At 66.5% G+C, this 111483-nt stretch carries 113 protein-coding genes and 1 pseudogene (1 of these 114 only partly in view); 68 read left to right on the forward strand and 46 right to left on the reverse strand.

What is annotated here, in order from left to right:
* The 8 genes from U7114_RS16370 to U7114_RS16405 all read left to right on the forward strand — a co-directional run.
* On the forward strand, positions 1-324 hold a 324-nt coding region (locus U7114_RS16370), incomplete at its 5' end, for a DNRLRE domain-containing protein (protein ID WP_323057974.1).
* Between the two features lie 77 nt (positions 325-401).
* A complete protein-coding gene (locus tag U7114_RS16375; RefSeq protein ID WP_321214815.1) occupies positions 402-1502 on the forward strand; it encodes a hypothetical protein in 1101 nt (366 codons plus the stop codon).
* 13 nt (positions 1503-1515) lie between these two features.
* Positions 1516-2328 carry a glycosyltransferase family 2 protein gene (locus U7114_RS16380; protein ID WP_323057975.1) on the forward strand — a complete coding sequence of 271 codons (813 nt, stop codon included), beginning with the start codon at positions 1516-1518 and terminating at the stop codon, positions 2326-2328.
* Entirely contained in the window at positions 2325-3608 is a 1284-nt protein-coding gene (locus tag U7114_RS16385) for an MATE family efflux transporter (RefSeq protein ID WP_157240194.1), read from the forward strand. Before U7114_RS16380 ends, U7114_RS16385 begins: the two co-directional genes overlap by 4 nt.
* Positions 3605-5383 carry a glycosyltransferase gene (locus U7114_RS16390; protein ID WP_157240196.1) on the forward strand — a complete coding sequence of 593 codons (1779 nt, stop codon included), beginning with the start codon at positions 3605-3607 and terminating at the stop codon, positions 5381-5383. Before U7114_RS16385 ends, U7114_RS16390 begins: the two co-directional genes overlap by 4 nt.
* A gap of 35 nt (positions 5384-5418) precedes the next feature.
* Positions 5419-5730, forward strand: a complete 312-nt coding sequence (locus tag U7114_RS16395) for a hypothetical protein (RefSeq protein ID WP_231754842.1) — start codon at positions 5419-5421, stop codon at positions 5728-5730.
* Positions 5727-5942, forward strand: a complete 216-nt coding sequence (locus U7114_RS16400) for a hypothetical protein (RefSeq protein ID WP_157240199.1) — start codon at positions 5727-5729, stop codon at positions 5940-5942. Before U7114_RS16395 ends, U7114_RS16400 begins: the two co-directional genes overlap by 4 nt.
* Positions 5939-7015 carry a hypothetical protein gene (locus U7114_RS16405; protein WP_323057976.1) on the forward strand — a complete coding sequence of 359 codons (1077 nt, stop codon included), beginning with the start codon at positions 5939-5941 and terminating at the stop codon, positions 7013-7015. The genes U7114_RS16400 and U7114_RS16405 overlap by 4 nt, the downstream gene beginning before the upstream one ends.
* A 57-nt stretch (positions 7016-7072) precedes the next feature.
* Here the strand turns inward: U7114_RS16405 and U7114_RS16410 are convergent, their stop codons facing one another.
* Positions 7073-8026: a metallophosphoesterase family protein gene (locus U7114_RS16410; RefSeq protein WP_323057977.1), complete on the reverse strand. Its 954-nt coding sequence runs from the start codon at positions 8024-8026 to the stop codon at positions 7073-7075.
* A 341-nt stretch (positions 8027-8367) separates the two neighbouring features.
* Here U7114_RS16410 and rpsF point away from each other — a divergent pair, with 341 nt between their 5' ends.
* From rpsF to rplI, 4 genes are all read left to right on the forward strand, one after another.
* Positions 8368-8673 carry a 30S ribosomal protein S6 gene (gene rpsF, locus U7114_RS16415; RefSeq protein WP_013602900.1) on the forward strand — a complete coding sequence of 102 codons (306 nt, stop codon included), beginning with the start codon at positions 8368-8370 and terminating at the stop codon, positions 8671-8673.
* A 70-nt stretch (positions 8674-8743) separates the two neighbouring features.
* Positions 8744-9319: a single-stranded DNA-binding protein gene (locus U7114_RS16420; RefSeq protein WP_157240203.1), complete on the forward strand. Its 576-nt coding sequence runs from the start codon at positions 8744-8746 to the stop codon at positions 9317-9319.
* Positions 9320-9445: 126 nt separating this feature from the next.
* Positions 9446-9685, forward strand: coding sequence for a 30S ribosomal protein S18 (gene rpsR, locus U7114_RS16425; RefSeq protein ID WP_003800144.1), 240 nt, complete (start codon positions 9446-9448; stop codon positions 9683-9685).
* Between the two features lie 17 nt (positions 9686-9702).
* Positions 9703-10155, forward strand: a complete 453-nt coding sequence (gene rplI, locus U7114_RS16430; protein ID WP_013602898.1) for a 50S ribosomal protein L9 — start codon at positions 9703-9705, stop codon at positions 10153-10155.
* A gap of 98 nt (positions 10156-10253) precedes the next feature.
* Here the strand turns inward: rplI and U7114_RS16435 are convergent, their stop codons facing one another.
* Positions 10254-10799 (reverse strand): hypothetical protein, encoded by a 546-nt coding sequence (locus U7114_RS16435; RefSeq protein WP_157240205.1) that lies wholly within the window; start codon positions 10797-10799, stop codon positions 10254-10256.
* Positions 10800-11016: 217 nt separating this feature from the next.
* Between U7114_RS16435 and U7114_RS16440 the strand changes: the two genes are divergently transcribed.
* Positions 11017-11643: an FMN reductase gene (locus tag U7114_RS16440; RefSeq protein WP_157240207.1), complete on the forward strand. Its 627-nt coding sequence runs from the start codon at positions 11017-11019 to the stop codon at positions 11641-11643.
* Between the two features lie 59 nt (positions 11644-11702).
* Here U7114_RS16440 and U7114_RS16445 read toward each other — a convergent pair whose 3' ends face one another.
* Positions 11703-12275: a hypothetical protein gene (locus tag U7114_RS16445; protein WP_157242838.1), complete on the reverse strand. Its 573-nt coding sequence runs from the start codon at positions 12273-12275 to the stop codon at positions 11703-11705.
* Positions 12276-12277: 2 nt separating this feature from the next.
* On the reverse strand, positions 12278-12553 hold the full coding sequence (locus U7114_RS16450; protein WP_157240209.1) for a hypothetical protein: 276 nt from the start codon (positions 12551-12553) through the stop codon (positions 12278-12280).
* A 658-nt stretch (positions 12554-13211) separates the two neighbouring features.
* On the opposite strand from U7114_RS16450, the gene dnaB reads away from it, so the two are divergent.
* Positions 13212-14594 (forward strand): replicative DNA helicase, encoded by a 1383-nt coding sequence (dnaB, locus tag U7114_RS16455; RefSeq protein WP_157240211.1) that lies wholly within the window; start codon positions 13212-13214, stop codon positions 14592-14594.
* 27 nt (positions 14595-14621) lie between these two features.
* Here dnaB and U7114_RS16460 read toward each other — a convergent pair whose 3' ends face one another.
* Together U7114_RS16460 and U7114_RS16465 are read right to left on the reverse strand one after the other, a co-directional pair.
* Complete coding sequence (locus tag U7114_RS16460; protein ID WP_321214809.1) at positions 14622-15593, reverse strand: acyl-CoA thioesterase; 972 nt, start codon at positions 15591-15593, stop codon at positions 14622-14624.
* A gap of 134 nt (positions 15594-15727) precedes the next feature.
* The gene (locus U7114_RS16465) at positions 15728-16162 is read right to left on the reverse strand and encodes a DoxX family protein (protein WP_323057978.1); all 435 of its coding nucleotides are present in this window, start codon (positions 16160-16162) and stop codon (positions 15728-15730) included.
* Positions 16163-16269: 107 nt separating this feature from the next.
* On the opposite strand from U7114_RS16465, the gene U7114_RS16470 reads away from it, so the two are divergent.
* From U7114_RS16470 to U7114_RS16480, 3 genes are all read left to right on the forward strand, one after another.
* A complete protein-coding gene (locus U7114_RS16470; protein ID WP_323057979.1) occupies positions 16270-17619 on the forward strand; it encodes an MATE family efflux transporter in 1350 nt (449 codons plus the stop codon).
* Positions 17620-17678: 59 nt separating this feature from the next.
* Entirely contained in the window at positions 17679-18269 is a 591-nt protein-coding gene (locus tag U7114_RS16475; RefSeq protein ID WP_323057980.1) for a hypothetical protein, read from the forward strand.
* A 103-nt stretch (positions 18270-18372) separates the two neighbouring features.
* On the forward strand, positions 18373-18741 hold the full coding sequence (locus U7114_RS16480; RefSeq protein ID WP_321214805.1) for a hypothetical protein: 369 nt from the start codon (positions 18373-18375) through the stop codon (positions 18739-18741).
* Here U7114_RS16480 and U7114_RS16485 read toward each other — a convergent pair.
* The gene (locus tag U7114_RS16485) at positions 18738-19283 is read right to left on the reverse strand and encodes a CGNR zinc finger domain-containing protein (protein ID WP_157240216.1); all 546 of its coding nucleotides are present in this window, start codon (positions 19281-19283) and stop codon (positions 18738-18740) included. The two genes, U7114_RS16480 and U7114_RS16485, sit on opposite strands and share 4 nt — an antisense overlap.
* A gap of 72 nt (positions 19284-19355) precedes the next feature.
* Here U7114_RS16485 and U7114_RS16490 point away from each other — a divergent pair, with 72 nt between their 5' ends.
* Entirely contained in the window at positions 19356-20399 is a 1044-nt protein-coding gene (locus U7114_RS16490; protein WP_323057981.1) for an EamA family transporter, read from the forward strand.
* 59 nt (positions 20400-20458) lie between these two features.
* Here U7114_RS16490 and U7114_RS16495 read toward each other — a convergent pair whose 3' ends face one another.
* Positions 20459-20722 carry a WXG100 family type VII secretion target gene (locus U7114_RS16495; protein ID WP_157240220.1) on the reverse strand — a complete coding sequence of 88 codons (264 nt, stop codon included), beginning with the start codon at positions 20720-20722 and terminating at the stop codon, positions 20459-20461.
* Positions 20723-20935: 213 nt separating this feature from the next.
* Between U7114_RS16495 and U7114_RS16500 the strand changes: the two genes are divergently transcribed.
* A complete protein-coding gene (locus tag U7114_RS16500; protein ID WP_321214803.1) occupies positions 20936-21208 on the forward strand; it encodes a DUF2277 domain-containing protein in 273 nt (90 codons plus the stop codon).
* Between the two features lie 9 nt (positions 21209-21217).
* Here U7114_RS16500 and U7114_RS16505 read toward each other — a convergent pair whose 3' ends face one another.
* The 6 genes from U7114_RS16505 to U7114_RS16530 all read right to left on the reverse strand — a co-directional run bounded on the left by U7114_RS16505 (position 21218) and on the right by U7114_RS16530 (position 26618).
* On the reverse strand, positions 21218-23563 hold the full coding sequence (locus U7114_RS16505) for a heavy metal translocating P-type ATPase (protein WP_321214802.1): 2346 nt from the start codon (positions 23561-23563) through the stop codon (positions 21218-21220).
* A gap of 26 nt (positions 23564-23589) precedes the next feature.
* Positions 23590-23829 carry a heavy-metal-associated domain-containing protein gene (locus U7114_RS16510; RefSeq protein WP_157240224.1) on the reverse strand — a complete coding sequence of 80 codons (240 nt, stop codon included), beginning with the start codon at positions 23827-23829 and terminating at the stop codon, positions 23590-23592.
* Between the two features lie 58 nt (positions 23830-23887).
* Positions 23888-24235, reverse strand: a complete 348-nt coding sequence (locus U7114_RS16515; protein WP_323057982.1) for a metal-sensitive transcriptional regulator — start codon at positions 24233-24235, stop codon at positions 23888-23890.
* 287 nt (positions 24236-24522) lie between these two features.
* Positions 24523-25041, reverse strand: coding sequence for a universal stress protein (locus U7114_RS16520; protein ID WP_321214801.1), 519 nt, complete (start codon positions 25039-25041; stop codon positions 24523-24525).
* Positions 25042-25096: 55 nt separating this feature from the next.
* A complete protein-coding gene (locus U7114_RS16525) occupies positions 25097-25837 on the reverse strand; it encodes a class F sortase (protein WP_323057983.1) in 741 nt (246 codons plus the stop codon).
* Positions 25838-25940: 103 nt separating this feature from the next.
* Positions 25941-26618 carry a hypothetical protein gene (locus U7114_RS16530; RefSeq protein ID WP_321214799.1) on the reverse strand — a complete coding sequence of 226 codons (678 nt, stop codon included), beginning with the start codon at positions 26616-26618 and terminating at the stop codon, positions 25941-25943.
* Positions 26619-26913: 295 nt separating this feature from the next.
* On the opposite strand from U7114_RS16530, the gene U7114_RS16535 reads away from it, so the two are divergent.
* From U7114_RS16535 to U7114_RS16545, 3 genes are all read left to right on the forward strand, one after another.
* Entirely contained in the window at positions 26914-27114 is a 201-nt protein-coding gene (locus tag U7114_RS16535) for a hypothetical protein (protein ID WP_157240233.1), read from the forward strand.
* Positions 27115-27176: 62 nt separating this feature from the next.
* Complete coding sequence (locus U7114_RS16540) at positions 27177-28283, forward strand: exo-alpha-sialidase (RefSeq protein WP_321214798.1); 1107 nt, start codon at positions 27177-27179, stop codon at positions 28281-28283.
* Entirely contained in the window at positions 28243-28578 is a 336-nt protein-coding gene (locus U7114_RS16545; RefSeq protein WP_157240237.1) for a MoaD/ThiS family protein, read from the forward strand. The genes U7114_RS16540 and U7114_RS16545 overlap by 41 nt, the downstream gene beginning before the upstream one ends.
* 76 nt (positions 28579-28654) lie before the next feature.
* Here U7114_RS16545 and U7114_RS16550 read toward each other — a convergent pair whose 3' ends face one another.
* The 4 genes from U7114_RS16550 to U7114_RS16565 all read right to left on the reverse strand — a co-directional run bounded on the left by U7114_RS16550 (position 28655) and on the right by U7114_RS16565 (position 32970).
* Complete coding sequence (locus U7114_RS16550) at positions 28655-28891, reverse strand: hypothetical protein (protein WP_139030984.1); 237 nt, start codon at positions 28889-28891, stop codon at positions 28655-28657.
* 127 nt (positions 28892-29018) lie between these two features.
* Complete coding sequence (locus U7114_RS16555; RefSeq protein WP_157240238.1) at positions 29019-30248, reverse strand: pyridoxal phosphate-dependent aminotransferase; 1230 nt, start codon at positions 30246-30248, stop codon at positions 29019-29021.
* A gap of 38 nt (positions 30249-30286) precedes the next feature.
* Positions 30287-31981 carry an alpha-amylase family protein gene (locus U7114_RS16560; RefSeq protein WP_323057984.1) on the reverse strand — a complete coding sequence of 565 codons (1695 nt, stop codon included), beginning with the start codon at positions 31979-31981 and terminating at the stop codon, positions 30287-30289.
* Positions 31978-32970, reverse strand: coding sequence for a TIGR03885 family FMN-dependent LLM class oxidoreductase (locus U7114_RS16565; RefSeq protein WP_157240242.1), 993 nt, complete (start codon positions 32968-32970; stop codon positions 31978-31980). Before U7114_RS16565 ends, U7114_RS16560 begins: the two co-directional genes overlap by 4 nt.
* A 173-nt stretch (positions 32971-33143) precedes the next feature.
* On the opposite strand from U7114_RS16565, the gene U7114_RS16570 reads away from it, so the two are divergent.
* Positions 33144-34067 carry an AEC family transporter gene (locus U7114_RS16570; protein WP_321214796.1) on the forward strand — a complete coding sequence of 308 codons (924 nt, stop codon included), beginning with the start codon at positions 33144-33146 and terminating at the stop codon, positions 34065-34067.
* A 45-nt stretch (positions 34068-34112) separates the two neighbouring features.
* Positions 34113-35189 (forward strand): ATP-dependent DNA ligase, encoded by a 1077-nt coding sequence (locus U7114_RS16575; protein WP_321214795.1) that lies wholly within the window; start codon positions 34113-34115, stop codon positions 35187-35189.
* Positions 35190-35289: 100 nt separating this feature from the next.
* Here U7114_RS16575 and U7114_RS16580 read toward each other — a convergent pair whose 3' ends face one another.
* A complete protein-coding gene (locus tag U7114_RS16580) occupies positions 35290-36609 on the reverse strand; it encodes an MFS transporter (protein ID WP_321214794.1) in 1320 nt (439 codons plus the stop codon).
* 232 nt (positions 36610-36841) lie between these two features.
* Between U7114_RS16580 and U7114_RS16585 the strand changes: the two genes are divergently transcribed.
* From U7114_RS16585 to U7114_RS16640, 12 genes are all read left to right on the forward strand, one after another.
* The gene (locus tag U7114_RS16585; protein WP_323057985.1) at positions 36842-37669 is read left to right on the forward strand and encodes an IclR family transcriptional regulator; all 828 of its coding nucleotides are present in this window, start codon (positions 36842-36844) and stop codon (positions 37667-37669) included.
* Positions 37670-37841: 172 nt separating this feature from the next.
* Positions 37842-38723: a shikimate dehydrogenase gene (locus U7114_RS16590; protein WP_323057986.1), complete on the forward strand. Its 882-nt coding sequence runs from the start codon at positions 37842-37844 to the stop codon at positions 38721-38723.
* Positions 38723-40606, forward strand: coding sequence for a bifunctional sugar phosphate isomerase/epimerase/4-hydroxyphenylpyruvate dioxygenase family protein (locus U7114_RS16595; protein WP_323057987.1), 1884 nt, complete (start codon positions 38723-38725; stop codon positions 40604-40606). Before U7114_RS16590 ends, U7114_RS16595 begins: the two co-directional genes overlap by 1 nt.
* A 58-nt stretch (positions 40607-40664) precedes the next feature.
* Positions 40665-41552, forward strand: a complete 888-nt coding sequence (pcaH, locus tag U7114_RS16600) for a protocatechuate 3,4-dioxygenase subunit beta (RefSeq protein WP_323057988.1) — start codon at positions 40665-40667, stop codon at positions 41550-41552.
* 4 nt (positions 41553-41556) lie between these two features.
* Entirely contained in the window at positions 41557-42120 is a 564-nt protein-coding gene (pcaG, locus tag U7114_RS16605) for a protocatechuate 3,4-dioxygenase subunit alpha (protein WP_323057989.1), read from the forward strand.
* Complete coding sequence (locus tag U7114_RS16610; RefSeq protein ID WP_323057990.1) at positions 42117-43604, forward strand: lyase family protein; 1488 nt, start codon at positions 42117-42119, stop codon at positions 43602-43604. The genes pcaG and U7114_RS16610 overlap by 4 nt, the downstream gene beginning before the upstream one ends.
* Positions 43597-44415: an alpha/beta fold hydrolase gene (locus tag U7114_RS16615; protein WP_323057991.1), complete on the forward strand. Its 819-nt coding sequence runs from the start codon at positions 43597-43599 to the stop codon at positions 44413-44415. The genes U7114_RS16610 and U7114_RS16615 overlap by 8 nt, the downstream gene beginning before the upstream one ends.
* Positions 44412-44903, forward strand: coding sequence for a 4-carboxymuconolactone decarboxylase (gene pcaC, locus U7114_RS16620; protein ID WP_323057992.1), 492 nt, complete (start codon positions 44412-44414; stop codon positions 44901-44903). Before U7114_RS16615 ends, pcaC begins: the two co-directional genes overlap by 4 nt.
* Positions 44904-44990: 87 nt before the next feature.
* Entirely contained in the window at positions 44991-46205 is a 1215-nt protein-coding gene (locus U7114_RS16625) for a thiolase family protein (RefSeq protein ID WP_323057993.1), read from the forward strand.
* A 4-nt stretch (positions 46206-46209) separates the two neighbouring features.
* Complete coding sequence (locus U7114_RS16630) at positions 46210-46905, forward strand: 3-oxoacid CoA-transferase subunit A (protein ID WP_157240261.1); 696 nt, start codon at positions 46210-46212, stop codon at positions 46903-46905.
* A 1-nt stretch (position 46906) separates the two neighbouring features.
* On the forward strand, positions 46907-47581 hold the full coding sequence (locus U7114_RS16635) for a 3-oxoacid CoA-transferase subunit B (RefSeq protein WP_323057994.1): 675 nt from the start codon (positions 46907-46909) through the stop codon (positions 47579-47581).
* A 21-nt stretch (positions 47582-47602) separates the two neighbouring features.
* On the forward strand, positions 47603-48403 hold the full coding sequence (locus tag U7114_RS16640) for an IclR family transcriptional regulator domain-containing protein (protein WP_323057995.1): 801 nt from the start codon (positions 47603-47605) through the stop codon (positions 48401-48403).
* Positions 48404-48487: 84 nt separating this feature from the next.
* Here the strand turns inward: U7114_RS16640 and U7114_RS16645 are convergent, their stop codons facing one another.
* Complete coding sequence (locus U7114_RS16645) at positions 48488-49825, reverse strand: MFS transporter (RefSeq protein WP_321214784.1); 1338 nt, start codon at positions 49823-49825, stop codon at positions 48488-48490.
* A 171-nt stretch (positions 49826-49996) separates the two neighbouring features.
* Between U7114_RS16645 and U7114_RS16650 the strand changes: the two genes are divergently transcribed.
* From U7114_RS16650 to U7114_RS16675, 6 genes are all read left to right on the forward strand, one after another.
* A complete protein-coding gene (locus tag U7114_RS16650; RefSeq protein ID WP_323057996.1) occupies positions 49997-50833 on the forward strand; it encodes a shikimate dehydrogenase in 837 nt (278 codons plus the stop codon).
* An 80-nt stretch (positions 50834-50913) separates the two neighbouring features.
* Complete coding sequence (locus U7114_RS16655; protein ID WP_323057997.1) at positions 50914-51780, forward strand: IclR family transcriptional regulator domain-containing protein; 867 nt, start codon at positions 50914-50916, stop codon at positions 51778-51780.
* A 113-nt stretch (positions 51781-51893) separates the two neighbouring features.
* Positions 51894-53063, forward strand: a complete 1170-nt coding sequence (locus U7114_RS16660; RefSeq protein WP_323057998.1) for a Re/Si-specific NAD(P)(+) transhydrogenase subunit alpha — start codon at positions 51894-51896, stop codon at positions 53061-53063.
* Positions 53063-53383 carry an NAD(P) transhydrogenase subunit alpha gene (locus U7114_RS16665; protein WP_157240271.1) on the forward strand — a complete coding sequence of 107 codons (321 nt, stop codon included), beginning with the start codon at positions 53063-53065 and terminating at the stop codon, positions 53381-53383. The genes U7114_RS16660 and U7114_RS16665 overlap by 1 nt, the downstream gene beginning before the upstream one ends.
* Complete coding sequence (locus tag U7114_RS16670; protein WP_157240273.1) at positions 53380-54753, forward strand: NAD(P)(+) transhydrogenase (Re/Si-specific) subunit beta; 1374 nt, start codon at positions 53380-53382, stop codon at positions 54751-54753. The genes U7114_RS16665 and U7114_RS16670 overlap by 4 nt, the downstream gene beginning before the upstream one ends.
* Positions 54754-54846: 93 nt before the next feature.
* Entirely contained in the window at positions 54847-55767 is a 921-nt protein-coding gene (locus U7114_RS16675) for a diacylglycerol/lipid kinase family protein (RefSeq protein WP_157240275.1), read from the forward strand.
* A 6-nt stretch (positions 55768-55773) separates the two neighbouring features.
* On the opposite strand, the gene U7114_RS16680 is transcribed toward U7114_RS16675, so the two are convergent.
* The 6 genes from U7114_RS16680 to U7114_RS16705 all read right to left on the reverse strand — a co-directional run bounded on the left by U7114_RS16680 (position 55774) and on the right by U7114_RS16705 (position 62025).
* Positions 55774-56499, reverse strand: a complete 726-nt coding sequence (locus U7114_RS16680; RefSeq protein WP_323057999.1) for an aspartate/glutamate racemase family protein — start codon at positions 56497-56499, stop codon at positions 55774-55776.
* A gap of 9 nt (positions 56500-56508) precedes the next feature.
* The gene (locus tag U7114_RS16685) at positions 56509-57933 is read right to left on the reverse strand and encodes an amidohydrolase family protein (RefSeq protein WP_323058000.1); all 1425 of its coding nucleotides are present in this window, start codon (positions 57931-57933) and stop codon (positions 56509-56511) included.
* 27 nt (positions 57934-57960) lie between these two features.
* Positions 57961-58749, reverse strand: coding sequence for an aspartate/glutamate racemase family protein (locus U7114_RS16690; protein ID WP_323058001.1), 789 nt, complete (start codon positions 58747-58749; stop codon positions 57961-57963).
* Positions 58746-59429, reverse strand: coding sequence for a GntR family transcriptional regulator (locus U7114_RS16695; protein WP_157240280.1), 684 nt, complete (start codon positions 59427-59429; stop codon positions 58746-58748). Before U7114_RS16695 ends, U7114_RS16690 begins: the two co-directional genes overlap by 4 nt.
* An 80-nt stretch (positions 59430-59509) precedes the next feature.
* Positions 59510-60868: an MFS transporter gene (locus U7114_RS16700; RefSeq protein ID WP_323058002.1), complete on the reverse strand. Its 1359-nt coding sequence runs from the start codon at positions 60866-60868 to the stop codon at positions 59510-59512.
* A 317-nt stretch (positions 60869-61185) separates the two neighbouring features.
* Positions 61186-62025: an ACT domain-containing protein gene (locus U7114_RS16705; protein ID WP_323058003.1), complete on the reverse strand. Its 840-nt coding sequence runs from the start codon at positions 62023-62025 to the stop codon at positions 61186-61188.
* A gap of 165 nt (positions 62026-62190) precedes the next feature.
* Here U7114_RS16705 and U7114_RS16710 point away from each other — a divergent pair, with 165 nt between their 5' ends.
* The 3 genes from U7114_RS16710 to U7114_RS16720 all read left to right on the forward strand — a co-directional run bounded on the left by U7114_RS16710 (position 62191) and on the right by U7114_RS16720 (position 65379).
* Positions 62191-63273, forward strand: a complete 1083-nt coding sequence (locus U7114_RS16710; RefSeq protein WP_323058004.1) for an FUSC family protein — start codon at positions 62191-62193, stop codon at positions 63271-63273.
* A 53-nt stretch (positions 63274-63326) separates the two neighbouring features.
* Entirely contained in the window at positions 63327-64070 is a 744-nt protein-coding gene (locus tag U7114_RS16715) for an IclR family transcriptional regulator (protein WP_323058005.1), read from the forward strand.
* Between the two features lie 121 nt (positions 64071-64191).
* Positions 64192-65379 (forward strand): 4-hydroxybenzoate 3-monooxygenase, encoded by a 1188-nt coding sequence (locus U7114_RS16720; RefSeq protein ID WP_323058006.1) that lies wholly within the window; start codon positions 64192-64194, stop codon positions 65377-65379.
* A gap of 98 nt (positions 65380-65477) precedes the next feature.
* On the opposite strand, the gene U7114_RS16725 is transcribed toward U7114_RS16720, so the two are convergent.
* Positions 65478-66017 (reverse strand): TetR/AcrR family transcriptional regulator, encoded by a 540-nt coding sequence (locus U7114_RS16725; RefSeq protein ID WP_157240286.1) that lies wholly within the window; start codon positions 66015-66017, stop codon positions 65478-65480.
* Positions 66018-66073: 56 nt separating this feature from the next.
* On the opposite strand from U7114_RS16725, the gene U7114_RS16730 reads away from it, so the two are divergent.
* Positions 66074-67129 carry an FAD-dependent monooxygenase gene (locus U7114_RS16730; protein WP_157240288.1) on the forward strand — a complete coding sequence of 352 codons (1056 nt, stop codon included), beginning with the start codon at positions 66074-66076 and terminating at the stop codon, positions 67127-67129.
* Here the strand turns inward: U7114_RS16730 and U7114_RS16735 are convergent, their stop codons facing one another.
* The 5 genes from U7114_RS16735 to U7114_RS16755 form a co-directional block, all read right to left on the reverse strand.
* The gene (locus tag U7114_RS16735) at positions 67130-68950 is read right to left on the reverse strand and encodes an iron ABC transporter permease (protein ID WP_323058007.1); all 1821 of its coding nucleotides are present in this window, start codon (positions 68948-68950) and stop codon (positions 67130-67132) included.
* On the reverse strand, positions 68947-70014 hold the full coding sequence (locus U7114_RS16740) for an ABC transporter ATP-binding protein (RefSeq protein WP_323058008.1): 1068 nt from the start codon (positions 70012-70014) through the stop codon (positions 68947-68949). Before U7114_RS16740 ends, U7114_RS16735 begins: the two co-directional genes overlap by 4 nt.
* A gap of 55 nt (positions 70015-70069) precedes the next feature.
* The gene (locus U7114_RS16745) at positions 70070-71146 is read right to left on the reverse strand and encodes an extracellular solute-binding protein (protein ID WP_323058009.1); all 1077 of its coding nucleotides are present in this window, start codon (positions 71144-71146) and stop codon (positions 70070-70072) included.
* Positions 71147-71388: 242 nt separating this feature from the next.
* The gene (locus U7114_RS16750; protein ID WP_104999457.1) at positions 71389-71829 is read right to left on the reverse strand and encodes an acyl-CoA thioesterase; all 441 of its coding nucleotides are present in this window, start codon (positions 71827-71829) and stop codon (positions 71389-71391) included.
* Positions 71830-71917: 88 nt separating this feature from the next.
* Positions 71918-72421 (reverse strand): GNAT family N-acetyltransferase, encoded by a 504-nt coding sequence (locus tag U7114_RS16755; RefSeq protein WP_321214767.1) that lies wholly within the window; start codon positions 72419-72421, stop codon positions 71918-71920.
* A gap of 153 nt (positions 72422-72574) precedes the next feature.
* On the opposite strand from U7114_RS16755, the gene U7114_RS16760 reads away from it, so the two are divergent.
* From U7114_RS16760 to U7114_RS16770, 3 genes are all read left to right on the forward strand, one after another.
* Positions 72575-73081 carry a MarR family winged helix-turn-helix transcriptional regulator gene (locus tag U7114_RS16760; protein ID WP_321214766.1) on the forward strand — a complete coding sequence of 169 codons (507 nt, stop codon included), beginning with the start codon at positions 72575-72577 and terminating at the stop codon, positions 73079-73081.
* 73 nt (positions 73082-73154) lie between these two features.
* The gene (locus U7114_RS16765) at positions 73155-73484 is read left to right on the forward strand and encodes a hypothetical protein (RefSeq protein WP_323058010.1); all 330 of its coding nucleotides are present in this window, start codon (positions 73155-73157) and stop codon (positions 73482-73484) included.
* Positions 73481-74401, forward strand: a complete 921-nt coding sequence (locus U7114_RS16770; RefSeq protein WP_323058011.1) for a serine/threonine-protein kinase — start codon at positions 73481-73483, stop codon at positions 74399-74401. Before U7114_RS16765 ends, U7114_RS16770 begins: the two co-directional genes overlap by 4 nt.
* Here U7114_RS16770 and U7114_RS16775 read toward each other — a convergent pair.
* Both U7114_RS16775 and purB read right to left on the reverse strand, forming a co-directional pair.
* Positions 74398-75069, reverse strand: a complete 672-nt coding sequence (locus U7114_RS16775; RefSeq protein WP_323058012.1) for a histidine phosphatase family protein — start codon at positions 75067-75069, stop codon at positions 74398-74400. The genes U7114_RS16770 and U7114_RS16775 overlap by 4 nt on opposite strands.
* 86 nt (positions 75070-75155) lie before the next feature.
* Positions 75156-76598, reverse strand: coding sequence for an adenylosuccinate lyase (gene purB / locus U7114_RS16780; RefSeq protein WP_157240297.1), 1443 nt, complete (start codon positions 76596-76598; stop codon positions 75156-75158).
* 183 nt (positions 76599-76781) lie between these two features.
* Between purB and U7114_RS16785 the strand changes: the two genes are divergently transcribed.
* Together U7114_RS16785 and U7114_RS16790 are read left to right on the forward strand one after the other, a co-directional pair.
* Positions 76782-77084: a hypothetical protein gene (locus U7114_RS16785; RefSeq protein ID WP_323058013.1), complete on the forward strand. Its 303-nt coding sequence runs from the start codon at positions 76782-76784 to the stop codon at positions 77082-77084.
* A complete protein-coding gene (locus U7114_RS16790) occupies positions 77084-78430 on the forward strand; it encodes a hypothetical protein (protein ID WP_323058014.1) in 1347 nt (448 codons plus the stop codon). Before U7114_RS16785 ends, U7114_RS16790 begins: the two co-directional genes overlap by 1 nt.
* 32 nt (positions 78431-78462) lie before the next feature.
* Here U7114_RS16790 and U7114_RS16795 read toward each other — a convergent pair whose 3' ends face one another.
* Positions 78463-78888 carry a phage holin family protein gene (locus U7114_RS16795; protein ID WP_323058015.1) on the reverse strand — a complete coding sequence of 142 codons (426 nt, stop codon included), beginning with the start codon at positions 78886-78888 and terminating at the stop codon, positions 78463-78465.
* 135 nt (positions 78889-79023) lie between these two features.
* On the opposite strand from U7114_RS16795, the gene U7114_RS16800 reads away from it, so the two are divergent.
* The 5 genes from U7114_RS16800 to U7114_RS16820 all read left to right on the forward strand — a co-directional run bounded on the left by U7114_RS16800 (position 79024) and on the right by U7114_RS16820 (position 84697).
* On the forward strand, positions 79024-80142 hold the full coding sequence (locus U7114_RS16800) for a histidinol-phosphate transaminase (protein ID WP_323058016.1): 1119 nt from the start codon (positions 79024-79026) through the stop codon (positions 80140-80142).
* A 149-nt stretch (positions 80143-80291) separates the two neighbouring features.
* On the forward strand, positions 80292-81533 hold the full coding sequence (pdhA, locus tag U7114_RS16805) for a pyruvate dehydrogenase (acetyl-transferring) E1 component subunit alpha (RefSeq protein ID WP_321214759.1): 1242 nt from the start codon (positions 80292-80294) through the stop codon (positions 81531-81533).
* The gene (locus U7114_RS16810) at positions 81533-82513 is read left to right on the forward strand and encodes an alpha-ketoacid dehydrogenase subunit beta (protein WP_323058017.1); all 981 of its coding nucleotides are present in this window, start codon (positions 81533-81535) and stop codon (positions 82511-82513) included. The genes pdhA and U7114_RS16810 overlap by 1 nt, the downstream gene beginning before the upstream one ends.
* 21 nt (positions 82514-82534) lie before the next feature.
* On the forward strand, positions 82535-84067 hold the full coding sequence (locus tag U7114_RS16815; RefSeq protein ID WP_157240308.1) for a dihydrolipoamide acetyltransferase family protein: 1533 nt from the start codon (positions 82535-82537) through the stop codon (positions 84065-84067).
* Positions 84068-84076: 9 nt separating this feature from the next.
* Complete coding sequence (locus U7114_RS16820; protein WP_321214757.1) at positions 84077-84697, forward strand: phosphatase PAP2 family protein; 621 nt, start codon at positions 84077-84079, stop codon at positions 84695-84697.
* A 31-nt stretch (positions 84698-84728) separates the two neighbouring features.
* Here the strand turns inward: U7114_RS16820 and U7114_RS16825 are convergent, their stop codons facing one another.
* From U7114_RS16825 to U7114_RS16850, 6 genes are all read right to left on the reverse strand, one after another.
* A complete protein-coding gene (locus tag U7114_RS16825) occupies positions 84729-85064 on the reverse strand; it encodes a hypothetical protein (RefSeq protein WP_321214756.1) in 336 nt (111 codons plus the stop codon).
* Between the two features lie 149 nt (positions 85065-85213).
* Positions 85214-85642: a universal stress protein gene (locus U7114_RS16830; RefSeq protein WP_157240312.1), complete on the reverse strand. Its 429-nt coding sequence runs from the start codon at positions 85640-85642 to the stop codon at positions 85214-85216.
* A gap of 45 nt (positions 85643-85687) precedes the next feature.
* Positions 85688-86980 carry a PLP-dependent aminotransferase family protein gene (locus tag U7114_RS16835; protein WP_321214755.1) on the reverse strand — a complete coding sequence of 431 codons (1293 nt, stop codon included), beginning with the start codon at positions 86978-86980 and terminating at the stop codon, positions 85688-85690.
* Between the two features lie 96 nt (positions 86981-87076).
* Complete coding sequence (locus tag U7114_RS16840) at positions 87077-87847, reverse strand: hypothetical protein (RefSeq protein ID WP_323058018.1); 771 nt, start codon at positions 87845-87847, stop codon at positions 87077-87079.
* A gap of 127 nt (positions 87848-87974) precedes the next feature.
* Positions 87975-89219, reverse strand: coding sequence for a non-homologous end-joining DNA ligase (gene ligD, locus U7114_RS16845; protein WP_323058019.1), 1245 nt, complete (start codon positions 89217-89219; stop codon positions 87975-87977).
* A gap of 113 nt (positions 89220-89332) precedes the next feature.
* Entirely contained in the window at positions 89333-89890 is a 558-nt protein-coding gene (locus U7114_RS16850; protein ID WP_157240317.1) for an NAD(P)H-dependent oxidoreductase, read from the reverse strand.
* Between the two features lie 123 nt (positions 89891-90013).
* Between U7114_RS16850 and U7114_RS16855 the strand changes: the two genes are divergently transcribed.
* From U7114_RS16855 to U7114_RS16880, 6 genes are all read left to right on the forward strand, one after another.
* A complete protein-coding gene (locus U7114_RS16855; RefSeq protein ID WP_321214752.1) occupies positions 90014-90622 on the forward strand; it encodes a helix-turn-helix domain-containing protein in 609 nt (202 codons plus the stop codon).
* A 357-nt stretch (positions 90623-90979) separates the two neighbouring features.
* Complete coding sequence (locus U7114_RS16860) at positions 90980-91963, forward strand: ABC transporter permease (RefSeq protein ID WP_157240320.1); 984 nt, start codon at positions 90980-90982, stop codon at positions 91961-91963.
* 2 nt (positions 91964-91965) lie between these two features.
* The gene (locus U7114_RS16865; RefSeq protein ID WP_321214751.1) at positions 91966-92955 is read left to right on the forward strand and encodes an ABC transporter permease; all 990 of its coding nucleotides are present in this window, start codon (positions 91966-91968) and stop codon (positions 92953-92955) included.
* Positions 92952-95189, forward strand: coding sequence for an ABC transporter ATP-binding protein (locus U7114_RS16870; RefSeq protein WP_323058020.1), 2238 nt, complete (start codon positions 92952-92954; stop codon positions 95187-95189). Before U7114_RS16865 ends, U7114_RS16870 begins: the two co-directional genes overlap by 4 nt.
* Positions 95190-95241: 52 nt before the next feature.
* Positions 95242-96945, forward strand: coding sequence for an ABC transporter family substrate-binding protein (locus tag U7114_RS16875; RefSeq protein ID WP_321214749.1), 1704 nt, complete (start codon positions 95242-95244; stop codon positions 96943-96945).
* Between the two features lie 210 nt (positions 96946-97155).
* Positions 97156-98220: a Gfo/Idh/MocA family oxidoreductase gene (locus U7114_RS16880; RefSeq protein ID WP_323058021.1), complete on the forward strand. Its 1065-nt coding sequence runs from the start codon at positions 97156-97158 to the stop codon at positions 98218-98220.
* A 69-nt stretch (positions 98221-98289) separates the two neighbouring features.
* Here U7114_RS16880 and ald read toward each other — a convergent pair whose 3' ends face one another.
* The gene (gene ald, locus U7114_RS16885; protein WP_157240328.1) at positions 98290-99408 is read right to left on the reverse strand and encodes an alanine dehydrogenase; all 1119 of its coding nucleotides are present in this window, start codon (positions 99406-99408) and stop codon (positions 98290-98292) included.
* Positions 99409-99641: 233 nt separating this feature from the next.
* On the opposite strand from ald, the gene U7114_RS16890 reads away from it, so the two are divergent.
* Positions 99642-100862: a PucR family transcriptional regulator gene (locus tag U7114_RS16890; RefSeq protein WP_323058022.1), complete on the forward strand. Its 1221-nt coding sequence runs from the start codon at positions 99642-99644 to the stop codon at positions 100860-100862.
* Positions 100863-100874: 12 nt separating this feature from the next.
* Here U7114_RS16890 and U7114_RS16895 read toward each other — a convergent pair whose 3' ends face one another.
* Positions 100875-101282, reverse strand: a complete 408-nt coding sequence (locus U7114_RS16895; RefSeq protein ID WP_157240331.1) for a helix-turn-helix domain-containing protein — start codon at positions 101280-101282, stop codon at positions 100875-100877.
* Positions 101283-101330: 48 nt separating this feature from the next.
* On the opposite strand from U7114_RS16895, the gene U7114_RS16900 reads away from it, so the two are divergent.
* Entirely contained in the window at positions 101331-102113 is a 783-nt protein-coding gene (locus tag U7114_RS16900; RefSeq protein WP_157240333.1) for an alpha/beta fold hydrolase, read from the forward strand.
* Positions 102114-102137: 24 nt separating this feature from the next.
* Here U7114_RS16900 and ptsP read toward each other — a convergent pair whose 3' ends face one another.
* Entirely contained in the window at positions 102138-103823 is a 1686-nt protein-coding gene (gene ptsP, locus U7114_RS16905; protein WP_321214746.1) for a phosphoenolpyruvate--protein phosphotransferase, read from the reverse strand.
* A 162-nt stretch (positions 103824-103985) separates the two neighbouring features.
* Here ptsP and U7114_RS16910 point away from each other — a divergent pair, with 162 nt between their 5' ends.
* From U7114_RS16910 to U7114_RS16925, 4 genes are all read left to right on the forward strand, one after another.
* Entirely contained in the window at positions 103986-104714 is a 729-nt protein-coding gene (locus tag U7114_RS16910) for a TetR/AcrR family transcriptional regulator (protein WP_321214745.1), read from the forward strand.
* 75 nt (positions 104715-104789) lie between these two features.
* The gene (locus U7114_RS16915) at positions 104790-106781 is read left to right on the forward strand and encodes a PTS mannitol transporter subunit IICBA (RefSeq protein WP_321214744.1); all 1992 of its coding nucleotides are present in this window, start codon (positions 104790-104792) and stop codon (positions 106779-106781) included.
* Positions 106781-107944 carry a mannitol-1-phosphate 5-dehydrogenase gene (locus U7114_RS16920; protein ID WP_323058023.1) on the forward strand — a complete coding sequence of 388 codons (1164 nt, stop codon included), beginning with the start codon at positions 106781-106783 and terminating at the stop codon, positions 107942-107944. The genes U7114_RS16915 and U7114_RS16920 overlap by 1 nt, the downstream gene beginning before the upstream one ends.
* A 178-nt stretch (positions 107945-108122) precedes the next feature.
* Positions 108123-108614 (forward strand): GNAT family N-acetyltransferase, encoded by a 492-nt coding sequence (locus U7114_RS16925; protein WP_323058031.1) that lies wholly within the window; start codon positions 108123-108125, stop codon positions 108612-108614.
* An 83-nt stretch (positions 108615-108697) separates the two neighbouring features.
* Here U7114_RS16925 and U7114_RS16930 read toward each other — a convergent pair whose 3' ends face one another.
* Both U7114_RS16930 and U7114_RS16935 read right to left on the reverse strand, forming a co-directional pair.
* Entirely contained in the window at positions 108698-110137 is a 1440-nt protein-coding gene (locus U7114_RS16930) for a sugar porter family MFS transporter (RefSeq protein WP_323058024.1), read from the reverse strand.
* A gap of 307 nt (positions 110138-110444) precedes the next feature.
* A pseudogene (locus U7114_RS16935) lies at positions 110445-111483 on the reverse strand (MDR family MFS transporter); its annotated part runs 596 nt beyond the window's last position; the annotation flags it as partial.

Here is a 111483-nt window from a genome sequence, read left to right on the forward strand (position 1 = left end):
GTGAGCGCGACCCTGCAGTTGCGTAGTGCCGGGAGCGGGTCCACGGGTACGCAGAACGTCAAGCTGGTCGCTGATGACAGCTGGACCGAGGGCGGGATCACCTACAGCAACAAGCCGCAGCTCGGCACCAGCATCGGCACACTCGGCCCGACGACGACCAACACCACGTATAACGTTCCGTTGACCGTCAGCGGCCTGACCGGTGAGCTGGGCCAACAACTCTCACTGGGCATGGACAGCAGCAGCAGTGACGGCCTGGACCTGAACTCCAAGGAGGCCGGCAGCACGAACGCACCCACGCTCATCCTCACGCTGACGAAGTAGTCGGACGCCGGCCGACATGGCCGGCGCCGTCCACCTCAGCAACATCACCGATCGGACACCACTAGACAGGGGACACCATGTACAGGCAGACCAAGCCCAAGACCAAGGCCTTGCACTTCGACATTCACGGCCGCGTCGCGATCCGCGTCGACGCAGAATCACCGGCAGCGCCGCAGCTCAAGAGCATGTTGGCGTGTTTCGCCACAGACACCGAACTGCCGGCCAACATTGTGGTCGATGACCGGCCGGAGCCGATGCCGGATGCTGGCCTACTTGAGCATGAGCTTGCGTACACGGAAAACAGTGTGCGTTTCCAGGCCGAACGACTCCAGATCGTGAGGGATGGGGAGCAGTGGCGCATTCACGGACCGGGCGAGCTGTTGACCTCCGTGGTCCCTGTTCTCGATGCCGCAATGGTCGGCCGCGGAGCTGGCATGATCCACGCCGCAACCATGGCGTACCGGGGTCACGCGATCGCGCTTCCGGCCGCCGGAGGGACCGGAAAGACGAGCACCGCGGCCAAGCTGATGCGGCGCGAGGGTTGGTCGTTCATGGGCGATGACTGGGCCTTTCTCGCCGAGGACGCCACGCTGCTCGGCTACGCGAAGCCGATGTTCATTAAGCCGCACCACCGGAAAATCTACCCGCACCTGTTTGAAGGGGTCCGGAAGCCGCTCGTCCCGCCTCAGCTCTCGAAGAGTGTCGGCCGCCTCACCACGGTGGTGCATCCGTACGTCATCCGTTACCCGCGCCTCGCGGACTTCTCCCGGCGTTGGTCGCCGGAGCACCGCATGGTTGATGCCGGGACCGCGTTTCCCGGCCGGGAAGTGACGACGACGGCTCCGCTTGCGGCGGCCATCTACATCGAGCGCTATGAGGGCTCCCGGTCCAGGATTGTCGAGCGGACAACCGAGTGGATGGTCGACCGCATGATCGGCAACTTCCACATCGAGATGGCAAGCTTCTCGCAGCATGTCGTGACAGGCCTGGCCGCTACATCCGTCGTCCCCTGGCGCGAGCACTTCGCCGCAAAAGGCGTCGTCCTGAACAAAGCGCTCGACGGACGGCCCTGCCACCTGCTGCAGGTGCCCTCCGCGTACACGGCAGACGAAGCGTCTGACGATATCGTCCGGTATCTCGAGGAGCTGCTGCCGTCGGTCCTGGACGAGCAGATCTGAGGGGGTGGGCACAGTGGGTCACAGCCCTTCCGAGGTCACCGCGGTCGTTCCGGCCCGCAACGCGGAGCACATGCTCCCACGCTGTCTGGAGGCCCTGCGTCAGTCCGGCGTAGCGGAGATCATCGTGGTGGACGGATGCTCCACCGATCGTACGGTCGACCTCGCCCTCGCGGCAGGTGCCCGGGTCCTGAGTGATGAAGGCCGCGGTTTGCCGTGGGCGCGAACGCTCGGTGTGCAGAGCAGCAGGACCCCTTGGGTCCTGCTCGTCGACTCTGACGTCGTGTTCGGGCCACATGGAGTCGCCGACCTGCTCTCTGAGCTCGTCGAGGGCGATTACGACGCGCTCCAGGCCGGTTTGGAAAGTGTCGCTGGACCGGGCTACTGGGGGCAGGCGCTGGCACATCACCATCGCACCGGCCGCAGCCGCAACTGGTTCGGGCTCGTAGCGACGATGGTCGACCGAGACCTGATGCTGGGTGTGGGTTTCGACGACTCGTTCAAGTCGGGCGAGGACATCGAGCTCCGTTGGCGGATGCGGCAGTCAGGGCTGCGGACGGCGGTGTCACAGCGGGTAGTCGTCGAACATCGTTTTGCCGCCGACGACTTTGACTTCGCCCTGGACCAGTTCCTGATGGACGGAACGGGACTGGGACGGATGATCCGCAAGCACGGCTGGCGCGGTGCGAGGTTGGCGTTGCTTCCTGCCGCCGCGGCTATCCGGGGCAGCGTCTTGAGCCTCGCCTCGGGCCAGCCCAGGTGGCTGCGCTACTACATCGCTTTCTGCTGGTACAACTATGCGGGCCTGGCGAAAGGTCTGGCGTCATGACCGCTGAACTAGGGACCGCGGTCACGGACCCCTCAACTGTCCGGCACTCCGCCCTGCGCAGTTCGATCGGCCTCATTGTGGGCAAGGCCGCCCAGATTGGCTGGGGTTTTGCCTTCTGGGTCGTGGCCGCACGCGCGACGTCAGACCGTGAGGTCGGGCTCGCCATGGCCGCGGTCGCGGCAGTGATGATCTGCACGCAGCTCGCGGTTCTGGGTGCCGGGTCCGCTGTCATCGTTGCGGTGGGACGAGGGGAGCCGCCCGCGCGGGTGCTGGACGCGGCGTTCGCCATCGTGGGGGCAGCCGGCACCGTGCTGGCCCTCGGCTATCTCGTGCTGCAGTCGGCTGTGGCGCCGGACACGGCGTCGGCATCGGTTCTCTTCTGGTTAACGTTCCTTGCGGCTGCCGTCACCGGCACCCTGGTGATTGTGCTGGACCAAGCGCTGGTGGCGCTGGGACGCGGGGCCAGCGCGACCTTGAGGTATGCGTTGGGCGGCGGGGTTTCCCTCGGCGCTGCAGCGCTCGTGGCCTGGCAGGCGCATGGCGCCTCCGCCGACGTGGTGATGGCCTGCTGGACCCTCGGGAATACAGTGGCGTGCGTCGTCGGTGTGATCCAGCTGCGAAAACTGATTGGCTATCGGCCGCGACCATCCTTGCGTTCGACGCGCGGCCGTCCACTGCTGGCGGTGGGTATTCCGTACCAGCTCCTCACCCTCACCGAGCGCGCCCCCGGGCTGGTGCTGCCGCTCCTGCTGGCCCACACGGTGGCGCCTGAGATCGCTGCCTACTGGTATCCCGCATGGATGATGGCCTGGGCTGCCTACTCCGCTCCGATGCTGATGGGCATCGTCCAGTTTTCCGAAGGTGTCCGCGACCCTCACCGCCTGGTGGCTACAACCTGGGCGAGTCTCCGTTGGTCGCTCGCCATAGGAGGTCTGGCGGCAGTCGTCCTCGTCCTCCTCGCTCACCCGCTGCTCAGTCTGCTGGGGGAGCGGTACGCTGACGCATCCGCTGACGCTCTGCGGTGGTTGGCGGCCGGACTGGTGCCGTACGCGGTGCTGCAGGCCTACAACGCCGTGTGCCGGGCTCTCGGCCGTTACACAGAGCCGATCGTGGTCGGCGTGACGCTCGGGGTGGCCCTCTGCGCGTCAGCGCTGTTGGAGGCCGAAGCGGGCCCCGGCGCCATGGCCCTTGCGTGGCTGGTGGTGCTCTCCATTGGAGCTGTTGCTGCCGGCCTCCGGTTAATCGCCGTTCTCCGGCGTGTCACGAAGGAGTCACGATGACAACCACGATTGATGCGCCCAGCCGCATCCGAGGACGCTGGAAGGCCCGTGACGCCTGGTGCGCACTGGCGGGGGTCGTGTCGCTGGCGCTTGCCGTGTGGGCCGCTTCCACGGTCGCCGTTCCCGTGAACAGCGACCTGGGGCTCGTTGCCGTGCTCCCCTACCCGTTCTGGGCAGGGGTCCTGATTCTGAACGTTGCCTTCGTTGTGGCCCTGCGAGGGGATGCCTCAGGTCCGGCAGGCCGGGCGGTCTTGATGTGGCTGGTGCTGGTGTTGGTGCTCGTGCTCTTCGGGACGGCAGCCTTCGTCACGGACGTACCGCGTGGTGAGGTCGCGTTCCGTCATCTCGGCATTGCCGACGCCCTCTCGCGCAGCCAGGGGATCGACCCCGACATTGACGCCTACTTTAACTGGCCGGGTTTCTTCGCCCTCCTGGCGACAGTACTGAAGGCAACCGGCCTCGACCCGGTAGCCCTTGCCCTGTGGGCGCCGGTGCTCAACGTGGGTCTGTGGCTCGCTGCCCTGGGCGTGCTGATGCGCTACCTTACGCAGGATCCGCGACGGCGCTGGCTCGTGCTCTGGCTCTTCTGCCTCGGCAACTGGCAGGACCAGGACTACCTGTCTCCCCAAGCCTTCGGCTTCTTCCTGTACCTCGTCGTGATCGCACTTGTCGTCGGCCCGCTGGCTGCGCGGCCCCCCAAGTTCCGCGGCTTCCGAGACGTCGACGTGGCGGCGTGGTGGCAAGGGCGGTCCCCGGCTGAGCCCCGGCCAGGGTACCGGGTGAGCGCCCTCGCGGTGGCTCTCGTGCTCATCGCGGTCATCTGCGCGAGCCATCAACTGACGCCTTTCCTGTTGCTCATTTCCCTCACCGCTCTCACCCTGAGCGGACATGTCTGGCCCGGCCGGCTGCCCCTGATCACCGCGGTCCTGCTGGCACTCTGGCTCGCCTACCCCGCCAGTGCATACCTCGCCGGGAACCCGCCCCTGGCGGAAGGAGGTGTGCTGGCCGCAATCAATGCCAACGTCGTCGACCGCGTGAGCGGGACCGCCGGGCACGTGCTCGTGGTGCAGGCCAGGGTCGTTCTCACCCTCCTGCTGTGGGCGCTTGCCGCGGCGGGCGCGGTGCGCGACTGGCGCAGGGGGCGGTTCGACATCCGTGTAGTCCTCCTTGCCGTCACCCCCCTGCTGCTCTTCCCCGTGCAGCTGTACGGCGGGGAAATGCTCATCCGCGTCTCGCTTTTCGCTCTGCCCTTCATCGCTTTGCAGGCATGCTCGATCCTGCTTCCCACTGAAGGCAGGACACAGCCCTCACTCCGTGCCGCGGGGGGCCTCGCGCTGACGTTCTGCCTGTTGGGCCTGCTGACAGTGACAGGCCGGTTCGGGAACGCCCAGTTTGACGTCTTCACCGACAACGAGATCGCTGCCGTCGCCGCCGTACAGCGCCTCGCGCCGCCCGGCTCAACGATCATCTCGGCTTCCCCCCCGACGCCGTGGCGCAGCGAGGCCTACCTCGAGCACCCGTATCGGACCATGGACTACATGTGCCGGTCCGACTTGTCTACGGCGGCGTGCGGCCCAGTCGTTTACGACAATGCCCGGAAAAACCCTGCCGGTGCCGTCTTGTTGCTCACCCGCTCGTCGGAAGCGAGTCTTGTGCTTCGGGGCGCCAGCAGCGCCGGCGGCTTCGCCGAGCTGGAGGCGTGGCTAAGCGCGCAGGATGGAGTGGAACTAGTGTTCAGCAATGCAGACGCCCGCGCCTACCGGGTGACGCCATGAGCCGCCCCATCAGCCGCCCTATCAGCCGGCCGACCTTGGTCCTCGGTCTCGCGGCCCTCGCCTTGTCACTGGTGACGCTCGTAGGGCTGCCGACGCCGCTGCAGGTGGTCGCCGCGACAGCCGTCCTTATCCTGCTGCCAGGGCAGGCACTGGTCCGACTCACGTCGGTTACCGACCCTGCCCTTCGCGGGCTGCTTGTTCTGGCTCTCGGCCTCGCCACGCTAACCGCGGTGTCCACCGCGATGTTCTACCTCGCTGTGTGGTCGTGGCAGGCGTGTGTCGTCACGATGGGCGTCATCACCATTGGCGCGTGCATGGCACGCGCACGACAGGAGGTTGTGTCATGATCGATCTGGCGGGACTGCTCGCGATTGCCGCCCTGCTCATCACCATCGCCCTGCTCGTTACCCTTGTCGCGCTTGAGATCCGACGCGCGGGACCGGACGCCGAACGGCCCACGAGGCTCCTCGGCCTGACGATGAGCCGCAGGGTGGTCGGTGTCATGTGGGCGATGTATCTCGTCCTCTTCCTTCCGCGCGTGGTGGGACTGCTCACGTGAACGGTGCGGCGCGGTGGTGGCTCCTCAGCGACCTCCACCTGGGCGTATCGGATGACGACCCCCGCCGCCCAAGCGCAGTGCTTCCCGGTTTCCTGCGCCGCGAGGTCCTTGCGGTAGCCGGTACGCAGCGGCACGTCGCATTCGTGGGTGACACGTTTGAGCTGGTCGGCTTGGCCGAAGACGAGAGCCTTGCCCGGCTCGAGTCGATCCTCGCCCGGCACCTTGACACGTTCCGGGCGCTGGAAGCGTGTGCGGCCCGCGGCGTGCAGCTGCACTTCGTATGCGGCAACCACGACGTCGAGCTGGCCCGGCCGTCGGTCGCCGCCCGCCTGTCAGCGCTACTGTCACCCGGCGAGCCCACACGGGTCCGGGTGCACCCGTGGTTCTTGCACGTGCCCCACGTGCTCGTGGCCGAGCACGGGCACCAGCACCACGCGCTGCACCGGATTCCTGAGGTGCTCCGCTCGGCGGTCAACGGGACCGACGAGTTGAACCTGCCACCGCTCGCCGCCTGGAACGCCCACCCGTCGAACTCGCGCCTGAGCCGAGCCGGGGCCGTTGCCCGGTCCTGCCTGGCGTCCGAACTGGCGGAACGTCGCATCCGGGAGCCCGCGTACGACGAAATGTTGCAGTCCGAGTCATTCCGCCTTGCGCTCGACGAGGCGGCCGTTCGGGACCTGGCACGCCTGTCCCGGTTCCGGACGGTGTCGGCGCTCCCGCGCGCCGCCACTCGCATGGTGCTCGCGGCAGCCGGGCGCAGGACCGCAGGCGAGGAGCCTCCTGCAGCAGCGGGTCGGGTCGCGCGCACCCTCGAAGAGCATGGTTCCGGGGTGGCCTGGTACGTATCGGGCCACACCCACCGTGCCCTCGAAGCGGAGCTGGAGGCGTGCACAACCCGGTACGTCAACACAGGCACGTGGTGTTCGGACGTCCGCGGTCGCGGACCTGACCGGCGGGATCGTCGGGCGTTCCCCTACGCCGTGATAGACGTCGCCCGCGACGGCTCCACGAACGGCGGCTTGAGGTATTGGCGTCCGGACGGCGGTTCAGCCGTACCGGTGTCAGAGTACTGACCGGGCGGGGTGCACACCCACGTGGCGAGGTCCCGGCCCACCTACCCTGGCGTTGAATCAGCCCCCGCTTCGTGACCCGCTGTCAGTCTGCATTCCGCCGGAAACAGCACGGAATTCCCATGTATAAGAGCCGTCAGCCTTGAGGCTCATTCTTAGGTGACCCCATGTGTCGCTAAACCTCTTCTGCACATAAGAGGGGCTGCCGGTGAATTCCCGGAGGCCGATTCCACCAGTGGACACCTGGAATTGCTGCATCCCGTCCGCAACGCACTGGTCCGCGTTGTTCAGGGGGCACGTTCGCTCATAATTGTGTTGGCTGCCCGAAAGCAGTATCCGGACCCGGTTTGTCCAGAACACATCAATCCACGGTTTGGCCTCAGCGAAGCGGTCATGGCTGGATGTGTCAGAAGTGAAGTAGGGGTCATGGTAAACGACGGCCAGATGCTTGCCGGCCGCCCTGGCTGCCTTGAGGTCGGCATCCATTTCACGCGTCATGGCCCGCGCGCGCGTCGCGTCATACCGCCAGGTGGCGGTAGGGGCTACCAGGAAATGCCAGTTGCCCTTATCGAATGAGTACCATTCGAGGGCGTCCACGAATCGGCCAAGGTGGCTGTTGGTTGCGCTTTTCGTGGCGGACACGCACTCACCGTTCATATACTTGTCCAGCTCATCGTTCGTGCCGGGCTTGACGTCGTGGTTCGGTCCAGCCGCCCAGTATGTTTTGGACTTGGCCGGTCCCCACAGCTGGTCATAAGCGCCGAGCGCGGAGCACACTGACTTGTCGTACTGAAAGTCACCCAAAGCGATGAAGTTGTCCAGCGTGCCGTCGTTCAGGCCGGCGACAATGGACGCGGCGTTCCTGCCACTGGGCGACGCCGCGGACGTGTTCCCTTCCGGGTTGATGTCCCCTGCTGCGGCGAAATCGAAAACGTCAGTGGACGCTTGCTGGGTGGTCCCTCCGCCGTCGGTTGTGGCCGGGGTGGTTGCTGCGTCGTCCGCTGGCGCAGTCACCGTTGCTGTCGGGGGCAGAGGTGGAGGTGGAGGGGCCGAGCAGCCGCCCAGGAAAATTGCCGCTGCGCCAAGGGCGACCAAATGTTTACCCATACGTCAGATGATAGGGGCTTCCCGGCCGTGGGAGTTTTCCACATCGCCGCACCAGCGCTTTCCGGGCCGTTGCCGGCCGCCTAGCCTTGGGTCAGGAGCAAATCGCCTATCCGGGCCACATGCACTAAGATGGTGAAGTCTGTGCTGCGCCCTGCCTCCCTTCTGGCGGGGCATCGCACGGAATCGCAAATGAACCTCCTGTTACGGAAATGCCGTAACCGCTTAGCCCAAAGGAGGTGGGTTCACATATGCGTCCTTACGAATTGATGGTAATCATCGACCCCGAGGTCGAAGAGCGTACCGTTGAGCCGTCGCTTCAGAAGTTCCTGAACGTCATCACCAACGATGGTGGAACCATCGAGAAGGTTGACATTTGGGGCCGACGCCGCCTGGCTTACGAAATCAAGAAAAAGTCCGAAGGAATCTACGCCGTGGTGAACTTCACCGCCAAGCCGGAAACCGCCAAGGAACTTGACCGCCAGTTGTCTCTTAACGAGACCATCATGCGCACCAAGATCACCCGCCCCGAAGAGCAGAAGGTTGTTGCTGAGTAATTTCAGCACTGATCTTCATTCTTCACCCGCAGGAACGCACTCTTCACAGGATCGAACAAGGAGGCAGTAGATGGCAGGCGAAACCACCATTACGGTCATCGGTAATCTCACCAATGACCCGGAATTGCGGTTCACACCGTCAGGTTCGGCAGTAGCGAACTTCACCATCGCTTCCACCCCGCGTACCTTTGACCGCCAGTCCAACGAGTGGAAGGACGGGGAAACCCTGTTCCTCCGCGCGGCTGTCTGGCGTGAAGCAGCCGAGAACGTCGCCGAGTCCCTCACCAAGGGCATGCGCGTGATCGTTACCGGCCGCCTGAAGAGCCGTTCCTACGAAACCAAAGAAGGCGAAAAGCGCACCGTTATCGAGCTTGAGGTCGATGAAATCGGCCCCAGCCTGCGCTATGCCAATGCCAAGGTCAACCGCACCCAGCGCTCCGGCGCGGGTGGCCAGGGCGGCTTCGGCGGCGGCAACAGCGGCGGTGGCTTCGGAGGCGGCAACTCTGGTGGAAACCAGGGCGGCAACTCCGGTGGAGGCTGGGGCGGCGGCAACCAGCAGGCTGCGCAGGACGATCCCTGGGCTACGCCCGGCGTGTCCAGTGCAGGTGGCTGGGGCAACGGCCCCGATTCCGAACCTCCCTTCTAACACACCCCATTAAGGTCCGACGCCGGGCCCGCCACAGTGCCAACGCGCACCAAGGCGGCTGCCGCCGAGGACCACCACCATCCCGTGGATCAACATCCACGGGCTCCCTAGAATAGGAGCTCCACGATGGCTAAGGCTGAACTCCGTAAGCCCAAACCAAAGTCCAACCCCTTGAAGGCCGCTGACATCACTGTCATCGACTACAAGGACGTAGCATTGCTGCGCAAGTTCATCTCCGACCGCGGAAAGATCCGCGCCCGTCGCGTCACTGGCGTTACGGTGCAGGAACAGCGCAAGATCGCCCAGGCAATCAAGAACGCCCGCGAAGTTGCTCTGCTGCCTTACTCCGGCGCTGGCCGCGGCTAAGGAAGGGATTAACTAACATGGCAAAGCTCATTCTGACCCACGAAGTAACCGGACTCGGTGCTGCTGGCGACGTTGTCGAGGTCAAGGACGGTTACGCCCGTAACTACCTGCTGCCCCGCAACTTCGCCCTGACCTGGTCGAAGGGCGGCGAAAAGCAGGTTGAGTCCATCAAGGCTGCCCGCGCTGCCCGCGAGCACGCTTCCCTGGAAGACGCTCAGAAGCAGGCTGCTGCACTGCAGTCCAAGCCGGTCAAGCTCGTCGTCAAGGCTGGCGAAACCGGACGCCTGTTCGGCACCGTCAAGCAGGGCGACGTCGCTGACGCTGTTGAGGCCGCTGGCCTTGGCCGCATCGACAAGCGCAAGGTTGAACTGCCGGTCCACATCAAGTCGGTTGGTTCGTACCAGGCCAACGTCCGTCTGCACGAAGATGTTGCCGCTGTCATCGAACTCGATGTAGTGGCAGGCAAGTAGTCATAACGACTCAACAGTCCTGACTGTACAAAGACCCCCGTCGCCGGATCCCGGCAGCGGGGGTCTCTTGTCTTTGGACCGTGGACGGGCCAACCGGGTCAGACGCCCCAGTGAGCCAGGATTGCTTCGCAGAAGTCGTCGTTCGTACCCGTAGAACCGAAGATCAGCTCGTCGCTGATCACGTTGCCCGACGCCTGGTCGATGGTGAGGAGCCTGCGGACCTGGCCGTCGCCCTTGGCGAGGATCTTGCCGTCACTTCCAATCAGCCGATTCTCTCCGGTGAGCAGCACGGTGATGCTGAGAGTCCCGTCCCCGTTGTCGACGATCTTGAGGTCTTTGGCCAGCGTGTTCGGCTGGATGTCGGTCACGGTCATCCCGTTGTACGTGAATGTCTGGACGATCCTGAGCTTCTCCTGAACCCACAGCAGGCTATCCTCGCCGCGGGTCATGGTTGAGCCCGAACCGGTCCGGTCATAGGTGAATGCGACCTGCAGCCCCGAACCGCAGAAGTCGTCGTTTAGTCCGCTGGTCGAAAAATCGAGGCTGTAGCGTTCCACGAGCTCCGCGTTGGCGGGGGCAGCTCCGGTGACGGCGAGGCCGCCGAGGAGGAGCGCGGTGACGAATGGGCTGAGTTTACTGAGCATGGTGGTGACTTTCGATCGGGCAGACCCTGCGCAAACATACAGAAGGTGTCGCATCGGACCGCCAGGCACCGGCTGCGACGACGACCCAGCCTGCCGCGATTCTACTCCCCGGCGGGACAAGGGAATAACCTGGCACGTTCCCCGGTTTGCCTGTATGGATGTAAACATGCAAATGCATGTAACTTGTATACGAACTACCGAGCAACAGGAGACCGTCATGGAAACCCGCCGTATCACAGTCCTTTCCGCCGGCTTGGGCGTGCCGTCGTCGAGCCGCCTGCTTGCCGACCAGCTGGCAGCGTCGGCTGAACGTCAGTTGGGCGCGGCCGGCTATGACGTGACCGTGGACGTCGTCGAACTCCGGGACCTTGCCGTGGACATCGCCAACAACTTCGTCACCGGCTACGCTGCTCCGCGCCTCGCAGAGGTCATCGCAGGGGTGGAAGCCGCCGACGGGATCATCGCCGTGACGCCTGTGTTCAGCGCGTCCTACAGTGGCCTGTTCAAATCCTTCATCGACGTCCTCGACCCCAAGTCCTTGGACGGCAAGGCCGTCCTGCTCGGCGCCACCGGCGGCACCGAGCGCCACCAGATGGTCCTGGACTACGCGCTCCGCCCGCTCTTCAGCTACCTGCGCGCCAGGATTGCGCCCACGGGCGTCTTCGCCGGCCCGCAGGACTGGGGAACCGCGGACGACGACGGGTCCTCCCTTGCCGCCCGCATCGACCGCGCTGCCGGCGAATTTACCCGCCTGATGGAGGGGTCCCAGCCGGGCCGGAAGCATGCTCCCATGGAGTCACTGCCATTCGAGCAGCTGCTGGCGGGCATCTCCGGAAACGCCTGAAGTTCCCCGCCGCGAGCGAAGCCAACTTCCAGTAGGCCCCTTCACGAGTCCAGCCGGGCTTAGTCGTCCAGCAGTTCGATGAACTCCCTGGCCTGCTTCATGGAGATATCGGAATGGCGGGTAAGGGCGGTGGCAGCCGCCTCGGTGTCCCCATTGCGGGCCAGGGTGCGGATCCGGCCGTAGATCTCGTCGTTGAGCATATTGCTGCTGACCTCGCGGGTTACGTCGCCTTTACTCGCAATGGCCCGGTAGCGGTAAGGGAACCGCTGCGGCTCATCGTCCTCGTCGTCCTCAGTGGCCGGCGGCACTGCCTCGGGGCCCCGGTAGGGCTGGGGGTGGGCGGCCAGTGCACCGACGGCATCGCGTGACGCGCGCAGCCCATCCCCGGTGACCTCGTAGTAGAGCTTGATGGCGGCCATGGCCTGGCCCTGGGCAATCAGGGCATATAGCCGCCGGTGCTGGTCCTCGGAGAGTTTCGTGGCCGCCTGGCGGGCGAGCTCGGCGGAACTGACGGGCGGCGACGTGGATGCCGCACCGGCGGAAGCCTTTCGCCTGCTGATGGCGCGGGCAGCCAGGGAGACTCCGGCAGCCACGGCCAGGAGGATAAGGACAGGGATCACGAGCGATTCCATTTTCATTGCCGTTCTGTGTACTTCCTGGTGGCAGCCAGATCTGAGTGCATCGCCTGTGCGTTCTGGCTTGGCCGTGTAATGGCCTCAAGGCGGGCCCGCGCGGCGGTGGCCGCCTGGACCTGCGCCGCATAGTGCCGGGCTGAACGTTCGGCGAGGTCCCGCTGGTACTTCTCGGCGTCGGAGACGCCTGAATCGCGTGGGCTGAGGGCCGTGGCAAGCCCCCAAATAAGCGCCGCCAAGACGATCGCCGGCAGCAGAACCAGCAGTAGTTCGCCCATACATAGAGCTTATGCCAGTTCCTGTTTATCCACAGCAATATTCACTGTTGTGCATATGGGGCGGCCTGCCCGACGCCAGACATCCGCAGCGGCATATGACGAAGGCCACGGGTTCGCAGATGAACTGGGTCACTGCCCGCCGCGCGGCGACCTATGGCCACTGGCGGCCATATGGGCTGTGGATGAAATTCCCGGGAAGAAATATTTACTCCACATGCTGGTGCTAATGTTTCCGCAGGTCAAGCGCATATCACCCGGTAAAGTTTTTTGCTGTCCACAACCTTTCCCACAGGCTGTGCACAAGCTATGTCCCTTAGTGCACAGGTTGTCCACAGGGCCCGGGCACCGCTGGCTTTGCAGCTGGACCGGAGGGGGCTAGCGTAGCGGGGTACCTGTTCTTCAGGGTCCTGCTGGTTCCGCTTTAGCTGCTGAAGGCAGCTTGTGGAGCCGCCGGATTCGGAAGAAATCGCCCGCTGTGGAAAACCTGTGGATAGTGGGGATAACTCGCGCCATGCCGTCTCCGGAGGGCGTGGCCCCGCGTTGTCACACCCTGCTGGTAGACCTGAACAGGTAGCGGTGCGCGGTCTTCGGGCAACGCCACACCAGGATGGATCACCGCCGGGACCTCAGGTCCCGGCTCACATGGAGGACGGCAATTTTGTCAATCGCGCATCTTGACCCGGTCGAAACAACCCGCGGATCAGACGCGAGCCGAAAGCCACCGCAGGACATCCCTGCCGAGCAATCCGTCCTGGGCGGCATGATGCTGTCCAAGGATGCCATTGCCGACGTGGTGGAAATTCTCCGGGGACAGGACTTTTACCGCCCCGCCCACGAAACCATCTACGAAGCCATTATCGACCTCTACGGCCGCGGCGAACCGGCGGACGCTGTTACCGTCTCGGACGAACTGACCAAGCGTGCCGAGATCAACCGGATCGGCGGCCCCGCCTACCTGCATGAGTTGATCCAGACCGTCCCCACGGCGGCCAACGCCGGCTACTACGCCGAAATCGTTGCTGAGCGCGCCGTCCTCCGGCGCCTGGTCAATGCCGGAACCAAGATCGTCCAGCTGGGCTACGGCTCGGACGGTGAGGTGGAGGACCTGGTCAACCAGGCCCAGGCCGAGGTCTACGCCGTGGCCGAGCGTCGCACTGCCGAGGATTACGTTGTCCTCAAGGACGTCATGGAGTCCACAGTGGACGAGATCGAGGCCTCCGGGCACCGCGGCGAGGGAATGACCGGCGTCCCCACGGGGTTCTACGAGCTGGATGAGCTCACCCACGGACTGCACCCGGGCCAGATGATCGTCATCGCCGCCCGCCCGGCAGTGGGTAAGTCCACCTTCGCACTGGATTTTGCCCGCTCCGCTGCCATCAAGAACAACCTCTCCACGGTGATGTTCTCCCTCGAAATGGGCCGGAACGAAATCGCCATGCGCCTCCTCTCCGCGGAGGCAACCATCGGTCTGCAGGATCTCCGCAAGGGAACCATCAAGGACGAGCAATGGTCCAAGATCGCCACCACCATGGGCCGGATGAACGACGCCCCGCTGTTCATTGACGACAGCCCCAACATGTCCCTGATGGAGATCCGGGCAAAATGCCGGCGCCTGAAGCAGCAGCATGACCTCAAGCTGGTGATCCTCGACTACCTGCAGCTCATGAGCTCCGGCAAGAAGGTGGAGTCCCGCCAGCAGGAAGTATCCGAGTTTTCGCGCGCGCTGAAGCTCCTGGCCAAGGAACTGCAGGTCCCGGTCATCGCACTGTCCCAGCTGAACCGTGGCTCTGAGCAGCGCCAGGACAAGCGGCCCATGGTTTCGGACCTCCGTGAATCCGGATCCATCGAGCAGGACGCGGACATGGTGATCCTGCTCCACCGCGAAGATGTCTATGACAAGGAGTCGCCGCGCGCCGGCGAAGCCGACATCCTGGTTGCGAAGCACCGTAACGGTCCCACGAAGGACATCGTGGTGGCCTTCCAGGGCCATTACTCCCGGTTTGCCAACATGGCGGCCGACTCCGGCGGCGGGGGCTTCTAGGAGCCACGCGCCGGCGGGTGGGGGCGCTTAGCCCTGCGCCAGCAGGTGGTTCGGCAGGCGGTTGCCCGGGGCGGTGCCCCGGATCTCGAGTAGCTCCCGGGCGTGGGCGTGCAGCCGCTTGTCCTCCTCGCTGACCGGCATCCAGGCAGGGATAGGCACCGAGTTGCCTTCGGCGTCGCGCGCCACCATCACCGTCAGGCAATAGGTGGTGAGGTTCATGTCGCGGCTCCTGGGATCGCCGGAGCGGACGTGGACTGCGATGTGCATGCCCTTCGTCCCCGTGTACACCAGGCGGGCTTCCACCTCCACAACGTGGCCAATCAGCAACGGGCGGTAGAACCGGACGCCGCCGGAGAATACGGCCACTGTGTTCATGCCGCAGTACCGGGAGGCGCAGACGTAGGCTGCTTCGTCGATCCACTTCATGACGATCCCGCCGTGCACTTTTCCGCCCCAGTTCACGTCCGTGGGCGCAGCCATGAAGCGGAGCGTCACCCGTTCGGCCGTGCCCGCGTCAGTATATTCCTGGCGGTTCATGGCTTCGACAATCTGTTCCCGCACCTTGATCCGGGCCAGGGCGTGGTCCCGCTGCTCGATTTCCGCCGGGGTGACGGGTTCGTACTGCTGCACCGGGATGGGTTTCCCGTCTTCCCCGACGGCCACGAAAATCACCATGCACTGGCTTCGCATAGTGGCCGGACCGCCCTTGGGATCCCCGGAGGAAACCACGGTGCGGATGTGCATTGAGGACCGCCCGGTGTAGACGATGGTGGCTTCCACCTCCACCATGTCCCCGCTGTTGACCGGATCGGCGAAATGGATGTTTCCCACATAGGCAGTCACGCAGTAGGACTTCGCCCACCCCACCGCCGCGGCATACGCGGCCTTGTCCACCCACTCCAGGACTGTCCCGGCATCCACCGAGCCGCTGTGTCCCACGTCCATCGGGGCGGCGAGGAAGCGGAGGGTCACGGAGTTGGAGGCAGGGGTGTCGGTCATGGTGCGATCATACTGACGCCATTGGGTTACCCAGCAGTCAGGCCTGTTTCGGGGGATGAAAAGGCCGACGGCGGGTGCGCACCGGAGTGGGCACCCGCCGTCGAGCCGTTCCCGGCCGTGGCCGGAGGTTTGGCTTAGGCGAGGACAGACAACTTGGAGTTGCTGCGGCCAAAGAGGGCCCGGTCCACTGAGAGGCGTCCGGCGCCGGTGAGGGCCAGGGCGAAGGCTGCGGCCGCGAGGAGCAGCACCAGTTCGTACCCGCCGTTGGCGGCAAAAACTCCGGCGGAGGCGTGGACCAGGACCAGGGCCCCCAGCATGTCCAGGACCAGGAGGGCTGCAACCACGCGGGTGAGGATGCCCAGGATCAGGGCAATGCCGCCGGCGAACTCCAGGACGGCGATTGTGGGGGCTGCGATTTCCGCTGCCGGAACGCCCATCTTGGCGAACGACGCCTGGGTGCCGGCGATGGTCCATTCGTTGAACTTCTGCCAGCCGTGGGCGGCGAAGAGGAAGCCCAGGATGATGCGGAGGGCAGTAATGGCGGTGGTGGTAAGTCGTTTCTGGTTCATGCATTCCAGTCTTCCGGCCCGATGGTTGAAGTGTCAACTAAATCGTCACAATGTGTTCCTTGTCATCCGCACAGGCCCGATCGCGGCCGGCGGATTAGGCTGGCATCGTGCCCCGCTTACCTGCCCCCACCACTGCGCCATCCAGGGGGCAGCGCCGGGAGATCCTCCGGCTTGCGGTCCCCGCTTTTGGTGCGCTTGTGGCCGAGCCGCTGTTCCTGCTCGCCGACTCGGCGATTGTGGGCCACCTGGGCGTGGCCCAGCTGGCCGGCGTCGGACTCGCCTCGGCGGTGCTGCACACCGCCGTCGGCCTGATGGTCTTCCTGGCCTACTCCACTACCCCTGCCGTGGCCCGCGCCATCGGCGACGGCCAGCCGGGCAAGGCCTTGGCGGCCGGCCGCGACGGCGTCTGGCTGGCACTGCTGCTGGGCCTCGTCCTGGCCGTGGCCGGGTTCCTGGCCACGGACCCGCTGATCGGCCTTCTGGGGGCGGAAGGCGAGGTGCGGGGATTCGCCGTTGATTACCTCCGCTGGTCCATGCCCGGGCTGGTGGCCATGCTCCTGATTTTCGCCGGCACAGGCCTCCTCCGCGGCCTTCAGGACACCCGGACCCCGCTGGTGGTGGCCACGGCGGGCTTTGGCCTCAACATCGTCCTGAACCTGTGGCTGGTCTACGGGCTGGGCTGGTCGGTGACCGGCTCCGCGGTGGGAACCAGCGTGGCCCAGTGGGCGATGGCGGGCGTTTACCTGGTCATCGTCAGGGGGAACGCAGTGAGCAGCGGGGTGAGCCTGCTGCCAAGCTGGCGGGGGATCCGCAGTATGACGCGGGTGGGGTCCTGGCTCATGCTGCGCACACTGAGCCTCCGGATCGCGATCCTGGCCACAGTGCTGGTGGTCACCGCGCAAGGGGCGGTCAACCTGGCAGCCCACCAGCTGGCAATGACGATTTTTTCCTTCCTGGCCTTCGCCCTGGATGCCCTGGCGATCGCCGCCCAGGCCCTGATCGGCAAGGAGCTGGGCGCATCGAATGCCGCCAAGGCGCGCCTCCTGACCCGCACCATGATCCGCTGGGGCCTGGGCTTTGGCGTGGCGACGGGCGTGCTCCTGGCACTGGCGGCCCCCTGGGCGGGTGCCCTTTTCACGTCCGATCCCGAGGTGCAGTCGGTTCTGGCCACTGCCCTCTGGGTCGTCGCGGCGGGCCAGCCCATAGCCGGCTATGTGTTTGTGCTGGACGGGGTGCTGATCGGCGCCGGGGACGCAAAGTACCTTGCCTTGGCCGGGGTCCTGAATCTTGCCGTCTATGTGCCGCTGTTGATTGCCGTGGCGCTGCCCGGCCTATCGGGTGCCGCAGGCCTTGGCTGGCTGTGGGTCGCCTTTGCCCTCGGCTACATGGCTGCGCGCGCCCTGACCCTGGGCCTGCGTGCCCGGTCCGACCGTTGGATGGTGCTCGGTTCGGGGTAGGGGCAGCGGGAACAGGCGCCGAAGTTCTGCCAGCGCACCGCCGCCACTAAACTGGACCGGTGACGCAACCAAGGACACCCGCAGGCACCGCCCCCGGAACCGCCCCCCGGCCAGACCTCTGGCAGCCGGTCCTGCTGCGCTCCGCGGCAGCGCTGGTGTTCGGCGCAGCCACCATCTTCTGGGCCGCGCCCTCCGTGGAGGTCATGGGCTGGGCCGGCGGTCTGTATCTCCTGGCCACCGGCGCGCTCCTCCTCCGGGGTATCCAGGCTGCAGGCTTCGAGCGGGATGGCGCTCCGGGCAAGATGCTCTCGGCGGCAGGCGCAGTGCTGGCCGGCGCGGGACTTTCCCTGGTCCTGCTGCACGGGGACCTGCTGTTTGGCGTGGTGGCCGCAACGGGCCTTGGTGTGGCGGGAGCGCTTGAACTGCTCTGCGGGTTGACGTTGCGCGGCCGCCACGTGCTCTCCCGGGACTGGATCACCTCCGGAGCCATAGGCCTTGGAACCGCAGCCCTGCTGCCGTTCTTCATCGGCCTGGGCGCCCACGCTTTGCTGGGGGTGGCTGGCGGAGGAGCAATTATTTCCGGCGTGCTGTGGGTACTTTCAGGCCTGACGCTTCGGCACGATGCCGGCCACGCCGCCGGAAAGCCGTAAACTAGGAAAGCGCGGTTCTACTCCTTGTAGAAAATTGGCCGGGCAAACCACCGCAATACTTGATCCAGGCCGGCCGGCGTGCCGCCTGCAGGGAGGAATCACCGTGGCAGACCAGCATCCAGGAAAACCGCGCAGGCTGCGGACCTCGGTGAAGGGGCCCCTGATGTTCTCCGCGTTCTGGGCTGTGGTCGCCTTCCTTGCCGTTGTCGTCTTTGCTTCGGGCGGCAGTGCGCGGACTCCCCGCTTCGACCTGGCCTTCACCGCGGCCGGCATCGCCTTCATTGTCACCCTGGTGGTCGCCGCAATGCTCTCCATGAGCTACAAGGAAAATGCCGAGCATCTGGGTAAAGGGTCCGGCGTGAACCTCAGCTCGGCACGGAAACCCTCCCACGGCTTTGGCGCCCCGGGCCCCCAGGAGCCACCCGCCTCCGCCGACAGCCCTGATCACCCGGACACGCCGGGCGGCCACTAGCCCGAGGCCGCCTGCCGGGCACGGTAGGCGGCGACATGTGCGCGGTTGGCGCAATTGCCGGTGTCGCAGTAGCGCTTCGACCGGTTCCGGCTCAGGTCCAGCACCGCCGCATCGCAATCCTCTGCGTCGCAGGTGCGCATTCGGTCCATCTCCTTGCCGCGGATGACATCCGCCAGCGCCATCGCGGCCTCCGTGCTCATCCGGTCCACCAGCGGAGCGTCCGGTGTGGTGGCATGCAGGTGCCAGTCCCAGTCGTCGTGCTTGACCAGCTGGGGGAGCGCGCGCGCCTCGCGCAGGAGGCGGTTCACCGTGCGGACAGCCGCATCTTCATCCGCTGTCCAAAGCTCTGCGAGCTGCCGGCGCAACTGCCGGACGCTTTCCAGTTCCTGCTGATCCCTGGTGCGGGAGCCGGTGAAACCCTCAGCCGCCAGGAAACGGTCCAGGTCCGCCTGCGTGGCAAGGCCTTCGGCCCCATTTGCCGCTGAATTGACCAGATTCACCACCGTCCGCAGCGCCACCTCGGTGTCAGGGGCAAAAACCATCTTGACTCCTTACAGTGCCGTCCCGTACTGTCATGACCATAATCCCACTTTACTCCTGACAGGAGGTGCTCAATGTCCGTTGCGAGCAACCGCGCGCCCGGCCGCCTGTCCGCAGGCAAGCTGAACTTCCTCGCCTCCGGCCTGGGCATAGCCCTGTTCTCCTCCGCCGTCTTCGGCCTCTCCGGGTCCTTCGCCAAGGCGCTCCTGGAGACCGGCTGGTCCCCGGGAGCCGCCGTCACTGCCCGGCTCACGGGTGCCGCCCTGATTCTCGCCGTGCCCGCGGTTCCAGCCCTGCGGGGACGCTGGCACCAGCTGCGGAACAACTGGGTGACCATCCTCCTCTTCGGGCTGATCGGCGTGGCGGCCTGCCAGCTCTTCTACTTCAACGCTGTGGCCAGGCTCTCCGTGGGCGTGGCGCTCCTGCTTGAATACCTGGCTCCGGTCATCATCGTGCTGTGGCTGTGGGCTGCCAGCCGCAGGCGGCCGCGTGTCCTGACGTTCGGCGGTACCCTGCTTTCCCTTGCCGGCCTGGTTCTCGTGCTGGACCTCACAGGCGCCGTGAAGATCGACGTCATCGGTGTCCTCTGGGGAATTGCGGCCGCCGTCTGCCTTGCCATGTACTTCTTCATTACGGCCAAGGAGAACGACTCCCTGCCGCCCATCGTCCTGGCCTCCGGCGGGCTGCTGGTGGGTGCGGCCGCTATGTGGCTCTCCGCCGCCACCGGCCTGCTGCCGATGGCCTTCAGCGCAGCCGATACCAGGCTCGGCCCCTGGACCACCCCGTGGTGGGTCCCGCTGGCGGGCCTCGTGGTCCTGGCGACGGTCCTGGCGTACGTGTCCGGGATCATGGCCGCCCGGGCGCTCGGATCGAAGGTGGCCTCTTTCGTGTCGCTGACAGAGGTACTCTTCGCCGTCATCTGGGCCTGGCTGCTGCTTGGTGAGCTTCCGGGCGCCATCCAGCTCGTCGGCGGAGCGCTGATCGTCGGCGGTGTCATCCTGGTCCGGCTGGACGAACTCCGGGGCCCTGCGCCGGCGTCGGCGGGAGCGGGCGGCAAGGAGCCGCCCAGGGCGGCGTCCCCGCTGGAACACGCGAACGACGTCGAGCCCGTCCCTTAAAGCAGAGGGCCCGGACTGGTGTCCGGGCCCTCTGTGCGTTAGCTTTCGCAGCCGCGTTGCTAGTTGGAAGCCTGATCCTGCTGATCGGCGTTCCGCTTGGCGCGGGTGCTGGCTTCCTTCAAAGCCTCGGCCACCTTGGTCAGCTGGGTGGTGTGGGTTCCGGACCACTCCTCGCGGAACTTGTCCGCGTCCGGCCCCTTCCAGTCGGTGCTGTTCAGCAAGCTGGTGAGATTGGACTTCTGCGTCTCGATCTGTGACGCGCCCTCCTGAAGCTTGCTGCCCAGCTGACGAAGCTGCTGAACGTCTGCACCCCACATGGCCATTGGTTTCTCCTTGTTAGATCGTGGATCCGAACCAGGTCGGCATCCCCCGCGGCCCCCCGGCTCATCCGGAAGATCCATTGCCTAAAACCTACCCCGGTCCGCAAAACAGTGTCGATGGGCAGCCCTGCCCATGCCGGACTCCCCATGGACGGCAGCCCCTGCGGGCCCGCGGAAGGGGTCGATCGCAGGCGTTCCAGAGCCTAGCATGGCTGTATGTGCCGGAATATCCGAACCCTTCACAACTTCGAGCCGCACGCCACGTCCGAGGAGGTCCATGCGGCCGCACTGCAGTATGTGCGGAAGGTCAGCGGCAGCACCAAGCCCTCCAGGGCCAACCAGGAAGCCTTTGAGGAGGCGGTTCACGAGATCGCCCACATCACGCAGCATCTCCTTGACTCGCTGGTGTCGCAGGCGCCTCCCAAGGACCGCGAAACCGAGGCGGCCAAGGCCAAGGCCCGCGCCGCCGTCCGGTACGGCGCGGCCTGAACTCCCGGACTACCTGCCTGCGGGCTGCCTGCCGAAACTCCGCAGCCGCAGCGAGTTGGCCACCACCAGCACCGAACTGGCGGCCATCGCGGCACCTGCGATCATCGGGTTGAGGAGGCCGAGCGCAGCCACGGGAATGCCGACGGCGTTATAGAAGAACGCCCAGAACAGGTTGGTCTTGATGGTGGCCAGCGTCTTCCGTGAGAGCTCGATCGCCTGTGCCACCTGGGCAAGGTCGTTGCCCATCACGGTCAGGTCTGCCGCCTCAATGGCCACGTCCGTGCCGGAGCCCATGGCGATCCCGAGGTCCGCCTGTGCGAGTGCCGCTGCATCATTGACGCCGTCTCCGGCCATGGCCACGGTGGCGCCGCCGGCCTGCAGCCTGCGCACCGCCTCGACTTTCCCCTCCGGCAGCACCCCTGAAAAAACGTCTTCCTCGTCAATGCCGACGGCGGCGGCCACCTGGGCGGCGACGGCCGCATTGTCACCCGTGAGCAGGATGGGGCGCAGGCCCAGCGCCTTCAAGCGCGCGACGGCGGCCGCGGAGCCTTCCTTGACGGTGTCGCGCAGGCTGATGATGCCGGCGGGAGTGCCGTCCACAGCAACCCAAATGGCGGTGGCGCCCGTGGCTTCCGCCGCCGACAATGCGGCGTGCTGTTCCTGCGCAATGGTGACGCCGTTCTCCTGCAGCCACCCCGCGCGGCCGGCAGCAACCAGCCTGCCCTCGACGGTTCCCGAAACGCCCCCGCCGGGGGCGGAACGGAAGCCCTGCACGGCCGGGAGGGCGCCGCCGTCGTCCGCTGGGTGGATCCCCTTGGTGCCCCCATGGGCGGCGGCCGCGATAGCCCTGGCCACCGGATGCTCGGACGCCGCCTCCACGGCGCCGGCCAGCCGCAAGACGCCACCCTCCGCGAAGCCCTCGAAGGCCAGCACCGCGTCCACGGCAAGGACGCCGGTGGTGACGGTCCCCGTTTTGTCCAGCAGGATGGTGTCCACCGTCCGGGTGTCCTCCAGGACCTGCGGCCCCTTGATGAGGATGCCCAGCTGGGCCCCGCGCCCGGTTCCGGTCAGCAGGCCAACCGGGGTGGCAAGCCCCAGGGCGCACGGGCAGGCGATCACCAGGACGGCGACGGCGGCGGTAAAGGCCGAGCGCAGGTCAGCACTGCTTACGTCGGGTCCCGTAAAGAGGAGCCACAACGCGAACGTCAGCGCGGCGATGCCCAGGACCACGGGAACGAACACGGCGCTGATGCGGTCCGCAAGGCGGGCTATGGGCGCTTTGCCGGTCTGGGCCTGGGACACGAGGCGCGCTATTTGGGCGAGGGTTGTTTCAGAGCCGACACGCGTGGCGCGCACCAGCAGGCGGCCGGACGTGTTGATGGTGGCGCCCGTGACGCGGCTGCCGGGGCCTACCTCCACCGGTACCGACTCGCCGGTCACCAGGGAAGCGTCCACGGCCGAAATCCCGTCTGCCACCACGCCGTCGGTGGCAATCTTTTCACCGGGCCGGACCACCAGGATGTCATCCACCTGGAGCCGGTCGGCCGGGATCCGCTGTTCGGTGCCGCCACGCAGGATGGTGGCATCCTTTGCGCCCAGGTTCAGCAGGGCCTGCAGGGCGTCGCCGGCTTTCTGCTTCGCGTTGGCTTCCAGGTAGCGGCCCAGGAGCAGGAAGGTTGTGACAACGGCCGCCACCTCGAAGTAGAGGCCGCCGGCCTCCATCCCTTCCATCCCCGGGTGTTCCGTCATGCGCGGATCCACCAGCAACTGCCCGGCCGAGAACAGGTACGCGGCCGTCACGCCGATGGAAACCAGGGTATCCATGGTGGACGCCAGGTGCCGCGCATTGATGGCCGCCGCGCGGTGGAACGGCCAGGCCGCCCAGGTCACCACCGGCAGCGCCAGGAGCGCGGCCACCCACCCCCAGTGAGGGAACTGGGCCGCGGGAACCATGGAAATAACGAAGACCGGGACGGTCAGGACTGCTGCCAGGATCAACCGGGGGCGGAGCTGCGCGGCGCCGCCATGGGCCGCGTGGTCGCCGACGGCCGCCCCGGTTGCGGGCAGCACCTCGGTTCCTCCGCCGGCAGGGTAAGGTGCTTGCGCTGCCGGAGCCTTGCGAAGCGTGGCCTTGTAACCGGCCGCATTGACCGTGTCTACGAGCTGTTGGTCGGTGACCCCGGCCGGAACGGTCACGTGGGCTGATTCGAGGGGGAGGTTCACCGTGGCCTGCACGCCGTCGAGCTTGCCGAGTTTCTTCTCCACCCGGTTGACGCAGGAGGCGCAGGTCATGCCCTCAATATCGAGCTCCACCACCCGGGTGCCGGGCTGGTGGAGAAGGTCCTGGTTGCTCATGCGGATCCCCGTGTCAGTGGTGGTCTTCAGGCTTCATTGGCGACGACCAGGTAGCCGGCCTCCGCCACTGCCTCGCCGATCTCGGAAGGGGAGAGTTCCTTGCTCGAGGTGATGGTCACCGTGGAAATGCCCCCGGCGTTCAGTTCGACGTCCACTTCTTCGACGCCCGCCAAGGCTTCGAGTTCTTCGCTGACTGCGGAGACGCAGTGGCCGCAGGTCATTCCGGACACGCTGACGATGGTGGTGGCGGGGGAGGTGGTGCTCATGGCTTGCTCCTTTGGGGGTGGCCGGCGGTGGCCGGCACGTAATCGGGTAATGGGCGGGTCAGCGAAGCAACCGGCCGATGGCGTCTGCCGCTTCCTTGACCTTGGCGTCTATTGCTTCCGCGCGTGCTGCCGGGTCCGGTTCGGAGGCGGCTCCCACCACGCAGTGGCCGATGTGTTCCTCCATCAGGCCCAGGCTCACCGCATGCAAGGCCTTGGTGACGGCGGATACCTGGGTGAGGATGTCGATGCAGTACTTGTCCTCATCCACCATGCGCGCAATCCCGCGGACCTGGCCCTCAATGCGCCTGAGCCTGCGAAGGTATGCGTCCTTATTGCCGGTGTAGCCGTGCGTCGGCAGGTGCGCCGTCCCGGGCCCGGGCGCAAGCGCTTCTTCGATGCTGTCCATGGCATCAGGCTATACCCCTCAGGGGTATTCGATCAAGTACCCCCAGGGGGTATCGTTGCGAAGGCGTCCACGGCCAAAGAAGGCACAAAAAAGCTCCGGAGTGCGTTATTGGGGGATACGCACTCCGGAGCGGCTTTTGGGCAAATCCGGCGCCAATTGCGGTTGGTGCCGGTCTGCTTGAATCAGCTTACTGGCTGGTAGCGCGGACCGCCAGCGCCCCGAATAACTACTTTCGCTTTATTATCCGAGTCACCACGGAGGCCTGATCGGGGCCGGGATGGCACCGATCACGGCCGGTCTTCATGGGCGGGCATCCGGTAGGGAACCACCAGGACAGGCCTGCTTTGATGATGGCTGAGCCACGCCCCCACCGATCCATTCAGGGCCTCCGCGAGGCGGTGCGAGAACCCCCGCTCCGAGGTGCCCACGATAATCATCGGTGCATTGGTTTCCGCAGCAAGCTGCGAGAGGCCGCGTGCGGGATCTCCGGCCAGTGTCCGCAGTGTCCACTTCACGCTGTCTGCCCCTCCCGGCACGTTTGCCACCGCGGCTTCGATGACTGCTGTGAGTTCCAAGGTCAGGGACCGGATCTCCTGGTCATCCGCCTCCGGATGGAGGGACAGCCGGTGGGCGGAGCGCGCCGGGTCCCACTCCACGAGATAACTGGCCTCGTCCACGTAGGCGCAGACCAGCGGGACGCCCAGCTGCGCAGCGAGGGTTGCAGCAGTCTGCAGGACTTCGGGATGCTGCTTGGGCATGACACCCACCAGGAGCGGGGCCGTGCCGTTGAATCGATCAGACGTCATAGCTCATTGTCCGCCTAGTGAAAGGCCCCTGCACAGGGAGGCGGGCTTCCCGCCGCTAAGAAACCGCAGGTGAGGCGGTGACAACGACGTTTTTCCCCCAGGGATCTTCCGTGTAGCAGCTGATGAGGACCAGGCGGTTGGGCACGATCTCCCAGATGGGGCTGTCCTTCAGGCTGGACTTCACGTAGGTGGTGATGCTGTCCACCTGGTAGGTGATGGTGCCTGAGGCCGTGTCAACCTCGAACCGGTCGCCCACCGCGGCGGCTGAACTCAAGTGATTGAAAGGCGCCTCCGCGCCGTCCCAGCTGTGGCCGATCACGTAGGTGGTGTTGGACGAGCCTTTGCCCGGGGTGCCGAAGGGAGTCAGCCAGTAGCCGTCTTTCGTGGCGGGCGGCTCGATGGTCTGGCTCGACTCGGCGGCGCTGTCCGGATCGAGGGGGTGCACGGCCACGTCGAAGCCCGCGGACGGGTACCGGATGCGACGGGGCTGTGATGCGTCGGGCAGCAGAGGTTCCGGAGCGGCAGCGGCGGGGGATTCCGCAGTTGGCGCATTTCCTGGTGCGGCAGCGGTTGCGGCGGGCGGCGCCGGCTTGGGGGCCGGAATCCCGGCAGTGGCGGATTCGACGGCACGTCCGGCGAATCCGGAGGCAGGGTGCGGTGGGCTGAACAAGGGCGCGCCAAAGGTAAAGGACAGGAAAGCCAGGACGCCGCACAGGAGAATGGCCAGATCTCCCCGGTCCCAGCCCCGCCGCCGGGGTTTTGTCTCAGCGACGTGCCGGCTTTGGGCCTTTTCCATAATGCTCCCCGATGCTCGAGACGGGACCGGAAGGAAGGCGCCCCGCCGGGCACTGGCGGAACGCCTTCCTTGTCAGGTGGCCGCAATTGCGGCTTGGCCGGCGTCAGCCGCCCAGGGGCTGCGTGCGCGACCTGCGGCGGACCGCGACTGCCGCTCCTGCAGCCATCAGGGCACCCAGTCCAGCCAGCCAGGACGGAGCGCTGTCAGCACCGCCGACGGCGGTCTGGGCGTTGTACCCCTGGTTTGTTCCCAGGCTGGTGGCTGCCGGGGCAGCCGCCGGGGCGGCGGCAGGTGCCTGCCGCTGGACGGCAGCCTGGGGTGCGGCTGCCACTGGTGCCGCCGCCGGTGGAACGGCTGCGGGCTGCTCGACGACGGGCGTAACAGCAGGGGGCTCGACCACAGGCTGGTTGACGACCGGTTGTTCGACCACGGGCTGTTCCACCACGATGGGGGGTTCCACGACGATCGGCGGCACAACCACAGGCGGCGTGACCACTACGGGCGCTGCGGGCGCCACGCAATCGTTGGCGTGAACGGCGATTCCCTTCGTGTCCCAGTTCCGTGCGCCCATGCCGTCGTTTGGCGGAACGATGTCATCCAGGTGGAGGTCGTGCCCGTCCAAGGCGCTGACGCCGATGGTGACTGCCTTGTAGAAGCCGCCGCCCTCAGCGTGACAGATGGTGATCTTGTCTTTGGTCTTGTCGCCGGCGGCGGTGGCCGGAGCGGCGACGGTGAACGCCGCGAGCCCCAGCACCCCCAGTGTGGCCATGGTGCGTTTCATGATGATTCTCCCCAGTTCTTTGCCGGAAACGGACCATGCTGAGGAGGAACAGTGCTTGCGCCGAATGCCCCAGCAACACGGTCAGCTTGCTTGAGTTTTCAGGCTAGGCGGGCGCCCCCGGGGCAGTCCTGAGTAGGGGGTACTCGTCTTTTCCCGCCCTCGGCGGGTCCGGTTACTTGCGGGTACCCGCATCACGCAGGGACGACCCGCACCGGCTACCTGCCTTCCAGGGGTGGATCTTGTCCGCGGGTGCCGCCGGGCCTAACGTTGAAGCAGACGAAAGGTGCGTGGAGTCATGGAAATCTTCATGTGGTGGCTGGACCTGGACCTGGCAAGTAAGGAATGGCTGCGGGAAAACCTTCGTGCCGAGGAATTGCCCCTTTCGGTGCTCCAGGGGATTGCGGAAGCAGGCGGTCCGCATCCGGAGAATCCTGCTGCAGTCCTCACCGAGGCTGACTGGGATTTCATTGAGACGCAGTCGGAGTTCGTCGACTAGCAGTCCCGTGTGCCGGCCCGGCAGCAAGAAAACCGTTGCGGGCTGCCTTGGGCGGTGGTTGCATGGTGGGCATGGCAACCACCGAGAGTTTTGTCCTTGCAATCGGGACCAAGAAGGGCTTGTGGCTTGCCACGAGCGGGGACCGGCGCCAATGGTCCTTCACCGGCCCGCATTTCCTGATGAGTGAGATCCCCAGCATCGGGATAGACACCAGGGAAGGCCGGACCCGGATCATGGTGGGCGTCCGCAGCGAACACTGGGGGCCCACCGTAGCCCACTCGGATGACCTCGGAGCCAGCTGGTCGGAGCCGGAGCAGGGCGCCGTCAGGTTTCCGGAGGACACCGGCGAAGCGCTGGAGCGCATCTGGCAGATTTACCCGGACGCGGAGTCCCGCCCCGGCGTCGTCTGGGCGGGGGCGGAGCCCATTTCCGTGTGGAAGTCAACGGATGGCGGTGAACACTTCGAACTGAACCGGGGTCTCTGGGACCATCCCCACCGCAGCGAGTGGGGTGCCGGGTACGGCGGCGCCGCCGCGCACTCCATCGTGGTCCATCCCGCGGGGGAGACGGTCCATGTGGCCATGAGTACCGGAGGTGTTTACAGGTCGCTCGACGGCGGCACCTCCTGGGAGCCGCGCAACCGCGGCATTTCCGCCTACTTCATGCCCGACCCCAACCCGGAGTTCGGCCAGTGCGTGCACAAGATCGCCGCGGATGCCGCCGTCGACGGGCGCCTGTACGCTCAGAACCACCACGGCGTCTACCGCACGGATGACAACGGGGAGAGCTGGAACTCCATTGCGGAGGGGCTGCCCGCCGATTTCGGCTTTGTGATGCTGACCCATCCCCGCCGCGAAGGCACCGCATGGGTTGTTCCCCTGAAGGCTGACGGCGAACGCATCCCGCCGGGCGGCGAACTGGCAGTCCACCGCACGGACGATTCCGGCAGCACCTGGAAGAGGCTCAGTAATGGCCTGCCTACACGGGAGTACAACAGTGTGCTGCGTGATGCTGCGTCCGTGGACACCGCGGCGCCGGCAGGGGTCTACTTCGGGACCCGCGGCGGAAGCGTCTACGCCAGCGCTGACGAGGGTGAGGTGTTCCAGGAGGTGGCGTCCCACCTTCCGGATGTGCTGTGTGTCCGGGCAGCCGTGGTTGCCGGTGGCTGACAACAACGCACGGCACATCACTGTGGTGCTCCCCAGTGTCCTGCATCCGCTGGCCGGCGGGCAGTCGGTCCTGACTGCGCCCGCCGACGGGCCGGTGACGGTGGGAAAGCTGCTGGATGCGGTGACCTCGGACTTCGCGGTGCTCGCCCGGCGGCTCCGCGACGAGACGGGCGCGCTGCGGCGTTTCGTGAATGTCTACGTGGGCGGAGACGAGGTGCGGCGGCTGCAGGGCCTGGACACCGAGGTGGCTCCGGGCCAGGAGGTGCTGGTCATCCAGTCCGTGGCCGGAGGCTGAGCGGGCGGGCAGGGGGCCTCCGTTGCGGCGGGCAGCCCATACTGGCTACGCCCGCGGCAACGGCATCCGGCTGGGGTCAGGCCACCCGCCAAACACTGCATTCGTCCGTATTGATGGCTTTGCGCAGGCCGGTGAGCCGGTCCAGGATCCAGACGACGCCGATGCCCGGTGCCGTTTCCTGGACGCGGCCGCGGCGGATCACCACGTCGTCGTAGGAGGGCCCGACGGAAAGGCGGGCTTCGATCTCGTCGCCGCGGTGGAGCTGGTCCAGGGCGCGGACTCTGGTCACATGTGGTGTCGCTTTCTGCTTCATGGCGTGGCCTCCTGGCTGGGGCTGGTGCCGGCTCTTGCCTGCAGAATCAAGTGTGCCCAAGCAATGTTGCGCCCGCGTTTCCCCTCGGTTAGGCGCGGGTTAGCTTTTCGCGCCGGAGCTGTTTCCCCTACGGCAGTTCCAGGCTGGTGCGGTAGGCCGCCAGGAACGTGGAGATCCGCCGCACGGCCTCCCGGATATCCAGCACGGACGGAAGGATCACGAACCGGAAGTGGTCCGACGCCGGCCAGTTGAAGGCCGAACCGTGCGAGACAAGGATTTTCTGGTCCTGCAGCAGGTCCAGGACAAATTGCTCGTCGCTGCTGATGGGGTAGAGCTCCGGATCCAGCCGGGGAAACAGGTACATGGCTCCAGCCGCAGGCACGCATGTCACGCCGGGGATGGCCGTCAGCAGTTGGTGGGCAAGGTCCCGCTGTTCGCGGAGCCTGCCGCCGGGCCGCACCAGCGCCTCGATGCTCTGGTAGCCGCCCAGGCAGGTCTGGATGGCGTGCTGGGCCGGGACATTGGCGCACAGGCGCAGGGAGGCAAGCAGTTCCAGTCCCTCCCGGTAGGCGGCGGTTGCGGCGAGCGGTCCGGTGACTGCCACCCAGCCGGCCCGGTAGCCCGGCATCCGGTAGGCCTTGGACAGGCCGCTGAACGTCAGGCAGCAGACGTCCTCCGCCACAGCGGCAGTGTGGATGTGTTTGGCGTCCTCGTACAGCACCTTCTCGTAGATCTCGTCGGAGAACAGGACCAGGTGGTGCTTGCGGGCCAGCTCCGCGAACTGCGCCAGGATGTGGCGCGGGTAGACGGCGCCGGTGGGGTTGTTGGGGTTGATGATCACAATCCCCTTGGTGCGGCTGGTGATCTTGGCTTCCACGTCGGCCATGTCCGGCCACCAGTTCTCCGCCTCGTCGCAGAGGTAGTGCACCGGCTTGCCGCCGGTCAGGGTGACGGCGGCCGTCCAGAGAGGGTAGTCCGGTGCCGGCACCAGGATCTCGTCGCCGTTCTCCATGAACGCCTGCAGGCACATTGAAATGAGCTCGCTGACGCCGTTGCCGATGAAGACGTCCTCCACGCCAATCTGCATCAGGCCGCGGGTCTGGTAATACTGCGAGATCGCCGTGCGCGCCGTGAAGATGCCCTTCGAGTCGCTGTAGCCCTGGGCACCGCGCAGGTGGTGGATCATGTCCACCACCACGGACTCCGGCGCCTCCAGCCCGAACGGTGCGGTGTCCCCCAGATTCATCTTGAGGATCCGGTGCCCCTCCGCCTCCATGGCTTTGGCGGCCCGCAGGATGGGCCCGCGGAGTTCGTACCGCACGTTCTGGAGCTTGCTGGAGTGTTGCATGGGGCGCATGGTTGATTTTTTCACAAACGGACGACGCCGGCGCACGGCTAGGGTGCCGGCCGATCGCCCTTGCGGTGCAGGCGGAACCAGCGGTAACCGTAGCGTCCCAGCCCAACCGTGAAGCCGCCGTCGGGATCCAGCGCTGTGTTGTCGCCGTCGAACAGGTCCAGCAGGACAGCGTCCCTGAACGCATTCCGCGGCCCGTCCTCCGCGCCCACCGTGCCCCTGACCTTCACGGGCTCCTCCCCGAAGTTGTGCAGCAGCACCAGGGTGCCGCCGTCCGAGCTGAGCGTGTGGGCGAAGACGGCCGGCTCCGGCTGGTCGATGAGGGCGAACTTGCCCCAGCCCAGCTCCGCCGATTCGCGGTAGCGGCGGATCAGCGTGACCATGAAGTTGAACAGCGAACCGGGGTCCCGCTTGGCTTTGGCGGCATTCAGGTTGTCCGGGCCATACTCACCCCGGACAACGGGCGCCACGAGTTGGGACACGTTGGCGGTGGAGAACCCGCCATTCTTTTCGTCATTCCATTGCATCGGGGTGCGCACGGCGGCGCGGCTCTTCTGCCGCAGGTCCTCGCCCATCCCGATCTCCTCGCCGTAGAACAGCACCGGTGTGCCGGGCAGGGAGAACATCAGCGAGTACACCATCCTGATGCGTTCCTGGTCGCCGCCGAGCATCGGGGGTAGCCGCCGGCGCAGCCCGCGCCCGTAGATCTGCATGTTCTTCTCGGGCCCGAACGCCGCGAAGACCTCTTCGCGCTCGCCGTCGGTGAGCTTGTCCAGGGTGAGTTCGTCATGGTTGCGGACGAACATGGCCCACTGGTTGTCGGGGTGGAGCGGTGGCCGGCTCTTCAGGGTTTCGGCCAGGGGACGGGCGTCCTGGCGGGCCAGCGACAGGTAGATGTGCTGCATGGACATGAAGTCGAACTGCATGTTCAGCTCGTTGCCCTCGGGGCCGCCGAAGTACTCCACCTGTTCCTTGTAGGGCAGGTTCACCTCGCCCAGCAGGACCGCGCTCCCGTTCCGGCGGCTGACGAAACTCCGCAATGCTGCCAGGTATGCGTGCGGATCCAGGTTGGCGGCCTCGTCCCTGGGCTGGCCCCGGGTTTCCAGGAAGAAAGGCACCGCGTCCAGGCGGAATCCGTCCAGGCCCAGCTCAAGCCACAGGCCCATGGCCTTGGCGATTTCATTCCGCACCGATTCGTTGGTCACGTTCAGGTCCGGCTGGTGTTTGGCGAACATGTGCAGGTACCACTCGCCGGTAGCGTCGTCCTGGGTCCAGAGTGAGTTCTCTTCGCCCGGGAACACTACCTCGGAGGACGTATCCGGGGGAGTGTCGCTCCGCCACACGTAGTAGTCCCGGTACCGGTTGTCCGTGGATTGCCGGGCCTCGACAAACCAGGGGTGCTGGTTCGAGGTGTGGTTCACCACAAAGTCCGCGATGACCCGCATGCCGCGGTCCTTGGCGGCCCTGATGAACTCCACCAGGTCCCCCATGGTGCCCAGCCGGGGGTCCACGGTGAAGAAATCCGTGACATCGTAGCCATCGTCCCGGTCCGGCGAGGGGTAGAAGGGCATCAGCCAGATGCAGGTCACGCCCAGGGCTGCCAGGTAGTCCACGCGCTGGGTGAGGCCGGCGAAGTCCCCGGTGCCGTCGCCGTCGTCATCAAAGAACGTCTCGACGTCCAGGCAGTACACCACTGCGTTCTTCCACCAGAGGTCCGAGGTTTCGGCGATCCTCATGCCGGAGCCTGTGCCTGCGCCTGGAGCCGCGAGCCGTGCACCTGTGGAAGGACCTCCGCGCCGAACGCATCAATGAACGGCGCCTGCTCCTGCCCCACGAAGTGCAGGTAGAGCTCGTCGAAGCCCAGGTCGGAGTAGCCGGCCAGCCACTCGGCGTGCTGGCCCAGGCTCGCCGAAACGTTGACGGCCTTGCGGACCTGTTCCTCGCCCACCTGCCCGCTGACGCCGTCGAAATGCCCGGCTGTGGGGAGGTCCCACGGGACAGGCGGGGCGAAGGTGTTGGTCCGCCACTGGTCCAGGGCGATCGCTGCCGCATCCTGTTCACGGGGCGCCCAGGACAGGTGGACCTGCAGCACGGCCTTGCCGAGGCCGCCGTTGTCCCGGTAGGCGGCCAGCATGTCCTTGAGCTTGGCTGCCGGCTGGTTGACGGTGACCAGGCCGTCCGCCCAGACGGCGGCGCGGCGGGCGGTGTCCACGCTGATGGCAGGGGCGATCAGGGGTGGCGGGGAGTCCGGCACATCCCAGATCCGGGCCTGCTCCACGGTGACCAGGCCGTGGTGCGTTACGTCCTCGCCCCGGTGGAGCCGCCGGATCACCTCAACGCATTCCTCCAGCCGGCGCTGCCGCGTTTCCTTGGGCGGCCACGCGTCGCCGGTGATGTGCTCATTCATGTTCTCGCCGCTGCCGGGTGCCATCCAGAACCGGCCCGGGAACATGCTGGCCAGCGTGGCGGAAGCGTGGGCAATGATGGCCGGGTGGTAGCGCTGGCCAGGCGCCGTCACCACTCCAAACCGGAGGCCGGTGGTGGCCAGCGCGGCCCCCAGCCAGGACCAGGCAAACCCGGAATGCCCCTGCCGGGCAGACCACGGCTCGATATGGTCCGAGCACATGGCGGCATCGAATCCTGCCCGTTCCGCGTGCTGGACGTCTTTAAGCAGTTGCCCGGGACTGATCTGTTCGTGCGAGGCGTGGAAGCCGACAGTAACCATCGTTAACCTCTACCGTCCGGGGAGGTGTTGTGTCGAGGGGTCGCGGGGCTTCCTGTGTCCAGGGGGCGCGGCGCCTGTCCGGCGGCCGGTCACTTGTCAGATAACTTTGGACTTGTAGTACTGCGCTGCCCCGGACTCGCGCGCAGGCCGCGGAAACGGAAGGAAGTACCCCTGTGGGCGGTGTGCTGATCGGCCTGGCGGTGATCGGCGTCGTCATTGCGGTGGGGTACATCGCCGCACGGTGCGGCCTGGGCGGTGAGCACACTGTCTCCGCACTGACCCGCACTGCCTTCTTCATCACCAACCCCGTCCTGCTGTTTACCGTGGTGCTGGAATCGGACCTCACCGTGGTGTTCTCGGCCTATGTGCCGCTGGCGCTGATCACGGCAGCCGCCACCGCACTGCTGTACGTGCTGGCCAGCCGGTTGTGGTTCCGGCGGCCGCTGGCGGAAACCGCCGTGGGCGCAATGGCCAGTTCCTATGTCAACGCGAACAACATCGGCATCCCCATCACGCTGTATGCCCTGGGCGACGCGACCCCCGTGGCGCCGGTGCTGCTGGTCCAGCTGCTCCTGTTCGCCCCGCTGGTCCTCACCCTGCTGGACCTTTCCGCGGCCGGCCGGGTCTCGCCGCGCCTGCTGCTCACCCAGCCCTTCCGGAACCCCATGATCATCGCATCCCTGCTGGGGGTGGTCCTCGCAGCGTTCCGTGTGGAACTTCCGGAACCCGTGATGGCACCGCTGGACCTCCTGGGCGGAGCCGCCGTCCCCGTGGTGCTGCTGGCCTTCGGCATGTCCCTGCACGGGACCCGGATGCTCCAAAGCGGCGGCCACACTGCGGAAATCCTCACTGCCACCGCGCTGAAGTCCGCGGTGATGCCCGTGGTGGCCTTCGTCGTCGGCCGCTTTCTCTTCAACCTGGACCAGCACATGCTCCTGGGCGTGGTGCTGATGGCGGCGCTGCCTTCGGCCCAGAACGTGTTCCTGTTCGCCGCGAAGTACGGGCGGGCCGTTGCGGTGGCCCGGGAAACCATCCTGCTGTCGACGGCGGCCGCGGCCCCGGCGCTGATCCTCATTGTGTGGCTGCTGGCCGGGTGAGCGCCGGTCTTCCGGAAGCGGCTGCCGCCCGGCAAGATGGGGCACATGGAACTTCCCGTGATGCCGCCGGTCCCGCCCATGCTTGCGAAGGCCGTCAGCGGCATCCCGGAGGGGGAGCTCAGTTATGAACCCAAGTGGGACGGGTTCCGGTCCATCATCTTCCGCGACGGCGATGAGCTGGAGATCGGCAGCCGCAACGAAAAACCAATGACCCGCTACTTCCCGGAACTTGTCGAGGCGCTGAAGGAGAACCTGCCGCCACGCTGCGTGGTGGACGGCGAGATCATCCTGATCGGTTCCTCCGGCGACCGGCTGGATTTCGACACCCTCCAGCAGCGCATCCACCCCGCCGCCAGCCGGGTGAAGCTGCTCGCGGCGCAGACGCCGGCCTCCTTCGTGGCGTTCGACCTGCTGGCCCTGGGCGACGACGACTACACGGGCCGGCCCTTCACGGAACGGCGGGCGGCGCTTGAGAAGGCGCTCGCCGGCAGCAAGGCCCCGGTCCACCTCACCGCCGCCACCACGGACAAGGACACGGCGGAGCAGTGGTTCCGGCAGTTCGAGGGTGCCGGGCTGGACGGCGTGGTGGCCAAACGCCTGGACGGCAGGTATGAGCCGGACAAGCGTGTGATGTTCAAGACCAAGCACGAGCGCACGGCCGACTGCGTGGTGGCCGGTTACCGGCTGCACAAGAGCGGGCCGGATGCCATCGGATCCCTGCTGCTGGGCTTATACAAGGACGACGGCGGCCTGGCCAGCGTGGGCGTGATCGGCGCCTTCCCCATGAAGCGGCGGCAGGAACTGTTTGAACAGCTCCAGCCGCTGGTGACCACCTTCGATGACCATCCGTGGGCTTGGGCGAAGCAGGAGGAAGGCGAACGGACCCCGCGGAACGCCGAAGGCAGCCGGTGGAGCGCGGGCAAGGACCTGTCCTTCGTCCCGCTGCGCCCGGAACTGGTGGTGGAGGTCCGCTACGACCACATGGAGGGCGAAAGGTTCCGCCACACGGCCCAGTTCAACCGCTGGCGGCCGGACCGGGACCCGGAATCCTGCACCTACGCGCAGCTGGAGGAGCCGGTCAGCTTTGACCTGGCGTCGGTGCTGGAGACCGGCCGGCCGTAGTTGCTGCGAGGTTGCTGCCGAAACAGCCCATTTATAACCAGTAAAGGCCCGCCATTCCGGGGAATGGCGGGCCTTCCGGTCCCGAAACCGGGCTGGTGCGTTACTTCAGGCCGAGCTGCTTGGTGGGGGTCCTGAAGGATTCCTTGGCCGTGAGGGCGGAGATGACCGCGACGGAGCAGATGATGCCGGTAAAGATGCTGATCTGGACCCACCCGCCGGGCTTGATGCCGCCCATGGCCGCGACGATCGCCGGGGCGAAGCCTGCCATCAGGAAGCCCAGCTGGGTGCCGATGGCCAGGCCGGAGAAGCGCACCTTGGTGCTGAACATCTCGGCGTAGAAGGACGGCCAGACGGCGTTGGAGGCTGCGTAGCCGCAGGAGAAGAAGCCGATGGCTGCCAGGAACATCAGCGGCACGCTGCCGGATTCCAGGCTGAGCAGGAACACGGGGGTCAGCGCGGCACTGGCCACGGCACCGTAGATGAACACCGGCTTGCGACCGATCTTGTCAGCGAGCATGCCGAAGAGCGGCTGGGTGCCCAGTGCCACCAGGTTGGCGCCGACGACGAGCCACAGAGTGGTGGTGCCGTCCACGCCGGCAACCGTCTTGGCGTAGCTGATGGCGAGGGTGCCGAACACGGTGGAGACGGCGGCGATGAAGGCGCAGCAGATGACGCGGAGGACGTCGCGCCAGTGGCCCTTGAGGAGGTCGGCGACAGGGAGCTTGGAGATCTGCGCAGACTTCTGTGCTTCCTCGAAGGCCGGCGGCTCGTGCAGGGTGCGGCGGATGAAGAAGGCAACAACAACCACCACGGCACTCAGCCAGAACGGGATGCGCCAGCCGATGCCGTACTTGATCTCGTCCGGAAGGGCGAGCACGGGGATGAAGACGAGGGCAGCGAGGATCTGGCCGCCCTGGGTACCGGTGAGGGTCCAGGAGGTGAAGAAGGAGCGGCGGTTGTCCGGGGCGTGCTCCAGCGTCATGGAGGAGGCGCCTGCCTGCTCGCCGGCGGCGGAGAGGCCCTGGCAAAGCCGGGCCAGGACCAGCAGGGCCGGAGCCCACCAGCCAACGGTGTTGAAGTCCGGAAGGCAGCCGATCAGGAAGGTGGAGGCACCCATCAGCAGGAGAGTGAACATCAGGACCTTCCGGCGGCCCACCCTGTCGCCGAAGTGGCCCAGGATGACGGCGCCAACCGGCCGCGCCACGTAGGCGAAGCCGAAGGTGGCGAAGGACATGATGGCCGCGTTCGCGTCAGCATTGGGGAAGAAGACCGTGGGGAAGATCAGGGCTGCGGCGGAACCGAAGATGAAGAAGTCGTAGTATTCGACGGCGCTGCCCAGGAAGCTGGCGAGGGCTGCCTTCTTCGGCGTCCCGGCCGGGGCGGCGATGCCTGGCTCAGTGGACGGAAGTAACTGGCTCATGGAGTTCCTTAGATGTGACGACTTTGTCGCGGATGGATCAGGGGGCTCGCAGCCGGCGCGGCCTGGGGTAGGGGCTTGGCCCGGCACGGCTGGACGGTTGGGAAAACCCGAACAGTAGCCACATGGTGGGAGCTACTTGTGCGATACAGCAATGATGGCTGTGAGTGGAGTCACTTGTCAAGAAAATAATCATCATCTAGAAATAGCTCTCACTATGTGGCAACATCGAGGTATGAGTGTGAATCAAACCACAGCTGACGACGATGCAGCTGTCGACATCAAAGCGGACGCCAAGGCGGCCAAGGCGGACCGTACGGACATGGTGGGCAAGGCCCTGGGCCTCCTGGTCCTCCTGGGAGACGAGCCCCGCGGCGCGAGTGCCGCGGAAATCTCCCGCCGTGCGGACCTGCCCTTCAGCACCACTTACCGCCTGCTGGGATCGCTGACGCGGGACGGGTTCGTTGATTATGAACCGGACGGGCGCCGGTACCACCTGGGCCTGAGGATCTTCCAGCTGGGCCAGCGGGTCTCGAACCACCACGGCTTCGCAGGAACGGCCATGCCGGTTTTGCGCCGGGTGACCGAGCAGACGGGTGAGGCAACCATCCTGAGTGTCCGGGACGGCCACCACCACCTGACGGTGAACAAGGTGGACGGCCCGCAGATGTTCAGGGTGACCAGCGACCCCGGACACCTGGGCTCCCTCTCCACTACCGCCGTCGGCAAGGCCCTGGTGGCCTTCGCGGAGGATGCCGAGCGGGAAAAGCTGTTGGCGGAGCTTCCGCTGGAGCGGTTGACGGAAAAGTCCATTACGGACCGCGACGCCTTCCGTGCCGAAATCGAGAAGGTCCGGGCCCAGGGGTATGCGGTGATGGATGAGGAGAACGAGGCCGGCATGCGCGCCGTCGCGGTCCCGCTCCTCAACTCCCAGGGCCACGCGTTCGCCTCGCTGGCCACTGCCGTTCCTGTCTTCCGCCTGAGCCTTGAAGGCCTGGAGGCGCACGTTCCCCTGCTGCAGGAGGCCGCGGCGGAACTGGCCGCGCGCCTTCCGCAGCGGTGAGCCAGGGCGTGCCCCATCGCACGAATACCGCAGATTCAGGCCCATCTGTTCGTATGTAGAACAAGAGTGCGAGAAGTGAACATTTGTTATATCGTTATTCCAGTCACCTGCTGGCGGCGTGTGCCCGAGGGCAACGCCGGCCGCCCGGTGCCGTATCAAAGGAGCTGCACGGATGAGTAATCGAACTGAGTCCTACCTCGTGGGACTGGTCGGCGACGGCGTGATGCCGTCACTCACCCCGCCCATGCACGAACGCGAAGGTGATGTGCAGGGACTGCGCTACCTTTACCGGCCTATCGACCTCCTGGAACTGGGCCTTTCCGGGGAATCCGTGGGGGAGCTCCTCAGGAGCGCCCGGAACCTCGGCTTCAATGGCCTGAACATCACCCACCCCTGCAAGCAGCTGGTCCTGCAGCACCTGGATGAGGTTTCTCCGGACGCCCGCCGGCTGGGCGCCGTCAACACCGTGGTGATCGAGGACGGCCGGTTCGTCGGCCACAACACCGACTTTTCCGGCTTTGCCGCCGCACTGGCTTCCGGCCTCCCTGCCGCAAAGCTGGACCGCGTGGTGCAGCTGGGTGCCGGCGGTGCCGGTTCCGCCGTCGCCTACGCCCTGCTCTCCGCCGGTGTCCGCCACCTGGACCTCGTGGACATGGACGCCGCCCGCGGCGCCGCCCGGGCCGCTGAACTGGCCGGCTTCTTTCCGGACAGCACCGTGACGGCACGGACGACGACGGAGCTGCCGCGGCTGGTGCCCTTGGCCGACGGCCTGGTGCACTGCACCCCCGTGGGCATGGCCGCCCACCCCGGCGTTCCCCTCGACCTGGACCTGCTGGAGCCCCGGCACTGGGTGGCGGACATCGTCTACCGGCCCATCGAGACCGAACTTGTCCGCGGCGCCCGCGCCAAGGGCTGCGACGTGCTGGACGGCGGCCGCATGGCCGTGGGCCAGGCCGCCGACGCCTTCCGCATCTTTACCGGCCTCGAAGCGGACCCGGACCGCATGCGCAGCCACTTCCTGGAACTTGTGGCCGCAGAGGAGGTGGCTGCCTGATGCGCACCGGAATTGCCACCGTCTGCCTCTCCGGCACGCTGAAGGAAAAGATGCAGGCCTGCGCCATCGCGGGCTTCGACGGCATCGAGATCTTCGAACAGGACCTGGTCACTTCGCCGCTGAGCCCCGAGGACGTGCGGAAGATGGCCGCAGACCTCGGCCTGGGACTGGACCTCTACCAGCCGTTCCGGGATTTCGACGGCGTCACGCCGGACCTGCTGAAGGCCAACCTTCGGCGTGCTGAAGCGAAGTTCAGGCTGATGGGCCGGCTGGGCATGGACACCATCCTGGTCTGCTCCAACGTTGCCACGGCCACCATTGACGACGACGACCTCCGCGCCTCCCAGCTCTCCGAACTCGCGGAGCTGGCAGGGGAGCACGGCATCAGGGTCGCCTACGAGGCCCTGGCCTGGGGCAAGTACGTCAATGACTACGAGCACGCCTACCGCCTGGTGGAGATGGTGGACCACCCCAACTTCGGCACGTGCCTTGACTCCTTCCACATCCTCTCCCGCGACTGGGACACCGCGCCCATCGAGAAGATCAACGCGGAGAAGATCTTTTTTGTCCAGCTGGCGGACGCCCCCAAGCTCTCCATGGATGTCCTGTCCTGGAGCCGCCACTACCGCGTGTTCCCGGGCGAAGGCCAGTTCGAGCTCGCCAAGTTCATGGGCCACGTGGTCCGAGCCGGCTACGCCGGCCCGGTCTCGCTGGAAGTCTTCAACGACGTCTTCCGCCAGTCCGACGTCGACCGCACGGCCGTGGACGCCATGCGGTCGCTGATCTGGCTGGAGGAACAGAGTGCCAAATGGCTGTCAGGCACCGCGGAAGCCGCAGGCGGCAGCAGTGCTGCCTCCCGCCGTCGTTATCCCATGGAACTGGCCACCCTGCCCAAGGTGAACGAACCCGCCGGCTTCAACTTCGCCGAGGTCAAGGCGGACGACACCGTGCAGCTTGAGAAGCTCCTGGGGCAGCTCGGCTTCGAATTCGAGGGCCGGCACCGCACCAAGGACGTCCAGCTGTGGACCATGGGCCAGGCCCGCGTCATCATCAACGAGCAGGCGGCATCACACGCCGAGCCGTCCATCGCCGCGCTGGGTTTCGACGTCGATTCCCCCGTGATTGCCTCGGCCCGCGCGCAGCAGCTGAAGGCGCCCGTGGTGGCCCGCAAGGTCCAGGCGGACGAGGAAGTATTCCAGGGCATTTCCGCCCCGGACTCCACTGAGATCTTCCTCTGCCAGGGCAGCCCGGACGGCACGGCCGCATGGACGCATGAGTTCGGCGAGGGGCTGGAGCACCCGCGGGTGGCACGGAACGCGGTCATTGACCATGTGAACCTCGCCCAGCCGTGGCAGCACTTCGACGAAGCCGTCCTCTTCTACACCAGCGCCCTGGCACTGGAACCGCAGCCGTTCGCCGAAGTCCCCAGCCCCAGCGGGCTGGTGCGCTCCCAGGTCATGCAGACGTCCGACGGCGCGGTGCGGCTGGTGCTGAACCTGGCGCCGGTGCAGCAGGCCGCCGGGCAAGGTACCCAGAGCGTGCCCAAGACTTACCAGGAGCACATCGCCTTCGCCGTGGACGACCTCGTGGCCGCCGCCAGAGCCGCCCGTGACCGGGGGCTGGAATTCCTGCAGATCCCCGCGAACTACTACGAGGACCTGGACGCCCGCTTCGACCTCGAACCCGGATTCCTGGCCACCCTCAAGGACCTCAACCTCCTGTACGACCGCGATGCCGACGGCGAATTCCTCCACTTCTACACGGCCACCGTGGGCAGCGTGTTCTTCGAAATGGTGGAACGCCGCGGCAACTATGACGGCTACGGGGCACCCAACGCCCCGGTCCGCCACGCAGTGCAGTACGACTCGCTGCACCGCACCTGAGCAGCACTGCCTGTACACCTGACAACCGCCCAAACCGAAAACCAGAAAGGAGCCAGCCGTGCCGGAAGACATCAACGCCGAGCTTGAAACGGACGAGTCTGTGCCGCCCGCCGAGCCCAAGGCAGCCCACCTGCCCCTGGACCTCGCCATCGAAACCCAGGCTGACCTCAGTGCGGAGATCAGTGCCCTGGGCGAGGCCTATGCCCGGGCCCTCAAAGACGGTGCGCCCGCCGAGACCCAGCCCCGGCTGGACTACCCGCCCTACCGCTCCAGCATCCTGCGGCATCCCACCAAGAGCCTGCAGCATGCGGACCCGGAGACCATCGAACTGTACTCCCCGGCCTTCGGGCACCAGGACGTCCATGCACTGGAATCGGACCTGACCATCCAGCACAACGGCGAGCCGCAGGGTGAGCGCATCATCGTGTCCGGCCGGGTCCTGGACGGCGACGGCCGCCCGGTGGCCGGCCAGCTGGTGGAGATCTGGCAGGCCAACTCCTCCGGCCGCTACATCCACAAGCGTGACCAGCACCCCGCGCCGATCGATCCCAACTTCACCGGCATCGGCCGCTGCATCACCGGCCCGGACGGCTCCTACCGGTTCATCACCATCAAGCCCGGCGCCTACCCGTGGAAGAACCACCTGAACGCCTGGCGCCCGGCGCACATCCACTTCTCCCTGTTCGGCACGGAGTTCACCCAGCGCATCATCACCCAGATGTACTTCCCCGGTGACCAGCTCTTCCCGCTGGACCCGATCTACCAGACCATCGTGGACCAGGATGCCCGCGACCGGCTGGTGGCCACATACGACCACAGCCTCACCGAGCCCGAGTGGGCCCTGGGCTACAACTGGGACATCGTCCTGACCGGGCCCAAGCGCACCTGGACCGAAAACGAGGCGTTCGGTACCGCAGGCGACAGCAACGAAGAGGCAGGGGAATAGGCATATGAGCAACCAGACCAAACTTGTCCCGACCCCCGGCCAGACCGTCGGTCCCTTCTACGGCTACGCCCTGCCCTTCGAGAAGGACAACGAGCTGCTGGCCCCGGGTTCACCCGGCTCCATCCGGCTCCAGGGCACGGTGTACGACGGCGCCGGACACACCATCCCCGACGCCATCCTGGAAATCTGGCAGCCCGACGCCCAGGGCAACGTGGTCCAGAAGACCGGCTCCCTGGTCCGCGACGGCTACACCTTCACCGGGTGGGGCCGCGGCGCCGTGGGCAACTCCGGCGTCTTCACCTTCACCACGGTCAACCCCGGCCCCACCAAGCCGGGCGCGGCACCGTTCATCTCCGTGGCGCTCTTCGCCCGCGGCCTGACCAACCGGCTGTTCACCCGCATCTACCTGCCGGAAGACACCGGGGCGCTGGCCAACGACCCCCTGCTCAGCTCCCTGGATCCGGAGCGCCGCAAGACACTCATCGCCCGCCGCGACCCTGACGGCGGCCTCACCTGGGACATCCGCCTGCAGGGTGAGGGCGAGACCGTCTTCCTGGACTTCCAGTGACCGGAGCCGCCGGCCTGGGAGATACGGCCGCCTTCGGAGGAGAGGGCGACGCCGGACTGCTGAGCCCCGTCTCGGCGTCGCCCCTTGTGGCGGCGCTGACCGGGGACCGCGCAGTCCTGGCAGCGATCCTCGCCGTCGAGTCCGGCTGGGCCGCCGTGCTGGAGAAGGAGGGCCTCGCACCTGCCGGTGCCGCCGCCGTCGTGTCCGCTGCCGCGGAACCCGGCCGGTACAGCGTGGCCGCCATCGCCCGGCGTGCCCAGGGCGGCGGCAACCCGGTCATCCCGCTGCTTGCCGACTTGCGGAAGCAGGTTGCCGCGCTGGACAGCGCCGGGGTCGGTGCCGGGAAAGCGGTGCACACATCGCTGACCAGCCAGGACGTCCTGGACACGGCGCTGATGCTGGTGGCCCGCAACACCGTGGAGGCGCTGCTGGGTGACCTGAAACGCGCGACGGCGGCGCTCGCGGCCGTGGCGGAACGGCATGCGGATACGTTGTGCGTGGGCAGGAGCCTGACGCAGCATTCCCTGCCCTTCACGTGCGGACTGCGTGCCGCACAGTGGTTCCAGGGCACGGCTGCCGCAGGCCGGCAGCTGGCGGGCCTGGACTTCCCGGTCCAGTTCGGCGGCGCGGCGGGCACCCTCGCGGCTGCCACTGTACTGACCCGCGGTTCAGCTGCCACCCCCTTCGGGCTCGCCGATGCCCTGGCCTCCCAGCTCGGCCTGGCCGCGGCCCCTGCACCGTGGCACACCAACCGGCTGGCCGTGACGTCGCTGGGCAACGCCCTGGCCGCAGTGCTGGACGCCTTCGGCAAGATCGCGGCGGATGTCCTGTTCCTGAGCCGTCCCGAGGTCGGCGAGCTGGCTGAGCCGCGGGCCGCCGGCCGGGGGGTCTCTTCCGCCATGCCGCAGAAACAGAACCCCGTGTTGTCCGTGCTGGTCCGCAGCGCCGCGCTGCAGGCCCCGGCCCTGGCCGCCCAGCTGCACCTGGCCGCCGCCAACTTCAACGACGAACGCCCGGACGCCGCGTGGCACACCGAGTGGCCTGCGCTTCGGCAGCTCCTGGCCCTGTCCCTAGGGGCGGCCGGCCACGTCCGCGAGCTGGCCGAGGGCCTCCAGGTGTTCCCGGACGCCATGCGCCGGAACCTGGACCTCGCCGGGCCGCTGCTTTTGGCTGAAGGCGTGGGTGCGGCTGTTGCCCCGCTGCTTCCGGACAAGGGCGGGCTCAGCGGAAAGCAGCAGCTCCAGGCCGTGGTGGACCAGACGCTCCAGGCCCCGCCCGCGGAGCAGGCCGCCACGTACCGCAAGCTGCTCCGCGAGGCGGTCCCCGCCGGGGTCCTGAGCGACCTTCGGCTGGAGGAAATCCTCAACCCCGCCAGCTATCTCGGCGAGGCCCCGGAAATCGCGCGGCGGATCCTGGCCGCGTATCCGGACTTTGCCGCCAATCCACCTGCAGACACCGAACCGAATGGAGCTTCCCGTGGCTAAGCCAGCCCTGAAGGCAGCGCTGCTGTCCCCCCAGCGACCCCTCGGAGACCATCCGTTGGTGGTGGCCGGTCCGTCACTGGGCACGTCCACCATTCTTTGGAACCGCACCGCTTCCTTGCTGGGGAACGACTATGACGTGGTGGCCTGGGACCTGCCCGGCCACGGCGTCTCGCCCGCCGCCACCGAAACGTTCGACGTCGGCGCGCTGGCTGACGCCGTGGTGGACCTCGTTGATTCCATCGCCCCCGGCGCATCCTTTCACTACGCCGGCGTCTCGCTGGGCGGCGCCACCGGCCTGCAGCTGGGCATCAAGCACGGGGAACGGCTCAGGAGCCTGTCCGTGCAGTGCAGCGGCGCGAAGCTGGGCACCCCGGAGGGGTGGCTCGAGCGCGCCGAAACCGTGCGCAGCCAGGGCACGCCGGTGATGATCCAGGGCTCGGCCGAGCGCTGGTTCGCGCCGGGCTTCATGGAGCGCGAGCCCGAGCTCAGCAGCCGGCTCCTGCACGCCCTGCGCGACGCCGACCGCTTCAGCTACGCGTTCTGCTGCGAGGCGCTCGCGGCTTTTGACGTGCGTGACGAACTGGGCAGCATCCGGGTGCCAACCCAGGTCATAGCCGGCGCGCTGGACGGGGTGGCCCCGCCGTCATTCGCGGAGGAAGTGGCCGCAGGCATCACCGCCGGCGGCGGCACTGCTACGGCTGTCACGCTGGAGGGCGTGGCGCACCTGGCCCCCGCCGAGGCGCCTGCCCACGTGGCAGACCTGATGCGCAGCCTCATCTCCTGGGCAGAATCGCGGGGAGCAGGCGCATGAGCGGCTTCGAACAGGCAGGCGCGGAGCGTCACGGCGTGGTCCAGCCGGACGCCACCAGCCGGGACATTTACGACGGCGGCATGGTTGTCCGCCGCGAGGTCCTGGGCGATGCGCACGTGGACCGGGCCAACGCCAACAAGGACGAGTTCACCGAGGACTTCCAGGACATGATCACGCGGATCGCGTGGGGCGGCATCTGGACCCGGCCCGGCCTTTCCCGCCAGATGCGCTCCGCCGTCACCATCACCGCGATGGTGGCGCACGGGCACTGGGAAGAGCTGGCCATGCACATCCGGGCCGCCGTCCGGAACGGCCTCAGCAGGGACGAAATCAAGGAAATCCTGCTCCAGACGGCCATTTACTGTGGCGTCCCCTCGGCGAACACGGCCTTCAAGACAGCCCAAGAGGTCTTCCATGCAATGGACAGCACTGCACTGGACAACGCCGCAATGGACAACACACACACCGACGAACCCCAACCCAACTAGGTAGCGCGAAGTGTCGTTTTGACCCCCGAAAACGACACTTAGCGCTACCTAGTTGGGAAACCCAGACGCAAACCAGAGGAACGAGTTATGAACCAGGCTTTTGTGTACGACGCCGTGCGCACCCCGTTCGGCAAATTCGGGTCCGGCCTTGCCGCCGTCCGCCCGGATGACCTTGCCGCGCACGTCATTAAGGAATCCGTGAAGCGGGCCCCGGGGCTTGATCCCGAGCGGATTGATGAGGTGGTGTTCGGCAACGCGAACGGCGCCGGCGAGGAGAACCGGAACATCGCCCGGATGGGCACCCTGCTCGCGGGGCTGCCGGTGTCCGTCCCGGGCACCACGGTCAACCGGCTCTGCGGGTCCTCACTCGACGCCGCGATTATCGCCTCCCGCCAGGTCAACGCCGGTGATGCCGACCTGATGCTGGTGGGCGGCGCCGAATCGATGTCCCGGGCGCCGTGGGTGCTGCCCAAGACGGAGAAACCCTACCCGGCCGGAGACATGACCCTGGCCTCCACCACCCTGGGCTGGCGGCTGGTGAACAAGGCCATGCCCAAGGAGTGGACCATCTCCCTCGGCGAGGCCACGGAACGGTTGCGCGAGAAGTACGGGGTGACCCGCGAAGCGCAGGACGAGTTCGCCGCGGCCTCCCACAACCTCTCCGCCGCTGCGTGGGATGAGGGGTTCTACGACAACCTGGTGGCACCGGTTCCGGGCACGGACCTGGTGCGGGATGAGGGCATCCGCCCCGGCTCGTCGGCGGAGAAGCTGGCCGGGTTGAAGACGGTGTTCCGGACCGAGGACGGCACGGTCACCGCGGGGAATGCTTCGCCGTTGTCCGACGGCGCCTCCGCGGCCTGGGTGGGGAGCGAGGCTGCCGCCGGGCTGCTGGGGCTGGACCCTTTGGCCCGGATCGCGGGCCGCGGCGCGCACGCGAACGATCCGCAGTACTTCGGGTACGCCCCGGTGGAGGCGGCGAACAAGGCCCTTGCCAAGGCGGGGATCGGCTGGGACCAGGTGGGCGCCGTCGAACTTAACGAAGCGTTCGCCGCGCAGTCCCTGGCGTGCATCAACGCCTGGGGGATCGACCACGAAATCGTGAACCGGCACGGCGGCGCGATCGCGATGGGCCACCCGCTGGGTGCGTCCGGAACCCGGATCCTGGGCACCCTCGCCCGGAGCCTGCAGGCCTCCGGGGAACGCTGGGGCGTGGCCGCGATCTGCATCGGCGTGGGCCAGGGCCTGGCCGTGGTCCTCGAAAACGTCACCGCCTCTGCAGGCACCAGCACAGGAAAGGCATAAGCGCATGCTGACTTTTGTAGATTCTGTCCGCGAGGCCGTGTCCGGCATCAAGGACGGTTCCACCGTAATGATCGGCGGGTTCGGCAACGCCGGCCAGCCGTTCGAACTGATCGACGCGTTGCTGGACTGCGGCGCCACGGACCTGACCGTGGTCAACAACAACGCCGGCCAGGGCGATCAGGGCCTGGCGCTGCTGATCAAGGAGGGCCGGGTGAAGAAGATGATCTGTTCCTTCCCGCGGCAGTCCGATTCCTGGCACTTTGACGCCAAGTACAAGGCCGGCGAGATCGAACTCGAACTCGTGCCGCAGGGCAACCTGGCCGAGCGGATCCGGGCCGCCGGGGCCGGGATCGGCGGGTTCTTCACCCCCACCGGGTACGGCACGATGCTGGCCGAGGGCAAGGAAACCCGGATCATCGACGGCCGCGGCCAGGTGTTCGAGACCCCTATCCACGCCGACGTCGCCCTGATCAAGGCACTGAAGGCCGACGGCAAGGGCAACCTTGTGTACCGCAAGACGGCCCGGAACTTCGGTCCGATCATGGCCGCCGCGGCCAGGCAGACCATCGTCCAGGTCTCCGAGATCGTCCCCGTCGGGGGACTGGACCCGGAAAACGTGGTGACCCCCGGCATTTACGTCAACACTGTGGTCCGCGTGCCCGCGGCCAGTACCGCCTCCCCTGCAGGAAAGGTCGCTTGAGATGAGCACCGCAACAACCCTCCAGACCTCCGCCACACCCCTGGGCCGGGAGGACCTCGCCCGGCTCGTGGCCAGGGACATCGCCCCGGGATCGTTCGTGAACCTGGGCATCGGCCAGCCCACCCTGGTATCCAACTACCTCACCGGGGAACAGAACATCACGCTCCACACGGAGAACGGGATGCTCGGCATGGGCCCCGTTGCCAAGGGCGACGAGATCGACGAGGACCTCATCAACGCCGGCAAGATCCCGGTCACCGAACTCCCGGGCGCCTCGTACTTCCACCACGCGGACTCGTTCGCGATCATGCGCGGCGGACACCTGGACATCTGTGTCCTGGGCGCGTTCCAGGTCTCCGCCACCGGTGACCTGGCGAACTGGCACACCGGGGCGCCCGGTGCCATCCCCGCCGTCGGCGGCGCCATGGACCTCGCCACCGGCGCCAAAGACGTGTTCGTCATGATGACCCTGCTGACCCGCGAAGGTGGCTCCAAGATCGTGGAGTCCTGCACCTACCCGCTCACCGGCGTCGGCTGCGTCACCCGCGTCTACACAGATAAAGCCGTCTTCCTCACCGGCCCCGACGGGGTCACCGTCCGGGAAACCTTCGGCTGCACCCTCGAGGAGCTGCAGGAGCTGGTCCCCGTCCCGCTGAGGGCCGCGGCGGCAGCGTAAAGGCCCCTAGGATTGGTTACCATGACCGACGCAGCAGCGGGGGCCCCGCAGGCCAGTGACCAGTATGTCCAGTCCCTGGCCCGCGGGCTCGCGGTGATCCGCGCGTTTGATACGGAGCATCCGGTCATGACCCTCACCGCGGTGGCTGCCCGGACCGGCCTCACCCGCGCCACTGCGCGGCGGTTCCTGCACACCCTGGTGGAGCTGGGCTATGTCAGGACCGACGGCAAGACGTTCGCGCTCACGGCCAAGGTGCTCCAGCTGGGGTACGCGTACCTGTCCGGATTGTCACTGCCGCAGCTGGCCCAGCCGCACCTTGAGGAATTGTCGCTGAAGCTTGGTGAGTCCACCTCCGCCGCCGTGCTGGACGGCACCGACATCGCGTACGTCGCGCGCGTGACGACGCGTCGCATCATGACCATAGGCATCACCGTGGGCACCCGTTTCCCCGCCTATGCCACCTCCATGGGGAGGGTGCTGTTGGCCGCGCTGTCCCCTGCCGACCTCAAGGCGTACCTTTCCGCCGCCGACATCAAGCCGCTGACCCCACGCGCGTTGGGGAGCGTCAAAGAGCTCCTGGCTGTCCTGGACACGGTCCGGTCCCAGGGCTGGTGCCTGCTGGACCAGGAACTCGAACTTGGCCTGATGTCCGTGGCCGCGCCGGTCTACGACGGATCCAAGGTGGTGGCGGCAGTGAACGTGTCCCTGCAGGCCCAGTCCGTGGCTGCCAAGCCGGACCCTGACGCCTACCTTTCATCGGTTGCCGAGGAAATCGTCGCCACCGCAAAGCTGATCTCGGCCGACCTCACGGCCCGGGGCTGACCACGCCCCTTCCGTCCTCAAACTGAAAGAGGCCGACGGCGGGTGCTTCCCGCCGTCGGCCTCTTCCTTTTTGTTGCCCGGCACTTACCGTACGTGGTTGCCCAGCTGCCGAAGCGGGGTTTTGCTCGTTTCGCGGGCCCACAGGGCACCGGCTACCGCGAGGACGGAGGAGCCTGCCACGATCCACGCGGCGGGACCCCAGTTGGCCTTGTCCGCGCCCACCAGGGCCGTGCCCAGCAGCGGGGTGAAGCCGGCGCACAGAATACCGATCTGCAGCCCGATGGCCATGCCGGAATACCGGACCTTGACATTGAAGAGCTCGGAGAACCAAGCAGGGTAGATCGCGTTGGACATGGCGTACGTGCCGGCCGTGATCAGCGTGCTGGTCAGGAAGATCATCGGGATGTTTCCGGTGGAAATCACCGAGAAGTAGACGAAGATCATGGCTCCGGATCCGAGGACGCCGGCGATGAACACCGGACGCCGGCCGAACCGGTCCGAGAAATGGGCCATGAGCGGCTGCGTGCCGATGGCCAGGACGTTTCCGAGGATGCTGACCCAGAGCATGGTGGATGCCGGGACGCCCACGGTGACGGCGTAGGCGAGGCCGAAGGACTGCATGAACGTGTTCGTGACGGTTTCGAAGGACATCAGGGCCACCTGGAAGAACTGGGCCGGGTGGGTCTTGAACATCTTGGCGAAAGGGAGCTTCACCAGTTCGCCGTGGTCGTGCTTTTCCTCAAAGACTTCAGGTTCCTCCAGCGAGCGGCGGACCAGGTACGCGACGATCAGCACGATGATGGATCCCCAGAAGGGGATTCGCCAGCCCCAGGCGAGGCGGTCGGCCTCGCTCATGGCGGCCACGGGAAGGAAGGCCAGGGATGCCAGGACGATGCCGGCGGAGATGCCGCTCATGGCGAAGCTGGCGAAGAATCCGCGACGGCCTTCGGGAGCTTCCTCGGTGGAGAGGGCAGATGCGCCGGCGGTTTCCGCTCCTGCTGAGAGTCCTTGCATCAGCCGGAGCAGAACCAGCAGCGCGGGTGCCCAGTAGCCGGCGCTATTGAAGTCCGGCAGGATCCCAATGAGGAAGGTGGCAGCGCCCATGAGCACGAGGGTCAGGACCAGTGTGTTCTTGCGGCCGATTTTGTCGCCCAGATGGCCGAAGACGACAGCACCGAAGGGCCGGGCGACATAGGCGACGCCGAAGGTGGCAAACGACGCGATGAGCGCCACCGTGGGGTCTCCAGTGGGAAAGAAGATCTTGGAGAAGATCAGCGACGCTGCGGTCGCGTAGATAAAGAAGTCGTAATACTCGAGTGCCCCGCCAAGGAACGCGGCCAGGGCCGCTTTCCTGGCGCGCTTGAGCTGCCGTTCGGCCTCGGCAGGTGTCTGGGCCTCGGTGCCTGCTGCGATGTTCGTCATTCCGGTGATCCTTCCACGCTGAAGGCGTTGGGTTTATCGTGGATTTGTACGCATATCGAACATATGTGCGCAATGCGTTTTATAAGAGCATACTAGGTGGTGAGGCCGATCACAACGCCTCCGCCCGCAGCCCTCCCGGCAGCGCGATGACACGGACACGAAAGGCATCACATGGAAGACCCCACGCCACCGGCCCGGTTGTTCCTGATCGGCTCCGCTGCCTCAGAGGCAATGTCGCCCCGGGTATGGAATCCCGTGCTCCGCCGGCTCGGCATCCCCTGGGCGTACGAAGCCTGGGACGTGCCACCGCAGGGCGGCATGGACCGAGTGCGGAACCGTCTGCGGGAACCGGACATCATCGCCGCGAACGTGACCATGCCCCACAAGCACTGGGCAGCTGAAGCCGCCGACAAGGCCACTGAAGAAGTCCGACTAAGCGGTGCCTGCAACATGCTGCTGCGGAAGGGGACTGCGCTGTTCGGCCACAACACCGACGTCACGGCGGTGCGGGCTCTTCTGGGCAGCGGGCCCCAGCGGCATGCCCTCCTGTTGGGGGCCGGAGGAGCGGCCAGGGCGGCTTTGATCGCACTCCGGGGGCAGGCCGGCACGGTGACCATTACCGACCGGGATCCCCGTGCCACGGAGGAACTGTCCAGCCTTGCCGGGGAGTTCGGGATGGATGCCCGCAGCGTCGGCTGGGAGCAGGCGCCGGGCCTGGCCGCGGAAGCCTCCCTCATTGTCAACGCCACGCCCATCGGTAAAGGCAGGTCCGACCGGCCCGTATGGGGCGAGGGACCGCTCGCTGCCGATGCCCTGGTCTACGACTTCGTCTACGCCGGCCACGTCACGGGAACTATTGCCCGCGCCCGTGAACTCGGCGCACGGGTGGTGGACGGCTGGGACCACCTGCGTGAGCAGGCCGTCGCGATGGTTCCCCTCCTGGGCCTGGGCGGGCGGGCCAATCCCCTGCTTGCGGAAACGCTGGAGCAGCTGAGGGACGCCCACTGAAGGATATGATCTAACAGGCCTGGCCCGGGCCACAGGCCCACAGGGCCGAGCCAGGGCGGCGAGGAAGGAACGCGCAGGTCATGGAAGAGCAGGCAGCCTACTTTGTGAAGTCGGTTGAGAAGGCCTTTGACGTCCTGCTCGCCTTCACGCCGGACCATCCGCGGCTCACCGTCTCCCAGGTTGCAGCCCGCACCGACATGACACGGGCCTCCGCGCGGCGCTTCCTCATGACCCTGGCTGACCTCGGTTACCTCCGCGCCGACGGTCCCGCCTATGAGCTGACCGCCCGCTCGCTGGATGTTGGCAGGTCCTACCTGGCCGGCCTGACGCTCCCCGGTGTGGCTGAGCCCCACCTCAAGAATCTGGCCGCCGACCTGAACGAAACAACGGCTTTGTGCATCCTGGAGGGTGCCGACGTCGTCTACGTTGCCTGCGTGCCGTCGCCTCGGCTGCTGAGCGTCACCATCACCGTGGGCACCCGGTTCCCGGCCTGGGCAACCTCCATGGGCAGGGTCCTCCTTGGCGGACTGCCGGAGCCTGAGTTCCATCGGTACCTCGAAGCGGTCCAGCTGCACCGCTATACCCACCGTTCGGTCGCCAGCGTGGAGCACCTCCGTGCCGAAGTTGAGGCAGCCCGGGACAGGGGATGGTCCATGGTGTCCGAGGAACTGGAGGAGGGCCTGCGGGGCGTGGCCGTACCTGTCTGGCGCGGCAACGACATTGTTGCCGCAGCCAACGTGTCGCTGCAGACCCACCGGGCCTCCGCCGCCGAAGTCGAAAAGACCGTCGTCCCCCGACTCATGGAGACGGCTCGGCGGATTGCCCTCGACTTTGGCGGGCCCGGCACGGCGCACGAGTCCCCGCACCCAGGCCCTGGGCGGCCTGACAGGCGAATCGTTACCGCAACGCCCGGCAGGCCACTCCCGCCGCCGCGGCTTGAGCCATAGACTCTAGCCAACTACGTGCAGCAGAGCCGCTCCGCGACGTTCCCGCCGGTCAGCCGGTCGGGCGCCACCCGTGAGGCCCTGCCGCGAGCTACTGCAGCGAGGGGAGTTGGCGGGTGAAACTGGGCATACCGCGGGAACGCCGGGAGGGTGAACGGCGTGTGGCGGCCACACCGGAAACGGTGAAGCAACTGGCGGCGCTCGGCGTCGAGGTACTCCTGGAGGAAGATGCCGGTGCGGCGGCAGGGTATCCGGACCTGGCATACACCCAGGCCGGTGTGCACCTCGTCCGTGAACTCGACCTGGCCCAACTGGATGTCCTGGCCCACGTCCGGCCCCTGGACCCGGAAACCGCCCGCTCCCTGAAAAGGGGAGCCGTTACGGTGGGGCTCGCATCGCCGTCGTCCGAACTCCCAACGGTTGAAGCGCTCGCCGAGGCCGGGGTGACCGCCTTTGCCCTGGAACTGGTGCCCCGCATCTCCCGGGCCCAGTCCATGGACGCCCTCAGCTCCCAGGCCCTGGTGGCCGGCTACCGGTGCGTCCTGGAAGCGGCCATCCGGCTGCCCAGGTTTTTTCCGCTATACATGACCGCCGCCGGGACCGTTCCGCCCGCCCGTGTCCTGGTGCTCGGCGCCGGCGTGGCGGGCCTCCAGGCCATCGGCACCGCAAAACGCCTGGGTGCGCGCGTCTTCGCCAACGACATCCGCCCGGCCTCCGCGGACGAGGTGGCATCCATGGGCGGCACCTTCGTCCGGCTGGACCTGGAAGCAGGCGAGGCGGCCGGGGGTTACGCCCGCCAGCTCAGTTCCGACGCCGGCACCCGGCAGCGCCAGCTGCTCGCCCCGCATGTGGCCCAGGCGGACGTGCTGATTACGACGGCGGCCGTCCCGGGCAGGCGCGCCCCGCGCCTGGTCACCACCGAAATGGTGCAGGGCATGCGGGCCGGATCCGTCGTCGTCGACCTCGCCGCAGAGTCCGGCGGCAACGTCGAAGGCGTGGTACCCGGCCAGGACATCCCGGTGCCCACGGCGGACGGCTCCGGCTTCGTCACGCTGGTGGGCCTGAAGGATGCCCCCTCGGCCATGGCTTCGGATGCTTCCCGCCTCTACGCGAAGAACGTTGCCAACCTGATTGCGCTCATGGTCCGGGACGGCGCCCTGGTCCACGACTTCAAGGACGAAGTGCTGGCGGGCGCCTGCCTGACCCATGACGGGGAAGTGCAGCACCAGCCGACGGCGCAACTCCTGGCGGAGCGGGCCGGCAGCCGGCGGGAAGGGGTGCTCTGATGGACGGGATCAGCCTGCTGACCATCACGGTGCTGGCGGTGTTCGTCGGCTTCGAGGTGGTTTCGAAGGTCTCCAGCACCCTGCACACGCCCCTGATGTCCGGCGCCAACGCCATCCACGGGATCATCCTGGTGGGCGCCATCATTGTGGCCGGCCAGGCAGCGGACCCGTGGGTGCTCGCGGTGGCCCTCCTCGCCGTCGTCCTTGCCACCGCCAACCTGGTGGGCGGTTTCGTGGTGACCGACCGGATGCTGCACATGTTCCACGCAAAGAAACCGGCGGGCACAAAAGGGGCAGCGGGGAAGGTGGACGGCAGATGAGCATCCTCGATCCCGTGTGGACCTCGCTCCTGTACCTCATTGCCGCCGTGTTCTTCATCCTGGCGCTGCGCGGGCTCAGCTCCCCGCGGACGGCCCGCCGCGGCAACCTGGTCGGTGCTGCCGGCGCCCTGATCGCTGTCGTCACGGTGTTCCTGTCCGCCAGGCTGGAGAACATCCCCTGGATCCTGGCGGCCATAGCCGTGGGCTCAGCGGTGGCGGCCCCTGTGGCACGCCGGGTCAAAATGACGCAGATGCCGCAGCTCGTGGCGCTTTTCAACGGCGTGGGCGGCGGGGCGGCGGCGCTGGTGGCGCTCCTGGAACTCAGCCATGCCGGCGACCCCTGGATGCGGCTGGCGATTGTCTTCACGCTCCTGGTGGGCGCCGTGTCCTTCGCGGGCTCGGGGGTCACGTTCGCGAAGCTGCAGGAACTCATGACAACGAGGCCGGTGCTGTTCCCGGGCCTCCCCGTGGTGATGGCCGCGGTGCTGCTCGCCGCCGTCGCGGCCGCGGCCGCCGTCGTTTTCAGCGGTTCCCTCCCGCTCGCGGCGCTGCTGCTGGTCCTCGGCCTGGCGGCGGGCATCCTGCTGGTGCTGCCCGTGGGCGGGGCCGACGTCCCGATCGTCATCTCGCTGCTGAACGCCTTTACGGGCCTGGCCGTGGCGGCGTCCGGCGTGGTGCTGGGGAACGTGCTCCTGGTGGTGGCCGGCACGCTGGTGGGCGCCTCGGGCACCATCCTTACCCGGGCCATGGCGGCTGCCATGGGACGGAGCGTGGCCGGCATCCTGTTCGGTGCCTTCCGGGGAGGTTCGACGGCGGGATCCACCGCCGTGAGCGAGCGTCCGGTGCGGTCCTCCAGCGCGGAGGACGTGGCGGTGCTCCTGGGCTACGCGCAGCGGGTGATCATTGTTCCGGGCTATGGCCTGGCGGTGGCGCAGGGCCAGCACACGGCCGCCGAACTGGCGCTGGCCCTTGAAGGGCGGGGCATCGAGGTGGACTTCGCCATCCATCCCGTGGCAGGCCGGATGCCCGGTCACATGAACGTGCTCCTGGCCGAGGCGAACGTGCCGTACGAGTCGCTGAAGGAAATGGGCGAGATCAACCCGCAGTTCAAAACCGCGGATGTTGCCCTGGTGGTGGGAGCGAACGACGTCGTGAACCCCGCGGCCAAGACGTCCCAGGGCTCGCCCATCTACGGCATGCCCATCCTGGAAGTGGCCGACGCCCGGCAGGTGATCTTCCTCAAGCGGTCCATGCGGCCGGGTTTCGCCGGGATCGAGAATGACCTCCTCTACGAGCCCCAGACCTCCCTGCTGTTCGGCGACGCAAAGGATTCACTGGCGCAGGTGCTCGGGGCGGTCAAGGCGTTGTAGCTTCCTGCCTGCTGCCTGCCCGCTTCGAACCCCTCGCGGGGCAGGCTAGTCTTCTTTCAGAAGTAGCCTTTCCATTCGCCACCAAAGGACGCCATGACTGCCAACAGCTCCACTTCACTCCAGCGCGCTGCAATCATCGTCAATCCAGCCAAGCCCGTGGACATCGACGTGCGCGGCCTGGTGGCCAAGCACTGTGTGGAAAACGGCTGGGGCGAGCCGCTGTGGTTCGAAACCACCAAGGAGGATCCCGGCGTCGGGCAGGCCAAGGACGCACTTGCCCAGGGCGCGGACATTGTCATCGCGGCAGGCGGCGACGGAACCGTCCGGTGCGTCGCCGAGGTCCTCTCCGGGGGCGACGTCCCGATGGGCCTGCTCCCGCTGGGCACGGGGAACCTCCTGGCCCGCAACCTGGGAATGGACGTCACGGACTACGACGGCGCCATGGCCGGTGCCCTGATCGGAACCGAGCGGAAGATCGACGTCGTCCGCGCCCGCCGGAGCGATCCGGACAAGGAGCAGCTGTTCCTGGTCATGGCCGGGGTGGGATACGACGCCACCATCATGGCCGACACCAACGAGGACCTGAAGGACAAGGTGGGCTGGCTGGCCTACGTGGACGCCGGCATCCGCAACCTCCCGGGCAAACCGGTGAAGGCCACCATCGTGATTGACGGCAAGACTGCCGTGCACCGCGGGGTCCGCAGCGTCATGGTGGGCAACTGCGGCAAGGTCCAGGGCGGCCTGGAGATCTTCCCGGAAGCCAAGATGGACGATGGCCTGCTGGACGTTGCCGTGCTGGCCCCGCACCACGGAAAGCTGGGCTGGCTGTCCGTGGTTGCGGGGATGATCGGCAAGGGCCGGGGCAAGGACACCGCGGTGGAGTACTACCAGGGCAAGACCGTTGAGATCACCCTGGAGCACAACGACGACTACCAGCTGGACGGCGACCACGAAGGCCAGGGCAAGCACGTCCTGATGACCATGGACCCCTCGGCTTTGACCGTCCGGATGTAGCCGTCGCTAGGCCAGGAGTTTCCCCCACCGCGGGTCAAGCAGCGGTGCGCCGGCGAGCCTGAGGGCGTGCCAGAGGGTCACTGCCACGGAGTCCAGCACGGGCACGCCGGTGCCTTCCTCGATCCCGGCCGTGATGTTGGCACCGTAGAGGTTGGTGCACAGGTAGACAAGGGCGTCCGGCGCGGTCGAAGCGAGTTCCAGGGAACCGGGCCGCATTTCGTCATCGGTGACCCGGGCGAAGGACTCATTGTCGCTCAGGCCCAGGGCACGGTGGTCCACCGTCTTGATGCCTTCCCGCTCGTAGGAGGCGATCACCTGGTGGTTCACGTCCTCCGTATAGGGCGTGAACAGCGCTATCCGTTCCGTACCGAAGCTCCGGAAGGCCTCGAGGTAGGCCAGGGTGGACGTGGTGGCAGGGATGCCGGTGGCGTCGGTGATTTCGTGCACGAGTTCCTGGTCGTGGGCCGAGCCCAGCCAGGAGCCGGAGGTGCCGTTCCAGGCGATAACGTCCACGTCCGCCGTCGCCAGCAGCCTGGCAGCCTCCCGCATCACGGCGGGATCAAACTGCCGGTCCGAGGAGTCGTCCAGTGCGATCCTGGTGACGGGGATGCGCGTGAAATGGACGGTGACGTCAGTCCGGTCACCGAGGATACGGTAGGTCTGCGGTTCCAGGCAGGTGTTGGAGGACGGCACGATCATGCCGATCCTGTGCGGGCGCGTGGTTGAAGGCATGGGGGGCTCCTAGAGGGCTGCGGCGGCAACGCCGGCGGGGATGGCGGGCTGGTGGTGGCGGAAGCCGTTGCGGGCGACGAAGCGTCCGGCAGCGCCGGGATCATGGAATCCATCGGAATCCAGCACCACGCGGCCGTGGGACACAACGACGGCGGGCCAGCCGGTCAGTGCCATCCCGTGGAAGGGGGAGAAGTCCGTCCCCATGTGCAGGGCGCCGCCGTCGACGGAACGCTCCTCGGCCGGGTCGAAAACCACCAGGTCGGCGTCAAACCCTTCCTCGATGCGGCCCTTGCCGGGAACGGCGTTAATCCGGGCAGGACCGGCGGAAAATACCTCCACGAAGTCCTCCACGCTGGCGCCGGCGGAGGTCATGGCGGTGAAGGTGACAGGCATGCGCGTCTCCACGCCCGGCAGGCCGTGCGGCATGGCCCGGACGTCGTCGGTGCGCTCGCGTTTCTGGGACAGGTCGTAGCAGGAGTGGTCCGAGGACATGGCGTGGATCGCCCCTGAGGTCAGCCGCTCCTTCAGCGCGGCCACTGTTTCGGCATCGCGCATGGGCGGGCAACACGCGTACCACTCCGGAAACCTTGAGGCGTATACGGAGTCATCGAGGGTGACGTAGTGGGGGCAGGTCTCGGAGAAGGCCGCCAGTCCGCGTGCGCGTGCTTCGGTTACCAGGTCCACCGCCCCCGGCGTTGACTGGTGGACAAAGTACACGGGAGCGGAGGTGTATTCCGCCATGGCGAGCGTTTCCTTGACAGACACTTCCTCGGCAAGTCCGGGCCGGGTCCGGTGCAGGTGCCCTATGCCGATCCTGCCGTCCTGTGCGTGTTGTTCCGTGCAGTCGCTGATGATCGGATCATGTTCGGCATGGATATACGTGAGTCCGTCCAACCGGACCATCTCACGCATGACCTTGAGGATAGTGTCCCCGTCCGCCATGGTGGTGCCGCGGTTCGTGGTGTACATCTTCACGGAGCGCACACCCTCCGCGGCGAGCTGTTTGAGCTGCCACGGCACGGTTTCATCCCAGGTGATGACAGCGCCGTGGAGGGCGACGTCGCACCGGGACTCGGTGGCCAGCTCCTTCTTGTGAAGAACGGCTGCGAGCGGCGTTTCCTGGGCGTCCCGGGGAATACCGAAGTCGATGATGGTGGTGGTGCCGCCCCAGAGGGCCGCGGTGGACGTGGTGCGGTAGTCGTCCAGGGTGCGGAAGCGCCCGGTCACCTGGGCCACGTGGCAGTGTCCGTCCACGCCGCCGGGGATGACCAGCATCCCGGTGGCGTCGATGGTCCGCACGGCCCGGGGCGCGGGTTCAGTGGCGTCGAGGAGTTGCGTGACCACACCGTCCCGGACAACGATATGGGCGATCCGGCGTCCGAAACTGTTGACGACGGTGGCGTTGGCAATGACAAGGTCTGGCTGGGGGGACATCGGTGTCCTTCTTCTGATGAAAGCGGTCTAAGTGGCTGGTACCGCCGGAGCGGCGCTGTTCCGGGCTGCGGAGAGGGCGGCGTCGAGGTTTTCACTGAGCCCCTTGCTGTCCTTTGGCGGTGGCGGGGCGAAGGCGCCTGCGCGGTGCGGACCGGACTGGAGCCCCACCACGGCCTCCGCCATCCGGATTCCGGCGGAAATGCCGTCAACAACAGGCACGGGAATCTCCCCCTCGAGTTCCCGGGCCAGTCCTGCGAGGGGAGCCCCGGCCAGGATAACGACGTCGGCTCCGTCCTCCGCGACGGCCTGCCGGCTCAGTGCCAGGAGGGTCTCCTTGAAGTCCTGTTGGACTGAGCCGATGCTGTTGAGTGTTTCGTTGATGGATCGGATGGAAGCGAGCCTTCCGAGGAGGCCGAACCGTTCCACGCAGTCGCGGTACCAGGGCTTGATCCGGTCCGAGATGGCAATGATGGAAAACCGGTGCCCCTGCAGGGCGGCGGTGCAGAGCGCGGCTTCGGTGATGCCGATCACCGGCACGTTGGCCAGTTCCTTGAGGGCAGGCATGCCGGGATCGCCGAACGCAGCCACCACCACTCCGTCCACGGGATCGGCGCCGGCCCGGGTATGTTCGGCGACGATTTCGGCGACAGCGCCGGCGGCGATGAGGGATTCGAAGCGGGTCTCGATGTATTCCACGCCATGGCCGGCGGTACGGACCACCAGTTCGGTGCCCGGTGCAGCAGACCGCAGGGCTTCGGATTCGATCAGGGCAGTGACATCGTCGCTGATGTTGGGGTTGATGACGAGGAGTCTCATTTTTTCTTCCGGTGAAGTTGGGGTTCTGTTTTCTGGAAGTCCTCCGGGAACTGCTCGCGGTACTTGCCGATGTGTGAGGCGGACTGGGCCGCGGCCGTGTCCGGGTCTCCGCTGGCGATCGCGGCATACAGGGCGCGGTGTTCCTGGATGAGTTCGGGCAGGTCGCTGACGTGCCGGAACAGCCAGTGCATGCGCCCCTGGAGCGGTTCAAGCGCGGACTTGAGGAAGTTGTTGTCCGCAATGCGGGTGATGGCGTCGTGGAATTCGCTGTTGGCACGGTGGGCTTCGCGGACGGCGCCCTTCGCGAGGAAACCCTCGGCGTCGTCGAGCAGGCCCTTCAAATATGCCAGGTCCTCCTGGGTTGCCCGCACGGCGGCAAGCCGGCATGCCAGCACTTCAAGGGACTGCCGGACGTCAAAGAGGTCCTCTACGTCCTTGGGGCTCAGGGTGCTGACTTCTGCGCCCCGTGCACCGCGGTCGCTGATGAGGCCCTCCTGGCGGAGCATGCGGAGTGCTTCCCGCACGGGCAGCCTGGAGACGGCGAATTCCGCCGCCAGGTCCCGTTCCACCAGCCGCGTGCCGGGAGCGTAGTGTCCTTCGAAAATCCGGGTGCGGAGGGTATCCCGGACGGCCTCGCGCAGCGGGCGTTCCTTGTCCTGGGTATCTTCTGCGGTAAGCATGGTGCTCCATTCGGATTCTTCGTGTGGCGTTTGCTCCCGGCAGCGGGGGCGTGGATGGAATGTTGCCTTGGATGGCTAGCTTAGACAGGAAGCCGCTTGTTGTAGTTCAGGGTCAGGACGGAGGCGCCCATTACGATCGCGGAGCCTACGAAGTAGAGCAGTGCCCAGGTGTAGGAACCGGTGGCCCCGACGATCAGGCCTACGGCGATGGGAGTGACGAAGCCGGAGATGTTGCCGCTGAAGTTCATGGCACCGCCCAGCACGCCGGCGTTGGTACGCCCGCCCAGGATGGAGGGGATGCTCCAGAAGAGGCCCACCCACCGGAGGAAGAACATCACCATCGACAGCAGCACTACAGCGGTTGTGGAATCCGGGACCACCGTGACACCGATGAGGCCGCCGATAACCACGGCGCTGGAGATGCCCAGCAGGGTGCGCATCACACGGTTGGCTGAGGCGCCGGAGGCACGCCACTTGTCGGCGATGGTGCCGCCAATGATTTCGCCCACGAACCCTGCTCCGAAGATCACGAAAGTGGACCAGCCGATGGTCTTGAGGTCAAACCCCTTGGCCTGGGCGAGGTAGAGCGGTCCCCAGGTCAGCAGGCCGTAGAACACGCCGTTGAAGCCCAGCCAGCCGAAGCACATGGCCCAGAAGGAACGGAACCGCAGGTAGGGGAGCAGGGCGCGCTTGCCCTGGCTGCCGTCGAGCTTTGCCTCGGCGTCCTCTGCTGCGTGGGAAGCCTCGATGTACGCCGCTTCTGCCTCGTTGACGCCGCGGTGGTTACGGGGGTTGTCGCGGACGTACCACCAGACGGCGAGGCCCATGAGGACAGTTGCAGCACCGGCGATGACGAAGGCCATGCGCCAGCTGCCCGTTGACGCGATCAGCCCCGCGATGATGATGCCGCCGAGGCCGGCGCCCAGGGGTGCGCCCGCGTCCAGGATGGTTGCGCCGCGGCCACGCTCGGATTTGTGCATCCAGATGGCGTTCAGTTTGCCGCCGGCAGGCATGACCCCGGCCTCGGTGACCCCGATGCCCATGCGGGCAATGAACATGCTGAGGAAACCGCCGGCCATGCCGGAGGCAGCAGTGGCCGCACCCCAGCCGACGCAGGACGCCGTCATGACCTTGCGGGGTCCGAATTTGTCGATGAGCCAGCCAACGGGAATCTGCATCAGGGCGTATGTCCAGAAGAAGGCGGAAAGCAGGAGGCCCACGAGCTCCGGGGCAAGGTTGAATTCTTTCTGGATGATCGGGAGCGCAACGGAAATGGAACCGCGGTCGATGTAGTTGACTGCGACCAGGACCAGCAGCAGCAGGAAGAGCTTCCAGCGGACAGCGGTGCGTCGTTGCACCCCGTCCTTCTGTGGTTCACCTGCGGTGGCGGAATCCAGGCTGCCGTCAGCGGCGGCTGTTTCAGTATTCGGGAAAGACACGGCTTCTCCTTCACGGGGAAGTTTGCGGATAGGGGAGGAACGAACGGGCGGGCGCGGCCGGCATTCGAGGGGCCCGGCCTGCGGGTGGAGGACAAACGAGAGGGTGGGCGATCCGGAGCGCATACCTGCTCTTTGCCATTTTTGGGATCCCAATTTGGGATCCCAAAATTAAAGGTAGAAGTGACCGGGACCACTGTCAAGGCTTTTTTTCCGTGCGGGACCGTTGCAGCTCGAAAAACCGCTTTGTGACTGCCGCGAGCCCCAACTGAGTAGCGCTAAGTGTCGTTTTGGAGGGTCATAACGACACTTAGCGCTACCTAGTTGGGGAGGCCCGGGGCCGGACGGTGGGCCAGGATTTCGGCCAGCTCGGCCAGGCGGTGGGCGCGGGCTGATTCCGCCGGGGTGAACGGCTCCCCGGGACGCACAAAGGTGATGGGGCCGTGCCAGGCCGTAGGAATCTTGAGCCGCGTTCCGGCGTCGTGCCTTTCCAGGCGCGCCTCGGCCGGGGAAAGAATCCGTGCCCGCAGCAGTTCGGCCACGGCAAGCGGCAGTTCATCCGGCGCGTCGGCGATCCGCGCCGCGAGGCTGAGCGCCTTCGTCTGGCCGTCCGCCATGGCCAGGGCTGTGGTGGGCCAGGCGCGGGACCGGGTGCCGCCGGCCTGCTGCAGCGCCTCGAGCAGCTGGTGTTCGTCCACATCACCGGGCGTCGACAGGACGAACTCGTCCAGCACGCCGCCGGCCACGGGGTGCACGTGGATGCTCAGGATGTTCGTGTCCAGGCGGGCCAGGGCCCTGGTCACCTTCTGCAGCGATCCCGGCTCGTCCCGCAGGACGGTGCGGGCCCGCCACAACGCCGGCGCCACAGCCAGCCGCCGCCGCTGCCGCAGGGCCGGAGCATGCAGCCAGCCGCGGAGCACCCGCGCCGCGGAGGGTTCCGCCACCCAGATGACCAGGACGGTGGCGGTGACGGTCAACACGAGGACCTTGGCCAGGTAGGGGAGCTCGGTGCCCACCACCAGGGCGTGGACCAGGAGTTCGATCGGAAGCATCACGGCCACGTTGGCCAAGGTCAGGCGCGTCCGGGTGGGTTCCGGCATCAGGCCGCAGACCTCGCAGCTCAGTTCAGCCTCGGGAGTGGTCCTTGCGCTGGGCTTCATGGTCCAAGGATTGCGCGGCGCTGTTTCGCGGGTGTTGCCCGGCTGTTCCGATCTCGCGACGCGCGCCGGGCGTAGGATTCTGGAGGAACGTCAGCGCAGCCGCCCCGTCAAACCGGAAACCGGGCCTCCCAGGCACCCTGTCCCGCAGGAAAGGCGCTATTCCACGTGAAGCTGCTCGCTGAAATGTTCAGCATCGCTCCCGGCAACAAGGACCACCACCCGGCCCTGAGGTGCGCGGTGGGCGTCTTCGTTCCGCTCTTCTCCCTGGTGCTGCTGGGCCGGCTGGATTTGGCCATCTTCGCGTCCTTCGGTGCCTTCACCGGGATTTACGGTCGCGGCGAACCCCACGGCACCCGTTTTGCCCTGCAGCTGCGGGCGGGGTCGCTCATGCTGCTGGTTATCCTCCTCGCAGCGCTCGCCGCCCGCGCGGGTGCGGCCTGGGGACTGGATGACGCCGGTGCCACCTGGCTCCTGGTCCTGGCCACCACGCTGGTGGCAGGCGGCTGTTCGGTGGCCATTTCCTGGTTTCGGCTGCGGCCTGCGGGGTCCCTCTTCCACATCTTCGCCTTCGCTGCCATCGCCTCGATCCCCAACCAGCCGCCGCTGTGGGAGGGCATGCTGGTTGCTGCCGCCACCACGGCCTTTTCCCTGCTGGTGGGCTTCTCCTCACGGGTGCTGCCCAGCCACCGCACGGCATGGGTCCGGCCGCGGCCCATCCGCCGCACCCCGGAAGAAAAGCGCGCCGCCTGGCTTGAGGGCATCGGTTACCTGGTGGCTGCCGGGCTGGCCGGTGCGCTGGCCACCTGGGCCGGCAACAGCCTCGGGTTCGGCCACAACTACTGGGCCATGGTGGCGGCCGTCGTTCCGCTGGTGGGCCACACCACGCGGCACCGTGTCCGCCGCGGCGTGCAGAGGATCATCGGCACCGTGCTGGGGCTGGTGGTGATGGCACTGGTGCTGGGACTTCAGCCGTGGCAGACCGTGCTGGTCATGGCGCTCTGCCAGTTCGGGGCTGAAATGTTCATCATCCGCCAGTACCTGCTGGCCCAGGTATTCGTCACGCCGCTGGCATTGGTGTCCACCCTCCTGGTGGTCCCGTCCTCGCCCGGGATCCTCCTCCGCGACCGCATCATCGAGACGGTCATCGGAGCCGTCGTCGGCATTGCCGTGGTGCTTGCCCCCGGAGCCGGGCGCCGCTTCCGGAAACGGACGACGACGGCGCCTGCCAAGGGTGCGCCGCCCGCCTGACATTCCGCATGGGTAGGCTTGAACCATCCATTCAACGGAAGCGCGGGTGTGCGATGGCCAATTCTGCCTCGGGTGACTCGGTGGTTGACCGGATCGTCCGGCTGATCTCTGCCTTTCCGGAGGACGTCAGCGCTTTGCAGCTGGCGGAACTCGCTGAACGCGCGGGTTTGCCGCTCACCACCACCCACCGGCTGGTCCGGCAGCTCGCCGGCCACGGTCTGCTGGAGGCCGCTCCTGGAGGCATGGTGCGCCCCGGGCTCAGGCTCTGGGAACTCGTCAACCGCACCGCCCCAACCCTTGCCCTGCGCCAGGCGGCCATGCCGTTCATGGAAGACATCCAGCAGGTCCTCAACCAAAACGTGAACCTGGCGGTGCTGGACGGCTGGGAAGCCCTCTTCGTCGAGCGGCTGTCCCGCCGCGGCTCGGTGGCCAACCGGGCCCGGGTGGCCGGCCGGATGCCCGTGCATACCTCGTCCGCGGGCCTGGCGCTGATGGCGCACCAGGACAAGCTGCTCCAAAGCCGGTACCTCGAGCAGTTTGAGGACCCCGACGGGAAGATCGGCACGGACGCTGTCCGGGTGCTGCTCAGCGAAACGTTCCACCAGGGCTATGCGCAGCTGAAGGGCGTTGTGGATCCGGACACCTGGGGCATCGCCGTCCCGGTGCTGGACCTGCGCCAGCGCGCGGTGGCCTCGCTCGGCGTCGTGGTTCCCTTGCAGGAGATGCGCCTGCAGGCCCTGGTGCCCGCCCTGCAGACAGCCGCACGGGGCATTGCGCGGAGGCTTGCGGAACCGTAACCGGAAAGATCTGCCTTCCGTTCAACGGAATTGGAATATCACGGTGCGCCGGCCGGCGCGCACACTGGAGGCAGAAGCACCCATCGGCCGGCAGCCGGCCCCGCAACGAAGCGAGAATGCCATGGCACGAACAATCATCACCACCCAGGTGGCCATCATGGGCGCAGGCCCGGCCGGCCTGATGCTGTCCCACCTGCTGGCCAAGGCCGGGATCGACTCCACCGTCATTGAAGTCCGCAGCCACAAGGAGATCTCCGAGACCGTCCGCGCCGGCATCCTGGAGCACGGCACCGTCAACCTGCTGGTGGAAAGCGGCGTCTCGGACCGGGTCCTGCGCGACGGCGACCGGCACGACGGCATTGAACTGCGCTTCAACGGCGAAAGCCACCGGGTGGACTTCAAGGATCTGGTGGGGGAATCCGTATGGCTGTACCCGCAGACTGACGTCTTCCTGGACCTCGCCGCCCGCAGGAAAGCCGACGGCGGCGACGTCCGCTACAGCGTCACGGACACCACGGTGCATGACCTTGAGGGCAAGCCGAAAGTCTGGTTCACGGACTCCGAGGGCGTGGAGTACGAAGTCCGGGCCGACTTCCTGGTGGGGGCGGACGGGTCCCGCAGCCACTGCCGGTTCCAGATCCCGGAGGCGCACCGCAAGTGGTACTTCCATGAGTACCCCTTCGCCTGGTTCGGCATCCTGGCCGAAGCCCCCCGCAGCGCCGACGAGCTCATCTATGCCAACTCCGCCAACGGCTTCGCCCTGATCAGCCAGCGCACCGAGACAGTCCAGCGGATGTACTTCCAGTGCGACCCCAAGGAGAACGTGGCCGAGTGGGATGACGAACGGATTTGGGCCGAGTTCCGCAGCCGGGTCAACGGCAACGGCTTCGTGCTCAAGGAAGGCCCCGTCATCGACAAGATGGTCCTGCCCTTCAGGAGCTTCGTCCACACGCCCATGCGCTACGGGAACCTGTTCCTCGCGGGAGATGCCGCCCACACGGTCCCGCCCACCGGCGCCAAGGGCCTGAACCTGGCCATCCACGACGTCAAGATGCTCTTCGAAGGGCTGGACAGCCACTACAACTCCGGCTCGGAGCACCTGCTGGAGACGTACAGCGACCGTGCCCTGGAGCGGGTGTGGAAGGCCCAGCAGTTCTCCTACTGGATGACCACCATGCTGCACACCCCTGCCGATGCGGATGACTTCTCCCGCGCCCGCCAGCTAGGGGAACTCAATTCAGTGGTGTCGTCCAGGCACGGCATGGCCTACCTCGCCGAGGCCTACACGGGCTGGCCGGGCACGCCTTAGAAGTACGCGCGCGGAGGTACCCGTGTGGAGGTACGACGGCGGGGCTGGCGCCGCCTCAGGCGGCAGGCCGGCGTCGTGCACGGCAGCGGAAGGCGCGCTCAGGGCGCAAGCAGCCGCCGGACTGCTGCGGCGATGGCTGCAGCATCAGGCTGCCCGTCCCGCCGGACCGTGAGCAGGTGGAGCATCACGCCGTCGCCGTAGTCGGCCACGTCCCGGGCCCGGGCGGCCGCATCGGTTACCCCAAGCGCCGCGAGGGTATTTTCCATGCCGCCCACCAGCCGGAAGTGCCCTGCCTTAACCGCGTCCGGCTGGTCCAGGGACAGGGCAAGGCGGGCGCGGGTGAGGGCCGCATGCTTCCCGGTGAGTGACAGCACCAGCCCGGCCAGCTGGTCTGCCAGTTCCGCAACGGTTCCCGGCGGGCCCGACGGGGCGAGGTCCTGGAGCAGCTGGCCGTCGAGCTGCTCCATGCGGCCCAGCGCGGCCTCCACGAGCGCCGCGCGGGTCCGGTAGTAGTTGGACGTTGTGCCTTCCGCGAGCTGCGCCGCCGCGTCAACGGCCCGGTGCGTGAGGCCCTTCATGCCTTTGTCCGCCACCACCCGGAGGGCGGCGTCCATCAGTTCCGTGCGGCGGTCAGGCATGCGCCCAGTCTAATTGACCGTTTCGCAAATACTACAAAAGTAGTAAAGTCGCCAGCATGGAGACAATTGCGATTGTTGGCGGCGGCATTGCCGGCCTGGCGCTGGCCGCGGGCCTGGACCACAGCCGGTTCCAGGTGACGGTGTACGAGAAACGGCCCGGGCTGCCGGCCGTGGGCAACACGCTGGGGATGTGGCCCAACGCCCAACGTGCCCTTGCGCGTCTGGGAATCCTTGAAGAGGCGCGGGCGGTCAGCCCGGTGCTCGGCAGCGGATCGGTCCGTGACGCCCAGGGAGAGCCCTGGATCACCGTCAACGCGGGGGAGATGTTCGGCATTTCCCGGGCCGACCTGCTGCGGTTGCTGGACGGTGCCGTCCCGGGAACCGTCCGCCGGATCACCAGCACCGTCAGGTCACTTCCCGACGACGGCAGCCTGGTGGTCGGGGCCGACGGCGTGCACAGCGCAGTCCGGCGGGAGGTCTGGGGCGCCGGAAAGGAGGCCCGCCTCACCCCGTACCTTGCCCTCCGCGGGACCCTGCCTGCTCCGGTCAGCCACGACGAGGTGGGCGAATACTGGGGCCGCGGCGACCTGTTCGGCATGGCTGCCGCCCGGGGAGGGTCCTTCTGGTGGGCCAGCTACCGGTCCGCGATGGGCCCGTACGGAATTGACGCAGCATCAGCCCTGGAATACGCCCGGGAGCGCTATTCCAGCCACGCGCCCGCCATCCGCCGCACGCTGGCCGCAGCCACGCCCGAAGCATGCCTGGTCCAGCGGCTCTGGACAGTTCCGCATCTTGGCTCCTACGTCCGTGGACGTGCCGTGCTCATCGGCGATGCCGCACACGCCATGATGCCCACCTTGGGGCGTGGCGCCTGCGAGTCGTTGGTGGATGCCGTAACACTGGCTGGCCTCCTCAACACGCTGCCAGAAGGCCAGGCACTGCATGCCTACAACCGCCAGCGGTGGCTTCGCACGCGGGCTCTGAGCCTGGCATCCGCCGCGCTGGGACGCGTCGCCTTTGCGGACGGTGCCCAGCCGCTGCGTGACGGCCTCCTCAGGCTTGCCCGACGGCGGAACGGACGCACCGCCGTCGTCAGCGGTTCTGCCGGGTGATCACCGGACGGTAGCGGCCGGCTGCGGCGCGTCCGCCCCGGACCCGGCGGCCCCGGGGACCCCGGGGCCAGGGGCGGCAGATGCGGGCGGAAGGGCCGGCAGCCGCTTTTTCCGCGACCCGCCCCGGCTGGAGCGGCCGTACACCAGGTACATGGTCACCCCGGTGATGATCATCAGGAGCACGGTATACACAAAGGTGTTGGCGACGCCGTCCACACCCTCCGCGCCGTCCGTGTTCGCCTTGATGACCAGGCCCAGCGGCTGGACCAGGGGGTGGGCCAGGAAGATCGCGGTGTCGTAGTCGTCGAGCAGGCTGTTGAAGTTCAACGCCGTAATGGCGGCGGCAGCCGGGAGCACCAGCGGCAGGAGGATCCGCCGGAAGACATACAGGGTCTTTGCGCCCATGATGGCCGCCGCTTCCTCCAGGGAGGAATTCACGGAAGCAAAGGACGCTTTGAGCATGCGCAGCGTGAACGGGATTTTGACCGTCACGAAAGCGATCAGCAGGATCACGGTGGTGCCGGTGAGCACTGCCCCGCCCACCAGGGGATTGGGGTGGTCGTAGCTGATGATGAGGCCAAGGGCCAGCAGTGCGGACGGCAGGATCCAGGGGATGTGGAGCAGGTATTCGAAGACCGACGCCACCCAGTTTTTGTACTTCTGCAGCAGCCTGGCCACAAACAGCAGCCCGCCCACGGCAATCACGGCGGCCAGGGCGCTGTACAGCACGCTGACGATGAACGGCCGCAGCCCCGACGGCTGGGTGAGGACCCGCTGGTAGTTCTCGAGCGTCAGGCTGCCGAGCGAAAGCTGGCCGGTCTGGATGGCAGCGCCGTCGGCGAAAGAGTACAGGACAATCAGCACCACCGGCAGCGTGTAGACGGCAAACAGCAGGTAGGCAACAGCATGGACAGCCGCATTGGCCACCGGATGGGTGATGTCCTGCTTCTGCAGGGCCGAGGACACCTTGGACACCGAGAAGTAGGTGCCGCCCTTTTCCAGCCGCGACATCACGGCGAGCATCAGGATCGTGGCCAGCCCAAGGATCACCGCCAGCAGCGCCGCCAGGTCCCTGGAGGTGGGGCTGTTGGTGAAGGTCAGGATCATGGGGGTGATGGTTTGGAAGTCACGCCCGCCCAGCACCTGCGGAGCGCTCAGGGCGCCCAGCCCGGTGAGGAAGGACAGGATGGTGACGGCGAACAGGGTGGGCTTGAGCATGGGCAGCACGATCCGCCGCAGGATGGTCCAGGTTGATGCCCCCAGGTTCCGGGCCGCTTCAATGGTCTGGTAGTCAATGCCCTTCAGCGCGTTGGCCACGAACAGCATGTGGTTGGTGGTGGTGGCGAACGTCATCACCACCAGGACCGCGAAGAAGCCCGAGAACCAGCCGGGGTCCATGCCGGGGAACACCTTCACCAGCAGCGAGGTGACGATTCCCTTGTCCCCGTAAATGAACTTGTACCCGGCGGCCAGGACAATGCCGCCGTAGATGAAGGTGGATGCATAGCCGAGGAACAGGATCCTGGAGCCGCGGATCCGGAAGTAATGCGTCACCAGGACAATGAACACGCCTACCAGGTTCACCGTGATGGACAGGGCCACGGCCAGCAGGAAACTGTTGCCGAGCGCCTTCATGGCCCGCTGCGACGTGAAGAGCTTTTCGGCCGCCCTCCCGGAGAAGCTGCCGTCCGGGAAGAACGTGGCGATCAGGACGTTGATGTTGGGCCACACCAGGAACGCCGCAATGAACCAGGTCAGGACCACGCCAACCACCAGCACGAAGGGGGAGCGGGCCATGCCGCGGACCGCAGTGCTGCTCATGGCAGGACTGCTGCCGGGTCCTGCTGCCGAAGGGCAGCCCCCGTCCCCGGGTGGTACTGCAGGACGTGCCCGGGCTGGAGGTAGACCGTGGTTTCCGTGCCCCGTTCCGGGTGGGCGCCGCCGTCCTCCTTCACGAGCAACCGGATGTCCGCTCCGTGGCTGCGCACCACATAGCGGCTGTGCAGGCCGTGGTAGGTGCGGGACACCACCGTGCCGGAAAGTCCGACGGCGCCGCCTCCTTCAGCCCCGCGGGCCAGGGACGCCTTTTCCACCCGAAGGTAGGAGTTGGCGTCCGTGCTGAGCGCTGCCCCCGCAAGCCGGTTCAGTTCCGCCACGAACTCCGGGGTCAGTGCGGAGCTGTCGCCGATGAAGTTGCAGACAAACTCGGACGCAGAGTGGTCGTAGATCTCCTGCGGCGTCCCCACCTGTTCCACCACGCCCTTGTTGAACACAGCCACGCGGTCGCTCATGGCCAGGGCCTCGTCCTGGTCGTGGGTGACGTACACAGTGGTGATGCCGAACTCGCTCTGCAGGTCCTTGAGCTGCTGCCGGAGCTGGTGGCGCAGTTTGGCATCCAGGTTGGACAGCGGTTCGTCCAGCAGGAGGATTTTGGGCCGCAGCACGAGCGCCCGTGCCACGGCAACCCTCTGCTGCTGGCCGCCGGACAGTTCCGCCACATTCTTGGACAACTGTTCATCGCTGAGCTCCACCCGCCGCGCGATGTCCCGGACCAGGCGGTCACTGTCCGCCGGTTTCTCCTTCCGGACCCGGAGGCCGAAGGCGATGTTTTCCCACACGCTCATGCTGGGGAAGAGGGCGTAGTTTTGGAACACCATCCCCACCTGCCTCTTGTCGCTGGGAAGCCGGGTAACGTCCTTGCCGTCAACGTGCACCGTGCCGGCGGACGGCTGGATGAAGCCCGCCAACGTCCGCAGGGCCGTCGTTTTCCCGCAGCCGGACGGCCCCAGGAGGGTGAAAAACTCCCCCGGACGCACGTGCAGGTCAAGGTTGGGGATGGCGGTGAAATCACCAAAGGAAACTTCGATGTTGTCCAAGCGGATCATGGCAAACCTGTCTGATGAAGCGAAGTTCGGGTTGACGGGGCCGGCAGCGGACCGGTTACGTCATGTACTCGAGCTCGATCTTCTCCACCCAGGCGCCCATGTTCTCCTGCACGAACTCCCAGTCGATGTCCTGCTGCTTGAGGTCAGCGAAGAAGTCCACCACCTCGGGGTTGGCCTGGGCTTCGGCTTCCTTGTTGACCGGCATGGAATTGAACTGCTTTGCGAACTCGCCCTGGACCTCGGAGCTGCCGAACCAGTCGATGAATTTCCTGGCCTGCTCCTCCTTCTTGGTGCCCTTCACCAGGGCGATCTGTTCCACGGCGAGCGGGACACCCACGGAGGGGACCACTGTCTCGACATTCACCTTGAAGGATTTCTCGCGCTCGGCGATGATCGAGGACGGCATCTGGCCCATGTCCACTTCGCCGGACGCGATACGGGCAAAGAGGTCGGTCTTTGCTACCGCCGGGCTGCCGTTCTGGAAGTACTGCTCCACCTGCTTCCAGCCCTCGTCGGAGATGCCAAGGTCGCCCGAATCGTCACGGTAGCGGCTGAGGATTCCCGCGAAAACGAGCTGGGCGGTGGCGGTGCCCAGGCCTGTCACGCGCTCGTAGCGGTCCTTGAACTCCTCCTTGGTCCACAGGTCGGTCCAGTCCTGCGGGGCCTTGTCCTTCGAGATCTTGTCCGAGTTGTAGCCAAGGAGGATTGCCTGCTTTACCAAGGGCCAGTAGGCCTCGCCGTCGCCCAGCTCCTTGTCCACTTCGCCGGCCCAGGCCGGCTCGTAGGGCTCCAGGGCGCCTGCGGCCTTGACCTGCGAGAAGTACATGTTGTTCAGCCCGAACGCGACGTCGGCAATCGGGTTGTTCTTCTCGGCAATCAGTTTGTTGGTGGCATCTGCGCCGCCGGCACCGACGATCTCGATTTTGAAGCCCGCTTCAGCGGCCTTGGCGGTCAGCCAGTCCCCGCGGCCCTCGCCGTTGGAGTTGGTGTAGACAACCAGGGTCTCCCCCGAGCCGCCTTCCGGAGCTGGGGAGGACTCCCCTGACGCCGCGGGGGTAGCGGCCCCACCGCCGCACCCGGCAAGAAGCGTGACGGCGACGGCGGCGGCAACCAGGGTCTTCAATTTACGCACGATCTGGACTCATTTCTGGACTGGAATCGGAGCATGTCCGGCAAGCCTAACGCCGGGCATGCGGAATTCACGGCTGTTATGGCTATCGATTCGATAAACAGCCCGGCTGTCCACTCTGGTCCAGGCAGGAGAACGGTCGGAGGCGCGTGGGTGAACGGGCGGCAAAAGTTGCCCAGGGGGCCGCAGCGGGCACCGGCAGCGGCGGCCCGGCGGCGGAACGGACGCGCCGCCGTCGTCAGTCCTTACTGTGCGTCTCCGCTCAACGTCTCCGTGAGGTGGTGCGTGGGGATCCTGTCCCGGTCGTACGTGATCTCGGTATAGCCGTGCGGCTCCGGCTTGCCGGATGGGTTGAGGTTCACGAAGACGATTTCCTCGATGGTGAGGATGCTTTGGCGGGTGATCATGTTGCGGACCTCGGCGCGCATGGTCAGCGAAGTCCTGCCGAAGCGCGTGGCGGTCAGCCCCATCTCGATGAGGTCGCCCTGCACCGCCGAGCTGACGAAGTTGATTTCCGAAATGTACTTGGTGACGGCACGGCCGTTGCCGAGCTGGAGGATGGCATAGATGGCAGCTTCCTCATCGATCCACTTCAGCAGGCTGCCGCCGAACAGCGTCCCGTTCGCGTTGAGGTCCTCGGGCCGGACCCACTTGCGGGTGCGGAAAGTGATGTCTGCTGTTTCCATAGGGCGAGGTTAGCTGAGAGCGGCGCCGGCGCACCCATGTGACGCCTCCGCGCCCCTGGCGGGGGCGGACTGCCGGGCGCCGGCGGGCCTAGGCCATGGCGGTATGGGCCGCGCTGCGGGCGTTGATGCTCTTCGCGTAGCAGTAGGAGTGCGCAACACCTATGTAGGGTCCAAAGTTGGGAACGGCTTCAAAACCCGAGTTTTCGTAGAAGTTCCGCCCGTCCGGCTGAGCCGATCCTGCTTCCGCCTTGATCCGCGTGATTCCCTGCTTGAAGGCTTCCGCCTCGAGGGCTGCGAGGATGGAACTGGCCACACCGGAACCCCGGGTGTACGGAACGACGTACAGCCGTTTGATCTCCGCCGTTTCCGCGTCGAGCATGCGCAGGCCGCCGCAGCCCACGGGCTGCCCCGAGCCCTTGTCATAGGCAACAAGGAAGACTGCGCAGTCGGCGCCCGACGGCGGCGGCCCGGGTTCGTGGTCCGGAGTGCCAAAGCGGGCGTCCAGTTCGGCCTGCTGGGCGTGGCGCAGAGCGGCGCCCACGGGGTTGGACCAGGGGACCTGCCTGATGTTAAGGCGCGGATTGGTCTGCATTGTGCCTCGATTCGCCGAAGGGTTATGCAAACCCAGAGTAGGAGGCGGCCGTTACGCCGGTGTTTCTTTCCGGTTAGCTCCGGGATAACGTGCCGTTCATGCCGTGGCCAACTCACTTGGCTGTCTAGTTATCAGCTGGTCTAGTATGATTCCATGCGTTCTACGGGTAATGAAGGCTCCGGGTATTGGTACGGGCCGGACGGTCAACTGGACTACGGCGCGGCGGTGCTGAAGTCGTTGCGGGACTACCGGACCGCTGAAACGGCGGTACGCCGGTCCACCCGCGACTCCATGGGAATGGGTGAAACGGACATTCTTGCCCTGCGCTACCTGCTGCGCGTCCAGGCATCCGGCAAAACGGTGGTACCCAAGGACATCAGCCAGTTCCTGGGCATCACCAGCGCCTCCACTACCTCCCTCATTGACAGGCTTGTGGCGAGCGGGCACGTGCGCCGCGAGGCGCATCCCACGGACAGGCGCTCCGTGGTTGTGGTTCCCACCGTCGAATCGGACAAGGAAGTCCGCGTAACGCTCGGCGCCATGCACCGGCAGATGATGTCGGTGGCCGAAGGGCTGACCGCAGAGGAGGCCCGGGTAGTAGTCAAGTTCCTGGAGCGGATGACCGAGGCACTGCAGCAGGCGCAACACGACGAGAAGTAACTAGCCTAGCTAGCTAGATTGGCTAGCAATATGTATGCTTACGATTATTCCCGTAATCCTTACAGCCGGAGTCGTGAGCGTCTTGGTTACCTTTACTGAGCTTTTGCCCTTGGAATCCCTTGCGTGCAGCGCGCCCTTGAACGCTTCGCCCCAGCAGGGCGGGGCTGCCATCAGTCCCGCCGTCCACTGCGGCTCCGCCATGGAACTCGTCACCCCCGCCGTGGGGCCTGCCGCCGTCGGCTATACCTTCGAACCGGAGGACGGCGGTCCCGTGCACCTGCCGCCCGTGTGGCGGTGCGGGTGCGGTTTCCAGCTGGACGCCTGGATCCAGTCCCCTTATGGCCGCGTGTCCCAGCGCGGGGCAGTTGTACCGGTTCCGGATCCTGTGGCGCTCTCCGCATGACCGCGCCCGCGCACCTTCGATCAACCGCGGCCCTCAAAGCCGCCGCACCTACAGTGGCGGGGCGCTACCAGCTCAAGGACCTTCTGGGCCGCGGCGCGCTCGCGCAGGTTTTCCGCGCGGCGGACCTGGAAGGCGGGGCCGATGTGGCAGTGAAGGTGGCCGTGGACGTTTCGGCCAAACACTTTGAGCGGATCAGCAACGAAGCCGCCGTCCTGTCGGGCCTGCAGCACCCATCGATCGTCAAATTCATCGGCCAGGGCGTCGTATCCGGGAACTCTGCACTCGCCGGCCGCCCTTTCCTTGTGGAGGAACTTGCATTGGGCCCCAGCCTCGCGGAGGCTGGCCGCACCAGCCAGTACCACCCCGACGTCGTTGCCGGCTGGGCCCGGGGACTCTTCGAGGCCCTGGCCCACCTCCACGGGCAGGGGATGGTGCACCGCGACATCAAGCCCGCCAACCTGATGCTGAGCGGCCTGCGGCGTAGCCCTGTCCGCATCATCGATTTCGGCATCGTGGCGCCCGCCGGCTCGGCCCCGGAACCCGGCATGTCATCCGGAACCGTGCACTACATGAGCCCTGAGCAGGCATCGGGAGGACCGGCGCGCGCCTCCTGGGATGTCTACGCCACGGGGCTGGTCCTGCTGGAGCTGCTTACCGGAGCCAAGGCGTTCCCCGGCACTGCCATCGAGTCCCTCGTGGCCAGGACCCTTCGCAGTCCGCAAGTGCCGGACTCCCTGGGTTCCGGCTGGCGTTCCTTCCTCCGGTCCCTGACGGCCATGGACAGCGCAGAACGTCCGACGGCGGGGGAGGCAGCGGGCATGGCCGCGCGGCTCGTCCCCGTACCCGCCGGCGAAATGGTCAGCCCCTGCCGCGGGAGGGCGGTTTTCCCTGCCCGGCGGATCCGCCAGCTCGCCTAGGCCAGGTCCCGGCCGGTGGGGTCCTCCGCGGTTGGGTCGGCGAGAGCAAGTCCGCCCACGGGGCTTCCGTCCCAGTGGATGAGCTTCCACCCGCGGTCCGGGTCCCCTTCCAGCGCCACGATTCCGGTATTTGCCAGCACATGGCGCGCGGCGAATTCGTGGTCCGCGTCTTCCGCCCGGCGTCCAGCCCAAGTGCGGATCGCCGCACCGTGGCTGACCACCGCAGCGGCCTCATGCTGCTGGTCGAGTGCCCGGTCCACGACCCGGCGGATGGCAGCGTCGAAGCGGTCAAAGAACGTGTGCCCGTCCGGACCCGCCGGCATCCGCCGGTCCAGGTCCCCGGCGGCCCAGGAGAAGACGGTCCCCATGTAGCGCTTGTGGGCTTCATGGTCCGTCAGTTTCTCGAGGGAACCGGCTTCGATTTCGTGCAGGCCGTCCAGCACCTCGATATCCAGGCCGTGCAGCCGGCCCAGCGGCGCGGCGGTGATCTGGGTCCTGATCAGCGTGGACGCGTACAGGGCGCCGATGGGCTCGTTCGCCAGCGAGCGGGCCATGGCCTCGGCCTGCCGTTCGCCAAGTTCCGTCAGCCCGGGGCCGGGATGCGCCGTATCGAGTTGGCCAAGCACGTTACCGGGAGTCTGTCCGTGGCGGATGAGCAGCAGCTTCATGCTTCCAGTTTCGCACTCCCGGCAAGCCGGGATGACCCGGAAGAAAGGCGCCGGGCCCTTGGGAGCCCGGCGCCGTCGTCGTACTTTTACTTAAGGTGGTCCACCAGCTGGTCCGCGATGCCGGTGTACTTTCCGGGGGTCAGGGCGAGCAGCCGGGCCTCGGCTTCCGGTGACAAGCCAAGGCTTTGCACGAATTCCTGCATGCGGGCCGCGTCCACCCGCTGGCCCCGGGTGAGGTCCTTGAGCCGCTCGTAGGGGTTCTCCATGCCTTCGACGCCGGCGATCGCCTCAGCGCGCATGACCATCTGGATGGCTTCCCCCAGCACTTCCCAGTTGGTGTCCAGGTCGCCGGCCAGGACGTCCTCGGCCACGTCCAGGCGCTCCAGGCCCTTGGCCACGTTGGAGATGGCCAGGAGGGAGTGGCCGAATGCCACACCGATGTTGCGCTGGCTGGAGGAGTCGGTGAGGTCGCGCTGCCAGCGGGACGTCACAAGGGTGGACCCCAGGACGTCCAGCAGGCCCGAGGAGATCTCCAGGTTGGCCTCGGCGTTCTCGAAGCGGATCGGGTTCACCTTGTGCGGCATGGTGGAGGAACCCGTGGCGCCGGCCACCGGGATCTGCGCGAAATAGCCGATGGAGATGTAGCTCCAGATGTCCGTGCAGACGTTGTGGAGGATGCGGTTGAAGCGTGCAACGTCCGCGTACAGCTCTGCCTGCCAGTCGTGGCTCTCGATCTGCGTGGTCAACGGGTTCCAGGTCAGCCCCAGGGCCTCCACGAAGGACTTGGACACCTGCTGCCAGTCTGCGCCGGGGACCGACGCCACGTGCGCCGCGTACGTGCCGGTGGCGCCGTTGATCTTGCCCAGGTATTCGGTTTTCGCGATCCGGTCCAGCTGGCGCGTGAGGCGGTGCGCGATGACGGCCAGTTCCTTGCCCAGGGTGGTGGGGGTGGCCGGCTGGCCGTGGGTCCGGGACAGCATGGGAACCGCCCGGTTTTCCTGGGCCATCTTGCTGATCTGGGCCACCAGGGCCCGCGCGGCGGGCAGCCACACGTCCTCCACAGCGCCCTTGATGCCCAGAGCGTAGGAGAGGTTGTTGATGTCCTCGGACGTGCAGCCGAAGTGGACCATCGCCGTCAGGTTTTCGATCCCGATGGCGGGCAGTCGCCGGCCGATGTAATACTCCACGGCCTTTACGTCGTGGACGGTGACGGCCTCGATGTCAGCAAGTTCTGCCACGGACGCCGCGTCGAATTCAGTGACGATCGCACGCAGCTGCTCCTGCTGTTCCGGGGTGAGCGGGCCGGCCCCGGGAAGGACGTTGTTGCTGGTCAGGTGGATGAGCCATTCAACTTCCACCGCTACGCGGTCCCGGTTGAGGGCCGCCTCCGAAAGGTAGTCCACCAGGGGTGCGACAGCCGACTGGTACCGGCCGTCCAGCGGGCCGAGCGCAATTCTTTCCGGGGACGCGGCAAGGGCCAGGCGTCCTGAGGGCGTACGGGTGTCAGCTGTGGCGGCAGTTTCAGGCATGTGCTGATTCTTTCATGAAGTCCGGCACCCCCTTAAGCGGCGGCTGTCCACGTTACTTGTCCACATACACCACGAGGGATCTTCAGTCCGGAGCGGCCGCTCCGTAGCGTCGGGAATGGAAAGGCAGCTCCCGGATAGGGCGGGGAGTTTCGGATGCAACGGCAAAGGTGTGGTGGAGGGGAAATGGGCAGAGAACTGGCGGGCCCTGACCTGCAGGCCGACATGCTCCGTGCTGCCCAGGTGGACCAGTTGGCCGATCGCATGGCGGCCTGCCTGGTCCGGGCAGAGGAAGTCCTGGCAGGATTCAGGGATATCCAGTTGCTGCAGTGGGAGTCACCGGCCGGCAGGGCCTACCGGGACTCTGTGTCACTGCAGGCCGTTGCCCTGCGCCGTTCCCTTGAATCGTTGATTGAGGCAAGGGCAGCTGTGGCCAGGCACAGCCAGGAGACCTTGGTGGCTGCCTGCTCCTACAGCGGCAGGCCCTGATGGCCGAGGCCACCCCTTCCGGCGGCGGCGGGCCCATCCGGGTTTCCGGCCCGGCGGACGATGGGCCCCTGGCGATCCGGGGCGGCGTGGGCGGTATCCGCTTCCAACTGGAGGAGCTCGCGGGAGGCGCCGAAAAACTGGACGATCTTGCAGGCAGGTTGGCCGCGATCGAGGTTGAGGTCCGCCGCATCTGGGAGGACCTCACTCCTTTCCAGGATCTGCCCCGGTGGACGGGAACCATGGCCCTGAATGCGGTGGGTGAGGCTGGGCGGAGCGTCCAGGTGGTGCGGACCGAGTTGCAGCACATCAGCAGCAAGGTCCGGGCCTGCAAGCACGAGTACGAAATGGCGGAGCGGCTGGCAGGCGCTGCCCGTGGTCTTGGAGTTCCAAACGTCGAAGGAGAGCTGCAACGCCACACGGACTTCTGGCGGACAGGGTTTCTCAGCCGAAGCGCCACCGAAAACATCATCGGCAATGCCGCCTTTGTCTCCCCCTTCCTCAAGGCGCTGGCGGAGGTCGTGATTCCAGCACTAAAGCCTCGTCCGTTGGCAGTCACCAGGGAGGAAAGTATTCCGATTGTCCTGGATCCTTCTCCGTCCGGCCTGCTGGAACGCGTCCGGGTAATTGATGAACGCGGAGCCGGCTATATCGAGGTCATCGAAGTTGATGGCGGCGGGCGTAGAGCCTATGTGGTGGTGATCCCGGGGACCCAGCTGCGTGACGCTGCGGGGGGCGCAAATCCCTTTGACCTGGACGGCATAGTCGAAGGCGTGGGAGACAGCTCGGAAAGTGTCAACAAGGCTGTGCGGGAAGCCCTTGAAGCAGCCGGCGCCAGGAAGGGTGACCCCATAGTGGGCGTCGGTTACAGCCAAGGGGGCATCCACGCGATGAACCTGGCAGCAAGCGACGCCTTCCTGGAGGAATACGACCTCAGGTACGTCCTGACCGCGGGATCGCCCGTCGCCCACATTGCATCAAAGCCGGACGTCAGCAGCCTCCACCTTGAGCACCGGACGGACTGGGTCCCCGGGGCCGACGGTGCACCAAACCCGGACGCCAGAAACCAGGTCACGGTCACCATGACCAATGACTTGTACGTTCAGACGGGAGAGGACGTAGGCATAGGTCCGGGCCATCAGCTAGGCAGCTACCAGGACGGTGCCCGGCTGGTGTCACAAAGCCGCGACCCTTCGCTGGTGGAGTCCACCGCGGCGCTGGGCGCCATACTCGGGACGGGAGGCGCCGCCACGGCCACGCGGTTTTCCCTGTCGAGGACAAAGGCCCCGGCACCTGCTGCGGCGTCGGCGGATTCCCACAAACCGGCACGTGGTTATGCAGGACGTTAGGCCCGGGCAAGGCCGGGCGGGGAAGTGCAGGCTTACCGGCGGACGCCGACGAGCCGGCCGGCCACCAGCGAGATCAGGGTGATGATGATGGCTCCGAGCACTGCAGTCCAGAAGAACGAATCAATGGTGAAGTGGACCGGCGTGAAACTGCTGATCCAGGACGTCACGTACAGCATCGCGGCGCTGATGACGATGGTGAAGAGACCCAGCGTCAGGATGGTGATTGGGAGGGACAGGAAGCTCACTAAAGGGCGGATGAACGCATTGACCAATCCGAAGATCAGGCCGATGAACAAGTACGCCAGGACAGTTCCTGCCACGTCCGTTCCCTCTGCCACGCCGGTCTTGGCTACCGCGTCTGTTGTAGCCGATGTGGTGATATCCAAGCCGGGAAGAACCCAGCTGGCAATCCACAGGGCCAGCGCGTTGACGAGGACCCGGCCGATGAATGAACGCATGGTCCTATGTTTCCATACCTCCCTGTCAGCTGCTTGAGGGAGGGGGCAGCCTGCGCTTCCCCCTCCCTGTCAGCTGCTTGAGGGAGGGGGCAGCCTGCGCTTCCCTCCTGCATCCAGCGAAGTAGGCTGGTCTGCATGACGTCATCTGAGACAGTGACGGGCGGCGTCCAGCCCCGTCCCGTGGTGGCCCGGTTACCCCGCTACGCCGCCGGAAAACCCCCCGCCGCCGTTGACGGGCTGGCCAGTTACAAGCTGTCTTCCAATGAGAATCCGCTGCCCCCGCTCCCCGCGGTCCTGGATGCCATTGCGCACCAGACCGACTTCAACCGGTACCCGGACCCGCTGAGCAGCAGGCTCCGCGGTGAGCTGTCCGCATTCCTGGGTGTCCCCGCGGAGGACATCGTCACGGGCGCCGGCAGCCTCGGCGCCCTGAACCAGCTCCTGGCAACTTTCGTGGGACGGAACGACGACGGTTCGCCGGATGAGGTGATCTACGCGTGGCGCTCCTTTGAGGCGTACCCCATCAGTGTGGGCCTCTCCGGGGGTGAAGGCGTGCGCATCCCCGTCACTGCCGAGGGCCGGCACGACCTTCCCGCGATGGCCGCCGCCGTGACGCCCCGGACCAAAATGGTCCTCCTCTGCACACCCAACAATCCCACGGGCCCGGCCCTTCGCGCAGCGGAAACCGAGGAATTCATCCGGCTCGTCCCCCCTCACGTGGTGGTAGTAATTGACGAGGCTTACCAGGAGTTCGTGCGGGACGACGAAGCGGTGGATGGACTCGACATGTACCGCAGGTACCCCAACGTGGTGGTGCTCCGGACCTTCTCCAAGGCGCACGGACTGGCCGGGCTGCGGGTTGGTTACAGCGTGTCCAACCCTGCGCTGACGCAGCACCTTAGGGTGGCCGCAACCCCCTTCGCCGTGTCGCAGATTGCCGAAAAGGCCGCGATTGTGTCGCTGCAGAACTTCCCCCAGGTTGTAGAAAGGGTACAAAGCCTGGTTGATGAGCGGGAGCGGGTCACGGCAGGCCTGCGAAGCCTGGGGTGGGCCGTTCCCGACGCCCAAGGGAACTTCGTCTGGCTGGACCTGGGCGAGCACAGTGCCGAGTTCGCCGAGGCGGCCGGGGCACAGGCGCTGTCCGTCCGCGCATTCCCGGGCGAAGGCGTGAGGGTGAGCATCGGGGAGATCGAGGCGAACTCCCGGTTCCTTCGGCTGTGTGCGAACTATACAAAGGCGCCACGGGGTTCCTAGCGCTTAACAAGTAGCTCTGCGGCTACCTACTGAAGATAAAGTTAGGATCAGTACAGCAATATATATGCCCCGCAGGGAATCTATTCCTTATGAGGCATATATCCCAGCGACATTGCACTGCATCCGCATGCGGCAAGCGAGGAGACGGTATGGGCACACATCTGCCTTCCACCGAGTTCGACGAAACAGCGGTAGACGACCAGCGCGAGGCTGATGCCGAGGCGGTCATGGGGGAACCCCCGGCGCAGATGGTCCAGCTCCTGGGCCCGGACGGAAAGCTTGGGTTCGATCCCGTCTTCACCGAGTACGCGGAGAAGATCACTCCTGAAGCCCTGCGCGGCCTTTATGCGGACATGGCGGCCATCCGCCGGTTCGACGTCGAGGCAACGGCCCTGCAGCGCCAGGGACAGCTTGCACTCTGGGTCCCGCTGACCGGCCAGGAAGCCGCGCAGATCGGTTCCGGCAGGGCCAGCCGGCCGCAGGACTACATCTTCCCCACCTACCGCGAACACGGCGTGGCACTGACCCGCGACGTGGACCTGGCCGAACTCCTCCGGCAGTTCCGCGGAGTGTCGAACGGCGGCTGGAACCCGAAGGACACCAACTTCCACCTCTACACGCTGGTCCTTGCCGCCCAGACGCTTCACGCCGTGGGCTACGCCATGGGAATCCAGCGCGACCAGAAGCTGGCGGCAGCTACGGGAGCCTCCGGTTCAGGGGAGGACGCTGCCGTCATCGCCTATTTCGGTGACGGCGCCAGCTCCGAGGGCGATGTCCACGAGTCCATGGTTTTCGCTTCCTCCTACAACGCCCCGGTGGTGTTCTTCTGCCAGAACAACCACTGGGCCATTTCCGTGCCCACCAACGTCCAGACCCGTGTGCCGCTGTCCAACCGCGCCAAGGGGTACGGCTTCCCGGGCATCCGCGTGGACGGCAACGACGTGATCGCCGTCCATGCCGTCACCGAATGGGCTTTGGAGCACGCGCGCCAAGGCAAGGGCCCGGTCCTGATCGAGGCCTTCACCTACCGTGTGGGCGCCCACACCACTGCCGATGACCCCACCAAGTACCGCCAGTCGTCAGAAGAAGACGCCTGGCGGGCAAAGGACCCGCTGGCCCGCGTGGAGAAATACCTCCGCTCCGAGGGCCTGGCCGACGACGCCTTCTTCGCGAAGGTGAAGGCCGACGGCGATGAGCTCGCCGCCTACGTCCGGCGCACCACCCACGACCTCGAGACTCCTGACATCCGCTCTGCTTTCGCCAACACCTACGCAGAAGCCCACCCCCTCGTGGCGGAGGAGCTTGCATGGTTCGAGGAATACAGTGCAGGGTTCGCAGCCGGTGAGCATGGCGAAGAATCGGCGCAGGCAGCAGCAAAGGCAGGCCACTGATGACCACAATGACTATCGCCAAGGCCATCAACGAAGGCCTCCGCGCGACGCTCACGCAAGACCCCAAGTCACTGCTGATGGGTGAAGACATCGGGCCCCTGGGCGGGGTGTACAGGGTGACCGACGGACTGATCGGCGAGTTCGGCCCGGACCGCGTGGTGGATACCCCGCTGGCCGAATCCGGGATCATCGGAACCGCGATTGGCCTCGCGCTGCGCGGCTACCGGCCGGTCTGCGAAATCCAGTTCGACGGTTTTGTCTTCCCCGGCTTCAACCAGATCACCACCCAGTTGGCCAAGATGCACGCCCGCAGCAACGGCAACCTCACGGTCCCGGTGGTCATCCGCATCCCGTACGGCGGAGGCATCGGTTCGGTTGAGCACCACTCGGAGTCCCCGGAGGCGCTGTTCGCGCACACCGCAGGCCTGCGCATCATCACGCCGTCCAATGCGCATGACGCGTACTGGATGGTCCAGCAGGCCGTGGAGTGCCAGGATCCTGTCATCATTTTCGAACCCAAGCGCCGGTACTGGCTCAAGGGCGAGGTGGACGTGCAGGCGCCGGGCCGGGCGGGGGACCCCTTCAAGGCCCACGTCCTCCGCAGCGGCACGGATGCGACCGTGGTTGCCTACGGCCCGCTGGTTCCGGTTGCGCTGGCCGCCGCCAACGCCGCCGAGGAGGACGGCCACAGCGTGGAGGTGATCGACCTCCGGTCCATCTCGCCGCTGGACTTCGATACCGTCACGGCCTCCGTTCAGAAGACCGGACGGTTGGTCGTTGCCCATGAGGCACCCACGTTCGGCGGTATCGGCGGTGAAATCGCGGCCCGGATCAGCGAGCGTGCCTTCCATTCACTGGAGGCTCCGGTGATCCGCGTTGGCGGATTCCACATGCCCTATCCGGTTGCCAAGGTGGAGGAAGACTACCTTCCGGACATTGACCGCATCCTGGAGGCGCTGGACCGCGCCCTCTCCTACTGAGGCTTTCCAACCAAGGACACCATGACTCTCAACAAGTTCAACCTGCCCGACGTCGGCGAGGGACTCACCGAGGCCGAAATCGTCTCCTGGAAGGTCAAGCCGGGCGACGCTGTCGCCATTAACGACGTCCTCTGCGAAATCGAAACGGCCAAGTCCCTCGTGGAACTGCCGTCTCCTTTCGCGGGAACGGTCACTGAACTGCTGGTCCCTGAAGGCGTGACCATCGATGTCGGCACCGCGATCATCAGCGTCAGCGATGACGTCGCCGGGGACCCGACACCCGCGGACGTCCCTGCGCCTGAGATGCCTGTCCAGCCGCTCTACGGAAAGCTTCCGGCGTCCGACGCCGACTCAACGGGAAGTGCCCCCGCCGCCGACAGTGCGTTGGCCGGAGGGCCCCTGGTTGGCTCCGGGCCAAAGGCGGACGCCGTCAAGCGGCGGCCAAGGATTTCGACCAGCTCCACCACCAGGGGCCCGGCGGGTGCACTGTCCGTCAACGCGCCGGAGGTGGAGCCGGTCCAGCCCCGCACGCCGGCCGAGGTGTCCGCAAGGCCGGGGACACCGGCAGGCACTGCCACCCGGCTGCCAGGCGAAACCGCCGTCGACGCCGTGGACAACCGCCCCACGCTGGGCGGCACCATCACCGGCCTGGTCAACAAGGTCCTGGCGAAGCCCCCGGTCCGCAAGATCGCCCGGGACCTGGGCATTGACCTGGCGGACGTGGTGGCAACCGGATCACGCGGCGAGGTCACCCGGGAGGACCTGGTCAGCTACCAGGCCCAGCGGGACGCGGAACTGGACAAGGCGGACGGGTTCTGGGGGAAGGCCGGCAAGCCGCAGGACCAGAGGATCGAACGGATTCCCGTCAAGGGCGTCCGGAAAGCCACGGCGAAGGCCATGGTGGATTCCGCATTCGCGGCGCCGCACGTCAGTATTTTCGTCGACGTTGATGCCAGCCGCACCATGGAATTCGTCAAGCGGCTCAAGGCGTCCAGGGATTTTGAGGGCATCAAAGTCTCGCCGCTGCTTATCCTTGCCAAGGCCGTGATCTGGGCGGCCGCACGGAACCCCAGCGTCAATGCCACGTGGGTGGACAACGCGGACGGAACCGGCGGCGCCGAGATCCATGTGAAGCATTACATGAACCTGGGCATCGCGGCAGCCACACCCCGCGGGCTGATGGTGCCCAACATCAAGAACGCCCAGGACCTGTCCCTGAAGGAACTGGCGCTGGCGCTCAACAACCTGGCCGTCACCGCCAGGGCCGGCAAAACCCAGCCCGCCGAGATGCAGGGCGGCACGCTCACCATCACCAACATCGGTGCCCTCGGGATTGATACCGGCACGCCCATCATCAATCCGGGCGAGGTTGCCATCGTGGCCTTCGGAACCATCAAGCAGAAGCCCTGGGTCCTGGACGGGGAAGTGATCCCGCGCTGGATCACCACCCTTGGCGGATCATTCGACCACCGCGTGGTGGACGGCGACCTCTCCGCCCGCTTTATGGCCGACGTCGCTGCCATCCTTGAGGAGCCGGCGCTCCTCCTGGACTAGGGCACCACTGTGGCCGCCGACAGCAGCAGCACCATCCGGCTGAAAAACCGTGCCGCACGATGGCTGACGGAGGTGTTCCAGCCGCCCGTGGTGGTGAGCATCCAGTTGCTGATCAGCCCCATGACGCAGCCGGGGTTCCCCGGAACCATCGGCTACGGAGCGCTGGCCGCCCTGTTCGTCTGCGTGCTACCGCTGTTCCTGCTCCTCCTGCTGGTACGGATGGGGAAGGTGACGGACCACCACGTCAGCGACCGCCGGCAGCGTGCGCCTGTGCTGCTGATGGCTTTGGCCTGCATCCTGGCCGGGCTCCTGGTGCTGGAAGCGGTGGGGGCGCCGCAAAGCGTGGTGGCAATGGTCCTTGCGGTGGTGGCGGGGGTCGTGGTGCTGGCGGCCGTGAGCCCGTTCTGGAAGATCAGCGGGCATGCGGCGGCGGTGTCCTCTTCAGCCGTGATCGCCGTGCTCATGCTTGGGCCGGCCTGGCTTCCGCTGCTGCTCCTGGTACCCGCCGTGGGCTGGTCCCGCGTGGTGCTGCGCGCGCATTCACGGGCACAGGTGATCGCCGGCGCGCTCTTTGGCGGCGTGGTGATGGGCGGGATCTGGTGGGCCCTCGAAGGCTGGATGGTTCCTTAGCCAAGCACCCGGCAGGGCGGGTGTCCGCTCCTTAGTAGGAGGTATGCGCGGCCAGCATCTCAAGGGTTGCCGGGTCTGCGGTGGTACCCAGGACCACTGCTGCACCCGTCATGAGTACAGCCATGGCCGCTGCCATGCCGGCCCAGGCCGTCAGGAGCTTCCAATCCTCCCGCAACACGCTGCCCACGGTCTCGGGAAGCCTCAGGCCAGGGGAGATGAGGTTCGGCGCGCTGTCCACGCTGCCGTCGTCCAGCAAGGCGACCACCCGGTCATTGCTGCGGTCAACCCGCATGGAGCAGATGTGGTTGCCGTGGCGGGCAAGGAGGATGTCGTGGCCTGCAAGATGGCGGCGCTGGAGGGTAATCATTGGGGCCCCTTGATGGTGGTGGTTGTGGGTGTCCGCACCGTTGGGGGCTTATCCAATTTTATCGTCGGGGCACCACCGGAAAGGCGCTTTCGGGCGTGAGAACGGACACCATGCAGGGGCGTGGCTCCCGCATGGTGTCCGTAAAGCCGCTACTCGGCGTCGTACGTGTTTGCGATGTAAACGTCGCAAGGGGCATTGTGGGCAACGCTGTTTGCTACGCTGCCAAGCACGCGGCCAATACCGTGCATCCTGCGGTTTCCCACCACGATGATCCGGGCTTCCATCCGCAGGGCCTCCTTGATGAGTGCATCGGCCGGCCGGCCGCGGGCGGCGGAGTACGTCACCTTGATGTCCCTCCCCAGCGATTCTGCGACTGTCCGTGCCACGTGCTCGGCGGCATCCGCGTCGGACACGATCCACCGGTCGCTGCCGCTGCCAAACACCTCGGTCTTGTCGCTGTCGAAGGCGGACACCACATGGAGGGAGGCGCCGAGGGCCGCGGCGAGGTCCCGCGCCGCTTCGGCTGCTTTCTTTGCCGTCCCGCTGCCGTCCACCCCTACAACGATGATTCCGCTCATGTGTGCTCCTTTGCTTGGTTTCGGTGGCGCTTGGTCAGGCCAAGGCTACAGCGCGGCGATGGCTTCCTGCAGCACCGGCGCCAGGCGGCGCACGCCTTCGGTGATGGCTTCCGGGGGCACGGCGCTGAACGCCAGGCGCAGCTTGTTGGACGGTTCGTCCGACGGCGTGAAGGCGGCCCCGGGGATGAACACCACTCCGGCGTCGATCGCCTTCTGCAACAGGGGATAAGTGTCCACCCCCTCCGGGAGGGTCACCCATACGAAGAAGCCGCCCTCGGGGCTGGTCCAGGTGGTTCCGGCCGGCATGTGCTCGGCCAGGGCGGCGAGCATGGCGCTGCAGCGTTCGGCGTACAGCTCGCGGTAGGTCTGGATCTGGCCCCTCCAGTCGTAGTCGCGGAGGTACGCCGAGACCAGCATCTGGTTGAAGGCCGGCGGGCAGAGCGTCACGGCCTCGGCTGCCAGGTAATACCGGCGCTGCAGGTGTTCGGGAACCAGGGCCCAGCCGATCCGCAGGCCGGGGGCGAAAATCTTGGAGAAGGAACCCATGTAGATAACGTCGTCCGGGTTTTCTGCGCGGAGCGGCTTAAGTGGCTCACCGCCGAAGCGGAGCAGGCCGTAGGGGTTGTCCTCGATCACGAGGATATTCGCTTTGCGGCATATGTCCACCACCTGCTGGCGGCGCTCCTTGGCCAGCGTTATCCCTGAGGGGTTGTTGAAGTTGGGGATGGTGTACAGGAACTTGACGTTCTTTCCGGCCGTCTGGAGGGCGGCAATCCGCGCCTCCAGCAGTTCCGGCACCAGGCCGGACTGGTCCATCCCTATGGTTTCCACCTGCACCTGGTACGCCTCGAAGGTGTTGAGTGCGCCCACGTAGGTGGGCTCCTCCACGAGGACCACGTCGCCCGGATTGCAGAAGACCTTGGTGGCCACGTCCTGCGCAGACTGCGAACCGGCGGTGATCACCACGTTCTGCGGAAGGGCGTCGAGAATGCCTTCTGCCGCCATCACCTCGCAGATCTGGGCGCGGAGCTCCTCGGATCCTTGCCCGCTGCCGTACTGCAGTGCGGTCAGCCCGTCGTCGGCGATGATTTTCGCGGCCGTCGCGGCGAGCCGGTCCAGCGGGAGGGACTGCAGGTAGGGGCTTCCGCCGGCAAGCGAGACAAGCCCTGGACGCATGGAAATGTCAAAGACATCCCTCACCGCTGACTGTCGGATGTTCGCGGCGCGTGCTGAAAACAGTTCTTCATGGCGGTGGGCGGAGGTTGCCGCCCGCTCGATGGCATCAATGGCTTCGGCCGGCAGCGTCCCTGCTGCGGCGTCAAGTGTTTCGTGGGTCACATCATCAGGATACCGCGGAGTGTTGTCTAAAAAGCAACACCTGTATATCAATGAGTCACCCGGCCTGTGGGCCCGGCCGTTGGAAGCAGGGCAGCCCTAGTCGAGCTCCAGCGCCTCCGCCAGGCTGCGTCCGTTCACGTAGATCTCTGCCCTGATGGCGCCGGCGGCCGCTACTGCTGTTTGCGTGAGCTGTGCTTCCATGCGGGGCACATCGCAGGTCCCTCCGGGCCTAAGGACGCCGGTGAGGTACACCGTGACGGTGGTGCCGTCGAAGCTGCCGGAAAGGAACTTCAGCCGCGACCCGGACAGGGCGTTGTAGGCCTTCGGTTCATGCTCGGACAGCGCCTCCCCGGGCGGATCCAGCAGCGCGCCGATGGCAGCAGGAAGCGCCTCCGCGGCAGGGCCGGCGTGGGCTATGCCCACCAGGCTGTCATTGCAGCCAAAGCGCACTCCGTTCCTGCCGCCGTCGTCCACGAGCACGTAGTACGCGGTGACCGTGCCGGCCTCGGATTCGCCATGGATGGTGCCGTCCGGGAGCCCAGCTTGCGCCGCCCCGGCTTCGGAGCTGCCGGTTGCCGGAACGGATGTAGCCCGCGCGTCCGGTCCCGCAGCGGGGCCGGATGAGTCCGGCGGTGCGGCGGGAGCCTCCAGCGGCGCGGCGTCCCGGGGCTGCGGTGCGGGGGTAAGGGACTGCGGGGCTTCTGCCGGCGCGCCCCTGTTGACTGCCAGCGGGGCGGAAGGCGCCTGCCTGGGCTCCTGGGGGGCCTGGACTGCGCAGGCGCCCAGCCACAATGGAAGCGTGAGGCTGGCCACTGCTGCCGCCCGCAGCCTGGCCCTGCGTTCTCCTGCATTCCACCCTGCTGGCATGCCTGCACCGCAATCCTTGTCCGGTCCGGTGGATTAACGTTACGGCCGGGGTTTTGGAGCGGGAATGCCGGGAAGGTACCGGTTGGGATAAGAGTTGGTCACGGGAGCGCGGCAGGCAGCGCCGCAGTCAGGACGTCGGCTGGCCCGGCCATACCCTGCCCTCCCATGGATCGTAGTCCGCAATGAGTTCCTCCTGCTCCGGGCGCTCCGCCTCCGGGACGTGCTGCAGGTTCACCCGCACCCGGTACCAGAGCGAGCTCGATCCGCGCATCCCGTCCACCATGACGTCTGCTGGATGGAGGTCTTGGACAAGGCCGGCATGCCGGGACTTCCACTCCCCAAGGGCGGCCAGCGCCTCGGGCTTGGTCCTGGTCCGGGCCACTTCGATGAGCGGCATCACCGATTGCCGGCGGCCGGAGCCGTCCCCGGCACGCGGCGCCTTCTCGGCGGGTCCCAGCTCGGCAGCCAGGGCCAGGAGTGCATCCAGGGTGCCCACGGCGTCGTCGATCCCCGCGTGGGGGTCGCCCATATCAGCGAAGCGCCCGGGCACTGTAAGGACCGTAAACTGTTCGGGCCGGGCGGAGCGGACTTCATCCCACGTCAACGGCGTGGAGACCCGGGCGTCGGGCAGGGGCCGGATCGAGTAGGCCGATGCCACGGTGCGATCCTTGGCGTTCTGGTTGAAGTCCACAAACACACTCTCACCGCGCTCCTCCTTCCACCACCGCGCGGTGGCCAGTCCCGGAGCGCGGTTCTCAACCTCACGGGCGAGGGTCTCGGCGGCGAGCCGGACCTCCCGGTAAGTCCACTGCGGCGCGATGCGCACCAGGATGTGGAGCCCGCGCGAGCCGCTGGTTTTTGGCCACCCCGCCAGGCCGACGTCGTCGAGCACCTCCCGCGCCACATAGGCGACGTCGACGATCTGCGACCAGTCCACGCCCGGCATCGGGTCAAGGTCCACGCGGAGCTCATCGGGGTGCTCCAGGTCCTCGGCGCGCACGGGATGCGGGTTCAGGTCCAGGCACCCGAGATTCACCACCCAGGCCAGGCCGGCGGCGTCCCGGATGACCGCCTCTTCGGCCGATGTCCCGGACGCGTAGTGCAGTGTTGCGGTGTCAATGAAGTCCGGGTGGTTTTCCGGCACGCGCTTCTGGAAAAACGGCTCTGCGCCGATGCCCTTGGGGAAGCGCTTGAGGACCATCGGCCGCCCGCCTGCACCGCGCAGTGCGCCCTCCTCGACGGAAAGGTAGTACCGCACCAGGTCCAGCTTCGTCAGCCCCGGTTCCGGGAACACCATCTTGTCGGGGCTTGAGATGCGGACTTCTGTCCCGGCAATGGAAAGGGTCTCGGCCGGGGTCTTCGACGGGCTCATTCCGTCACGCTAGCAACGATCGGATGCGGCAGCCAGAGCGGGAGCGGCCGCCGCGTTAAACCGAAGTGCCCGGCGCAGATCTCTGCACCGGGGCACCGCGGACGGCCAGCTGGCTAGGCTGCCGGCCGGGCGGCCGCGAGGGCGTCGAACACACCCTTGATCTGCTCCACCACCTCAGCGTCGTCCTTCGGGTGGATCTCAGCGAAGCGCACCATGGAGCCGGGCACGGCGAGCTTGACGTCCTCGAGAACCCGGGCGCCGGCGATGCCTGCAGCCTTGCGGGCCTCGTCCTGGGCCCAGACCCCGCCGTACTGGCCAAAGGCAGTTCCGACGACGGCGGTGGGCTTGCCGGCGAGGGCGCCGGCGCCGAAGGGGCGGGACAGCCAGTCGATGGCGTTCTTCAGGGCGGCCGGCACCGTGCCGTTGTGCTCCGGAGTGACGAGCAGCAGCGTGTCCGCCCCGTTGGCGGCGGCGCGCAGCGCGGCAGCCGCCTCGGGCACCTGGCCCTCGACGTCGATGTCCTCGTTGTAGAACGGAATGTTGCCCAGGCTCTCGTGGATCACCACGTCCACCTGCTCCGGTGCGTTCAGCTGGATTGCCTCGGCAAGTTTCTGGTTGGTGGAGTCGGCGCGGAGGCTGCCGACGAGGGTGAGGACGGTGCTCTTGGTCATGGGAACTCCTGGATCAGGGCTGCGGGAGGGCCGCTGCCGTTGGAAAGCTGGGGCAGTTACTGCCTTCACCAGAATAAACGGACCGTAGTCCGTTTATTATTCCCGGGCCTTAGAATAGCGGATGTGAGCTTCATCCCACTGCGGCCCGGGCTGACCCCGGAGCCCTCCCCTGAACGCAGCGATGCCGCGCGGAACCGGGAACGCCTGCTGAAGGCTGCGCAGGAACTTATTGAGGAGTGCGGCGCCCAGGGCCTGACCATGGACCGGCTCGCTGAACACGCCGGTGTGGGCAAAGGCACTGTCTTCCGCCGGTTTGGCAGCCGGGCCGGGCTGATGCTTACCCTCCTGAGTGAATCGGAGGCTGCCTTCCAGGCGCGCTTCATGTTTGGACCGCCGCCGCTTGGGCCGGGCGCTCCGGGGCTGGAACGGCTCATCGCGTTCGGTGCCGAAAGAATCGCTTACGTGATGGAATTCGGCGAGCTTGTGCTCGCGGCGGAGAACGCAGCCCGGGGCCGCTTCGAAGCGCCTCCCGCGGCGCTCTGGCACCGCCATATCGAGGTGCTGCTCCGGGACGAGGGATTCGAGCCCGACCCCTGGCTGATGGCGGGATCCTTGAGCGCAACCCTTGATCCGGAGCGGCTGCTGACCCTGGTGAGGGTGCACGGAGTTACCCCCGAACGGTTGGCGGCTTCGTGGCGGGAGCTTGTCACACGGGTGGTCCGCGGCGCGTAGATTACGCCAGTTTCGTGCCGGCCGTCCAGTCACACGAACTTCACAAACTTATTCATAACGATCTGATACGGGCGGGTAGCTTTCCGGGCGTCCGCCCGCATTTTCGCTCGGGGCTTGTGATAGTTTCCTCTGGAATGTGACCCGCGACATAGTCCATCAGGACCTGGCCTGCCAAGGCTGCGGGAGGCCAGCTACCCGCTGGTGGAGGACCCGATGACGCGGCACAACCCCCGCTGAACCGGGGATGACGGAAGGATCCAGCACGTGATTGTTGACAGGGCCAAGAACCCGGCGCGCCAGTGGATACCGCTGTGCTCCTTCCCCCGGCCCGTGGCGGCGAAACGGAAATAGCGCCCCATGCTCAGGTACCTCGCCAAGCGCGGCATCACGTACATCTTCATGATCTTCCTGACTACCTCGGCCGGGTATTTCCTGGCGGTCAGTTCCCTGAAGCCCGCGCTGCTTGAGCAGGAACGGATTCCCCGCCCCACCCCCGAGCAGGTGGCAAACTCCATGCGGCTGAAGGGCCTCGATCCAGACCTCAGCCCATGGGAACGGTACGTCGAATGGCTGACCGGGATCGTGACTCGCTGGGACTGGGGCCGGAGCCCCAACGGCGCCTTCATCAACGCCGAGTTCGGAGACCGTGTCTGGATCTCGACGCGGCTCTTCCTGGCCTCCATCATTCTGACGCTGGTGATTGGCGTGGCCCTGGGGGTCTACTCGGCCGCACGCCAGTACAAGTTCCAGGACCGGGCCATCACTTCGTACAGCTACCTTGCCTACATCGTTCCCGCCCCGATTGCCTACTTCCTGGTGCAGCTGGGTGCCATTAACATCAACGAAACCGTGGGCGAGCGCATCTTCTTCGTCACCGGCATCTCCACACCCGGCATAGAGCCGGGCTGGGCCCAGTTCATCGACATGCTCGCGCACTACGCCGTTCCCACGGTGGCCATCACACTGGTGGGCTGGGGGTCCTACCAGATCGCCCAGCGCCAGTACCTCCTGGACAACGTTAACGCGGACTTCGTCCGGACGGCCCGCGCCAAGGGGCTCACCCGCAACCAGGCCATCTCCCGGCATGCACTCCGCGTCTCCTTCATCCCGGTGGCCCAAAGCATCGCCTTCACCATCCCGGCCATCTTTGCCGGCGGCTTCTTCGCCGAGAAGATCTTCGCGTGGCCGGGCGTGGGTTCGTGGAGCATCGACGCCATCTCGCTCCAGGACGTGAATGCCGCCACCGCCACCCTGGCGTACGGTTCGGTCATCTTCGCCCTGGGCGCCATCCTGGCGGATTTCGCCACCACCCTTGTTGACCCGAGAGTGCGGGTGCAGTAGCCGTGACCAACCTCAATGCAGTGGATCCGGCCGCCGTCGCGCAGGACGCGCACCTGGAGAACGCCGACGTCGTCATTGGCAAGAACACCATCATCTTCCGCCGCTTCATGCGGAACAAGACGGCCGTGGCGGGCCTTGGCATCTTCCTTGCCCTGACCCTCTTTTCCTTTGTGGGCGGATACTTCACCCAATGGGACAAGGAAACCATCGACCCGTTCAACATCGGCATGCCGCCGTCGGCCGAGCACTTCCTGGGGACCTCCCAGGCGGGCATAGACCTCTACGCGATGACGGTGGAAGGCACGCGGATCTCCATCCTGATCGGCCTGATTGTCGGTCTCGTTTCTGTCCTCGTCGCCGCCGTCTATGGCTGCACCATGGCCTACTTCGGCGGCAAGGTGGACAAGGTGATGCTCTTCATCCTGGAAGCGCTCATCATGATGCCGGCCCTCCTGGTAGTGGCGGTGGCCACCAGCGGCGGAGGTGAGGGGCTCAGGCGGAACCTGCCGTCGTGGCTGCTGCTCATCATCGTGCTGCTCGTCTTCAGCTGGATGGGCACGGCACGGCTGATCCGGTCCATGTCCATGTCACTGATGCAGCGGGACTTCGTCAAGGCAGCCCAGTACATGGGCGTCCCGGCGCGCAGGATCGTGTGGCGGCACCTGGTCCCCAACATCGGATCGCTGCTGGTCCTGGACATCACCCGCGGCGTTACCGGTGCCATCCTCGCGGAAGTGGCCTTCTCCTTCATCGGCATCGGCATCAAGGTTCCGGATGTGAGCCTCGGCGTGCTGATCGGCGGCGCAACGTCCCAGGTGCAGACCTTCCCCTGGATGTTCTGGGTGCCGCTGACCGTCATGTTCCTCCTCACCGGGTCCCTGGCCATGATGAACGACGGCCTGCGGGACGCCTTCGACCCCAGCTCAAGTTCATCCGGCAGCGCCAGGAAACGCACCGCCCTGAAAACCCGCGTAAAGGGGAACGCCTCATGAGCAGCGAAACTGCCGCCGGACCGGTTGGACAGCCCCAGTCAGCGGTGGAGCGGCTGCACGTCGCGGGCCTGCACGCGCCCACGGACGCAGTCCTGTCCGTCCGGGACCTGAACGTCCGCTTCAACACCGAGAACGGCGTGGTGCATGCCGTCCGGGGAGTGGACTTCGACCTGATGCCAGGAAGGACGCTGGGCATCGTGGGTGAGTCGGGCTCCGGCAAGTCGGTGACGTCCCTCGCCATCATGGGCCTGCTCCCTGCCACAGCCGAGGTCACCGGTTCGGTCCGGCTCAAGGGCAAGGAACTGCTGGGGCTCAGCGACAAAGCCATGTGCGGGTACCGCGGCAATGAGCTGGCCATGGTCTTCCAGGATCCGCTGTCTTCCCTGACGCCCGTCTACACGGTGGGCACGCAGATCATCGAGGCGCTGACCATCCACAACCCCACCTTGAGCAAGCAGGCGAAGGAGGCGCGCGCCGTCGAACTTCTTGCCATGGTGGGCATCCCCAGCCCCAAGGAGCGGCTCAGGGCCTTCCCGCACGAGTTCTCCGGCGGCATGCGCCAGCGGGTGATGATCGCCATCGCCATCGCCAACAACCCGAGGGTCCTCATCGCGGATGAGCCGACGACGGCCCTGGACGTGACCATCCAGGCCCAGGTGCTTGAGGTGCTGCATACCGCGCAGGAGGAGACCGGCGCCGCCGTCGTCATGATCACGCACGACCTCGGCGTGGTGGCCGGCATGGCTGACGACATCATGGTGATGTATGCCGGCAGGCCGGTGGAGACGGGTGCAGTGGATGACCTCTACTACAACCCGCGGATGCCCTACACCATGGGCCTGCTCGGCGCCGTACCCCGCGTTGATGTCGCGGAAAAGGCATCGCTGGTCCCCATTGAGGGAATGCCGCCCAACCTGGTCCACACACCCACCGGCTGCTCGTTCGCCCCCCGCTGCCCGCTCGCGGAGGACGCGTGCCTCGACGGCGAACCGGCGCTCCTCCCGGTACCGGGCAGCGCGTACCACAGCGCGGCCTGCATCAAATCGGAGTCCCTGGGCGGTGACGTTGATGCCCACGATGTCTTCGCCGCCCCGCCCGTGCCCGTCTCACGTTTCGACGCCATCCCGCGGGCGGAGCGCTCAACAGTCCTGCAGCTCAAGGACGTGCGCAAACACTTCCCGCTGACCCGGGGCGCGCTGCTCAAGAAGCGGATCGGCACCATCAAGGCAGTGGACGGACTGACCTTCGATATCCGCGAAGGGGAGTGCTTCTCCATCGTGGGGGAGTCCGGCTCAGGCAAGACCACCACGCTGCTGGAAATCATGGAATTCCACAAGGACCAGGATGGCGAAGTGGTGATTGGCGGCATCAGCAACAAGCAGGCCGCCGATGCCCGGACCAAGAGCGCCATGCGCCGTGAACTCCAGATGGTGTTCCAGGACCCCACCGGCGCACTGGATCCGCGATTCACGGTCTATGAAGTGCTCGCCGAGCCGCTCCAGAACGCGGGCATGGACCGGCAGGCCATCAAGAAGCGCATCATGGAGCTCATGAAGCTGGTGGGCCTGCAGCCGGACCACGTCAACCGCTTCCCCAACCAGTTCTCCGGCGGCCAGCGCCAGCGCATCGGAATAGCCCGCGCCCTGGCCGTGAACCCGAAGCTCGTTGTCCTGGACGAGCCTGTCTCCGCCCTGGATGTCTCCGTCCAGGCCGGCGTCATCAACCTCCTCGACAAGCTCCGCGCTGAACTGGGCCTCAGCTACCTTCTGGTGGCCCACGACCTCTCCGTGGTCCGGCACATCTCCAACCGGGTAGCCGTGATGTACCTGGGAAAGATCGTGGAGATCGGCGAGGTGGACCGCGTGTTCGACAACCCCCGCCACCCCTACACCCGCGCCCTGCTCTCGGCCATCCCGGTTCCGGACCCGCAGCTGGAACGCACGCGGGAACGCATCATCCTCCGGGGGGAGCTGCCCTCGCCGCTGGACGCCCCCAAGGGCTGCAACTTCGCCACGCGCTGCCCCGTTTTCGCAGCGCTGCCGGCGGCGAAGCAGGAAAAATGCCTGACTCTTGAACCACCCCTGGAGCTTGTACCGCCGTCGCCGGCGGCCCAGGCCTTGGCGGCGCACCCGCTGCCCGCCCTGGACCAACGCTTCGCCTGCTTCTTCCCCGACGGGGAGCTGGACGAGGACATGCTGGTGGTCCATGACGCGGCGGACCACCATGCATCCTAGGTTTTACCGACCCATCACCAGCACCACCACTCGCACCAACGAAGGGAACACCATGAGGAATCTGAACAGGATCGGCGGAGCGGCGGCAATTGCCGCAGCTCTGGCGCTGACTGCCTGCGGCGGCGGTGGCGGGTCCACCGGGCCGGAAACGGCCAAGGGCCAGGAGGCAGGCAGCGACCTGTCCAAGCTCATCAGCATCAATGAGAAGCCTGCAGCCGATCTTAAACAGGGCGGCAAGGTCACCCTTCCGCTGGGCAACATCGGCCCGGACTTCAATGGGTTCTCCAACAACGGCAACAGCGCGGACAACACCGCGCTGCACCGTCCCATCGACCAGGCGGGAACCTGGGGATGCTGGGACATTGCCTTCGACGGAAAAGTGACTCCGAACAAGGACTTCTGCGAGTCCGTGGAAAACAAGGTAGAAGACGGCAAGCAGACCATCACCATCACGGTCAATGAGAAGGCCGCGTACAACGACGGCACGCCGATTGACGTCAAGGCCTTCCAGAACACCTGGAACATCCTCAAGAGCCCGGACGCCGGTTACGACATTGTCAGCTCAGGAAACTACGAGTTCGTTGAATCCGTGGAGGCCGGCAGCAATGACAAGGAAGTCATCGTCAAGACGAGCCGGCCGGTCTACCCGCTGGACTCCCTCTTCACCGGACTGATCCATCCGGCCGTGAACAGCCCCGAAATCTTCAACGAGGGCTTCAACGGCGAACTGCACCCTGAATGGATGGCGGGGCCCTTCAAGGTGGACCAGTACGACGCCGCCGCAAAGACGGTATCCCTGGTTCCCAACGAGAAGTGGTGGGGCAACAAGCCGGTGTTGGAGAGTGTCGTGTTCCGACAGCTTGAAACCAGCGCCCAGATCGCAGCCTTCAAGAACGGCGAGATCGACGCCATGTCTGCCAACACCATCTCCCTCTACAAGCAGCTTGACGGCACCAAGGACTCCGAGGTCCGCCGCGGCCAGCGCCTGTTCGCCGGTGGCATGAACCTCAACGCCCAGCGCATCACCGACGTGGCTGTCCGCGAGGCGATATTCGCCGCCGTTGACCGCGAAGCCCTCCGGAAGGTCCGCTTCAACGGCCTTAACTGGGAAGAGCCCAGCTCCGGCTCCATGATGCTGCTGCCCTTCTCCGAGTACTACCAGGACAACTACCCCGTGAAGGAAACCGGTCCGGACGCCGCCAAGAAGGTACTGACCGACGCCGGCTACACCGCGAATGCAAACGGCATCATGGAAAAGGACGGCAAGCCTGCCGCCTTCAAGATCAGCAACTTCGGTGACGACCCCACCACCCTAGCCTTCACCCAGACCCTGCAGAAGCAGCTGCAGGCCGGCGGCATGGATGTTGGAATCGACCAGCGGGCTTCTGCCGATTTCGGCAAGGTGCTGGGTTCCCGGGAGTTCGATATGAGCGTTTCCGGCTACACCGTCAGCGCGGACGCCACTGAAGCCGTCAAGCAGTACTACGACTCCAAGACCAACGAGAACCAGTTGGGCGACGCCGAACTGGACAAGAAGATTGCCGACCTGGCTTCCATCGAGGACAACGCCGAGCGCAACAAGGCGGCCATGGAGGTGGAGAAGGAGCACATGGCGAAGTACTTCTCCATGGGCGTGGTCATGAACGGCCCGCAGATCTCCTTCGTCCGTACCGGCCTGGCCAACTACGGCCCGTCCCTTTTCCGCAGCCTGTCCCAGGTTCCGGACTGGACCGCCATCGGCTGGGAAAAGAAGTAGACCCCACCCGCTCTGTAGCGAAGGCCGGCACTCCCTGGGGACAGGGGGTGCCGGCCTTCGCCGTCTGCCCGAACCCTCAACGCTCTCTCACTTAACGTGGGTTTCTTTGGAATCCTCTCTCACTTAACGTGGGTTTCTTTGGAATGCTCTCTCACCTAAGGCCCCCATTTCGGCGTCTCGCATCCAGGCCTGCGGGAGTAGCGTAGGAATATGACCGGGGACCCAGCTTCGCAGCGCACCATCCGTACCGCCGTCGTGGGTTTCGGGCTTTCGGGAAGTGTGTTCCACGCTCCCCTGATAGCGGCGGACCCCCGTTTTTCGCTGGACCTCATTGCCACCTCCAACGCCGGAAGGGACGCCGCGGCAACCGCCCGGTATCCGGGGGTGAGGACAGTGCCGGACGGCCATGCGGTCCTTGCCCGCGCGGACGAAGTGGACCTCGTGGTCCTGGGAACGCCGCCTGCCACCCACTACCCGTTGGCCAAGGCTGCCTTGGAGGCAGGCCTGGATGTGGTGGTGGACAAGCCGTTCGCCGTGACCAGTGGACAAGGCCGGGAGTTGATCACGCTGGCAGGGGAGCTGGGGCGGGTCTTGACGGTGTTCCAGAACCGGCGGTGGGACGGCGACTTCCTGACGGTGCAAAAACTCCTGTCCGCTGACGCGCTGGGCAAGGTCACGCGGTTCGAGTCCCGCTTCGAGCGGTGGTCCCCGGCCATCGCGAAGGCCTGGAAGGCGCGCGCCACGGCGGCGGAGGGCGGCGGTACGCTGTTCGATCTAGGCAGCCACCTGATCGACCAGGCACTCCAGCTCTTTGGCCCGGCCTCCGTGGTCCACGCAGAGTTGAAGGCACGCAGGTCGGACGAGCGGGCGGACGACGACGTGTTCCTGGTACTTCGGCACGAATCCGGTGTTTTGAGCCACCTCACCATGAACATGATGTGCGCCCAGCAGGGACCGCGGTTCCGGGTGCTGGGTTCCGTTGGCGGATTCACCAAGAAAGGCGTAGACCCGCAGGAGCCGTACATTGCCGCGGGCGGCAGCCCGTTGGACGCCGAGTACGGCGAGGAGGCGTCGGAGTGGGCAGGACTGCTGGGCCGCGACGGCCACCTCGACCCCCTGCCCACCGAACGCGGCGCCTACCCCGAGTTCTACCGGATCCTCGCGGACAAGATCCTCGACGGCGGCACGGCATCAGCCCTGCCGCTTCCGGTGAAGCCGGAAGACGCCGTCGAGGCCCTCAAACTAATAGAAGAAGCACGGAAACTCGCGCATTAAGCATCGATTGCTCCGTAAGTGTCGTTCAGGGGGTTCAAAACGACGCGTACGGAGCAACCGATGGACTACTTAAGCCGAAACCAGTTCGTGCCAGTCGGCGACGAGCGGCAGGTTGTGTGCCTCGGAGACGGAGTGGTGTGCCACGTGGCCGGCGGCGATGTTCAGGCCTGCGGCCAGGGCGGGGTCGCGGTCGAAGGCGGCCTTGACGCCCAGGTTGGCCAGGGACACCGCGTAGCGCAGCGTGACGTTGGTCAGCGCGTAGGTGGACGTGTTCGGCACGGCGCCGGGCATGTTGGCTACGCAGTAGAAGATGGTGTTGTGCACCTTGTACGTGGGTTCCTGGTGCGTGGTGGGGTGGGTGTCCTCGAAGCAGCCGCCCTGGTCCACGGCGATGTCCACGAGGACTGAGCCGGGCTTCATGCGGGCCACGAGGTCGTTGGTGACCAGCTTGGGGGCCTTGGCGCCGGGGATCAGGACGGACCCGATCACCAGGTCGGCATCCACCACGGATTTCTCGATCTCGTACTTGTTGGACGCCACGGTCTTGAGCCGGCCCTGGTACTGGGCGTCCAGCTCGCGCAGGCGGTTGATGTTGATGTCCATGATGGTGACGTCGGCACCCAGGCCCAGTGCCATGGCTGCGGCATTGGTTCCCGCAACGCCGGCGCCCAGGACAACCACCTTGGCGGGGCGGACCCCGGGTACGCCGCCCAGCAGCACGCCCTTTCCGCCGGCGGGTGCCATCAGGGAAGCGGCGCCCACCTGGACGGACAGCCGGCCGGCTACCTCGGACATGGGGGCCAGCAGCGGGAGGGTCCGGCCTTCCTGGACGGTCTCGTAGGCGATGGCGGTGACGCCGGAGTTGATGAGCTCGCGGGTGAGTTCGGGCTCCGCGGCGAGGTGGAGGTAGGTGAAGAGGATCAGGCCCTTGCGGAAGCGGTGGTACTCGGCCTTGATGGGCTCCTTGACCTTCATGACCATGTCGGCGCGGGCCCAGACGTCGTCAGCCTCATTGACGATCTCGGCACCGGCAATGGCGTATTCCTCGTCGGTGATGCCGGAGCCCAGCCCTGCGCCGCGTTCCACCAGAACGGTGTGGCCGTTGCTGCGGAACTCGTGGACTCCGGCGGCGGTGATGGCCACCCGGAACTCGTTGTTCTTGATTTCTTTGGGGACGCCGATGATCATCGTGGGCTCCAGGTTCTCGGCTTGGTAAGCCGGAAAGTGCGGAAGGATTTCGTGTATCAACGATAAATCCGGTTGTGAGCCAGCCGACACGAGACCAAGCAGCCGCCAGCGAAGAAACCGCGTATTTCCGGGAATTTTCCTCCTATCAGCTGGACATTTGTCGAGCCGTGGGGCGGCAGGTGTCGCCTCGTGTCCGTTCGTCCCGGAAGCTGCCCAGGCAGTAATGTTGGCCCATGCAGCAGCAGGGTGTGGAACAGCTGGTTGAACAGGTGGCTCAGAAGTTGGGCCGTGGCCTGTCACTGGAGGACCTGGACGGGGTGCTGCTGGCTTACAGCTCCAACCAGTCCCACGCGGACCGGGTGCGGGTCAACTTCCTGCTGAGCAAGAAAGTCCCGGCCGACGTCAGCGCCTGGCAGCTCTCGCACGGCATCGCCACCGCCGTCCGTCCGGTGGTGGTGCCGGCCAACCAGGACCTGGGCATGCTGGGCCGGGTGTGCGTACCGCTGATGGTGCGCGGCTTCCGGGTGGGGTACCTGTGGGTGCAGCAGGACTCCGCCGATGAAAATCCGACGGCGATCCTCACCCAGTTGCCGGCCGTCAACCACGAGCTTGAAACGCTCTCCGGGCTCCTGCTCGATTCGAACACGGCCGAGTCTGAATTCCGGCGGGGGCGTGAACGGGAGTTCCTGGCCGCCTGCGCCGGCGAGCCAAACGCCGTGGCCGCCATTGCAGGCTGGAAGGAAATCCAGGGCCGCGGTCCCTGGCAGGTGGTGACAGTGCTCGACGCCGATGGCTGGTCCGGCGGATCCGACCCCATCGCCTCCACCCTCATCCACCGCTCTGCCGCGCTCCAGGCGACCATCGGCGTCGACGCTGCCCTGTTCAGCGCCGGCACGGACACCCATTCCGTCGTGCTGTTCCGCGAATTGTCCGGCCGGGCCAACCACGCCCAGGTGCTGGTCCACTACCAGCTGGAGCTTGCCAAGCGCTCCGGCCGTCCGGTGCAGCGCATCATTCTGGGCATCAGCGAGGGCTTCGGCCGGCCGCGTGAGCTCGCCGCGGCGTACCGCCAATCCAAGCTGGCGGCCCAGGCTGCCGCCGTGGACCCGCAGCTCGGGGAACTCGTGGACTGCAGGTCCACGGGCGTCTACCAGCTGCTTGCGTCCGCGGGGGGAGGCGCGAGTGCCTGGGCTGACTCGGCGTCGGTCTACTTCCGCATGCTTGAGGACCAGGACCGGAACGGTGAGCTGCTTCCGGTCCTGGAATTCCTGTACGACAACGACGGCTCCGTCCAGGACGTGGCCACCAAGCTCCACCTGCACCGCAGCAGCATCTACAACCGGCTGGGCCGGATCCGCCAGCTGCTCGGCGTTGATCCGCTCAAGGGGATGCCCCGCCTGGAGCTCCATGCAGCGTTGAAGATGCGACGCTGGGCGGGCCGGCCACGGATCTAGGGCGGGCAGAACCTAGGCGTCCTTCCCGGGACCCTCCGCGTCGTCGCCCTGTTCGGACTTCTTCTGCCCCTCCAGCCAGGCCATGACGGCGGCCCGCGGTATCCGCCGGTGGGTGCCGCGATATTCCACCGGGATCTCCCCGCGGTCCGTCATGTTGCGCAGGTACGTGTGGGAAATACCCGCCAGCTCGGCTGCCTTGGACGTGGTGAGCATGTCCTCCACGCTGCTGACGGTCACCGCTTCGCCGCGGCTGAAGCGGTGCAGGAGGTCGACGACGGCGTCCCTCGCCAGTGGCGGCAGCCGATGGACCGTGCCGTCCACGAAGACGGTGATGTCATCGCTGCCCGCAAGCGCCCGGCCCAGCTTCTCAGCATCCTCCGACGGGAGGGCGCCAGTTACCCGGGGAGCTATCAGTGCCATGCACCCAGCCTACCGGCGGCCACCCCGCCCCGGGGGTAAGCTCGGCAAATGGAACTTACTGGCGGCCGGGACGTGGAAGCGGGCGGACTCCGGGGCAGGCTGTACGCCTCAGTCCTCCCCGCGGGAGCCCCGAACCGGCCTGCCTACGTCCTGCTGCACGGCATCGGAGTTTCGCACCGTTACCTGGCCCGGCTCCATCTTGAGCTGGCCGAGGAGGCGGACGTCTATACGTTCGACCTCCCGGGCTTCGGCAAGGCTTCAAGGCCGCCCCGCCAGCTCCAGATCGATGATTTTGCGGAGTTCGTGGGCGCTGTCCTGGCTGACTCCGGCGTTTCCAGCTATGTGGTTGTGGGTCATTCCATGGGCACTCAGTTCGCAGTGGAACTGGCGCTCCGGGAACCTGCCAGGGCGGCCGGTGCCGTCCTGATGGGGCCGGTGGTGGATTCCCCCAGGAAGACCGTCACCAGGCAGGCGCTGGCCCTTACCCGCGATGCACTCCTGCGGGAGAGCCTGACATCGAACGCCCTCGTGTTCAGCGACTACTTCAGGGCGGGACCGCGCTGGTACCTCACGGAACTTCCGGTAATGATGGACTACCCCATGGAGGAAAGGCTGGCCGCCGTCAGCCAGCCCGTCCTGGTCCTTCGCGGCGCCAAGGATCCCATTGCGCGCCGCCCCTGGTGCGAACGCCTCGCCGCCATTGCGCAGCAGGGCACAATGGCTGAAATCCCGGGACAAGGCCACGTTTTGCAGCACACCGCCCCCGGAACGGCGGCCGAGACCATCAGCGGCTGGGTCCGTGCCCTGGATGGCTTCGGCGTGACCGCCTAGGACGGCACGAGGCGGACGGCGCCGCTAGAGCCCGAGTTCTTCCAGGACCGGCAGCTTCTCCCGGACCCAGGCCCGCGCTTCCGTGGCGCTGGGCGCGGACAGTGCCAGCTTGGCCAGCTGCTGGGCTTCCTCGAGTGTGACGGTCTTCAGCACTGCTGCCACGGCAGCAAGGGAGCGGGCCGTCATGGACAGGGTGCTTACGCCCAGGCCGGTAAGGACGACGGCGAGGGCAGGGTCGGCAGCCGCCTCACCGCACACGCCCACGGGTTTGTTGTTCCCTTCCGCGCGGGATCCTTCAACGGTCAGGCCCACGAGGCGCAGGACGGCCGGCTGCCAGGGCGTGTTGAGGTTGGCGAGCGGGCCGAGCTGGCGGTCTGCGGCCATGGCGTACTGGGTGAGGTCATTGGTGCCCAGGCTGGCGAAGGCAACTTCGCGAAGGATGGCCTCGGCGGTCAGGGCGGCGGAGGGGACCTCCACCATCACGCCGGGGGTCTTGATGCCGGCGTCCGCGCACATCGCGGCAAACCGGGCGGCCTCTTCCGCCGTCGAAATCATGGGGGCCATGACCCAGACGTCCGCGTCGGACTGCTTCTCCGCAAGTGCGATCGCCTCCAGCTGGCGGTCCAGGACACCGGGGGTGGTGAAGTCCGTGCGGTAGCCGCGGACACCCAGGGCAGGATTCGGCTCGGTGGAGTCGGTCAGGAACGGGAGCGGCTTGTCGGCCCCGGCGTCGAGGGTGCGCAGGACCACCTTCTTTCCCGGGAAGGCGTCAAATACGCTCTTGTAGGCCGCGGCCTGCTCTTCGACGCTGGGTTCGGTGTCGCGCTCCAGGAAGCAGAACTCGGTGCGGAAGAGGCCTACGCCCTGGGCGCCCAGCTTGGCGGCCGCCTCGGCATCCTTGCCGCCGCCCACGTTGGCGAGCAGCGGCACCAGGTGGCCGTCCGCCGTCGCGCCCGTGCCGCTGAACTCGGCCAGCAGGGAAGCCGTGGCCGCCCACGCCTCCGCTGCTGCGCGCAGGGATTCGTCCGGTTCGGAGGTGATGTTGCCGGCGGCGCCGTCCACATAGACTTCGGTGCCGTCGGGGAGCTCATCAACACCCACGGCGGCAACAACGGCGGGGAGGCCGAGGGACCGGGCGATGATGGCCGTGTGGGACTGCGGGCCGCCGCCTGCGGTGACGAGGGCGAGGACCTTGTTGGGGTCCAGGGTGGCGGTGTCCGCCGGGGCCAGGTCCTCCGCCACCAGGACGAACGGGGTGCTGGATGCCGGGATGCCGGGCGCGGGCACGCCCCGCAGTTCGGCGACAATCCGGGCACGGACGTCAAGGACGTCCGTGGCGCGTTCTGCCATGTAGCCGCCCAGGTTGTGGAGCATTTCGGAGACCGACGAGCCGGACTCCCAGATGGCGCGCTCGGCGGACGTGCCGCGGGCCACGAGCTTGGCGGCACCCTTGATCAACATGGTGTCCTTGGCCATCAGGGCGGTTGCTTCGAGGACGGCTTTGCCGTCACCGGTGGCGTGGGCTGCACGGTGCTTCAGTTCATCGTGCACGGCCTGGGACGCCGCCTTCAGGGCTGCGGTTGCTTCCTCCGCGGTGGTCCCTGCCGCCAGCTGCTCGCCGGCAGGAGGTTCGCTGATGGGTTTGGGCATCTGCCGGACGGTGCCGATGACGCGGCCTGGGCTGACGCCTACTCCTGGGAAGTTCTGCACTGAAGGTCCTCATTCTCTGCCGGTTGCCAGGCCCGCCGATACGTCCGGCGCCATGCCGGTCCGCCGTTGGACTGCTTACGTCCGGAGGCGGGAAACGTGCCTGAAAAAAATTGTATGTGATTCAGTTCATATAGCAATGCTATAGGTGCTAGGGTAGCGGTTATGAGTTTGGATGGCCAGCTTCCCCCCAAAATGCGACTGCTCCGTGCTGCCGCGGAGCTGCTGGCAAACTCGGGGGGTGCTCCCGTGTCCACGCGCCAGATCACGCAGCTGGCGGGGGTTACAGCACCCACCCTGTACCACCACTTCGGTGACAAGGAAGGTCTGTTTGACGCCGTCGTCACCGCAGGGTTTGAAGAATATGTAGCGGGCGAAAGGGACTTCGCCCCCTCCGGGCAGCCGCTTGAGGACATCCGGAGAATGTGGGACAACCACGTGCAGTTCGGGCTGAAACAGCCGGAACTGTACTTGGTCATGTTCGGCAACATCCGCCCGGAAAGCCGCCCGGCAATCGTCGCAGATGCCGAGGCGCTCATGGAGGAGATGCTGAACAAGGCAGCGGCGGCAGGCCAGCTGAACGTCCAGCCCAGGGAAGCGGCCAGGTCAATCCTGGCGGCCAACGTGGGGGTGACGCTGATGCTGATTGCGGAGCCCGCCTCCGAACGGAACCTCGAACTGTCCACCATGACCCGGGACGCCATGATCTTTGCGGTGTCAGCCGAGCCCGCCAGCGGCCCGGCCCCGGGCGGCGCCGGGAAATCCTCGGTAGTGGTGGCAGCGATCGCCCTGAACGCCGCACTTCAGGCCTCGCACTCTGACCAGCTTTCAAGCTCGGAACTCAAGCTTTTCCTCGAATGGCTCCACCGCATCTCCACCAGCCCGGCCGGCTGAATCCAGGCCGGCACTACGTCGTCGTAAGTATCGGACCATCCTGCGGAGCAGCAGGAATGACGGTTAGGAAATCACATGGCAACAGAGACAGTTGCAAAGCCCCGCACCAGCGCGCGCGTGCACGTCCAAAAGTTCGGGACCTTCCTGTCCGGAATGATCATGCCCAACATCGGCGCTTTCATTGCCTGGGGCCTTATCACCGCCCTGTTCATTGAAAAGGGCTGGCTGCCCGTGCCCCAGCTGGGCGGTTTTGGCGAGACGGGCGGAAAGCCGAACACCGGCCTCGTCGGGCCGATGATCACCTACCTGCTGCCCCTGCTGATTGCGTACACCGGCGGCCGGATGGTCTACGACGTCCGCGGCGGCGTCGTGGGCGCCATCGGCACCATGGGCGTGATTGTGGGTGCCGGCATCCCCATGTTCATCGGGGCCATGATCATGGGCCCGCTGGGCGGCTGGACCATGAAGAAGATCGACTCGATCTGGGACGGCAAGATCCGTCCCGGCTTTGAGATGCTGGTGAATAATTTCTCGGCCGGCATCTGGGGCGCCCTGCTGGCCATGCTTGGCTTCTACGGCATCGCCCCCCTGGTTTCGGCGTTCAGCACAGGCGCCGGAAACGTGGTCCAGTTCCTGGTGGACAACGGCCTGCTGCCGCTCACCAGCATCTTCATCGAGCCCGCCAAGGTGCTGTTCCTCAACAACGCCATCAACCACGGCGTGCTCACCCCGCTGGGCGTCCAGCAGTCGCTGGAGCAGGGCAAGTCCATCCTGTTCCTGCTTGAAGCCAACCCGGGCCCCGGCCTGGGCATCCTGCTCGCCTACATGTTCTTTGGCCGCGGAGCCGCAAAGGCTTCCGCCCCGGGTGCAGCCATCATCCACTTCCTGGGCGGCATCCACGAAATCTACTTCCCGTACGTCCTGATGCGCCCGCTGCTGATCCTTGCTGCGATCGCGGGCGGCATGACGGGCATCGCCACGCTGGCCATCACCGGTTCGGGACTGGTGGCGCCGGCCGCCCCCGGTTCCATCTTTGCCGTGCTCGCCCAGACCTCCCGCGACAGCTACCTCGGAGTGATTCTCGCGGTCCTGCTGGCCACGACGGCCTCCTTCCTGGTGGCCTCCATCATCATGAAGACCACCAAGCACAGCGACGAAGTGGACCTCAGTGACGCCACCTCAAAGATGGAACAGATGAAGGGCAAGAAGAGCTCAGTAGCCTCCACCCTGACCGGCGCCGGTGCGGCTGCCGGCGCGGGCGGTGTGGCCGTCCTGGCCGGCCCGGTGCGCAACATCGTGTTCGCGTGCGACGCCGGCATGGGCTCCAGTGCCATGGGCGCCTCGGTGCTGCGGAACAAGATCAAGGCGGCCGGGTTCCCGGACGTCAAGGTCACCAACGCGGCCATCGCCAACCTTCGCGACGACTACGACGTCGTGATCACCCACCAGGACCTGACCGAACGCGCCAAGCCGGCCACGTCCAGTGCCGTCCACTACTCGGTGGACAACTTCATGAGCAGCCCGCGCTACGACGAGATCGTGGAACTGGTGCGGGAGAGCAACACCGAGGGCGGGCAGGCAGGCGGTGCCGACGCAGCCGAGGCTCCGGTGGCAGCCGCCCCCGGTGCCGGCACCCATGAGATCCTGGCCCGCGAGAGCGTGGTGCTGGAGGGATCGGCCACCACGCGCGACGCCGCCATCGACGAGGCCGGCCGGCTCCTGCTGGACCGGGGTGCCGTGGACGAGGGTTACATCGCAGCCATGCACGAGCGGGAGCAGTCGGTGTCCACGTACATGGGCAGCTTCCTGGCCATCCCGCACGGCACCAATGCCGCCAAGGACCACATCCGGAAGTCTGCGGTGTCCGTGATCCGCTACCCGGAGGGCATCGACTGGAACGGCAAGCAGGTCAAGTTCGTCGTCGGCGTCGCAGGAGTCAACAACGAACACCTGCACATCCTGTCCTCCATCGCAAAGGTCTTCACCAACAAGGAACAGGTTGCCCGGCTTGAGGCTGCCACCTCCGTGGACGAAGTCCTGGAGCTCTTCGGAAAGGTCAACGCATAGTGAAGGCTGTACATTTCGGAGCTGGAAACATCGGCCGCGGCTTTGTTGGGCTGCTCCTGCACGACGCCGGCTACGAGGTGGTGTTCGCGGACGTTGCCGAGGAACTCATCAACCAGCTCGCTGCAGCGGACAGCTACGCCGTACACGAGGTGGGGGAAAACCCTGCAGTGCGGACAGTCACCAATTTCCGCGCGCTGAACTCCACCACGCAGGAAGCGGAGCTCGTCGCGGAAATCGCGACGGCGGACATCGTCACCACCGCAGTGGGCCCGCACATCCTGAAGTTCGTGGCACCCGTCATTGCCAGGGGCATCGTGGCACGGGAACCCGGCCTTCCGCCGCTGCAGATCATGGCGTGTGAAAACGCCATCAACGCCACGGACATCCTTGCCAAGGAGGTGGCCTCCCAGCCGGGGGCCGCCGCCGGGGCGCTGGACGGGAAAGCCGTGTTCGCCAACACCGCCGTGGACCGGATCGTGCCCAACCAGGAACCCGGGCAGGGCCTGGACGTCACCGTGGAGACCTTTTACGAATGGGTCATCGACCGCTCCGCCTTCGGTGATTCCACACCGGTGATCCCGGGCGCCACCTTTGTGGATGACCTCTCGCCGTACATCGAGCGGAAGCTGTTCACCGTTAACACCGGCCACGCCTCGGCCGCCTACTTCGGGTTCGAGGCGGGCCTGGAGAAGATCTCCGACGCCATGGCTGACCAGGACGTGGCCGAGGATGTCAGGGCAGTGCTGGAGGAAACCAAACAGCTCCTGGTGAGCAAGCACGGCTTCAGCAACGATGAGCAGGAAGCCTACGTCCAGAAAATCCTGGTCCGGTTCTCCAACCCCTACCTGCCGGACACCGTCCACCGGGTGGGCCGTGCCCCGCTGCGGAAGCTGAGCCGGCACGAACGGTTCATCGGCCCCGCAGCAGAACTCGCGGAACGTGGCATTGTGCCCGAGGCGCTCCTGGGCGCCATCGCGGCGGCACTGCGCTTCAATGATCCCGCCGACGCCGAAGCGACGGAACTCGAGGGGATCCTGGCGTCCTCCAGCCCGGCGGAGGCCACCGCCCGCATTACCGGCCTGGAACCGGACCATCCGCTGTTCAACGCCGTGGCAACGCTGGTGGAAGAGCGGCAGGCAGAGGCGGCCAGCGCCCCGGCCTGAACGCTCTCGCACTTCCTGCGGCTTTTTCGCCAACCCTCTCGCAGATAACGCGGGTTTTCCCCCAACCCTCCTGCAATCACGACGCCGGCACTCACCCGAGTGCCGGCGTCGTGATTTGTCATGTCCCCACGTGTGGAATGCTGGTCCGGTGATTCGCAACCCAGGTGCCCAGCCCTTCCTGTTGACCGCCGGCGTCGACGGCGGGACCTTCCGCCTCCGCCCCGCCGCACCCGCAGACCTTCCGGCCATTGTGCAGCTGCTCGCGGATGATTCGCTGGGCGCAGGGCGGGAGCGCCGGGAAGACATGGCGCCTTATGAGCGTGCCATGGAAGCGATCGACGCCGACCCCTGCCACCTGCTGGTCGTGGGGGAGTTCGTGCCGGACGGCGCAGCGGACGGTCCCCTGGTGGCCACCTTCCAGCTGAGTTTCCTCCCGGGTATGTCGCGGCAGGGCGCCTGGCGCTCGCAGATCGAGGGCGTGCGGGTGGCCGCGGGCCTCCGTGGCAAAGGGCTCGGGAACCTGATGGTGCGGTGGGCCATCGATGAATCCCGACGCCGCGGCTGCACACTCATGCAACTGACCACCCACGCGACGCGGACAGGGGCGCACCGGTTCTACGAACGGCTCGGCTTTGAAGCCTCCCATGAAGGCATGAAGCTTCCGCTCTGATCGCTGCGCACCCACAAACGGACATTGCACCCGGGCGTTCCGGGGTGCAATGCCCGTTGAAGGGTGCAGAACGGGGGCGGGCGCTAGGCCTTCTTCGAGCCCTTGGCCACGAACAGGGTCTCCGCCTGCTCCAGGGACATGCCGTTGGTCTCCGGCACCTTGAACATGACAAAGAAGAACGACGCCGCGGCGAACAGCGCGTACATGGCATACGTCAGCGGCAGCGAGCCGGCGGCCATCACGGGGAAGCTGAGCGTGATCACAAAGTTCGCCACCCACTGCGCGGCCGCAGCCAGGCCAAGGGCGCGGGCACGGATCCTGGACGGGAAGATCTCGCCCAGGAGCACCCACACCAGCGGTCCCCAGGACGCGCCGAAGCTCACCACAAAAACATTCGCAGCCACCAGGGCCACCGGACCCCACGCGCCGGGCAGGGAAATCTCGGAACCGGAGCCCACGGCGGTGGAGAAGGCAAGGGCCATGGCGCCCAGTGATACGGCCATGCCCACGGAACCGGCCAGCAGGATGGGCCGGCGGCCGATGCGGTCCACCAGGGCAATGGCCACCAGGGTGACGAGGATGTTGGTGACGGACGTGGCCACCGAGATGGCCAGGGAGTCCTTCTCCTCGAAGCCCACGGCCTTCCACAGGGTGGTGGAGTAGTAGAAAATCACGTTGATGCCCACGAACTGCTGCAAAACAGACAGGACGATGCCCACCCATACCACTGCCTGCAGGCCAAAGGTCCTGCCGCGCAGGGAGCCCTTCTGGCCCGCCAGCTTGTCCTCCTCGATGGCGTCCTGGATCTCCCGGATGTGCCGGTCTGTGTCCCCTGCCGGAGCAATCGAATCAAAGACCGCACGCGCTTCATCCTCCTTGCCCAGGAACACCAGGAAGCGCGGGGACTCGGGAAGGGTGAAGGCTACCCAGCCGTACACCACGGCGGGCAGGGCTGCGGCCAGGAACATCCAGCGCCAGGCCTCGATCCCCAGCCAGTAGGGCTGGTCCGCGCCGCCGGCGCTGGTGGCCAGGAGCGCATCGGACAGCAGCGCTGCGAAGATGCCCGTGGTGATGGCCAGTTGCTGCAGCGAGGCCAGCCGGCCCCTGACGTGCCGCGGGGAGATCTCCGAGATGTAGGCGGGGGCGATCACCGAAGCCAGGCCGATTCCGAGCCCGCCCACCAGGCGCCAGAAGATCAGGTCCCAGACGCCGAAGGCAAAGCCGGTGCCCAGTGCGCTGACCAGGAAGAGCAGCGCACCAAGCTTCATGGCGGGGATGCGCCCGTAGTGGTCCGCCACCTTGCCCGCAAGGAACGCGCCGGCGGCGCACCCCAGCAGGGCGATGGCAACCGCGAAGCCGGTCACGGCCTCGGACAGTGCGAACTCGTCCTTCATGGCATCCACCGCGCCGTTGACCACCGACGAATCGAAGCCGAACAGGAATCCGCCCACCGCCCCTGCGAGCGCCAGCCAGATCACCCGCTGCGGTATCCGTGCGGTTGTCTGCTCCTGTGCAGTGGGCATGGTTCTCCCTTGGTCTGGATTTAAGTGGATGCGGTGCGGACGTCGTCGGCTGCGGTACCGGCCGAGACGGCCGGCGCACACGCGCTACACAGTGTGGCACGTCACCGCCCGCGGTTCCACTTACGGACTGTCGCCCTCCGAAACAGAAGACGACGACGGCGGTGCGCGCCGCCGTCGTCGTCCCCTGTTTGGTGCGGGTCAGCTTAGTGGACCGCCGCGGGCTCCTGCGGGGCGGCCAACTGGTCCGTGAGCTTCTTGTCGGGCAGGGCGAAGCTGATGAGGAACGCGACGCCGGTGAGCNCGCGGGCTCCTGCGGGGCGGCCAACTGGTCCGTGAGCTTCTTGTCGGGCAGGGCGAAGCTGATGAGGAACGCGACGCCGGTGAGCACCGCCGCGGTGAGCATCACTGCGTCGATGGCGTAGGCGAAGCCCTCCGTGATGGGACGGGTCAGCGTGCTGTTGGCGGTGTGGAGCCAGCTGGTGTCGTTGAGGGACTCGTTGGACGCGCCGTTCCGGAAGAATTCGTACAGCTTGGCGTTGGCGGGGTCGGCTGCGACGGACCGGTCGCGGAGCACTGCCTGGTAGTCCGGGCTCTCCATGGCGGCCCGCATGCTGTCCGCGATCCGGCTCGCCGCCAGGCTGAACAGCATGGAGATGAACACGGCAGTGCCCACCGCGCCGCCCATGGAGCGGAAGAACGCCGCTGAGGAGGTGCCCACGCCCATGTCGCGGCGCGGCACGGACACCTGCATGGCCAGGGTGAGCGGCTGCATGCAGAAGCCCAGGCCCATGCCGAAGAACACCGCGATCACGCCGGGAACCCACAGTCCGGTGTCCACCCCGAGGGACAGTCCCATGACCGTGGCGGCAGCCGTGAGGATGGCCGTGCCCAGGATGGGGAAGATCCGGTAGGTCCCGGACGAGGAGATGGTGCGCCCGGCCGTGATGGACCCGGTGAGGATGCCCACGGTGAAGGTGATCATCATCAGGCCGGCCTCGGTGGGGGTGAGGCCCTTCACCAGCTGCAGGTACATCGGCAGCATGGCGATGGCGCCGAACATGCCGATGCCGATGATGAAGTTCAGCAGCGAGGACAGGCCAAACGTGGCGTTCCGGAAGAGCCGCAGGGGAATCAGGGCGTAGTCGCCGGCACGCTTTTCGGCCAGCAGGAACCAGGCAATGCCCACCACGCCCAAGCCGTAGCAAAGGAAGGAGTTGAAGGAAGCCCAACCCCAGCTGCGGCCCTGCTCCGCCACCAGCAGCAGCGGCACGATGGCCAGGGTGATGGCCGCCGCGCCCCAGTAGTCGATCTTCTGCTTCACGTGCTTGGCCGGCAGGTGAAGGAAG

The sequence above is a fragment of the Pseudarthrobacter sp. C1 genome, from assembly GCF_034720455.1.
Taxonomy (GTDB): domain Bacteria; phylum Actinomycetota; class Actinomycetes; order Actinomycetales; family Micrococcaceae; genus Arthrobacter.

Bases quoted from the DNA above. Each gene is read 5' to 3' on its own strand.
- U7114_RS16495 (WP_157240220.1), bottom strand. From the start codon at position 20,722: ATGGCCATGTGGGGTGCAGACGTTCAGCAGCTTCGTCAGCTGGGCAGC.
- U7114_RS16630 (WP_157240261.1), top strand. From the start codon at position 46,210: ATGCTGACTTTTGTAGATTCTGTCCGCGAGGCCGTGTCCGGCATCAAG.
- U7114_RS16625 (WP_323057993.1), top strand. From the start codon at position 44,991: ATGAACCAGGCTTTTGTGTACGACGCCGTGCGCACCCCGTTCGGCAAA.
- U7114_RS16400 (WP_157240199.1), top strand. From the start codon at position 5,727: ATGATCGATCTGGCGGGACTGCTCGCGATTGCCGCCCTGCTCATCACC.
- U7114_RS16895 (WP_157240331.1), bottom strand. From the start codon at position 101,282: ATGGCACTGATAGCTCCCCGGGTAACTGGCGCCCTCCCGTCGGAGGAT.
- U7114_RS16850 (WP_157240317.1), bottom strand. From the start codon at position 89,890: ATGACCAAGAGCACCGTCCTCACCCTCGTCGGCAGCCTCCGCGCCGAC.
- U7114_RS16825 (WP_321214756.1), bottom strand. From the start codon at position 85,064: ATGATTACCCTCCAGCGCCGCCATCTTGCAGGCCACGACATCCTCCTT.
- U7114_RS16460 (WP_321214809.1), bottom strand. From the start codon at position 15,593: ATGACCGACACCCCTGCCTCCAACTCCGTGACCCTCCGCTTCCTCGCC.
- U7114_RS16595 (WP_323057987.1), top strand. From the start codon at position 38,723: ATGCGCACCGGAATTGCCACCGTCTGCCTCTCCGGCACGCTGAAGGAA.
- U7114_RS16650 (WP_323057996.1), top strand. From the start codon at position 49,997: ATGGAAGACCCCACGCCACCGGCCCGGTTGTTCCTGATCGGCTCCGCT.
- U7114_RS16705 (WP_323058003.1), bottom strand. From the start codon at position 62,025: ATGAAGCCCAGCGCAAGGACCACTCCCGAGGCTGAACTGAGCTGCGAG.
- U7114_RS16795 (WP_323058015.1), bottom strand. From the start codon at position 78,888: ATGCGTTCATTCATCGGCCGGGTCCTCGTCAACGCGCTGGCCCTGTGG.
- U7114_RS16580 (WP_321214794.1), bottom strand. From the start codon at position 36,609: ATGAGCCAGTTACTTCCGTCCACTGAGCCAGGCATCGCCGCCCCGGCC.
- U7114_RS16555 (WP_157240238.1), bottom strand. From the start codon at position 30,248: ATGCGCCCCATGCAACACTCCAGCAAGCTCCAGAACGTGCGGTACGAA.
- U7114_RS16695 (WP_157240280.1), bottom strand. From the start codon at position 59,429: ATGCTTACCGCAGAAGATACCCAGGACAAGGAACGCCCGCTGCGCGAG.
- U7114_RS16545 (WP_157240237.1), top strand. From the start codon at position 28,243: ATGTGCTGTGTGTCCGGGCAGCCGTGGTTGCCGGTGGCTGACAACAAC.
- U7114_RS16860 (WP_157240320.1), top strand. From the start codon at position 90,980: ATGCTCAGGTACCTCGCCAAGCGCGGCATCACGTACATCTTCATGATC.
- U7114_RS16785 (WP_323058013.1), top strand. From the start codon at position 76,782: ATGGGCAGAGAACTGGCGGGCCCTGACCTGCAGGCCGACATGCTCCGT.
- U7114_RS16435 (WP_157240205.1), bottom strand. From the start codon at position 10,799: ATGCTCAGTAAACTCAGCCCATTCGTCACCGCGCTCCTCCTCGGCGGC.
- U7114_RS16465 (WP_323057978.1), bottom strand. From the start codon at position 16,162: ATGAACCAGAAACGACTTACCACCACCGCCATTACTGCCCTCCGCATC.
- U7114_RS16645 (WP_321214784.1), bottom strand. From the start codon at position 49,825: ATGACGAACATCGCAGCAGGCACCGAGGCCCAGACACCTGCCGAGGCC.
- U7114_RS16815 (WP_157240308.1), top strand. From the start codon at position 82,535: ATGACTCTCAACAAGTTCAACCTGCCCGACGTCGGCGAGGGACTCACC.
- U7114_RS16875 (WP_321214749.1), top strand. From the start codon at position 95,242: ATGAGGAATCTGAACAGGATCGGCGGAGCGGCGGCAATTGCCGCAGCT.
- U7114_RS16490 (WP_323057981.1), top strand. From the start codon at position 19,356: ATGTCCGTTGCGAGCAACCGCGCGCCCGGCCGCCTGTCCGCAGGCAAG.
- U7114_RS16690 (WP_323058001.1), bottom strand. From the start codon at position 58,749: ATGAGACTCCTCGTCATCAACCCCAACATCAGCGACGATGTCACTGCC.
- U7114_RS16830 (WP_157240312.1), bottom strand. From the start codon at position 85,642: ATGAGCGGAATCATCGTTGTAGGGGTGGACGGCAGCGGGACGGCAAAG.
- U7114_RS16665 (WP_157240271.1), top strand. From the start codon at position 53,063: ATGGACGGGATCAGCCTGCTGACCATCACGGTGCTGGCGGTGTTCGTC.
- U7114_RS16810 (WP_323058017.1), top strand. From the start codon at position 81,533: ATGACCACAATGACTATCGCCAAGGCCATCAACGAAGGCCTCCGCGCG.
- U7114_RS16565 (WP_157240242.1), bottom strand. From the start codon at position 32,970: ATGGTTACTGTCGGCTTCCACGCCTCGCACGAACAGATCAGTCCCGGG.
- U7114_RS16890 (WP_323058022.1), top strand. From the start codon at position 99,642: ATGCAGCAGCAGGGTGTGGAACAGCTGGTTGAACAGGTGGCTCAGAAG.
- U7114_RS16520 (WP_321214801.1), bottom strand. From the start codon at position 25,041: ATGACGTCTGATCGATTCAACGGCACGGCCCCGCTCCTGGTGGGTGTC.
- U7114_RS16540 (WP_321214798.1), top strand. From the start codon at position 27,177: ATGGTGGGCATGGCAACCACCGAGAGTTTTGTCCTTGCAATCGGGACC.
- U7114_RS16575 (WP_321214795.1), top strand. From the start codon at position 34,113: ATGGAACTTCCCGTGATGCCGCCGGTCCCGCCCATGCTTGCGAAGGCC.
- U7114_RS16420 (WP_157240203.1), top strand. From the start codon at position 8,744: ATGGCAGGCGAAACCACCATTACGGTCATCGGTAATCTCACCAATGAC.
- U7114_RS16640 (WP_323057995.1), top strand. From the start codon at position 47,603: ATGACCGACGCAGCAGCGGGGGCCCCGCAGGCCAGTGACCAGTATGTC.
- U7114_RS16735 (WP_323058007.1), bottom strand. From the start codon at position 68,950: ATGAGCAGCACTGCGGTCCGCGGCATGGCCCGCTCCCCCTTCGTGCTG.
- U7114_RS16505 (WP_321214802.1), bottom strand. From the start codon at position 23,563: ATGAGCAACCAGGACCTTCTCCACCAGCCCGGCACCCGGGTGGTGGAG.
- U7114_RS16730 (WP_157240288.1), top strand. From the start codon at position 66,074: ATGGAGACAATTGCGATTGTTGGCGGCGGCATTGCCGGCCTGGCGCTG.
- U7114_RS16530 (WP_321214799.1), bottom strand. From the start codon at position 26,618: ATGAAACGCACCATGGCCACACTGGGGGTGCTGGGGCTCGCGGCGTTC.
- rpsR (WP_003800144.1), top strand. From the start codon at position 9,446: ATGGCTAAGGCTGAACTCCGTAAGCCCAAACCAAAGTCCAACCCCTTG.
- pdhA (WP_321214759.1), top strand. From the start codon at position 80,292: ATGGGCACACATCTGCCTTCCACCGAGTTCGACGAAACAGCGGTAGAC.
- U7114_RS16725 (WP_157240286.1), bottom strand. From the start codon at position 66,017: ATGCCTGACCGCCGCACGGAACTGATGGACGCCGCCCTCCGGGTGGTG.
- purB (WP_157240297.1), bottom strand. From the start codon at position 76,598: ATGCCTGAAACTGCCGCCACAGCTGACACCCGTACGCCCTCAGGACGC.
- U7114_RS16800 (WP_323058016.1), top strand. From the start codon at position 79,024: ATGACGTCATCTGAGACAGTGACGGGCGGCGTCCAGCCCCGTCCCGTG.
- ligD (WP_323058019.1), bottom strand. From the start codon at position 89,219: ATGAGCCCGTCGAAGACCCCGGCCGAGACCCTTTCCATTGCCGGGACA.
- U7114_RS16720 (WP_323058006.1), top strand. From the start codon at position 64,192: ATGGCACGAACAATCATCACCACCCAGGTGGCCATCATGGGCGCAGGC.
- U7114_RS16450 (WP_157240209.1), bottom strand. From the start codon at position 12,553: ATGGGCGAACTACTGCTGGTTCTGCTGCCGGCGATCGTCTTGGCGGCG.
- U7114_RS16485 (WP_157240216.1), bottom strand. From the start codon at position 19,283: ATGGTTTTTGCCCCTGACACCGAGGTGGCGCTGCGGACGGTGGTGAAT.
- U7114_RS16680 (WP_323057999.1), bottom strand. From the start codon at position 56,499: ATGCCTTCAACCACGCGCCCGCACAGGATCGGCATGATCGTGCCGTCC.
- U7114_RS16775 (WP_323058012.1), bottom strand. From the start codon at position 75,069: ATGAAGCTGCTGCTCATCCGCCACGGACAGACTCCCGGTAACGTGCTT.
- U7114_RS16715 (WP_323058005.1), top strand. From the start codon at position 63,327: ATGGCCAATTCTGCCTCGGGTGACTCGGTGGTTGACCGGATCGTCCGG.
- U7114_RS16770 (WP_323058011.1), top strand. From the start codon at position 73,481: ATGACCGCGCCCGCGCACCTTCGATCAACCGCGGCCCTCAAAGCCGCC.
- U7114_RS16550 (WP_139030984.1), bottom strand. From the start codon at position 28,891: ATGAAGCAGAAAGCGACACCACATGTGACCAGAGTCCGCGCCCTGGAC.
- U7114_RS16590 (WP_323057986.1), top strand. From the start codon at position 37,842: ATGAGTAATCGAACTGAGTCCTACCTCGTGGGACTGGTCGGCGACGGC.
- U7114_RS16740 (WP_323058008.1), bottom strand. From the start codon at position 70,014: ATGATCCGCTTGGACAACATCGAAGTTTCCTTTGGTGATTTCACCGCC.
- rpsF (WP_013602900.1), top strand. From the start codon at position 8,368: ATGCGTCCTTACGAATTGATGGTAATCATCGACCCCGAGGTCGAAGAG.
- U7114_RS16385 (WP_157240194.1), top strand. From the start codon at position 2,325: ATGACCGCTGAACTAGGGACCGCGGTCACGGACCCCTCAACTGTCCGG.
- U7114_RS16560 (WP_323057984.1), bottom strand. From the start codon at position 31,981: ATGAGGATCGCCGAAACCTCGGACCTCTGGTGGAAGAACGCAGTGGTG.
- pcaG (WP_323057989.1), top strand. From the start codon at position 41,557: ATGAGCAACCAGACCAAACTTGTCCCGACCCCCGGCCAGACCGTCGGT.
- U7114_RS16840 (WP_323058018.1), bottom strand. From the start codon at position 87,847: ATGCCAGCAGGGTGGAATGCAGGAGAACGCAGGGCCAGGCTGCGGGCG.
- U7114_RS16535 (WP_157240233.1), top strand. From the start codon at position 26,914: ATGGAAATCTTCATGTGGTGGCTGGACCTGGACCTGGCAAGTAAGGAA.
- U7114_RS16900 (WP_157240333.1), top strand. From the start codon at position 101,331: ATGGAACTTACTGGCGGCCGGGACGTGGAAGCGGGCGGACTCCGGGGC.
- U7114_RS16390 (WP_157240196.1), top strand. From the start codon at position 3,605: ATGACAACCACGATTGATGCGCCCAGCCGCATCCGAGGACGCTGGAAG.
- U7114_RS16685 (WP_323058000.1), bottom strand. From the start codon at position 57,933: ATGTCCCCCCAGCCAGACCTTGTCATTGCCAACGCCACCGTCGTCAAC.
- U7114_RS16915 (WP_321214744.1), top strand. From the start codon at position 104,790: ATGGCAACAGAGACAGTTGCAAAGCCCCGCACCAGCGCGCGCGTGCAC.
- U7114_RS16525 (WP_323057983.1), bottom strand. From the start codon at position 25,837: ATGGAAAAGGCCCAAAGCCGGCACGTCGCTGAGACAAAACCCCGGCGG.
- pcaC (WP_323057992.1), top strand. From the start codon at position 44,412: ATGAGCGGCTTCGAACAGGCAGGCGCGGAGCGTCACGGCGTGGTCCAG.
- U7114_RS16515 (WP_323057982.1), bottom strand. From the start codon at position 24,235: ATGGACAGCATCGAAGAAGCGCTTGCGCCCGGGCCCGGGACGGCGCAC.
- U7114_RS16930 (WP_323058024.1), bottom strand. From the start codon at position 110,137: ATGCCCACTGCACAGGAGCAGACAACCGCACGGATACCGCAGCGGGTG.
- U7114_RS16675 (WP_157240275.1), top strand. From the start codon at position 54,847: ATGACTGCCAACAGCTCCACTTCACTCCAGCGCGCTGCAATCATCGTC.
- U7114_RS16870 (WP_323058020.1), top strand. From the start codon at position 92,952: ATGAGCAGCGAAACTGCCGCCGGACCGGTTGGACAGCCCCAGTCAGCG.
- U7114_RS16755 (WP_321214767.1), bottom strand. From the start codon at position 72,421: ATGCAGACCAATCCGCGCCTTAACATCAGGCAGGTCCCCTGGTCCAAC.
- rplI (WP_013602898.1), top strand. From the start codon at position 9,703: ATGGCAAAGCTCATTCTGACCCACGAAGTAACCGGACTCGGTGCTGCT.
- U7114_RS16750 (WP_104999457.1), bottom strand. From the start codon at position 71,829: ATGGAAACAGCAGACATCACTTTCCGCACCCGCAAGTGGGTCCGGCCC.
- U7114_RS16500 (WP_321214803.1), top strand. From the start codon at position 20,936: ATGTGCCGGAATATCCGAACCCTTCACAACTTCGAGCCGCACGCCACG.
- U7114_RS16880 (WP_323058021.1), top strand. From the start codon at position 97,156: ATGACCGGGGACCCAGCTTCGCAGCGCACCATCCGTACCGCCGTCGTG.
- ald (WP_157240328.1), bottom strand. From the start codon at position 99,408: ATGATCATCGGCGTCCCCAAAGAAATCAAGAACAACGAGTTCCGGGTG.
- U7114_RS16760 (WP_321214766.1), top strand. From the start codon at position 72,575: ATGCGTTCTACGGGTAATGAAGGCTCCGGGTATTGGTACGGGCCGGAC.
- U7114_RS16440 (WP_157240207.1), top strand. From the start codon at position 11,017: ATGGAAACCCGCCGTATCACAGTCCTTTCCGCCGGCTTGGGCGTGCCG.
- U7114_RS16585 (WP_323057985.1), top strand. From the start codon at position 36,842: ATGAGTGTGAATCAAACCACAGCTGACGACGATGCAGCTGTCGACATC.
- U7114_RS16655 (WP_323057997.1), top strand. From the start codon at position 50,914: ATGGAAGAGCAGGCAGCCTACTTTGTGAAGTCGGTTGAGAAGGCCTTT.
- U7114_RS16510 (WP_157240224.1), bottom strand. From the start codon at position 23,829: ATGAGCACCACCTCCCCCGCCACCACCATCGTCAGCGTGTCCGGAATG.
- U7114_RS16635 (WP_323057994.1), top strand. From the start codon at position 46,907: ATGAGCACCGCAACAACCCTCCAGACCTCCGCCACACCCCTGGGCCGG.
- U7114_RS16910 (WP_321214745.1), top strand. From the start codon at position 103,986: ATGAGTTTGGATGGCCAGCTTCCCCCCAAAATGCGACTGCTCCGTGCT.
- U7114_RS16670 (WP_157240273.1), top strand. From the start codon at position 53,380: ATGAGCATCCTCGATCCCGTGTGGACCTCGCTCCTGTACCTCATTGCC.
- U7114_RS16375 (WP_321214815.1), top strand. From the start codon at position 402: ATGTACAGGCAGACCAAGCCCAAGACCAAGGCCTTGCACTTCGACATT.
- U7114_RS16790 (WP_323058014.1), top strand. From the start codon at position 77,084: ATGGCCGAGGCCACCCCTTCCGGCGGCGGCGGGCCCATCCGGGTTTCC.
- U7114_RS16445 (WP_157242838.1), bottom strand. From the start codon at position 12,275: ATGGAATCGCTCGTGATCCCTGTCCTTATCCTCCTGGCCGTGGCTGCC.